Source organism: Pseudomonas sp. PDM25 (assembly GCF_019219045.1).
Lineage (GTDB): Bacteria > Pseudomonadota > Gammaproteobacteria > Pseudomonadales > Pseudomonadaceae > Aquipseudomonas.
This window is the reverse complement of record NZ_JAHUWL010000005.1, coordinates 57,672-173,014: the sequence shown is the minus strand read 5'-3', so window position 1 is coordinate 173,014 and position 115,343 is coordinate 57,672. Positions and strand designations below refer to the sequence as shown.

Here is a 115,343-nt window from a genome sequence, read left to right as displayed (position 1 = left end):
CGACGACAGCACCTTCAGCGGCCGCATCGCCGTCGAGGACTTCGCCAAACAATCGCTGCGGGCGAACCTCAAGGCCGACACCTTCAACGTCGACCGTTATCTGCCACCAAAATCCGCCGAAGCCAACAGCGCGACGCAGGTGCGTAAGGCCGAAGTGGCCAACACCGAGGCCGAAGCCATGGCTGGCCCGGGCAACACCCCGCTGCCGCCAGCACCGACCAAAGACGCGTGGAGCAACGAGCGCCTGCTGCCGGTGGAACGCCTGAGCAAACTCGACGTAGACGCCGACCTCACCTTCGGTCAGTTGACCCTCGATAAATTGCCGATCCAGAACGCTGCGCTCAAGGCCTCGGGCCAGGGCGGTCTGCTGACTCTGGAAAGCCTTCGCGGCGACCTGTACGACGGCAACTTCGACGCCAAAGGTACGCTCGACGTGCGCCAACAGGTGCCAGCGCTGAACATACAGACGAGCATCAGCAAAGTACCCGTGGAAAAAATCCTCGAAAGCCAGGGTAAAAATCCGCCGGTCAATGGCCTGGTGACATTCAACAGCAACCTGACCGGCAGCGGCAACAGCCAGAAAGCGCTGATCGAAACCCTCAACGGCAATGCCAGTTTCATCATCAACAACGGCGTGTTGCTCAATGCCAACCTCGAACAACAGCTGTGCAAAGGCATCGCCACCCTGAACCGTAAAACCCTCAGCGGCGAGCCACGGGGCAAGGACACACCGTTCCAGGAGTTCAAGGGCAACCTGACCTTCCGTAACGGCGTGGCCAGCAACCCGGACCTGAAAGTGCGCATCCCGGGCATGACCGTCAACGGCGACGGCGACGTCGATCTGCGGGTGCTTGGCATGGATTACCGCGTGGGCGTTATCGTCGAAGGCGACAAGAGCGACATGCCGGACCCGGCCTGCCAGGTCGGCGAGAAGTTCGTCGGCATCGAGTGGCCGCTGCGCTGCCGTGGCCCGCTGGAACTGGGCGCCAAGGCTTGCCGCCTCGATAACGAACGCATGGGCCAGGTCGCGAGCAAACTGGCCGGCGAAAAAATCAGCGAAAAAATCGACGAGAAGCTTGGCGACAAAGTCAGCCCGGAACTGAAAAACGCGTTGAAGGGGCTGTTCAAGCGATGAGAGCCGAGCAGTTTTCATCGGCGGTGCTGGACTGGTACGACCGTCACGGCCGCCACGACTTGCCTTGGCAACAAGGCATCACCCCGTATCGGGTGTGGGTCTCGGAAATCATGCTGCAGCAGACTCAGGTCAGCACGGTGCTGAACTACTTCGACCGCTTCATGGCCTCGTTGCCGACGGTCGAAGCCCTGGCCGCTGCGCCGGAAGACGAAGTCCTGCACCTGTGGACCGGCCTCGGTTACTACACCCGTGCGCGCAATTTGCAGAAGACCGCGAAGATTATCGTCGCCGAGCACGGCGGCGAGTTTCCGCGGAATGTGGAAAAGCTGGTTGATCTGCCGGGTATCGGCCTGTCTACGGCAGGCGCTATCGCCAGCCTGAGCATGGGCCTGCGGGCGCCGATCCTCGACGGCAACGTCAAACGGGTGCTGGCGCGCTTTACCGCGCAAGAGGGCTATCCGGGCGAGCCCAAGGTCGCCAAACAGCTGTGGGCCAACGCTGAGCGCTTCACGCCGCATGATCGGGTCAACGCCTACACCCAGGCGATGATGGATCTGGGCGCCACGCTCTGTACCCGCAGCAAACCAAGCTGCCTGCTCTGCCCGCTGGAAAAGGGCTGCGAAGCGCACATGCTCGGCCTGGAAACGCGCTACCCGATCCCCAAACCGCGTAAAGCCGTGCCACAGAAGCGTACGCTGATGCCGATGCTCGCCAACGGTGACGGCGCGATTCTGCTTTACCGTCGCCCTTCCACGGGCTTGTGGGGCGGTCTATGGAGCCTGCCGGAACTCGATGACCTCGACGACCTGCAACATCTGGCTTCGCAGCATTCGCTGGAGCTGGGCAGCCAACAGGCGCTGCCGAGCCTGGTCCACACCTTCAGTCATTTTCAGTTGTCCATCGAACCCTGGCTGGTTCAGGTCCAGGAGGCCGGCCATCACGTGGCCGAGGCCGACTGGCTCTGGTATAACCTCGCCACCCCGCCGCGCCTGGGCCTTGCCGCCCCGGTCAAAACCTTGCTCGAACGCGCGGCCGCCGTATTGAACGCAGGAGAGTCGTCATGACCCGCACCATCATGTGCCGCAAGTACAAAGAAGAATTGCCCGCCCTGGAGCGTGCTCCATTTCCTGGCGCAAAAGGTCAGGACATTTTTGACCACGTCTCGGCCAAAGCCTGGGCAGACTGGCAAAAGCACCAGACCCTGCTGATCAACGAAAAACGCCTGAACATGATGAACGCCGAAGACCGCAAATATCTTCAGGGCGAGATGGACAAGTTCTTTTCCGGCGAGGAATACGCCAAGGCTGACGGCTACGTTCCGCCGGCTGAATAATCCCGCTTTTTCGAGGGTCGGAACGTAAGCGACGGTAATAATTAAAATTTTTTTGAAAACTTTCTTGACGACCCCCTGAAAAACCAGTTTAATGCGCCCCGTTGCCCAGATAGCTCAGTCGGTAGAGCAGGGGATTGAAAATCCCCGTGTCGGCGGTTCGATTCCGTCTCTGGGCACCAAATACCGAAAACCCTGAATCGCAAGATTCAGGGTTTTTTTATGCTCGCGATTTGATCAGACCTCGCGCAAGTCGTCTCTCTTCGGCTAGTTTTCACTACCCCAATGGAAGACCAGATTGCGAGCAGCACCGCTTCCTACCTCCGCCGTATCACGCCGCTCCTCACCATTACGTGTCGCGACGACGGTGTACTTGCCGGGTGGCAGCTGCACGTAAACCAACGGGCCGGCCTCACTCAGCGTCAGCACGGGCGACCCCGGGGTTTTCTGAATGACCAGATTCACATCTGGCACATACTCATCCTTCGGCCCGGTGGAGAAGGTCATGTGCAGGTTGTAGCCCTTCGTATGTTGAATGGCTTTAGCCTCATCCTCTCCGATCCCTCCGGACAGGTAAGTAATCCCGTTTTGCTGTTGCTGCTGGACTTGCACACCTGTGCTGTCAATCGGTTCAAGACTGGCGGCGTTAAGCACGACTGGAAACATCAGTACGCCGACGGCGGCGATGGGCAGCATGAATGAATGGACGTTCTTCATGATGGTGACTCCCGGGTTGCTCAGAACCCAATCGTTACTCTTCTTAGATTTGTTACAGAATGTTCAAGTTTTAGATCGATTAGCACTTGAGCTAACTGCGAATCGGACTACGTGATGTATTCCTCATGCACGTGCTGTCGTCGGCCCGGTCCTGCAAAGCAAACTCGCCTTTCCTTCCGATTTACCAGCAACGCCCGGCATCGCGGACTATCACTCTCTTGCCATCCTCTTCCGCCTGTTTCCTTCAGCCGCGGAAAATGTCATGAGCCCTCTCAAACCCGGTAACACTCAAGATTCACAGATCACTTCACTGCTCGGCAATCTTGGCGAATTGATCCGTGAAGCGCGTCAGAAGGTGCTGCGAGCGGTCGATACCGTCCAGGTGCAAACCTGTTGGCAGATCGGACGGCATATTGTGGAGTTCGAGCAGGAGGGGGCTCGGCGGGCGGGATATGGGAAGCAGTTACTGGCGACGCTGGCGAAGAGTCTGACAGCAGAGTTTGGCAAAGGCTTTGACATCTCCAACCTTCGCTACATGCGCCTGTTCTATCAAGCATTCCCAATTCGTGACGCACTGCGTCACGAATTGAGCTGGACCCACTACCGCAGATTGCTACGAGTCGAGAACGATCACGCTCGCCATTGGTACATGAACGAGTCAGCGATGCAGAACTGGTCAAGTCGCGCCCTCGAGCGCCAGATCAATACCCTCTATTACGAACGCTTGATGGCAAGTCGCGACCGGCCGGCCGTCAAACAGGAAGCCGCCACCCATATCGAGCAAATGAACGCTAGCCCTCGGGATTTCATCCGCGACCCAGTGCTTCTGGAGTTTCTCGGCCTGCCCAATGCGGGCTTGATCCAGGAAAGCGAACTTGAACAAGCCTTGATCAATCAACTCCAGGGCTTCCTGCTCGAACTGGGCAAAGGCTTCGCCTTCATCGCTCGCCAGCAACGCATCAGTACCGAGAGCAAGGACTTCTACATCGATCTGGTGTTCTACAACTACCTGCTCAAGTGCTTCGTCATCTTCGACCTCAAGCGCGGCGTACTGACCCACCAGGATGTCGGCCAGATGGACATGTACGTGCGCATGTACGACGACCTCAAGCGCGGACCGGAGGATGGTCCCACCGTCGGCCTCATTCTCTGCGCGCAAAAAGATGAATCGGTGGTGCGTTATTCAGTGCTGCAAGGCAACGAACAACTGTTCGCCAGTACCTACAGACTGGTACTGCCGAGCGAGGAGGAACTTCGCACAGAACTGGATCGGGAATGGGCGGTGCTTGAGGAGCGATTACTCAAGCAGAGGCTCCGATAAGCACGGGCGGATTGTTCATACGCTGCGCGAAGACTATCGTTGGCAGCTACCCGCAAAGGTCCGACGCCGATGAATTTGCAGGACATGCCCTCACTGGCACCCACTCAAACCGAGTTGCCACCGCGCACATCTACGGCAGGCGAACCGTTCAAGGAGCTCGCCGCAGACGGCTACAGCCTCGGCGGTTTTGCCTGGAGACACCCCCGTCAGGACGCAACCCGCCCGGTCGTCATCATCAACGCCGCCACCTCCGTCCGCTGCCGCCATTACTCGCGCTTCGCCGATTACCTGTTTGCCAACGGCTTCGACGTGATCACTTACGACTACCGTGGCATCGGCGAATCGCGACCCGCCTCGCTGAAAGGGCTTCGGGCTTCATGGTCAGATTGGGGCGCGCTGGACTTTGAGGCAATGCTCAAGCGCGCTCAGCGTGAATTCCCCGGGCAACCCATCGATGTTGTCGGCCACAGCTTTGGAGGCTGTGCCGCGGGCCTGGGAGCTTCCGGCCATATGATTCGACGTCTGCTGACCGTCGGTGCGCAATTCGCTTACTGGCGCGATTACGCGCCCGCCCATCGCTGGCGGATGTTCGGCAAGTGGCATCTGGTGATGCCATTGATGACATTGCTTTGCGGCTACTTCCCCGGCAAACGTCTCGGCTGGCTAGAGGACACCCCCGCCGGCGTGGTTCGCGACTGGAGCATGCCCACCGCGCACTACGAGAAACGCCCCAGCGGTCGCGTCCTTCACGCAAAATCCGGGCGACTGCCCTTCTCATCCGTCACCGCACACACCCTGGCCATCAGCATCAGCGACGATCCTTACGGCACGATTCCAGCCATCGAACGGCTGCTGGGTTACTTCACCAACAGCACGAACGCCCACTTGCGAATCGCCCCCGAAGACATCGGCGAACAAGAAGTCGGACATTTCGCCTTTTTTCGTAGCCCATACCAAGCCACACTATGGCCCATTGCATTGTCCTGGTTGCAGACCGGCAAACTGGCCCCCGACACACCTGGGCGGCTCGTGCCACGCAACTGACTGATGCGCCCACTCAACGGAATACGGAACGACGCCCATGGCATCCGCCAACAAGCAGAACAAACGCGCCACACGCGCCAAAGCCAAGGCCAAGCAGAACCGCACCCAACGGGCTGCCGCGCCGGTCGAGCTGGACCCGAACGACGACCGCATCGACTTCGAATCGGTGGACCTGACCGACCTGTTCAAAGAAATGATCGACGCACAAAAGATCAGCCAGCAAGCCATGTGCAAGGTCTTCCTTGAACACCCGCTGCTCGCGCTGGTGCTGGAGCAGGAAGGTGAAGAAACAGCGACAGACTTTATCGTCGCCGCGCTGATCGAATACCGCCAATGGTCCACCGAAGTGGACGAAGCCGGCGCACTGGCATGGATCGAATCCCCGGCCTTCCAGGCTGACTACGTGGCGGCGTCCGACGCCATCGCGGCCCAAACACAACCGAAAGCGAACGGAATTTAATGGCCTCCCTGAACAAGCAACAGAAACGCGCCAAACGCGCCAAGATCAAAGCCAAACAAATCAATATCCACGGCAGAAAACCCGCCGCACTGGACGATGACCTGGGCGAAATCGGCGAGCCGATCCCGGAATACACCCTGGCGATGTTCAGCAAAATGCACGACGCAGAAGCCACCAGCCGCAACGACATGCTGCTGACCTTGTTGTCGAACCTCGCCGGAATCATCAGCGACCATCCAGAACTGCTGGACATGGAAAACGCCGACAACGAAGCCATGGCCGCCACTCACCTGGCCGCCGACATGCTGATCGATTACCGCATGTGGGCCGACGGCATGGACCGCGACACCGCCCAGGCCTGGCTGACGGATCCGCAGTTCATCACTGACTTCGGCACGGCGCTCGACAGCTATCGCGAGTCGCTGGATGCTCAGGAAGTAAAGGCTGAGTAAACACTCGCCTCAGAAACAAAAACGGCCGCTTGTCATCACTGACAGCGGCCGTTTTTTGTGGAAGCCACCCACCTGAACAATTGATCATTACCTCTCGTCAACAACTATGTATATCCCGTTGACATATCCCCCAGGAGATCTATTCTCTGGACTCACAAACCCCGCAAATACAGGAGGCCAAAATGGAACAGACCACCCTTTTCATGAGCAATCGAAGCCAGGCTGTCCGCCTCCCCAAAGCTGTTGCGATGCCAAGCGACGTGAAACGAGTCAACGTAGTTGCCATCGGCAGAGCTCGCATCATCACTCCCGCAGATGAAACATGGGACAGCTGGTTCGACGGGGATGGCGTGAGTGCAGATTTCATGACCGATCGTGAACAACCCGCCGATCAGGAGCGTGAGTCGTTCTGATGATCAAATACATGCTCGATACCAACATCTGCATCTTCACCATCAAGAACAAACCGCAAATCGTACGAGAAGCTTTCAACCGTCATGACGGGCAGTTATGCATCAGCGCCGTCACGCTGATGGAGTTGATCTACGGTGCGGAAAAATCAGCAACACCCGAAAAAAACCTCGCTGTGATCGAGGGTTTTGCGGCACGCCTTGAGGTCTTGCCTTTCGACAATGAAGCAGCCTCGCATACCGGAATGATTCGATCCGAGCTGGCCAAGGCTGGCACACCTATCGGACCCTACGACCAAATGATTGCCGGCCACGCACGTTCACGCGGATTCATAGTGATAACCAACAACCTACGAGAATTTGAACGGGTTCCAGGGCTACGCGTAGAAGACTGGGTTCACCCCGATTGAGCTCAGTACAACTGACAGAAACAAAAACGGCCGCTTGTCATCACTGACAGCGGCCGTTTTGCGTTATGCGGTGCGAATCAGTTCAGCACCACCGCACCCATCTTCTGCAGCTTGCGACGACGAGCCACAAACAAACCGGCAGCCACCACCAGCAAACTCAGCAGACCGGTCGCGAGGATCTCCACCCGATGCGCTTCCTGGAACAGCATGATGGTCAGGGCCGCAACGATGAAGATGATCACCGCGTAGGTCAGGGCCGGGAACAGCCACATTCTGAAGGCGATTTTTTCACCGCGAGCCATGCGCTGCTTGCGCATACGCAATTGCGAGATGGCGATCACCAGGTACACCAGCAGCGCGATAGCGCCGGAGCTGGCCAGCAGGAATTCGAACACGGCGGCTGGGGCCACGTAGTTGGCGAAAACCGCGATGAACGCAGCACCGGTGGACAACATGACGGCCCAGTACGGCGTGCCGCTCTTGTTGGTGCGCTGGGAAACGGCCGGTGCATCACCGCGCTTGCCCAGAGAGAACATCATGCGCGAGGCGGTGTACAGCGCCGAGTTCAGGCAGCTGGTCACAGCAACCAGCACCACGATGTCGACGATCAGCTTGGCATTCGGGATGCCCATGCGCTCAAGCACAGTCTGGTAGGAGCCGACGGCTGCCAGTACCGGGTCGTTCCATGGCACCAGGGCCACAACGATGAAGATCGACACGAGGTAGAACAAGCCAATCCGCCAGATCACCGAGTTGGTGGCCTTGGAAATTTGCTGGCCAGGGTTCTTCGATTCCGCGGCCGCGATGGTCACGATCTCGGTGCCCATGAAGGAAAACATGGTGGTCAGGATCGCGCCCAACACGGCGCCCATGCCGTTTGGCAGGAAGCCCTGGGTGTCAAACAGGTGCGAAACGCCGCTGACCTGGCTGGTCGGCAGGAAGCCGAAGATCGCCATAACGCCGAGGCCGATGAAACCGATGATCGCCACGACTTTGACCAGGGCGAACCAGAATTCGAATTCACCATAGTTCTTCACGCTGAACAGGTTCGTCACCGTCAGCAGCAAGGTGATGATCAAGGTGAAGGCCCAGATCGCCACATTCGGGAACCAGGCGTGCAGGATGGTCGCGGCGGCGTTGGCTTCCAGCGGAATCACCAACACCCAGAACCACCAATAGAGCCAGCCGATGGTGAAACCGGCCCAGTGACCGATCGCACGATCGGCGTACGTCGAGAAGGAGCCTGTGTCCGGCGAGGCCACGGCCATTTCGCCGAGCATGCGCATCACCAGCACCACCAGCATACCGGCGGCAGCGTAGGCCAACAGCACGGCCGGGCCTGCAGCAGCGATGGCGTGGCCGGAGCCGACGAACAGGCCGGCACCGATAACCCCGGCGATCGACAGCATGGTCACATGACGCGGTTTGAGCCCCTGTTCGAGGCCATTGGAGCTTGGGGTACTGCTCATTGAAACTACCTTTGTAAGGAAAAGCGATGACGTTCACCCGGTGTGGCGTTCCTTCTCGTAAAAAGAAACCAACGGGGCGTTCCGTATTCTGCACGCAATAATTGCGCCAAAATGTTACAGAACGCCCAAGCATGGGGCTCTCCGCCAGACCGGACATTTATCGCAAGTCATTGAGATTAATGGCAATTCGCCAGAGCGTTACCCTGCGACCCACTTTAAGAACAAAACAGCGCACCAGAAACACACCCAAAAATATAGCGACGCACAATAAAAGTGCGGTTCAGGAACGTTTGGCCGGTTAGCGCTTCCAACCCCCCGGCAAAGCTGGCAACATCGCGCCCTTTTTTGGAACAGCCCCAGCCTTTTTATCGACAGGCAGGGTTCAAACGGCTGTTCGGTTGATAGCAGCGCGACAGTCTGCTGTACCGATGCGACAACCTGCCACAGACCACCCGTTTACCGCCCGTAGCGCTGTTGGCTGCCATTCAGACGCTATGCTAGCTTGGCCGCCTCGCCAGGAAGGCCGCCAATAGCAGGAGCGAAATACTTATGAGGAACGCACATGGCTGAGGCCACGCCCGCGCTTGAAATCCGCAACTTGCACAAACGCTACGGACAGCTTGAGGTGCTCAAAGGCATCTCGCTGACCGCCCGCGACGGCGACGTGATCTCGATCCTGGGTTCTTCCGGTTCCGGCAAGTCCACCTTCCTTCGTTGCATCAACCTGTTGGAAAACCCGCATCAGGGCCAGATCCTGGTGGCTGGCGAAGAACTCAAGCTCAAAGCCGCCAAGAACGGCGAATTGGTTGCTGCCGATGGCAAGCAGATCAATCGCCTGCGCAGCGAGATCGGTTTTGTATTTCAAAACTTTAATCTCTGGCCGCACATGAGCGTGCTCGACAACATCATCGAAGCGCCGCGCCGCGTACTCGGCCAGAGCAAGGCCGAAGCCATCGAAGTCGCCGAAGCCTTGCTGGCCAAGGTCGGCATCGCTGACAAACGCCACGCCTACCCGGCGCAACTCTCCGGTGGCCAGCAACAACGCGCCGCCATTGCCCGCACGTTGGCGATGCAGCCCAAGGTGATCCTGTTCGACGAACCCACCTCCGCCCTTGACCCGGAAATGGTCCAGGAAGTACTTAATGTCATCCGCGCATTGGCCGAAGAAGGCCGCACCATGCTGCTGGTCACCCATGAAATGGGCTTCGCCCGTCAGGTTTCCAGCGAGGTGGTGTTCCTCCACCAGGGCCTGGTAGAAGAGCAAGGATCGCCACAGCAGGTGTTCGAAAACCCGCTTTCGGCGCGCTGCAAACAATTCATGTCCAGCAACCGCTAACGGAGCTACCCGCATGCAGAACTACAAAAAGATCTTCCTGGCTGCTGCCGTCACCCTGGCCTTCAGCGCCGGTGCCGCCGCCGAGACCTTGAAGATGGGCATCGAAGCGGCCTACCCACCGTTCAACAACAAAGATGCCAGTGGCAATGTCGTCGGCTTCGACAAAGAAATCGGCGACGCCCTGTGCGCCAAAATGAAAGTCGAATGTACCGTGGTTACGTCCGACTGGGACGGTATTATTCCGGCCCTGAACGCCAAGAAGTTCGACTTCCTGATTTCCTCGATGTCGATCACCGACGAGCGCAAGCAAGCGGTGGACTTCACCGACCCGTACTACTCCAACAAGCTGCAATTCATCGCGCCGAAAAACGTCGACTTCAAAACCGACAAGGATTCCCTGCAAGGCAAAGTGATCGGTGCACAACGTGCGACCCTCGCTGGCACCTGGCTGGAAGACAACATGGAAGGCGTTGAAATCAAACTCTACGACACCCAGGAAAACGCCTACCTCGACCTGACCTCCGGTCGTCTGGACGGCATCCTGGCGGACAAGTACGTCAACTACGAGTGGCTGAAAAGCGACGCCGGCCGTGCTTATGAGTTCAAAGGCGACCCGGTGGAAGAAAGCGACAAGATCGGTATCGCTGTACGTAAAGGCGATGAGATTCGTACGAAGCTGAACGCCGCACTGAAAGAAATCGTCGCTGATGGCACCTATAAAAAGATCAACGACAAGTACTTCCCGTTCAGCATCTATTGATTCTGACCTGCCGGGCCGGCGCCGTTATTTGACGGCGCCAGTCCTTGGTATTGCCTGCGTGATTTGAAAAGAAATCCATGACTATCGATCTCTACGGATTCGGCCCGGCGCTCGCCGCTGGCGCGCTGATGACTGTGAAACTGGCACTCTCGGCCTTGTGCCTGGGGCTGGTGCTCGGTCTGCTCGGTGCTTTGGCCAAGACTTCCCCGTACAAGCCGCTGCAATGGCTTGGCGAAACCTACTCGACCATCGTGCGCGGTGTCCCGGAACTGCTGTGGGTGCTGTTGATATACCTGGGCACCGTCAACATGATGAATGCACTGGGCGATCTCTTCGGGCACCCCGATTTGGCCCTGAGCCCCTTTGTCGCTGGCGTGGTTGCGCTCGGCTTGTGCTTCGGCGCCTATGCAACGGAAGTGTTTCGCGGCGCAATCCTCGCGATCCCCAAGGGCCACCGTGAAGCCGGCATGGCATTGGGCCTGTCGAAATGGCGCATCTTCACTCGGCTGATCATGCCGCAGATGTGGCGGATCGCCCTGCCAGGCTTGGGTAATTTGTTCATGATCCTGATGAAAGACACAGCCCTGGTATCAGTGATCGGCCTGGAAGAAATCATGCGTCACGCACAGAACGCCGTGACCTTCGCCAAACACCCGTTCACGTTCTTTATGGTTGCGGCCTTCATGTATCTGGGCCTGACAGTGCTCGCCATGACTGGCATGCACTATATGGAAAAACGCGCCGCCCGTGGCTTTGTGAGGACGACGTAATGGAATGGGAAGTCATCTACAAGTGGCTGCCAAAGTTTATCCAGGGTGCCACCCTGACGCTGGAACTGGTCGGTATCGCCGTCGTACTCGGCCTTCTGCTGGCCATTCCGTTGGGCATCGCGCGCTCTTCCAAGCTTTGGTATATCCGTGCGTTCCCCTACGCCTACATCTTTTTCTTTCGTGGCACACCGCTGTTGGTGCAGCTGTTCCTGGTCTATTACGGTCTGGCGCAATTCGACGCTGTGCGCGACAGCTTCATGTGGAAGTACCTGCGAGATCCGTTCTGGTGCGCCACGGCCACCATGACGTTACACACAGCCGCCTACATCGCGGAGATTTTGCGTGGCGCGATCCAGGCGATCCCGCCCGGTGAGATAGAAGCCGCACGCGCCTTGGGCATGTCCCGGACGAAGGCGTTGTTTTACATCATCCTTCCGCGAGCAGCACGGATCGGCCTCCCGGCTTACAGCAACGAAGTGATCCTGATGCTCAAGGCCAGCTCTCTGGCGAGCACCGTCACCCTGCTGGAGCTCACCGGCATGGCCCGTACAATCATTGCCCGCAACTACCTGACAGTGGATATGTTCTTCACGGCTGGCGTGTTCTATCTGGTGATGTCGTTTGTACTGGTGCAGGCGTTCCGTCAATTGGAGCGCTGGCTGCGCGTCGATGCCTGCCAAGGGCGTTGATTCCCACGTGCTGACGGGCGAGGCCCTACTCGCCCGCTTCACGGCGCTGGATGCTTTTCTGATCGAGTATCAGGCGTTATGGAAGCCTCGTCCGTTCACTCATCTGCGGCTTCCGTGGGAAGCGTCCTACCCCGAGTTGTCTGTATGGCTACGCGGCAGGTCATTGGACGATGCGGAAAATGCTCATAACCAACCCGCTCTTCTGGAGGCGCCGGAGCCATTCGCTTCACTGGCGGCGTTTTCCCTTGAGCTGAGCGCTGTAGGTGAATTGCCGCCTGATGCACTCGAAGCCGCTGGCCATCGGCTGAATGTCGATGTGCCGGGGCGCAAGTGGCAGCAGATCGAGGCGTTTGCCAGTCGACTGGAATTTTCTGAGTCGCCGAAACATTGGCTGGATTGGTGTTCAGGCAAAGGACATCTGGGGCGACGCCTGTTACAAACCGGTCAGCACCTCACTTGCCTGGAATATGACCAAGCATTGGTCATCAGTGGCCAGGCACTCAGTCAGCGTCATCATTTGCATGCCCTTCACGTCGAGCAAGACGTGCTCGCGCCGGGGGCGGCCTCTTTATTGAAGGCTGACCACACGCCAGTAGCGCTGCACGCCTGCGGTGATCTTCATGTGCGGCTAATGCAACTCGCGAGCGCCACCGGTTGCAAGCAGCTGGCCATCGCCCCCTGCTGCTACAACCGGATCAGCGTGAGCGAGTATCAGACGCTTTCCTCTGCGGGCATGCGATCCGACCTACAACTGTCGCTCGAAGATCTCTCGCTGCCGATGAACGAAACCGTCACTGCCGGCGCTCGCGTCCGACGTCAGCGTGACACCTCCATGGCCCGGCGCCTGGCCTTCGACCTGCTACAACGGCAACTGCGCGGCGTTGACGAGTACCTGCCCACCCCTTCCCTCCCCAGTGCCTGGCTGGATAAATCCTTTGCCGATTACTGCCATCATTTGGCCGCGCTCAAGGAGTTATCCACAACCGGACCGCAAGATTGGGCAGCACTCGAAGCTACCGGTTGGCAGCGACTGGCTGAAGTACGCAATCTGGAGCTAGTGCGCGGACTTTTCCGACGCCCGCTGGAGCTGTGGCTGGTACTTGATCGAGCCCTTTTCCTCTCCGAGCAAGGGTATGCGGTTTGCCTCGGCACCTTCTGCGAAAGCACGCTCACCCCGCGTAATTTCCTGATCCTCGCTGAGCGCCCTTAAAACGCCTCAACCTGTGGATAACTCTGTTGATGAAATTATCATGGATCCAATATATACGGCCGTTTCGGGCTAGAAACACAACTGTTCAATTTTCGTACACCTATAAAAAAAGCGGCAAAACAGGTATTTGCGAGCAAATGAGAACGGGTCCACAAATTTGCCTCTAAGTAGGTGCGGTACAGATCCCGTTGTGCATAAGCATTAAGGCAAAACAGCATAACGACCGGCGAAACCTCAACTATCTTTGCCAAACGCCAGATTTTCCTGGCGTTCAAACAGCAAGGAGCTGGGAAAATCATGAGCACATTGAACAGTGCGCAGGAAGCCGTCGATACCGTCGCCAACCAAGCCATTGATGCTGCGCTGCAGCAAACCTTCGCGGTGGGCGGCGCCATCATCAACAACGCAACAGGCGAGGTCATCGCCGCGCTGCACAACAACGTGTTGATGCCTTTCCCCGGCGGTGGCACCACGTACTTTCTACCTCATGACCCGACCGCCCACGGCGAGCGGCAATTGGTGGACTGGTACTACGAAAACGTCGCGCCATTGAACCTGCCACCGCCCAATCAGTTGACCGTCGTCACCACGCTAGACCCGTGTGCCATGTGCGCCGGTTCGCTGCTGACTGCAGGATTTAACGTCGCCGTCAGTGCGATCGATGACTACGCAGGCATCAACTACAACAGCCAGTTCACCTTTCCGTCGCTGCCGCCGCAGATCCGCCAACAGGCACAGGCCACCTGGGGTTATTACGCGATTGCGGCGCCGGTCAGCCGGCCCTATCAGGGCTCGACCAGTCCGGTGTTTGGTGGTGAGACCATCGACTCGGCGGCTTACTTCCTCACCAGCTCGATTTTCTCCGCCAGCGTCAACACCGTGCGCGAGGCCAGCAACAACAGCGGTTTGCCACCGGATCAACTGCAAAACCCGGCAAACCTCCCGGCCAACAGCAAAGTCCGCCAGGCACTGACCGCGCTCAGCCCGTTTGCGCTGACCGTGCAATCGACGAACCCGCGTGACCCCGGCGCAGAACTCGCACCACCACTGTTACAAACCGCGCAGCACAGCCCGGTGTTCAACTCAGTGGCACTCATCGACCCGTTCGGCAACCTGCTGGTGTGCCTGGGAGGCGTCGAGAACCAGTCGCCGATTCGTACAGCGTTCATGGAAACCACCCGCAACTACGCGGTCATGCGCTGGACCCTGATGAACGACCCCGACCCCGTCGTGCGCGCCGAGGCCGGCCAATACCTGACCCATCCGAAGTACGGCACCTTCGTCTTCCTCTACGCCCCCGACCCCACCACCCCGCAGGCCGTGATGACCTTCGGCGCGTACGGTTCGACCATGGAAGGCCCCGTGCCGCAAAGCTATCCGTCCAACCTGCAATACGTGTTGCTGCCGGGTAATACCACCCCGCAAGCCTTGTCGACACTGGCCCAGAACCTGCCGCCGTTCTACACCCAAAGCGTGCAAGTGGCGCCCGCGCAGGTGCTGAGTCAGGACCTGATCAACGCGGTTAAAAACGGCGTGTAACGCTTTAAAGCAATCGCATTGGCCGGCCCCGCAGAAGCGTCCGCGGGGCGGGCCTGACGCCTACGCAAAAATAGTCTGAATTCAGGGGTTTACAGAACCAACCCAATCGCTATAATCGTCGCCCAACACGCCGGTATAGCTCAGTTGGTAGAGCAACTGACTTGTAATCAGTAGGTCCCGGGTTCGACTCCTGGTGCCGGCACCATACAAAACGAAGCCCTCGTAGAAATACGAGGGCTTTGTTGTTTCTGGTACTTCCACTTTTTGTCCACACACTGGAATCTGTGGGAGCGAGCCTGCTCGCGATGAGTCCGTCAAAACCAACGACGATCTACTGACCAAGACAAAGGGCTGCCTTTCCAAGGCACCAAAAACGAAGCAACCTCAACCAAACAGCATCCTTTGCCAATGATCCTCACCCACAATGGCAATCGAAGCTCCTGCCTCCCGCAACTCCACTGCCTTCATGATCTTCGTTCCATAAGTACTGTGGCGCCACTGCTCATTACCCACGCTACCGACCACCAGGTAATGCACCTTTTTACTCACACCGCCCCCAATCAAACCACCTCGTTCTTCGACCAGAGCCTGACAATCCTTACGCGGCCCAAAGGCCATGACACCCGTAAATACGAACATCCGGCCATCCCACACCAAATCAGGGGCCGGTAAATTGAAGGGAAGGTCCGTAGGAGCAACGGCAACAGCACCGTCGACCTTCGCTCCCTCAATACCCACTCCAGAAAAACCACGCAGGATGTTAAGCAGCTCCAGGGACTCATCCTTGTCTAGAGCATCGTCCTGAAGCATGCACGCCAAACGCGAATACAGCAGATTGATCACCGGATCATTCAGATGCGCGAGATTGTTTTCCAACCATTGCTTTAGAAAAACCGCTTCCGTGATGTTCACAACACCGTCAGCCGTAATCCCAGCGGCCAACCCGACCAAGGCATCGGCGGCGCGTCGATCGATTCGGGCGCGGTTGAAGAATTTGCTGTTCTCGAACTCGTGATGTAGATCCATTACGGGTTTTCCTTGAGGTGGGTACTGGTTTGATACCGAGGCATTAGCAAGTAGATGTTGTGTTCAACGCTAGCACCACTGCGCGCAGACACCCCATTTTTATACGTGCCGGCACCCTACAAAACAAAGCCCTCGTAGAAATACGAGGGCTTTGTTGTTCCCGGGGTTTGAGTTTCTATACCCCGAGGGTTTCGATCAGTCGAACTCCGTCGATTCCGAAAGGTGCTCCCAAGCGTCAATCTCCGCCTGAAGATACGCAATCTTTTCGCGCACCAGCCTCACAGCATCCTTCCCCAGTAACAGATGAACCGGCGGCTTTTGCGCAGCCACCAGGGTCAACAATGCCTGCGCCGCTTTGTGCGGATCGCCGGCCTGCTTGCCACTTTTTTCTTCACGCGCCTTGCGGACCGGATCGAACACCGCATCGTACTCACTCAATGTGCGACTCGAACGGATCATCGAACGCCCCGCCCATTCGGTCCGAAACGAGCCCGGCGCCAGGGCGGTCACGTGGATGCCCAGACTTTCCACTTCTTTGGCCAGCGCTTCACTGACGCCTTCGAGGGCGAATTTGCTGCCGCTGTAGTAGGCGATGCCCGGCAACGTGATGAAGCCGGCCATGGAGGTGATGTTGACGATATGCCCGCTGCGCCGCTCACGCATACCGGGCAGAACTGCCTTGATCATTGCCACCGCGCCAAACACATTAACGTCGAACTGGCGCTGCATCTCGGTCAGAGGTGACTCTTCGAGGATGCCCTCATGACCATAACCGGCGTTGTTCACCAACACATCGATCTGGCCCACCTCGCGCAGAATATCGGCCACCAGCGGCTCAATCGCCGGGAAATCGGTGACGTCGAGCACAAACGCTTTGGCGCGACGAGCATCCAGCGCTTCGAACGCAGCCCGCTCGGACTCGCGCCGCACCGTCCCCACCACCGTGTGTCCCGCCCCCAGCGCTGCTTGTGAAAAAGCCAGGCCGAAGCCTGAACTGACCCCGGTGATCAGGAAAACCTTGTGAACGTGGGCATTCATGGTGTGCTCTCCAATGAAAACGCCGTCGACATTGATCGACGGCGCTGGGGACAGATCAGGTCTTAGTGACCCGCGCTCTGCCCACCATCCACATGCAGGATCTCGCCAGTGACAAAGTTGGCGCTGTCCAGATACACAACAGCCTGCGCAATATCACTGATCTCGCCCATATGCCCAACCGGGTGCAGATTCCCCAGCGCTTCATGGGTTTCCTCGCCATGCATTGGCGTCTTGATGATGCCGGGGCTGACCGCATTCACCCGAATCCCGCGCTTGGCGTATTCAATGGCCAAGGATTTGGTTGCCGCGTTCAAACCACCTTTGGTCAGCGAAGCCAGTACCGACGGCACACCGTCAATCGCGTGGTCTGTCAGGCTGGTAGTGATGTTGACGACGTGGCCTTTGCCTTGTTTTTCCATCTCGTTGATCGCGAGTTGGGTAATGTAAAAGAAGCCGTTCAGGTTCACCGACAGCACCGCGGCGTAGTCTTCTTGGGTATAAGCGGTGAACGGCTTGGCAACAAAGATCCCGGCGTTGTTGACCAGGGTGTCGATGCGGCCAAAACGGGCGATGGCTTCACGGATGACTTGCTGGGCGACTTCCGGGTTGCCGATGTCGCCGGCCACGGTGAGGATGTCCGGGTCGGTGGACGGTTTGATCGAACGCGAAGTGGCGACAACCTTGTAATCCAGATCACGGAACGCCTTGACCATGCCTGCGCCGAGACCTTGGGAGGCGCCAGTAATTACGATGACTTTTTTCGAATTGCTCATGATGAACCTCAACTAATAAATGATGGTTTGAAAACGTAAGTAATCAGGCTTCGGCGGGGGCCTTCGCCATTTGTCTCAACATTTGTTCGTAGTACTCGACCGACTGCGAACCGGACACCAAGTGACGGCCGTTCAACACCATGGCCGGAACCGAATTGATGCCGCGCTGGCGGTAAAACCCTTCAAGCTCACGCACTTCTTTGGCGAACGCGCCGGACGCCAACACCTCTTGAGCAGCCGCCGCATCCAGTCCCGCTTCAGCAGCCAGACCCACCAGCGTCTCGCGATCGCTCGGGTTCCGGCCGTCGGAGAAGTAAGCGCGCAGCAGGATTTTCTTCAGTGCGACCTGCCGCCCTTCCTGCAACGCCCACATCAATAACCGGTGAGCATCGAACGTGTTGTAGAAGTGCGTGCGCTTCTCCAGATCGAACTTGAAGCCAATGGCCGCGCCGCGTTCGATCTGCATCGCTTTGCCGGCGGCGACGTCTTCGGCGGTTCGTCCATATTTGCGCATCAAATGCTCAACCGCTTTTTCGCCGACTGCCGGCATGTCCGGGTTCAACTCGAAGGGCTTGTAGGTCAGCTCCACCGCGACTTCACCAGCAACGTTCTCGATCGCCTGCTCCAGCGCCGTTGCGCCCAAGGCGCACCACGGGCACACCACGTCGGAGATGAAATCGATGGAGACAGTCGCGGTCATGACTTCCCCTCCGCCTCAGCCAGCTGCTTGCGGTACTGGGTGGTGGTGATGCCGGCATAGCCCCAGTTATCGGTGTCGACTTCTTCGATCACGATGTGGGTCAGGTGCGGATCCTTGTTGAGGACGCGTTGCAGGGTTTCAGTGATTTCGGCGATCACCTGAGCTTTCTGCTCAGAGGTAACGCCATCGCGGGTGATGCGTACGCTTACGAAAGGCATGAGGAATCTCCAAGTGACCTTCCCTTCGGAATGAATGGGTAGGCGTTGGAGCTCAATGTATGAGGTTGGTTGGAGGGGATAAAGGTGGGGGCGGGAACATCATTAGTTACGTGGTGTAATGACTAAAGCGCAATTTCGCTAGAAAACATGGAATAGTAATCTTTCCACACATCCACATTCGACTTCTAGAATTCACTCTTATCTCCGAGCTTAGATTTATGTATTAAAAACACCTAAGTGCATTACAAAATGTTTGGGGAGACACAAAACACAATGGCCGGCCCGAGTATAGCCAATTGCTAGCATTCCTAATTTCGCAGATGTATGATGTGGTCGATTTATTTTGAAAATCGCTAAAATTTACACCCCGCAAATCTCTGAATAATAGCGTAGAAAGGAGTATCTATGGCAGAAGTTAACAAAAACATGATATCTAACTTATTCATGGAGCGGAGTAAATTTGTAGTTATCGGTCTAACAGGAAGAACAGGTTCTGGCTGTACTACTGCCGCCAATATATTAGAAGCATTAAAACCTCAGTTCCCGCGACTTGACTCTATAAACTACAAAGGAAAACCTTTTTACGACAGGCTGAACGGTAAAAGATACGAGATCGTAAGAAAATTTTCTGAACAGCACATGACTGCTTTTTACTCTATAAAAGTTAGCGATTTAATTTCAGCATATCTTTTATCTCTTCCGAGTGAAGACGTATTCAAATTCATCGTTAAATCGGCAGGCGACCAAGCTAATACAAATTCAATATTGGAAATGCTTGAAACTGGTTCATTTAGCAAAAACAAGATCACTTCTCGTTTTTCCACCGTAATAAATAAACTGCTAGACCACGAAACAAAATTCTTTCTAACAGAAAAAGAAAAAGAAAAATTCATTTCTTTCTTGAAGCTCATCAGGAAATTTACGAACGACTTCAAAGATGAGATGAAAAAGATTGATAGCACTCTTTACGTTTCAACCTATCAAGCAGCAGGCAATTCAATTCGAAAAATTGGATGTATAGATCAAGACTATAATGAAGTCAGCTTTATTCCTTCCAGCGTGTTCCATTTACCTGAAACTATAAATCGCGTAATTAAAGCAATAAGAGGACTAAAAGACAGAGCACTAATTGTTCTTGATGCTATAAGAAACCCTTATGAGGCGCGATTTTTCAAGGACAGGTATTCTGCTTTCTACCTAGTATCTATAAATGCTCCAGATGAGGATAGAAACGCCTACCTCCAAAATGTCCATAAATTCACTGCAGACAAATTATCTGAAATTGAAAAAAATGAATCAGGAAAAACCAACATAAGCCACGCTGACTTTATTAGTCAAAATGTGAAGCAATGCATTGAAATATCGGACATTCATATATTCAACCCAAGAAACGAACTTGACAACAATAACATATTGAAAGCACAGCTCGCTTGGTATGTAGCATTGATGCTACATCCTGGCTTGATATCACCCACTTCGATGGAGAGGGTGATGCAAATTGCATATACAGCAAAAAGTAATTCCGGTTGTATATCTAGACAGGTCGGGGCAGTTGTTACTGACGAAGATTACTCAGTCAAATCTGTAGGTTGGAATGATGTTGCTAAAGGACAGGTTCCCTGCGCATTGCGCTCACTTGACGGCCTAATTCAAGATTTTGACAATGTTGCTTACAGCAAGTACGAACGACAGAATTCCGAATTTAGATTCAGCGCAAATAAAAAGCTAATTAAGTTGAGCAATATTAGCGAACTAAATGGAAAAAATCTATCTTACTGCTTCAAAGATATTAAAAATAATTTGGAGAGCAGCGACAAGTCACGTGGAAATCAGGTACACACTCGGTCGCTTCACGCAGAGGAAAATGCATTTTTACAACTAGCAAAATATGGCGGGCCTGGAATCTCTGGTGGAAAACTATACACAACTGCTAGTCCTTGCGAGTTATGTGCAAAAAAAGCGTATCAGTTGGGCATTAAGGAAATTGTATTTATAGATCCATACCCTGGAATTGCAAAAGATCATATTTTAGAAATCGGTGAAAACCCACCAACACTTTTGCAGTTTTTTGGAGCTGTCGGAAAAGGCTATCACCAGCTATACGAACCCGTCCTTCCTTACAAAGATGAACTCGAATACATGATCACTTAAGAGCTACGAAACATAAGCAGCTTTAAAAGACCATGCTCCTTTAAAACAGATCACTATTTATTCAGGAGCATTGTTTTACTTAAAATCAAACCAGCATTTTTTATGAAAATAAAGGCCGGATTAGTTGCATACAACAAATCTGGCTTCCACTAATCCTAAACTGCTTGCAGGTCCCGCAATGCCTCAGGGTGCTGACTCGCAACACGCAACAACGTTTGCGCCGCTCCCGTCGGTTGCCGACGCCCTTGTTCCCAATCCTGCAACGTCCGCAAACTGACCCCAATCAGCTTTGCAAACGCACTTTGAGAAACACCCACTTTGGCGCGTGCTTCAGCAGCCGCCGACAGCGGCACCTCTGTCACGCGAGCCGCTTTGCCGGCTTTCATTTGCCGCACAGAATCCAGCAAGTCCTGCTGGAATTGCTCCAGTTCATTGACCATCGCTGATTTCCTCCTTCAGTTGCTTGAGAAAGGCTGTGGGTAAATTGTCGAATTTCGCCTTGGTGTAGGCGATCAATAACCAGATAGAGCCTTCTGAAAGCGTGTTGTAGTAAATGACACGTGTACCACCTCGTTTACCCATCCCGCTACGGGACCAACGAACCTTGCGCAGACCGCCGCTACCAGGAACAACATCGCCGGCCAACGGGTTAGCCGCCAGCCAGGTGATGAACTCATGACGTTCGCCATCGTCCCAGATGGATTCAGCATAACGCTTGAAAATTTCGGTTTCGATAATCGTGAACATGGGCCCGACTATACGGCTTTGCCGTATAGATGGGCAATGCACGTTTGTCTGGCCGAGGCCGATGATTGGGTACTCCGCGCAACCACCTCATCATCGAATGACCCTTAATTCGGCCGCAGAGCCCATTCCAGAGTCTTCAGCACTCGATCATCGGAATTATTGAAAATTATGGCTGGGCAATAATTATTGCCCAGCCATAATTTTCAATAAAACGTTCCCCCACGCCACCACCTAGCCACGATTGCGCATCCTCCTCCCTCAAGCTACCTTCAACCCGTCGCTGCCAATTCAGCGACCGGGCCTGAGAACCCAAGTAAGATACAGGCGCACAAGCGCCCCAAATCACGATTGCTGGCGTTTTTTTTTGCCAACATTTCCGTGTAATGGCGGCTGTGCGTGGGAGACCTTCGGGTCTGCCGGGTTCCTGTATCTCCGGTTTCTCAGCCCGCGCATAGCTGCCACCCATTCGCCTGAGAACGAACGTGGTAGCTCTAACTTTGATTCAGGAGTTTTTGCTAATGCCCACTATCGATCCGTCCAAAATTTGTGTTCCCGTTTCACTGGTTGTCGCCCACCACCGCCCAAAAACCGGAGGCGCCCAATGACCACCCCCCAAGACCTGAAAACCATCGGCCTCACCCCTTTCTCCTTCCACGGCAACCAACCGCTGTTCCGCATCAACGCCGGTGTCCCGATCATCCAAGCCCTCTCCCACGCCTCCGATCTGCTCCACATCGCCAAACTTCTCGCATCTGACGCCGCCATGGTTCGTGACACCGACCGGCATGCCTGGGCGTCGCATTTTTTGCAGGATATGAGTAAGGCGATCATCGATGACGTAGCGAAGGTGCTCGATGCACCGGGTAACAACCGAGCCAGTAACGTCGCGCCATAAACAAATCGCAAACAAGAAAAGCCCGAATCAATCGGAATGCTGTTCACTTAGGCGCGGCGTCCACATTTGTGGCGAGGGGATTTATCGGAATGCCGCACCACCCCGTTGGGCTGCGAAGCGGCCCCAGCGTCTTTTCAGACAGACTAAGTTGTCTGGATTACGACTGCTTCGCAGCCGAACGGGGATAAATCCCCTCGCCACAGGTTCTAGCTCGACTGAAGAATGTCTTAAGTGAACAGCATTACGAATCAATCGGGGCTTTTTGCGTAAGTCGGTCATCGACCCACTGGCTGATTCGGGTGATATCGATCACTCACGCTACTGTCTATCGGCTCCTCCCCCCGAACCGACTGAGCCACAGCTTCGATAATGGCGGCCCAAATATCCGGCCTTGCCAGCACAGGCATTTCCTTTGCCAATACGTTGCTCAGCTTCCCTTCGTTCTGCTCTATGGATCGCAAGAGCCGATCAGCCTGTTGATCAGGCATCTCAACGACCTCCTTGATTGCCTGCCTGGCCCTTATGTGACTGCGCAAATACCGCGACTCTTCACGCATCTGTTCGGTGATGGTGCGGCGAATGACGTTAGACATGAAAACAACGTGTGGCCCCAGATTCGGATAGCGCCACACCGGGCGGGCCTGATCCTGGCCTGTGAATTCAATATTCGAGACCACGCCGTCAGGATATTGCGTACGAGTGTTGGCGAATGCTACCTGGTCTCGTACGCCTTGCATGAGCGGTTTTGAAACCTGATCCAGCACGCTGTCGTAAAGACGCCGCTCAGCAGAGTCGTCGGTGATAACAGCTGAAATCGGAAGAATCACCGGGTCTGGAATGGCCCCATCACGCCGCAGAATGTCATTGATCAAGAAGCGATGGACCCGGCCGTTGCCGTCGGCCAGCGGATGGATATACACGAAAGCGAACGCTGCTACAGCACTGCGCATGACTGGGGATTGCCCTTGAGTACGATTCAGAAAGATGCGAATGCCTTCCAGCATCCGCTCCAGATCGCTTTCCGGGGGAGCGACATAATGGACAATCTCCTGATAGCGGATAGTTTCGCCAACAAACACCGGAGATTGCCGAATCCCCAGGCGTGTCAGTGTGGTCACTGCTCCGAGGATTTCTTCTTGCATCTCAGCTAGTGCGGCATCGGTGAGCGGCAGTTCGCCCTGACCTGTTCGTCGCGCCAACACATCTGCGAAACGCTGGATACGTGTTGAACGATCTGCCTCCCCTTCAATGGCGAAGCTGGCTTTACTTTCTCTGAGCGTCATCCATGCGGCGGCGCGCAGCAGAAGCGCTTCGCCAAACTCTGCGGTCAGTTGGCCAAAGAGGTGAGGCACATCAAGGTCCGCTGCTGACTTGACTGCTGCAGTCTTGACGACAATTGGGCAGAAGTAGTTCGAGCCCGGCAGGTTGTCATTCACTCGCCAACGCGGCACTTTCACCGCCTCTTCGGGTGAAGCCGCCACCATCAGATCGGCGTTGATGGCGTCGACATACTTACCGCCTATAGGTTCTGGCGCCTGCAACCGCTCGCCAGTGAGCCACTCAAACAAGAACGCCGACCTGCGGGCATATTGGCCGGTGGGCTCGTCATTCAACCAGCCTTGTACCGGTGCAGGACCCACCTTGGTAAACAGTCTGGTCAAGAACTCAAGGTTCGGGACTTCATGCCGCAGGTGAAATTGCAGATGGGATGAAAAGTCCGGATCGGGGCGCATGTTTTCCGTATAGGTCTCAAGACGAAACCCGTCTTCGACCCGAGTTGACCGTCGACTACCGACCTGACTTAACACGGATAGCCGTGCCATCGGCCGCACGTCAAATGTCGTTGACAGCCAGGCAGCACCGATGGGGTCTACGGGAAACTCGCTCACGTCACACTCCTTTTAAACCTTGGCCAAATCAAACCACTACAAATGGAGAGTAACGATCAAAATCAGATCCCGCTGCATAAAAATGATTATTTTTAGGTGCTAATGCATAAAAACGAACATTCAGAGCACATAAAATTGAGCTCCGCTATTGAATTGGGCACCGTCGAACTGACCCCAAACGCATAAAAACGATTTTACTTGCTCAAAAACGATCATAAATCTGGTTTTTTGCACAAAACCGTTTCGAACCCGGACTTTCCCACTGAGCCCCTCACGCAATGAAACCCGCAACGCCCCCCCTTCATCCAAAAAAAAGCCCCGAACCAGTCGGGGCTTCTTCTTTCTCAGCCTTGCATCAGGCCTCGATAGCGCAACCGATCATCAGAAAATGTTGATCGGGTAATCCACGAACACACGCACTTCATTACCGCTGGAGTTGTACTCACTCGATTTCTGCGAGACACGCAGGATCGAGCTGCGCAGTTTCACGCTCAGGTCTTTGGCCGGGCCGCTTTGCACGACGTATTTGAACTGGTTGAAGATTTCGCGCTCGGTGCCGCCTTCGCTGGTGGAGGTGGTGATGTTGTCGCCGCGCACGTAGGCGAAGTTGTAGCTCAGGCCTGGAACACCGAAGGTGCTGAAGTCCAGGCCGTAGCCCAGCTGCCAGCTGCGTTCGTCTTCGGCGTTGAAGTCGGACCAGTAGGAGTTCGCCAGGTAGATGGTGTTGCCGCCGTCGCCGACGCGACCTTGATCCTTCTGGTAGCCGCCGTAGGCATAGCCCAGGTTGCTGTCGCCGGTGCTGCGCTGGTGGGCGAGCGTGAATGAGTGCGCGCCGGTGGCGAAGGTGGCGGCCAGGCTCCAGATTTTGTTGTCGTCGCCAGTGGCACCGCTTTCGCGAACGTAGGAATCGTCCAGCTTGGTGCGGTAGCCGTTGAAGTCCAGGGTCAGGGACTGATCCTTGTCGATCGGGAACACGTAGTTGGCGTTCACGTATTGCTTCTTCAACACGTCTTCGACGTCGGAAGCGTACAGCGCAGCCTTGAACTGTTCGGTGAACTGGTAACTGCCGCCCAACACGTTGATCGACTTCAGGCCACCGCTGTCATGGCCTTCAGCACTTTTGCGCGACTCGGCGGTGAAGCGACCGGCGTTCAGCTCCAGGCCTTTGATCTCTTTGGAGGTGATCAGCGTGCCGGTGTAGCTTTCCGGCAGCAGACGCCCGTTGTCATAGCTCAACACCGGCAGCACTGGCATCTGGTCGCCGTAGGTCAGGACAGTGCTGGATACGCGGAATTTTACCGCGCCTCCGGCTTTGGCCAGGTCGCCGGCCGGGTTACCGCTGTCGCCTTCCTTGAAAAAGTCGATGCCTTGGCCGCCGCTGTGGCTACCACGGTCCAGACGCAAGGCGTACAGACCGAAGGCATCAACGCCCACGCCGACGGTACCTTGGGTGAAGCCCGAGGTGTAGGTGCCGATGGCAGCCTGACCCCATTCACGCTGGTCGTCGTTGCCGTCTTTTTTGTCGCGATTGATGTAGGCATTGCGCAGCAGCACTTTGAGGCTGCTGTCTTCAACAAAACCCTTGGATTCGGCCTGGTCGTTAGCCATGACCTGTGTAGCACTCAACATCCCCAGAGCGATCAGGCTGATTCGCTTGTTCAACATTTTGTTCTTTTCCTTATGATCGGTTGATACGCACTGTGTCGAACGGCTGAAACGGCGCTATCGCGCTCTTTTTTCACCCCAAACAAAAAGGCCCGCGCACGAAGAAATCGTGGCGGGCCTTTTTGTTATTTTATGAGTCGTGGCGGTTAGCCACAGGCGTGGGGCGAATCCTAGCCGCGCCCTTAACGATGTGTCAATTTCATGAATCGTCTGTAAATAGGCGAAAAACGTCTAAGAAATCACTGGTCGACGTCAATGGGCGCAGCCGTCGAGGCCACAGGCTTGAAGCGCCGATGATGACCCTTGTGCGGGCAGCGACTGACTCAGCCATGCCGCGAACGCTTGCGGCTTGCCGAGCCACGGGCCGATATCGATCAGGGTAAATTGGCCATTGCGTTCCAGGGCGAAGGTCGGGAAACCCTGACCGCCGACTTCGGCCAGCAACGCTCGACTGTCCTTGATGTGGCGATCGGTTTCAGCTTCCTTGAAAGCAGCCTGGAACGCTTGAGGTTCCAGTCCGATGTCTTTCGCGAGTTCTGACAACACCGCTTCATCGGCAATGCGTCGACCTTCCTCGTAGTGAGCACTCTGCAAACGCCCCAGCAACTCCAGTCCTCGGCCGGTGATCTGCTCGGCTGCCAGCACGGCGGCAATCGGCGGTGCGGAATCGAACACCGCTGTCTCATCGCGCAGCAATCCTTCGAAATACGCCTCGCCGAACGGCTGGCTGGTGTACTCGGCAATGCGACGGTCGTGGGGCATCACGTAGTTGCGCAGTTTTGGCGAAACGGTCTGGCGGTTGGCGCCGGTCATCATGCCGCCGCCATGGGCGATCACGGGCAACACCGCCTGAGCGGCTTGCACCAGCGGTTTTGCGCCATAGCACCAGCCGCACAACGGGTCGTAAATGTAGTGAAGGATCATGGGAAGACTCCGGCAAAAGCGTAGGAAAACGAGATGCCGGCAGATTAGTCCTCCGCCCGTTTCTGAAAAACGCTGGAATGGCTTTCAGTCTGTTTCATGAATCGGTCGAATGGCCTCATGACCCCACTGCAGCCATCTCGACACAATTAGAAATAATCAAACAGCGGAACTTTTCAAGAATAATTAACGCGGGTAAATAACAACCATTACCATTCGCACCCTCGAACTTCTCCACCCTTTCGGATGCGCTTCAGATGCCTGCCCCCTTTCGCCTCACGCCCGTCACCCTTGGGCTTTCTGCATTTCTCTCGGCCGGTTTTGCCTGCGCCGCCGCCACTGTTTTACCCGAGACGTCGATCAGTGCCGAAGTTGAAGCCGATGACCCGCGTGTGAAGGAAACCAGCACCGCAACCCGTACCGCCACGCCAGTGCGCTACGTTCCTCAAGCCATCGACTCGATTAAAACCGCGAACGTCGTGGATTACGGCACCAACGATCTGGGCACCGCGTTGAGCGGCATCCCCAACGTCAGCAGCGGCGCCGACACTCGCTTCGACAGCCTGCGCATCCGCGGTTTCGACGCCAGCAACGACTTCTACCTCGACGGCATCCGTGACGACAGCCAATACGTGCGCGATTTGCACAACATCGAACGCATCGAAGTGCTCAAAGGCCCGGCCGCTGTTTTGTATGGCCGTGGCAGTCAGGGCGGGATCGTCAATCGGGTCAGCAAACTGCCTGAATTCGGTCGCCGCTCGACCCTCGAAGCCCAGGGCGGCAGCGATGATCTGCGCAGCCTCTACGCCGACCTCAGCACCGACCCGAGCGAGAACATCAGCCTGCGCCTGAACATGGGCAACATGGATCAAAACAGCTTCCGCGATGGCGTGAGCGGCAATCGCCAACTGTTCGCTCCGTCGATGAGCTGGCAACTGACGCCGGACCTGAACTGGCTGGTGCAGTACGAATACAGCCGCTACAACCGTACGCCGGATCGCGGTATCCCCGGGGTAAACGGACGCCCGGCGGACGTAGGACGGGATACGACCTACGGCAGCGAGCACGATTTCATCGACGACAAGTCGCAATCCCTACGCTCGAAGCTCAGTTATGAGCTCAGCGACAACTGGCAGCTGCGCCACACCCTCGGCGTATTCAAGCTCAACAGCGATTTCGACAACACCTACCTGACGGGCTACACCCCGGCGACCAACAAGGTCACGCGCCAGCACTGGCAACAGGACCTGACCACCCGCAACGTCTACAACAACGTCGAGCTGGAAGGCGGTTTCGACACGTTCGGCCTTGAACATCGCTTGCTGACCGGTATCGAAATCGGCAGCCAACGGCGCGATCCGACGTTGTACAACGCGGCCACTTCCGGGCCGGGCAGCTCGCTCGTGCCGGCACTGGACCTGTACAACCCCGACCGCAATTTGCGCCATACCGGGCGGATGCAAGTGTCCAGCAGCACCCACACCGAAGTCGAAAGCCGTGCGGTGTATGTGCAGGATCAACTGCGCCTGAACGATCAATGGCAACTGCTGGCGGGTTTGCGTTACGACACCTTCGACATCGAGTCGACCAACAAACTGCGGGACATTTCCGAAGATCGTGACAGCCATAGCACCAGCCCGCGTGCAGGACTGGTGTGGACGCCGCTGCAGAATCATTCCTTCTACGCCTCATGGACCAAGACCTTTTCCCCGGTCGGCGGTGGTTTGATCGGTATCACCCCAGGCGCCGCCGGCAACAGCAACGACCTGAGCCCCGAGCTGACCAAGCAAAAGGAAATCGGCGTGAAGAGCGACTGGCTCGATGATCGCCTGAGCACCACATTGGCGATCTACGAACTGGAACTCTACAACCGCCGTACCAGCGATCCCGACAATCCGACCGTCACCTTAATGACCGGCCTGCAACGTTCCCGCGGGATCGAGCTGACTGGCACCGGCAAAATCGCCGGCAACTGGTACGTGCGCGGTGGCGTGGGTGTGCAGGACGCGACGGTCGTAAAGGACAACAACGGCTTTGAAGGCAAGCGCATCAGCAACGTAGCCAAGCACAACAGCAGCCTGTTCCTGACCTGGAAGCCGGAAATGGGCTGGTACGCTGAAACCGGCCTGACCCTGGTGGGCCAGCGTTACGCCGACAACCTCAACACCACCGTGCTGCCAGGTTATGGCCGTTGGGATGCATTGGCCGGGTTCCGGCAGAAGGATTGGGATCTGCGCGCGGCGCTGAACAACATCAGCGACAAGACCTATTACTCGTCGGCCACCAGTGCGGCGCAGATTCAGCCGGGTGAACCGCGCAGCGTGGTCGTGACCGGGACCTACAGCTTCTAAACACCGCAAAACCCTGTGGGAGTGAGCCTGCTCGCGATAGCGGCCGGGCAGTCAACATCGATGTCGACTGATCCACCGCCATCGCGAGCAGGCTCACTCCCACATTTTGATCTCCAGTGATCACGAAAAAACCTCCGCCCATAAAAAAGCGCCGCCATCCCGGCAGCGCTTTTACCAATCCTTTGTTTTTTCTTCTTATCCTTCCATCACATCCCACAACGCTTCCAGCTCCGCTTCGCTGAATAAACCAGCGGGGTAGCGTTCGATCATCGTCCGGCGCGGATCAGGTTCTCTGATCTGACGCGTTCCATTGGACTTCAACCAGTGCGCCAGGACCTGGAGCGATTCGCTGTTTACTGCCAGGGGATGCAACGCCCGCTCGCTCACCACATTCATTTCGGCGTTCATTTCCGCGCTCTCTCCTGGATTGTGAGCGGCTAACTTATCCAAGGTTTATGACAGAACATCGCAGTTCTCCCCCTCCCTGTTACACCCTGAGCGATACAAGAGCTGTGCCAAAGTTTCGCAACTGTCGACAAGCGGATACAAAAAAGCCCGCAGTCCTGTAGGGCTGCGGGCTTTGTGCTAAACCGTGAGCGAAAACGTTTGCCTGGACTATTTTGCAATCAACTCAAGCTGTTACAACCGCACTCACTCTTTGTGGGGGGCTGGCTGTTGTTGGGTAAGGCAGTGGATGTTACCGCCTCCCAGTAACAGTTCGCGGCCGGGCACCATTACCACTTCATGCTGCGGGAACAGTGCCTGCAAAATCTCTTTTGCCGGGCCATCCAATGGGTCGTCGAAGCTTGGCGCGATGATGCCGCCGTTCACGATCAGAAAGTTCACGTAGGAACCGGCCAGACGCACGGTCGAATTACGTTCCTGAGTCCCGTCCACCGGATCAACCCCCGCGCACTCTTCTTCGGTCGCATACAGCGGCCCCGGAATCGGCATCTTGTGCACCGTGAATGGGCGACCCTTGGCGTCGGTGCTGCTTTCCAGCACTTTCATTGCCGCCTGGCAGCGCGGGTAGTTCGGGTCCTGCGGGTCATCGGTCCAGGCCAGCAACACTTCGCCCGGACGCACGTAGCAGCAGAAGTTATCCACATGGCCGTCGGTTTCGTCGTTGAACAAACCGTCCGGCAGCCAGATGATTTTATCCACAGCCAGATTCGCGCTGAGCACCGCTTCGATCTCTGCACGGTTCATGTGCGGATTGCGATTGCGGTTGAGCAGGCATTCTTCGGTGGTGATCAGTGTGCCTTCGCCATCGACGTGGATCGAACCGCCTTCAAGCACAAAGCCCTCGGTGCGGTAGCGCTGGCTGCGCTCGATCTCGAGGATTTTGCCGCCGACCTGGGAATCGCGATTCCACGGCGAGTACAGCCCCCCGTCGAAACCGCCCCACGCGTTGAAGTCCCAGTTCACACCACGGACTTCGCCGCCGTTATTGATGACAAACGTCGGCCCCGTGTCGCGAACCCAGGCGTCGTCGCTGGACATTTCCACCACACGAATATTCGGCACGTCCAGACGGGCGCGGGCGTTTTCGTATTGGCCGGCGGAAACCGCCACGGTCACCGGTTCGAAACGCGCAATGGCTTTGGCTACCGCGACGTGCGCGGCTTGCGCCGGTTTGCCACCCAGACGCCAGTTGTCCGGGCGCTCGGGCCAGATCATCCAGGTCTGGGTTTGCGGCGCCCATTCGGCGGGCATGTAAAAGCCGTCGGCGCGAGGCGTGCTGTGCAAAGTGGTCATGACAATCAGGACTCCAGGGAACCGTCGAGGGTTTTCAGTGTGCCATACAGGTTCGGGCGACGATCACGGAAAGAGCCCCAGGCGCTGCGGATGTGTTCCAGTTCGTCCAGATCGAAGCTCTGAACCAGTACGCCTTCTTCGGTTTCGTTGAGCTCTTGAACCTTCTCGCCGAACTGGTTGGCGATGAACGACGAGCCGTAGAACGTAATGTCGTAGCCGTCCTGCTCTTCGTTGCCGATGCGGTTGCTGGCGATCAGCGGCATCAGGTTGGCGCCGGCATGGCCTTGTTGCACGCGCTGCCAGTGATCGCGGGACGAAATGCTCTTGTCGTGTGGCTCGCTGCCGATCGCGGTCGGGTAGAACAGAATTTCCGCGCCGAGCAACGCCATGCTGCGGGCGCATTCCGGGAACCACTGGTCCCAGCAGATGCCCACGCCGATTTTCGCGTAACGGGTGTTCCAGACTTTGAAGCCGGTGTCGCCCGGATTGAAGTAGTACTTTTCATGGTAGCCAGGGCCGTCCGGGATATGGCTTTTACGATAAATCCCGAGGTTGCTGCCGTCGGCATCGATGATCGCGATGCTGTTGAAACGCGCGCGGCCCGCCAGTTCGTAGAAGCTGATCGGCAGAACCACTTGCAGCTCCTTGGCGACTTTCTGGAAGTGCTTGATGGCGACGTTGTCTTCAACGGTCGTGGCCAGCTGCAGGTAATCCGGGTTCGGCTTCTGGCAAAAGTACGGAGCCTCGAACAGTTCCTGGATCAGGATGATCTGCGCGCCTTGCGCCGCGGCCTCACGGACCAGCCGCTCAGCGGTCTCGATGTTGGCTTCAAGGTCCCAGGAACAGGCCATCTGGGTGGCGGCGACGGTAACGATACGGCTCATGAATCATCTCCGGGGCAATTGCTTGAGGGTCGAGCGTGGCATCGACCAATGACAGAAATGGGAAGCACCGGGCGTGGTGAGGCCACACCGGGGCAGCGGTGACTTTATAGCCGATAAAAATCGGCTTTTAAAGCTTAAAATAATCCACCTGTCGAAATTAACTCAATTAATCCAGATAATAATCGAACTTTACGCTATCCCTGTGGGAGCGGGCTTGCTCGCGAAAGCGGTGCGTCAGTCAAAGTAGATGTCGACTGACACGGCCCTTTCGCGAGCAAGCCCGCTCCCACAGGGGATGTTTGTTTACAGACCCTCTGCGAGAACTTTCGACAGCATGTCCACAAAGAAATCCACGCTCCGGCGCGAGGTCACCATCGGCGGTTTGATCTTGAGGACGTTCAGGTAATCGCCCGTCGGCTGCATGAAGATCCCCAGCTCGCGCAACCGATCACACAGCGCCGAGGTTTCTTCGGTTGCCGGTTCCAGGGTTTCGCGATTGCGGATCAACTCGACGCCCAGATAGAAGCCGGAACCATGCACCGCGCCCACCAGCGGATGAATATCGATCAGCGCTTCAAGCCGTTCCTTGAAATACCCGCCCACGACCTGAGCGTTTTCCCAGAGTTTTTCTTCCTCCATCACATCCAGCACGGCCATGCCGATCTGGCAACTGACCGGGCTGCCGCCGGCCGACGAGAAGAAGTAACCCTCAGCCTCCAGCGCTTCGGCGATTTCCCGACGGGTGATTACCGCGCCCAACGGCTGGCCATTGCCCATGCCTTTGGCCATGGTGATGATGTCCGGCACCACGCCTTGCTCTTCAAACCCCCAGAAAAAATTGCCCATGCGGCCGTAACCGACCTGCACTTCGTCGGCGATGCAGACACCGCCCTGAGCACGAACCAGCGCATAAACCTGTTGCAAATACCCCGGCGGCAGCGAGATACCGCCGGCATTGCCGTACACCGGTTCGCAGATGAAACCGGCCAGCTGACGCTTCTGCTCGGCAATTTTCGCCAGGTTGTGTTCGACGCTACGCACGTAGTCCGGGGCGCTATCCGGGCCACGGAATTCGCCACGATAGGTGTTCGGCGCGGTGACCGGATGCACCCAGTCCGGACGGCTGCTCAAAGCCTTCGGGTTGTCGGCAATCGAGGTCGAGACCGCGTCCGCGCCCACTGTCCAGCCGTGATAGGCCTCGAGCACGCTGAGCATGTCGCGACCACCGCTGTAGGCCCATGCCAGGCGGATTGCCAAATCATTGGCTTCGCTGCCGCTGTTGACCAGGAACACCCGGTCCATGGAGTCCGGCGACAGTTTCAGCAAACGTTCGGAGAATTCGGCAACCGCCGCGTAGTTAAAACGCGAGTTGGTATTGAGCAGCGACCACTGACGACTGGCGACAGCAGCCATGCGCGGATGACCGTGGCCAAGCACCGCGACGTTGTTGAGCATGTCGAGGTAGGAACGGCCTTGCATGTCGATCAAGTGATTGCGCCAGCCGCGTTCGATGCGCGGCGGGTCGACGTAATAGTGCTTCTGGGTACGGGCGAAACTGGCATCACGGCGCGCCAGCAACGTCTGCGAATCGAGCTCCTCTTCGGCGTCACAGGCCAGTCCCAGCAGCACCGCCGGTGACGGGCACAACGCTTGCCAGGCCGCCGCGCGAGACGGCGTGCAAAACAACGGCGCCGTGAACGAAGCGCCGCGGCACAACTGCACGATCAACGGCCCGTTGACGGAACCCAGCACCTGGCCTTTGACCAGCGCTGCGCCCGTGTGCAGCGACGGCGTCACACCCCACAGGCGCACGCTCAGTTGCGGGCCGTCCAGTTGCAGCACACCCGCCGCCGGCTGATGCACCACACCGGCAAACGGTGACTCGACCGCCGTGCCGTGGGGCACTCGCAATTCGACGTGCAGTGGGCAGGTGTCGGGTTCGCTGGCGCTGTCCGGGCGGGTGCGGGACAAGCGATATTGCCCATAACGACTGGCCGCCAAACCGTGAGCCGCGGCAGCTTCGGTCAACAGACGTTGATCGATCCCCTCCTGTTCCCAGTTGCCGGCTTCAAAATGCGGGCTGAGCACGCCCAAATCGATCAACGCAAACTCACGCCCCACCAGGCTCGGCAGCAGCGGCGCGAAACCTTCGCTGCCGATGCCCGGCAGGTTCTGGCCGACCGCGGTCAGGATCGCGGCTTCCATCAACGCCAACGGCACCGATGTAGCGACGCGGAAAATCTCCCACTCGTGGGTGAGGTTGTCGCGGCTGTATTCGTTGCCCGGATCGATGCTGACCTGCTGTTCGCCGCTGAGCACCAACACCGCCGCACGGGCGACGATCAGCGGCCAGAGCGCCAGTAGCTCTTCATGCGTGAGCGGATTGACCGCGTGATAGGCCTGAACCGCCGGCAAAATGTAGAACGGATCGCCATCAGCATGGTGCAGCAGCGCCGCGCAGGTCACCGACAGATCAGTAATGCGCCAGGTACGAACCAGGTCGCCGAAATCGATCACCCCCTGCAATTGCCACTGACGTTGCGAATCTCGCTGCCACACCACGTTGTCGTCAGTGATGTCCATGTGAATGGCCTGCACCGGCAGCTTATCCACAAGCGGCTGCAAATGACGCTCGGCCTGTTCAGCCGCATCAGCGATCAGCCGGCGTTGCTGGTCGTCAGTGATGACCGGCAGCAAATGCGCGATCAACGCGTTGGCGTGGCGGGCGTCCCATTGAAGCGTGCGCTCGAGGCCCGGATGGTCGAAACCGGCCAGCGTCAGGTCCATTTCACCGCAGAGTCGACCAAAACCGGCCACCACTGAACCGGGCAGATGGTCCAGGTGTGTGAGCGACTGGCCTTCGATGTAATCGAGCAGGCGCACATGCACCGGTTGGCCGCCGACTTCCAGAGAGAGAAGGTCTGCACCGCTTTTTGCGGGAATGACTCGCGGCACATGCACATCGGGGAGTTCACCCAAATGCTTGAGTCCGGCGTGCTGGGCGTGCAGCTCCTGCGCCGAGTAATCACCACGGCAGATTTTCAGGACAAAACGCCCCTGGTCGCTGTCGACCCGATAGTTAAGATCCTGCTGGCTGCCGAGGGCCTGCAACCTTCCACTCAGGCCGTAATGTCCCTTCAGCAGCTCAAGCGCTTGCTCCGCAGACACTTGCGGGCTGGGCAAACTGGCGCGATGAATCAACGTGGCGAGTGGCATACAACGACCCCTGAAATTTTATTAGGCGCTTATATCGCCACTGCTTTGGGTGATACGCAACCCCTTCGCCTGCCAGAACCCCTCCTGAGGCTCGACAAATCAGTGAACGGATCAGGAAAAAAATCACTCCACTCGCGCCCGCCGCCACTTTGCGCAAGAATGTCGCCCATCAATGCCTATTGCTGGAGAAAGCCATGAAAGTAGTCACCACCGACCTGCCCGGTGTTCTGATCATCGAACCCAAGGTATTTGGTGACGAGCGCGGTTTCTTCTATGAAAGCTTCAATGCCAAGGCTTTCAAGGAAGCGACTGGCCTGGAGACGAATTTCGTCCAGGACAACCATTCCCGTTCACAAAAAGGCGTACTGCGCGGCCTGCATTACCAGCTGGAAAACACTCAAGGCAAACTGGTTCGGGTCACCGCCGGTGAAGTACTCGACGTGGCCGTGGACATTCGCCGCAGCTCGCCCCATTTCGGTAAATGGGTGGCTGTGCGTCTGTCCGCCGAGAACCATCGCCAACTCTGGGTCCCGGAGGGTTTCGCCCACGGTTTCGTGGTGCTGAGCGAGTTCGCCGAATTCCTCTACAAAACCACCGACTACTACACCCCGTCCGCCGAGCGCAGCATTCGCTGGGACGACCCGGACCTGGCCATTGATTGGCAACTGGACGAAGCGCCACAACTGTCCGGCAAAGATCAGGCCGCGGCGTTCTTCAAGGATGCTGAAGTCTTTTCCTGAAACACCGTCTGAATCATCACCGCGCAAGCGTGCCTGACCCACGGCGCGCAGACTGCGCCCGCAAGCCTAGGCATAATGCGCCTGTACCCACAGGCGCTCGATGCTCATGACTCCGACCCTCCCCCGCAGACCCCGTTGGCGCAGCCTGGCCCTGCTCGCGCTGTGCCTGGCACCGTTGCTGTGGCCGCTGGAGCATCTGGCCGAGCGTTATTACCGCAGCGAACTGGCCGGGCAGAACCGTCAGACCCTCGACCTTTACGTCGCCAACCTGCTGGGCACCCTGCACCGCTATGAAGTGTTGCCGCAGATCCTCGGCGATCTGCCGGCCCTGCGAGCCGTCCTCGGTGCGCCCGACGATGGCGTCACCCAGGGCAACGCCAATCGCTTGTTAAAAAACATCAGCGCCCAGACCGGCGCCGAAGTCATGTACCTGATGGACACCACGGGCAAGACCCTGGCCGCGTCCAACTGGGACAAACACGACAGTTTCGTCGGGCGTAATTTTTCCTTCCGGCCGTATTTCAGCGAAGCCATGGCCGGGCGGCTTGGGCGCTTTTTCGGTTTGGGCACAACATCGGCCAAGCGCGGCTATTTCTTCGCCGCCGCCGTGCGTAACGGCGAAAAGATCATCGGCGTGCTGGTGGTCAAGGTCGATCTGGACCACACCGAAAGCCTCTGGGGCAAAACCCCGGAACAACTATTGCTGACCGACCATAACGGCGTGGTCATTCTCACGTCGCGGCCCGAGTGGCGATTCCGCTCGACCCGCCCGTTGGGCGAAGAAGAAAGCAAGGCTATTACTGCGATTCAACCTTATCCGACCCGCGATCCCAAACCCTTGCGGCTCAACCCCAACGCCTGGCTGACACAAACCCAGTCCATCGCAGAAACCGGTTGGAACGTCAGCATCCTCGCCCCACGTACTTTGATCGATCGCCCGGTACGCACGGTCGTCGCCATCGGCGGCGCGACGTTGTTGGTGTTGATGTTGCTGCTGGGGCTGATGATGCAGCGCCGCCGTCATTACCTTGATCGAATCGCCTTCGAAGCCAAGGCCCGTCGCGAACTGGAAGGCCGGGTAGCCGAGCGGACCAGCGACCTCGAAGGCCTGAACCGTCGACTGAAACAGGAAGTGCTGGAACGCGAACAGGCCCAGCAAGAGCTGGTTCGCGCTCAGGATGATCTGGTGCAGGCCGGCAAACTGTCGGCCCTTGGCACCATGTCGGCGAGCATCAGCCACGAATTGAATCAACCGCTGGCGGCGATCCGCAGCTACGCAGAAAACGCCGAAGTGCTGCTCGATCATCAGCGCACTGAAGATGCGCGCGGCAACCTCAAGTTGATCAGCGAACTGACCGGGCGCATGGCGTCGATCATCGCCCACCTGCGCGCCTTCGCCCGGCGCGATCGCCACGCCCCGGAAAGCGTCGCCCTGCAACCGGCGCTGGACGATGCGCTGGCGCTGCTGGCCAAGCGTCGACGCAGCATGGAAGTCGAGCTGATCCGCGATTTGCCGGCCGCCACCCTGTGGGTCGAGGCCGGGGAAACCCGTCTGCGTCAGGTGCTCGGCAATCTGCTGGCCAACGCCTTGGACGCCCTGACGGAAAAAGGCCCGCCGCGCAAGCTCTGGTTGAGTGCCCAATCGACTGCCGACGGCGTCAATCTGTACATTCGCGACAATGGCCCCGGGTTCTGCCTGGAGGCACTTGGCCGCGCCAGCGAGCCCTTCTACACCACCAAGACCCGCACTCAGGGGCTTGGGTTAGGGCTGGCGATTTGCGAAACCCTGATGCGCGCCTTCGGGGGTGAACTGTCGTTCTCCAACCACAAGGAAGGTGGCGCCCTGATTACCCTGAAGCTGCGTGCAGGCGCACCGGGTGTGAGCCTGCAACCGTCCGAGGACCGAAGTGCATGACCATCGACAACCGCATCCAGGTCGTGTTGATCGACGACGATCCGCACCTGCGTCAGGCCTTGAGCCAGACTCTGGATCTCGCTGGACTGAAAATCCTGCCACTGGCCGAAGCCAAGGGCCTGGCCGCGCAACTGGAACGCGACTGGCCCGGCGTGGTGGTCAGTGACATCCGCATGCCGGGCATGGACGGTCTCGAACTGCTGACTGAACTGCATGCCCAGGACCCGGAACTGCCGGTGCTGCTGATTACCGGTCACGGCGATGTGCCGCTGGCCGTGCAAGCCATGCGCGCCGGGGCTTATGACTTTCTGGAAAAACCCTTTGCCAGCGACGCCCTGCTCGACAGCGTGCGCCGCGCCCTGGACCTGCGCCGGCTGGTGCTGGACAACCGCAGCCTGCGTCTGGCCCTGAGCGATCGCAATGAGCTGAGCGCCCGACTGGTCGGGCAATCGGCGCCGATGCTGCGCCTGCGCGAGCAGATCGGTGCATTGGCGGCGACCAAGGCCGATGTGCTGATCCTTGGCGAAACCGGCGCTGGTAAAGAAGTTGTCGCACGTGCATTGCACGATCTGTCGAGCCGTCGAAACGGTCCGTTCGTGGCGATCAATGCCGGCGCCCTGGCCGAGTCGGTGGTAGAAAGCGAGCTGTTCGGTCATGAGCCAGGCGCCTTTACCGGCGCGCAAAAGCGCCGCATCGGCAAGTTCGAATTCGCCAATGGCGGCACGTTGTTCCTCGATGAAATCGAAAGCATGAGCCTGGATGTGCAGGTGAAATTGCTGCGTTTGCTGCAAGAGCGGGTCGTCGAGCGCTTGGGCGGTAATCAGCTGATCCCGTTGGACATCCGCATCATCGCTGCGACCAAGGAAGACCTGCGTCAATCCGCCGATCAGGGCCGCTTCCGTGCCGACTTGTATTACCGCCTGAACGTCGCACCGCTGCGTATTCCGCCGCTGCGTGAGCGTGGCGAAGATGCGCTGATGCTGTTCCAGCACTTCGCCGACGAAGCCAGCGCTCGTCACGGTCTGCCACCCCACGAGTTGCAACCGGGACAACGCGCCCTGCTGCTGCGCCACACCTGGCCGGGCAACGTGCGGGAATTGCAGAACGCCGCCGAACGCTTTGCCCTGGGCCTGGAATTGGCCCTGGACAATAGCGCAGCGGATGGCGCTGTCGGCATGACGGTCGAGGTGGTCAGTGGCGGTCTCAGCGAACAAGTGGAAAACTTCGAGAAGAGCTTGATCGCCGCCGAACTGGCGCGTTCTCACAGCTCGGTGCGCAGCCTCGCCGAAGCCCTTGGCATCCCACGCAAGACCTTGCACGACAAACTGCGCAAGCACGGGCTGAACTTCGCCGACAGTGGCAGCAGCCACACCGACGAACCCGATTGAGCTACCGTCCAATCATCATCTTCAAACAAGAGATCCATGCATGAGCCGCGACAGCCGTCATCTGGAATCAGTTCTCCATCGCGACATTCCCCTGACGCGGGACATGGGCCTCAAAGTGCTCGATTGGCACGACCAGCAACTGCGCCTGCACTTGCCGCTGGAGGCCAACGTCAATCATAAAAGCACGATGTTTGGCGGCAGCCTGTATTGCGGCGCGGTGCTGGCCGGTTGGGGCTGGTTGCATTTGCGTTTGCGTGAAGAAGGGGTTGAAGGCGGGCACATCGTGATTCAGGAAGGGCAGATCAGCTACCCGCTGCCGGTGACCATGGACGCGACAGCGATTTGCCATGCGCCAAGTGCGGCGGTGTGGAAGAAGTTTTTAGCGATGTATGGGCGGTATGGACGGGCGCGGTTGACGCTGCATTCGCGGATCGTCAATGCCGACAGTGATGACGATGCGGTGACGTTTACGGGGCAGTACGTGCTCCACCGGTGATCGTCGGTGATCGTTCCCACGCTCTGCGTGGTAATGCAGCCCGTGACGCGGAGCGTCACGGGCTGCATTACCACGCAGAGCGTGGGAACGCTCTTAACGGCGGGCGAGTTCCAACAGTCTTTCGCGCCACGCAGCCTTCGCCGGCAGCGCCAGGAAAAACGCATTCAACAACGATTCCCGCGCCGGATAACTGAACGGCGCACCGCTCAAATCCAGCACTTCACCACCCGCCCCTTCCAGCACACCTTGCGCCGCCGCCGTGTCCCACTGCGAAGTCGGCGCCAACCGCGGATAACAATCCGCCGCCCCTTCCGCCAACAAACAGAACTTCAACGAACTGCCGATGTTAGCCAATTGCAGCTCACCCAGACTGTCGCTCAACCCGGCCAGCAGGCGCTCCTGCTCAGGACTGGAATGCCGACGGCTGGCAACCACGGTAAACGCTTCACCCTCAGCAGGAACCTCGCGAACCTGAATCGGCGAAGGCTGCGCGTCTTTATCGCCACGCCACGCGCCCAGACCCGCACCACCGACATAGAAGCGCCCGTTGGTCGGCATCGACACCACGCCAAACACCACACGCCCCTGCTCGATCAGCGCGATGTTGACGGTAAATTCCTCGCTACCGGAGATGAACTCCTTGGTCCCGTCCAGCGGGTCCACCAGCCACCAACGCTGCCACCCGGCGCGCACGCTCTGGGGAATGTCGGCGTCTTCTTCCGACAGCACCGGGATGCTCGGGTCCAGCGCCGTCAGCCCGGCCAGAATCACATGGTGAGCGGCCATGTCGGCGGCCGTCACCGGAGAATCATCGGATTTTGCAGTCACGGCGACGTTGGCACGCCAGAACGGCAAAATCGCTTCACCGGCTTTCAGCGCCAGTTCAACAACAGGCGCCATCAACGGATGGGGGAAAATCATGGCTGGAACGCTCCACGCTGAGTCAGCAGATCACGGGCCAGATACAGTGCTGCCAATGCCCGGCCCTCGGTGAATCGCGGGTTCTGGGCCAAGGCCGACAACTCACGCAGGTTGATTTTGTCCACGCCCATTGGCTCGGGCTCATCGCCTTCAAGGCTTTCTTCGTATAGATCAGTGGCCAACACCACCTGGATCTTCTGGCTCATGTAACCGGGCGAAAGCGACAACTCAGTCAAATGCTCCAGTTGCCGCGCGCCGTACCCGGCCTCTTCCTTGAGCTCCCGCTCGGCCGCCGCCAGCACGTCCTCGCCCGGCTCGATCAAGCCTTTGGGCAAGGACAGCTCGTATTCATCGGTGCCGCCGCAATACTCTTCAACCAGCACCGCGTGGTCCGCATCCAGCATCGCCACGATCATCACCGCGCCATAACCGGCGCCCTTGCCCACCAGTCGCTCATACGTGCGCTCCACGCCATTGGAAAAGCGCAACTTCAGCTCTTCGACGCAGAACAAACGGCTGGTGGCGACGATCTCGCGGGCGAGGACGGTGGGTTTCTGGCGCATGAGCGGCTCCTTGGCGATAGCGCGTTACTATACCCGGCCTATCCTGATTGTTTACGTCGGATATCTTTTTTACCGCTGGAGAAGTTTTTATGTCCCTGCTGCCCTGGCGCGACATCGACACCGTTCTGCTGGATATGGACGGCACGCTGCTGGACCTGCATTACGACAACCATTTCTGGATGGAGCACCTGCCCCAGCGTTACGCCGAATTGCACGGGGTGAGCCGGGCGATGGCTGAGATGGAATTGCAGCCGTTGTTCGAACGCAACGCCGGCCAGTTGCAGTGGTATTGCCTGGATTTCTGGAGCGCCGAGCTCAAGTTGCCGGTGCGCGAACTGAAACTGGAAACCGCGCACCTGATCGCCTTGCGTCCGGACGCGGACACCTTTCTGGCCGCCATCAAACAGGCCGGCAAGCGCGTGGTGCTGATCACCAATGCGCATCGCGATTCGCTGTCATTAAAACTGGAAAGAATCGAGCTGGCGCCGTACTTCGAGCGGTTGATCAGCTCGCATGATTACGGTTTTGCCAAGGAAAACCCGCAATTCTGGGACGCCTTGCAAGCGGACATCGGTTTTGATCCGGCGCGCAGTCTGTTTATCGACGATACGTTGCCTATCCTGCGTAGCGCGCGGAATTTTGGGGTGGCGCATCTGTTGGCCGTGAGTGAGCCGGACAGCCGTAAAGGGCCGAAGGACACGGCCGAGTTTGCGGCGGTTGGGGATTATCGGGAGTTGATTGCAGGGCTTTAGACCGAGTCGCCTGCTTCGCGAGCAAGCCCGCTCCCACAGGATCTGTGTCGTTCGCATCCATCGTGGACGACACAGATCCTGTGGGAGCGGGCTTGCTCGCGAAGGGCATCACACGGCCTCGAGACTTACTCAGGAATCCGCAACGACTGCCCCGGATAGATCTTGTCCGGGTGAGTCAACATCGGCTTGTTGGCCTCGAAGATTTTGTTGTACTTGTTGGCGTCGCCGTACTCAGCCTTGGCAATCGCGCTGAGGGTGTCGCCCTTTTTAACGGTGACGAACCGCGCCGCCTGAGCAACCGGGCCCGTCACGGTGATCTGGTCATCCACACTACCGACACCGGCAATATTGCCCACCGCCAGCAGGATTTTTTCCTTCTCTTCCTGACTGCCGACTTCGCCGGTCACGGTGACTTTGTCGCCATCCACCGTCGCCTGTACATTCGGGTTACCCAGGCCGACCTTACTGATGTGTTCTTTCAACTGCTCGCTGGCATTGGCGTTGCCTGGCGTCAGCAAATCGATAAGTTTTTCGCCTGCTTCTTTCACGAAGCTAAAAATACTCATGGTGCGCTCTCCTTGGGTTTTGGGTTCCAGACGCAAAAGCCTAGACCAAGGCTGTTACCTGCGGTTCCAACCCGACCAATGACGCCGCTTCCCCCCAAGCGCTAGAATCCGAGCCTTCCCGCGCCCTGGAGCGAAGATGGACATCAAGCAACTTAAATTCCTCATCGCCCTCGATGAAACCCGACATTTCGGCCAGGCCGCTGCGCGTTGTCACATCACCCAGCCGACCCTGTCCATGCGCCTGCGCAGCCTCGAAGAAGAACTCGAGTTGCCGCTGGTCAATCGCGGTCAGCGCTTCGAGGGTTTCACCGCACCGGGTGAACGGGTGCTGGCATGGGCGCGCACCGTGTTGGCGGCCTACGACGGCTTGCAGGCCGAGGCGGCGGCCTGTCGCGGCAATCTGGTCGGTACGTTGCGTCTGGGCGTGGTGCCGCTGTCGAGCTTCGATCCGTTGCCGCTGATGCAACGCCTGCACGCCGAACACCCGAACCTGCGCTTCGAACTCTCGGCCCTGAGTTCCGAGCAGATCCTCGAACAACTGGCGAACAATCGCCTGGATCTGGGCGTGTCGTACCTGGAGCGACTGGACGGCGAACGCTTCGATTCCCTGGCATTCAGCGAAACCCGCATGGGCCTGCTCTATGATCAGCGCTTCTTCAGTTTCGGCGAGGCGCCGCTGAGTTGGGAATCGCTGATCGAACTGCCGCTGGGCATGCTCAGCAGCGGCATGCATTTTCGGCAATCCATCGACCACAACTTCCACAGTCGCGGCCTCACCCCGCAGCCGTTGCTGCAAACCGATGCCGTCCACCAATTGTTACAAGCGGTGCACGGTGGATTCTGCTGCGCCGTGATGCCGCTGGACGGTGGCCTGGAAAAACTCACCGATCATTTGCGCCTGCACCCCATCGAAAATGCTCAAACCCTCGCCCGGCTGGGGCTGATCATGCGTCGCAGCGCCCCGCGTTCGGCGCTCGCGGAAGCCTGTTTCGCGATATTTCAGCAATCGCTGCCGAGTTCTTGATCGACGCCATCTATCGGCAGATCAGTATTTGCGATTAGACGCGACAAGTTGACACGCCTAGGCTTAAAGCAGCCTAACCCTTCGGTGATACCTCATGAACGCCAAGCGCCCTGCCTGCGCGGCGCCAGCCCTCGAAACGCCAGCGCCCGCCGCAAGCCAGACATACAGTTACTGCGACCTTCAAGACACCGAATCGGCCAGCACCGCGCTGGCCGAAGAAGTCGCGTTGGCGATCGCTTATAACGGCATCAGTCAGGCGGTCATGTTGGTGACGCCGACGGACCTTGAAGACTTCATCGTCGGCTTCAGCCTCGGCAGCGGCATCATCGAAGACGCTTGCGACATTTATGACCTGCAACTCAGCGGCTCGGGTTCAGCGCAATACGCGCAAGTGACCATCGCCAACCGCGCTTTCTGGAACCTCAAGCAACAGCGTCGGCAAATGGCTGGCACCAGCGGTTGCGGGCTCTGCGGCGTGGAAGCGGTGGAGCAGGCATTGCCAGACCTCAAGGTGTTGCCCGGCGCACCCTTGCCGCCCGCCGAATGGCTGGATGGCTTGCGTCAGCGCATCGGCGCGTTCCAGCCTCTTGGCCAGTACTCCGGCGCGGTGCACGCCGCCGTGTTCATGAACAGTCAGGGCCAATTGCTGCTGGGTCGCGAAGACATCGGCCGACACAATGCCCTCGATAAACTGATTGGCGGACTGATCCGTCAGAAGATCCCGACCACCGGCGGGCTGGTGATTGTCACCAGCCGTTGCAGTCTCGAACTGATCCAGAAAGTGTTGCGCGCAGGTATCCAGACCCTGGTCAGCCTGTCGTCGCCCACGGGCCTTGCCGTGCAATGGGCCCGTCGCCACAACCTCAATCTCATCCACCTGCCGCAGAAAAGTGCGCCGCGGGTCTACAGCCCCGCGACGGAGAACCCAGCGTGAGTCAACATCAACAAGCCGACCAGAAACCCGTTCCGCGTTATAAGCCCTACAAAGGTCCAGCCGGTGGCTGGGGCGCGTTGGCCAGCGTTGCCCGGGCCTGGTTGACCAGCGACAACGCGTTGAAAAACCTGCGCATGATGCTCAAAACCAACAAAAACGGCGGGTTCGACTGCCCCGGTTGTGCCTGGGGCGATTCCAATGAAGCCGGCATGGTGGCGTTCTGCGAGAACGGCGCCAAAGCAGTGAACTGGGAAGCGACCAAACGCCGTGTCGACGGTGCGTTCTTTGCCAAACACAGCGTCAGTTCGTTGCTGGATCAAAGCGACTACTGGCTGGAATATCAGGGCCGTCTGACCGAGCCATTAAGCTATGACGCCGAAACCGATCGCTACAAGCCGATCAGCTGGGACGCTGCGTTCTCCTTGATCGCCAAACATTTGCAGGGCCTGTCGAGCCCGAATCAGGCCGAGTTCTACACCTCGGGCCGCGCCAGCAACGAAGCGGCGTACCTGTATCAATTGTTCGTGCGTGCCTACGGCACCAATAACTTCCCCGATTGCTCGAACATGTGCCACGAGGCCAGCGGTGTGGCCATGGCGCAAAGTGTCGGCGTCGGCAAAGGCACCGTCACCTTCGACGACTTCGAACACGCCGACGCGATTTTTGTCTGGGGTCAGAACCCTGGCACCAACCATCCGCGGATGCTCGAACCGTTGCGCGAAGCGGTGAAACGCGGCGCTCAGGTGGTGTGCATCAACCCTTTGAAGGAGCGTGGCCTGGAACGCTTCCAGCACCCGCAACACGCGATCGAAATGCTCACCAACAGCGACAAACCGACCAACACCGCGTACTTCCGTCCGGCATTGGGCGGCGACATGGCGATCATGCGCGGCATGGCCAAGTTCCTGCTGCAGTGGGAGCGTGACGCACAGAAGGAGGGTGAGCTTGCCGTATTCGACCACGACTTCCTCAATGAACACAGTGTCAACGTGCTGGAATACCTGGGCATCGTCGACGACACCTCGTGGGAGCAGATCGTCGAACAATCCGGACTGACGCTGGTTGAAATCGAGCAAGCGGCGCGGATGTACGCCAATGGCAAGAACGTGATCATGTGCTGGGCAATGGGTATTACCCAGCATCGCCATTCGGTGGCGACCATCCAGGAAATCGCCAACCTGATGTTGCTGCGCGGCAACATCGGCCGTCCCGGCGCCGGTCTGTGCCCGGTGCGCGGCCACAGTAACGTGCAGGGCGACCGGACCATGGGCATCAACGAGCGTCCGCCGGTGGCGTTCCTCGATTCCCTGGAGCGTCGCTTCAAGTTCAAGGTGCCGCGTGAAAACGGTCACAACGTGGTCGAGGCGATCCATGCCATGGCCGATGGCCGCGCGAAAGTCTTTATCGGTCTGGGCGGCAACTTCGCCCAAGCCACCCCAGACAGCTCACGGACGTTCCAGGCCCTGAGCAACTGCGACCTGACCGTGCAAATCAGTACCAAGCTCAACCGCAGCCATCTGGCCCACGGTAAAGAGGCGCTGATCCTGCCGTGCCTGGGCCGCACCGATATCGACATCCAGACCGAAGGCCCGCAAGCGGTGACCGTCGAAGACTCGTTCAGCATGGTTCACGCCTCCAACGGCCAGTTGCAGCCGCTGTCGAAGCAGATGCGCTCGGAGCCCGCGATCATCGCCGGCATCGCCGCCGCGACCTTGGGCAGCGAACCGGTGGACTGGAACTGGCTGGTAGCCGATTACCGGCGCATCCGCGACCTGATCGCCGACACCATTGTGGGTTTCAAGGACTTCAACGAGAAGATCCAGAACCCGGGCGGGTTCTACCTCGGCAGCAGCGCCGGTGCTCGCCGCTGGAATACCGCGTCGGGGCGCGCCAATTTCCGTCCGAACGTCCTGCCCAAAGATCTGGTGCACGAACGCACGCGCGCCACCGGCGTATTGCCGGACCTGATTATGCAGTCGATGCGCTCTCACGATCAGTACAACACCACGATTTATGGGCTTGATGACCGCTATCGCGGCGTGAAAGGTCAGCGTGATGTGTTGTTCGTCAACGAAGCCGACATCATTCGCCTGGGGTTCAAGCCGGGGCAGAAGGCTGACATCGTTTCGATCTGGGATGACGGCCGTGAGCGTCGGGTGAAGGGCTTTACGCTGCTGGCGTTTGATATCCCTGCCGGGCAAGCGGCGGCTTATTACCCGGAAGTGAATCCGCTGGTACCGCTGGAGAGCATCGGGGATGGCAGCCATACGCCGACATCGAAGTTTGTGGCGATCCGGTTGGAAGCGGCGAGTGAAACCGGACTCATCATGGCCAAGTCGGCCTGACGCAGCGTCTGATCTACCGCAATCGCGAGCAGGCTCGCTCCCACATTTGATCTGTGTCGTACACAAATCCACTGTGGGAGCGAGCCTGCTCGCGATTGCGGTGGAACATTCAACGAATCTTGCGGATCAGTCACTTTCCAAACGCCCACAAAAAAGGCCGTTTTGCATGAAAACGGCCTATCCGAAGTAGCTAAAGACCGGCGAAAAACACTTAAGTTCCAGCTAAAAAACAGTAACTTATAGAAATGTGCTCAAGTCGTGTTACTCGTCGGATTTCGATTGTCAGGACCATGACACGGCCTCAGGATCGCGCCGTCATCCCCTTGAGGTTCCTCTATGAAGTTCTCCTCGATTCTCTTGTTGTCCCTTGGCCTGGTCAGTGGCTTCGCTTCTGCTGGCGGCACCACCGAAGCAGGTGTGGGCGGCGCATTGGGCGGGGTTCTGGGCTCAGTCGTCGGTCAATCATTAGGCGGCAGTACAGGTTCCACCATTGGCGCGGCCCTGGGCGGCGCGGGTGGTAGCGCAGTTGGCGCAGACAAACACAGTCGTGGCGAAGCCGCCATTGGTGGTGCGTTGGGCGCAGCAGGCGGTAACGTGGTCGGCCGCAGCATGGGCGGCACCACCGGCAGCCTGATCGGCTCCGCAGCAGGCGGCGGCGTCGGTGGCGCGCTGGGTAATCACATGGGCAACAGTAGCAATGACGATGATGATGATCGTCGTTCTTATCGTGGCGACCGTGGTGATCGTGGCTACTACCGTGACGACCATCCGGGGCGCGGTCATGCCTATGGCCACCGCAAGCATCACCATCGCTATCGCGACTGAGGCTTGAATCGCCTCGTTTACCGGTAGATCAAAAAATCGCAGCCCAAGGGCTGCGATTTTTTTTGCCCGTCAAACCACCAACCGCTCCAGCGCCCCGCGCAACCCGGCAGGAATCGCCACCGGCTGATTCGACGCCCGATCCACAAACACATGCACGAAACGCCCCGCCGCGCAGGCTTCGTCTTCCCCGGCCTTGAACACTGCCAGTTCGTATTGCACCGAGCTGTTGCCCAACTTGCCCACCCGCAAACCGATCTCGATCCGGTCGGGGAAGGCAATGGAAGCGAAGTAATCGCAGGCCGAACTCACCACAAAACCCACCACCTCGCCGTCATGAATATCCAGGCCGCCGACTTCGATCAGGTAGGTGTTCACCGCCGTGTCGAAGAAGCTGTAGTAGGTCACGTTGTTGACGTGACCGTAGGCGTCGTTGTCGTGCCAGCGAGTGGTGATGGGTTGGAAGTGGGGATAGTCGGCGCGTTGAGTCATGGGCGGCTCTCGTCTTGATGAGGTGTTCCCACGCGGCGCGCGGGAACGATCGAGTCGGTGGAGTCTACCGATCCGCAAACCCTTTACCCACCGCCGCCAACTCCCCGATCAACCGCGCCGGGTTCCATTGATCACCCTGCTTCGTCTCAAGCGCCAGCAACCGTTGGTGAATATCCGCCAGCCCTTGCTGATCCGCCCAGGCCATCGGCCCTCCCTTGTCCGCCGGGAAGCCGTAACCGTTGAGGTACACCAGATCGATATCGTGCGCCGACTCGGCGATGCCTTCCTGAAGAATCTTCGCACCCTCGTTGACCAGTGCCAGCAAGCAGCGCTCCAGAATCTCCTCGGGGCTTATCTCGCGACGCTGGAAACCCAACCCTTCGCTAACCTTCAGCACCAGCGCATCGACTTCAACATCGTGCTCAGCCTGGCGACTGCCCGGCTCATAGTGGTAATAGCCATTGCCACTCTTTTGACCGAAACGACCCAACTCGCACAGACGATTGTCCACCTGAACTTCAGGCGCATCCTGCCCTTCGCCGGCCAACTGCCGAGCGCGCCACTCCAGATCGATGCCGACCACGTCGTACATGCGGAACGGCCCCATGGCGAAACCAAAACCTTGCAATGCCGCATCGACCTGATAGGGATAAGCGCCTTCGAGCAACATCTTGCGCGCTTCGAGCGTATACGGATGCAGCATGCGGTTGCCGATGAACCCATGGCAGTTGCCCGACACCACGCTGACCTTGCCCATGCGCTTGCCCAGTGCCAGAGCAGCCTCAAGCACCACCGGTAAAGTCTGGGCACCGCGAACGATTTCCAGCAGTTTCATGATGTGCGCCGGGCTGAAGAAGTGCAGGCCCAGGACCTGTTGCGGACGGCGAGTAGCCGCAGCGATGGCATCGATATCCAGCGCCGAGGTATTGCTGGCCAGAATGGCTTCAGGTTTGAGCAGACCGTCCAGTTCACGGAAGATTTTCTGCTTGAGTTCGAGGTTTTCGTACACCGCTTCGATCACCAGATCGACCTCGCGGACCGCCGCGTAGTCAGCAGCCGCCGTTACCCGTGCCAGGCGAGCGTCCGCCTCGGCCTGATCGATCCGCCCCTGACGCACACTGTGGGCGTAGGTGTCCGCCACGCTAGCCAGCGCCTGTTCAAGCATCTGTGGATTGTTATCGACCCACTGCACCGGGACGCCGGCGTTGGCCAGGCACATGACAATGCCACGGCCCATGGTGCCGGCGCCAATGACGGCGGCGCGCTGAATAGTGAACGGTGTCTGGCTCATGGTTATTCTCTTGTTGGCGATCCAAAGACAGCCTTCACCATAGTCAGCCACCGCGGGTTTTTGAAATTTATTCCTGTGATGAGCAACATTCAGGGGATGGATCTACCCACAGGGGTCACAGTTCAGCCTGAGAGATGGTCTTCAGCCCACGTCCGGACTTCGGCATACGGATAATCCTCCAGCGCCGCAAACCCGGGAATCGACCGTGCCTTGAGCTTGGTGAACAGCGGCACACCGATGCCGCATAAAAACCGTGTCACGCGTTCCGCCGATGGAGTGTTGCCGGTGTACTGCGCGTGCCTGTGGATAAAGTCCCCGCACAACGCCTCGAAATTTTTATCCACAAGCGCCGGTAATTCCGGTGGCGTCGGCAACCGCGCCACATCCCCATGACACACCGAACAATGCCCGCACTGCTGCGGCGCATTTTCATCGCCGAAGTACTCGGCCAAGCGATAACCCAGGCAATGGTCCGTGGCGAACAGATCCAGCATGGCGTGAATCCGCGCGATCTCGGTTTGTTCATGGCGGGTGAAGTAGGCGTGCAACTCTTCGCTCAAGGCTTGGGCATCAAAGTCGGTTTGCAGCAGGCTGTAGACCTCGGTCATCTGCTTGCTTTCGAGCTCGACCCAGCCCTTTTCCTGGAAATAATCCAGCGCCTTGACCACACGATTACGCTCGGCCTGATGCTGTTCATACAGCGCATCGAAATTCACCGTGGCCCAGGTCCGTGCTCGGTTCGAGGTCCGGATGATCGCCGCGACGAAGTCCTTGCGCTCACCCTCGAAGCGGGCCAGCAACGCCTCGGGTTCCTGCAAGTATTTGAAGCGGTATTCAGCGTAATAGGCGTAGCGCGGCGCAATGATTGCGCGCAGTTCCAACTGCACCAGCAAGGTCTTGAGCGGCAATTGGCGGATGTTGCTGTGGTCCGCCAACGGCCCCAACAGAAACTCCCACTGCCCCTCGGGCGCGGCGGCCTGCAACTCGTCGAGCACATGGCGGATGCCATCCAGCTCAGGCGTGTCGCCGTAGACGAAGTTTTCCAGCACGTTGAGGCTGTCGCGGTTGGCCAATACCAGGCAATCGGACGGCTGCCCGTCACGCCCGGCGCGGCCGATTTCCTGGCTGTAGTTTTCGATGGATTTGGGCAGATCGAAATGCACCACGTTGCGGATGTCGCTCTTGTCGATGCCCATGCCGAACGCGATGGTCGCGACGATGCAATTGGACTGCCCGCCCATAAAGCGCTTTTGAATGGCTTCCCGTTGTTCGTGCGGCAGACCGGCGTGATAGGCCTCGGCCTGAATGCCGTTGCGCCCCAGGTGTTCGGCGATGTGCTCAGCGGTTTTCTGCAAGGTGACGTAAACGATGCTCGGCTGGCCTGGACGTTCACTCATCCATTCGACCAGGCGTCGGCGTTTGTCCTGCCCGCGCACCGGTTCCACCAACAGATTTAGGTTCGGCCGATAGAAACCGGTGGTCACCACATCGTCGGGGGCTATGCCGAACTTGGCCTCCATGTCAGCGATCACCTTGGGTGTCGCGGTGGCGGTCAGCAGCAGCGCCTGAGGGATGTTGAACTGGCGCTGATAGTCGGGAAGCTTGAGGTAATCGGGGCGGAAATTGTGGCCCCATTCCGAGATGCAGTGCGCCTCATCCACCACCAGCAACGAGATGGGCACTTGCTGCAAGAAATTGCGGAAACGCTCGTTCTTCAGGCGCTCCACGGAGATCATCAAAATCTTCAATTCGCCGGACTTGGCCCGAGCCATCACATCGCTGGCGTCATCGCGGCTCTGGGCCGAATCGATACTGCCCGCCGCAATGCCGTGGCGCTGCAGGAACGCCAGTTGATCCTGCATCAACGCCAGCAGCGGCGAGACCACCAGCGTCAGGTGCGGCAGCAGCAAGGCGGATAATTGATAACACAGGGACTTGCCCGAGCCGGTGGGGAAAATCGCCGCCGCCGAACGCCCGGCCAACACCGCGCTGACCGCCGCTTCCTGGCCGGGCCGAAACTGTGGATAACCGAAAACCTGTTCCAGGGTGTTGTGCATAAGCTGTCACTCCGTTGACCGCTGCGAAGCCCAAAGCCTAGCCGGCAAACGCAGCGAGTCGAGAAAAGGTCGGGGACCAAAACGATACGGGATGATACAGCTTCGAACGATCGTCAGCAGACGATGAGGCTACGGCTTCGCACGCGAGGGGCAGAAGGGTTCGCCGAGGCCACACGTAGCCATTGCATACCTAATTCCTGTTAAGCGTTGGGCGGACATTTGGAAACGTCCTACTGATTCTGGCGCGCACCCTACAGAGGTTTGATGGGTTGGGCCTGACAACCCCGTAGGAAATCTGCCGTGTAAGGGTTTGGGCGTAAAAAACCTTGGGAAACACGTAGGTTCGGTCCGAAAAGGCAGGTAAACCCCCTACAAAACCTGTCCATCGAAGCCGTATTGCCGCGCTGCGTCGCCACCTTCATAGTTTGCGGCGCGGCTGAAATCAGGGTGTCGGCCTGCCGGCGAGATTGCCCGAATTCCTATAGGACTGACCTCAATGCAAGACCGCTATCGTCCCCTCAAAACCAGCTACAGCGAAACGCCCGTCCTCGTCATCGACACCACGGCCAGCACTGGCGCCGTCCTCGACGCCGCGCACCAACGTCTGCGCGCGGCCAGCGATTTGCTCGAAACGCTTTATTGTCTGTGCTTCAAACAGGCCGATGTTAAAGACATTCCTCATATAGTGAATGCGCTTTATTTATTAACGGCGGATGGTTGCGAACTACTGGAAGTTGCCAAACAAAGGATAGGACATTAAAACCCCAAACATATACTACAACCCCGGTAACAACTAACCACTTCATTATCCAACTCACTAAAACTAGTCTGCAGGCTCTTAAACCAAGCAAGAGCACAACAATGACTACATTAACTATTTTCTTTTGCGGTACCGGCTCGACCAAATTCGACAACCAAAACCCGACTTACTGGAATGGCGAACTGGTTTCGGCGCTCGCCTCCCATCATGCTGGCCGAGAGTTTGCCGAATGGATCGTGATCGACGGTCCCGGCACCAGCAACCTGCAAGCTGATGAACTGTTCACTCAATCCAAGGACTATGGCCTGAGCGGCACGCTGTTCGGCAGCGGCTGGGAGGAGAACGTCAAGCACGCCATCAACATCATCAAAGGCCAGTGTGACTGGCAACGTGAAAAACTGACCGAGACCGAATACAACCGCCTGAAGGCTGCGGGCATTCCAATCGAAGACGTGATCGTCGAAGGTTCCTGGCTGTGGCGTAAATACAACTACGGCGACCGCAGCGTGACCCAGCAGAAGTTGCAAGAACAAATCATTAAAACGTTTCGCAAGGACGGCGTTATTCCAACCAAGGTCAACTTGGTTGGCTGGAGCCGCGGCGGCATTAGTTGCCATATGCTGGCCAATGCCATGTTCAAGGACAGCGCACTGAAGAACATCCCGGTCAATATCTTTGCGATTGATCCGGTACCGGGCATCGGTAACTTTCAGGAGGACAAAGTAAAACTGAATGCCAACGTAAAGGAATACGTCGGCTTCTACGCCCGAGACGAGCGCTCCAAAGGCTTCAGCTGCGTCATCCCGCAAACGGCCACCGGCACCCGAACCCACATTTACCCGATGCCCGGCCGTCATGGCACGCTGGTTGGCAACGCCGCAGCAGACGGTGTCAGCGGCCCTAAAGTGCTGGCCGAACCCGGCCTGATCGTCCGCCACTTTGCCGAAGTGTGCCTGAAGCGCTGGGGCGTGCCGCTGAACAAAACCCTCAACCTGAGCGCGGCCGACCTGCAGAACCACCACAACACCATGGCCAGCGCCGCCGCGAAATACAAAGCGATGGAAAAGTGCTCGTACACCTACTTCACCGAGCTGGACCAGGGCGAGCGCTACGTTTCGCTGGGCAGTAATGGGGTCAGGTTCTCGGCGGTGAAAGGCACGATCTATGCGCCGGCGACCGGGCTGAGCACTGCCCTTCTGGATGTGGCTTCGTATCAGCATATTCGTTGAGGTGATGGGCGCGGGAGGGTGGAAAGCGCGAGATATTTCGTCGCGAAAATTCCTATAGAAAGGGCCTAGCCGAGGTTCGGCCCGATCCTACAAACGGGGACTCTTTATCGTCTATCGCTGCCCGGCTGCTGACACCTATAGTCGGGCTGTCGCTGCTAATTCAGCGGCTCGGGCTTGGTCACTCGATGGAATACATAAACGCGTCCGTTGTATGCTGCCGGCACCTCAAGTGTCTGCACGCTATATGGTGGCTGTGTTTGGGACGCCTTATGGCGTGCCGGTCTTATGTATTCTTCCGGCTGACCAACCCGAACACAGTCCGCCTCCATCGCTTGGTCACGATGGTGGTGGTTTCATCTGATGCATTTGAGAATACATAAAATGAATAAATTGAACCCGTTCCCCGATCGCTACCGCCCACTCGAAACAAACCTCACCGATTCCCCACCCCTGATCATCGACACAGAAGCCAACCCGCAAGACATCCTCGAAGCCGCCCTCCAGCGAATCCGAGCCTCCAGCGACCTGCTCAAAACCCTACATTGCCAATGCTTCAAAAACGGTGACGTGGAAGACATCCCGCACATCACCCACGCCGTCTACCTGTTGACCCAGGACGGCTGCGACCTGCTGAAAGTCGCGCAACAACGCATGATGGGCTGGAAAGCACCCACCTGACGCAGAGCCAGGATCGTTCCCACGCTCGGCGTGGGAATGCCTCAAGGGACGCTCCGCGTTCCAGCTCTCGAAAGGGACGCGGAGCGTCCCGGGCTACATTCCCACGCCGAGCGTGGGAACGATCAAAACCCGGGGATAACCTTGAGCAAGTTTTTTGATGAGCTGATGGAAAGCGTGCAACAAATGAACGAGATCGTACGAGGTGAGCGCCAGCCTTCCCGCGAATTCCATGTTCGCAGCTCTGATCGACATCCAACGCATCGCAAAATCAGGCTTAATCCGTCTCACGAAATGGCCCTGAACAGAAGACGCCCCATGAACCTCGCCCCCAACTTCCCCGACGACCACGCCATGCACCTGCTCATGCAGTTGCTGCACGAAGAACTCGGTCTGCCCGAACGCAAAACCATCAGCCTCGACACCTCGATCAACTTTGATCTGGGCTGCGATGGCGCGGACGCTCGGCATCTGATGGAAGCATTGGAAGAACAATTCGCCATCGACTTCATCGACTACGACGCTTATCGGTATTTCCAGCCCGAAGGCTTTGACGTATTCCTCAAGCGCCGGGCCAAGGGGCGCGGCGATAAGGCCCCGCTGACCATTGGAATGATTTACCAAGCGATCAAGTTACAACGGTGGGATACGCAGAAATTGGAAGGCATCGAGCCTAACGCATAAGTGCCATTATTCTGGTCGTTTAACGACAATTCAGATGGAATATTGGTAGTTGTGCGTTTGACGGTTAAACCGAGCGCCCACAAAAAAGCCGCCCCGAAGGGCGGCTTTTTCATTCGCTAAATCCAAGCCTTACAGCTTAGGCCCAGCAGCCTTGATCGCGTCGCTCACTTCAAACTTCTTGAAGTTCTCAACAAACAACCCAGCCAGTGCTTTAGCCGCTTCATCGTAAGCAGCCTTGTCAGCCCAGGTGTTACGTGGGTTCAACAGGCCAGTCTCAACGCCCGGTACGGCCAACGGCACGTCGAGGTTGATGGTGTCGAGGTGTTCGGTTTCAACACCGATCAACGCGCCGCTCTGGATCGCTGCGATCACGCCGCGAGTGGTCGGGATGTTGAAGCGTTTGCCGACGCCGTAGCCGCCGCCGGTCCAGCCGGTGTTGACCAGGTAGACCTTGGAGCCGAAGCCGCGGATGCGTTTGATCAGCAGTTCTGCGTATTCGCCAGCCGGACGCGGGAAGAACGGTGCGCCGAAGCAGGTGGAGAAGGTCGATTTGATACCGCTGCCGGAACCCATTTCGGTCGAGCCCACCAGTGCGGTGTAGCCGGACAGGAAGTGGTAGGCCGCTTGTTCTTCGCTGAGGATCGACACTGGCGGCAGTACGCCGGTCAGGTCGCAGGTCAGGAAGATCACAGCGTTTGGCTCGCCACCGAGGTTTTTCTCGGAGCGCTTGGCAACGTGCTCCAGCGGGTAGGCGGCGCGGCTGTTCTGGGTCAGGCTGACATCGGCGTAGTCGGCGTGCTTGGCGTCGTCAATAACGACGTTTTCCAGGACTGCGCCGTGCTTGATGGCTTTCCAGATGACCGGCTCGTTCTTCTCGGACAGGTCGATGCACTTGGCGTAGCAGCCGCCTTCGATGTTGAAGACAACGCCTTCACCCCAGCCGTGCTCGTCGTCACCGATCAGGTAACGGCTTTCATCGGCCGACAGGGTGGTCTTGCCGGTGCCGGACAGACCGAAGAACAGGGTCACGTCGCCCGCTTCGCCGATGTTGGCGGCGCAGTGCATTGGCAGTACGTCGGCAGCCGGCAGCAGGTAGTTCTGCACCGAGAACATGGCTTTCTTCATTTCACCGGCGTAACGCATGCCGGCGATCAGCACTTTCTTCTGAGCGAAGTTGAGGATCACGCAACCGTCGGAGTTGGTGCCGTCACGCTCTGGCACGCACTCGAAGTTGGCAACGTTGAGCACTTGCCACTCATCACGGCCAGCCGGGTTGTACTTTTGCGGGTTGATGAACAGGCAACGGCCAAACAGGTTCTGCCAGGCAGTCTGGGTGGTCATCTTCACGGCCAGGTAGTGGTCTTCGGACGCACCTACATGCACGTGGGAAACGAAATGCTCTTGTGCGTTGTTGAACGCTTCAACGCGGTCCCACAGGGCATCGAACTTGTCGGCCGGGAACTTGCGGTTGATCGGGCCCCAAGCGATGGAAGCCGAAGTGGACGGCTCGTCAACGATGAAACGATCGACTGGCGAGCGGCCGGTGCGGTGACCGGTGCGAACAACCAGCGCGCCGGTATCGGCAAGCTCGCCCTCACCGCGACTCAGAGCTTCTTTTACCAGATCATCAACACTCAGATCGGTGTACACGGCGTTATTGGCTTGCGTCATGAGATTCCCCGTCGGCCAGTGGCCGAGTGTGCTCCAAACGTTTTGTAGTAGAAAGTCGTGCACTACTACCGCGACAAAAAGTGGGCCGGATTATGCCAGAAAAGCCCAAAAATAGTAGGGCCCTCCCGTCAGAACGGCGTTATTCCGGCACAAACCAGTGAATTTACCTGCGCTGAACCGTTTTAGTGACGGGTATCTGACGGCGTATCAACACCCGCCCCGGCGAATAATTGAGCGATATCGGCAGCGTCGAACAGGTAGCGCTCGTTGCAAAACTGACAGTCAATCTCGATATTGCCGCCATGTTCGATCACGAGCGACTGGGCATCTTCCAGACCCAAACTGACAAGCGCATTGGCAGAACGTTCGCGCGAGCAGCTGCAACGGAAGCGCAGTTTCTGCACATCGAACAGACGAACCTGCTCTTCGTGGTAGAGACGATGGAGGATGGTTTCGTTGTCCAGGCTCAGCAATTCATCGGCGGTCAGGGTGCTGCCCAACGCGGTGATGTGCTGCCAGCTGGCGGCGCGTTCTTCTTCGTCTTTCAAGCGATCAGCAGGCAGTTGCTGCAGCAACAGGCCACGGGCGCGACGACCATCGGCGTACAACCAGAAACGCGTACCGACTTGTTGCGACATCACGAAGTAATTAGTGAAGCACTCCGACAGGGTTTCGCCATCGAGGTCGACGATGCCCTGGTAACGCTGGCCCTGGGTCGGGTCGACGGTCAGCGCCAATACGCCGTTGGGCATCAGGTCGGCGAGGGTCGCGTCGGGGGCGATCTGGTCGGCTTCGTATCGGGCCAGGCCACGGATTTCGCGCTCGCTGGAGCACTCGATCATCAGCAGCGGGATCGGGCCTTCGGAACGGGCCTGGAGAATCAGCAAGCCATCGAACTTCAAGGTGCCGACCAACAACGACGCCGCCGCCATCAGCTCGCCAAGCAGTTGTGCAACCGGCTCCGGGTATGGGTGTTTAGCGAGGACTTCGGCGTAGCTACGCTCCAACGCAACCAGCTCGCCGCGGGTGTCGCTGTCATCGAAGATGAAGCGTTGGGTGTAGTCGGTATCCGGTAAATCGGTCATAGGTCTGGGTATCTGAAGTAATGACAAAAATGATTTCAAACAGCGAGAAATTGCGCCTCTGCGGCACCATTCGGGTGCGCGATGTTCAGCCGTGAGGGGCATTTTATGAACAATCCGGGTTTGTTCCAAGCAAGGTGGAACGCATGCCGGGCGCTTATGCAGTTTCTTGCCTCTGGCGCTGCTGGCTTTCTGGTTATGGCTTACGGGTCAGAAGCTGTGGGTGGTTTTCGACGAGTGGCACTTTTACCCATCCAACGCGCTGCCGGCGAATGACCCGATATGGCTACATGTTTGGCCAATTGCAAGTCTGTGGCTTCGATGTGGTGGTTGGGGCTGCTTTTTATCCGCATGTTATTCGCCAAATTCGCTGGCCAGGCGAGTGCTGCGCACTCGTTCGCGAGCAAGCCCGCTCCCACATTGGAATGCTGTCTCGTGTGGGAGCGGGCTTGCTCGCGAAGGCTGCCTCACAGGCAACACAGCGCTAACTGACTTACTCGTCGTTACTGCTTCCACGAAACTTGAACAAATCCCGTCGCTGTTTCTTGCTCGGTTTGCCATCAGTGCTCACGCCCAGCGCACCGGCCTTACGCATGGCCGCAGCCGCCTCGCGCTTGGCGATGCTGGCGTCGGTTTCGGCGTAGAGCGCCTGCGCCTCTGGTGCGCCACGGCGTACGATCGACAGCGCCTGAACCACCACCGTGCGCTCCTCGAACCCTGTACGAATCTGAAACTCGTCGCCGATCCTCGGTTCCTTGCCCGGTTTGCAGCGCTCGCCCCGGCAATGCACCTTGCCGCTTTCAATCGCCGCCTTGGCCAAGGCACGTGTTTTATAAAAACGCGCGGCCCACAACCATTTATCGAGACGGACTTTGTCGTCCTCTTCGCTTTTTTGTGCCATGGAATTTCCTCATTCTGAAATATTGCTGAACTGTACTACCGTTTCTGTCGTGCCATGAATTACGCCGGCTCGGATTACAATGCACACGTTCCAGCGCCTCCCTTGAGGGCTGGAAATCCGGGCCGTAGATATCTGTCGCCTTTTACCCATTATTCTGCGTGAATACCGCGAATTCGGCCGCGTGCGGCCTGAGCGGTTTCTACCGGTTGAGCACCTTTGAAGACATTTGACCATTTGACCGTTGTCGGTCTGCGCGAGTGGGTAGCGCTCCCGGATTTGGGAGTCGCGGGCCTGCGCGCAAAAATCGACACCGGCGCCAGCACCTCCAGCCTGCATGCCACCGATATCGAACCGTTCGAGCGCGACGGGGAACAGTGGGTGCGCTTTACTGCTCACTTGGGCACGGTGGTGCAACTGCGTCACCGGCGCTGCGAAGCACTCCTGGTGACGATGAAAACCATCAAAAGCTCCAACGGCCACGCGCAGATGCGTTACGTGGTCAGCACCACCCTGGCCCTCGGTGATCGGGTCTGGCGGGTCGAATTCACCCTCGCCTGCCGCAAGTCCATGCGTTATCGCCTGTTACTCGGTTCCAAAGCCTTGATCGACGGCCAATTGGTGGTCAATCCGGGCATTAAGTACGTACAAGACAAGCCGGTGTTCCCGGTATCTACCTCCTCCACAGGTGTTGCATGAAGATCGCTGTGCTGTCGCGGAACCCGCGTCTGTATTCCACTCGTCGTCTGGTCGAAGCCGGTACCGAGCGTGGCCATGAAATGGTGGTGATCGACACCCTGCGCGCCTACATGAACATCGCCAGCCACAAGCCGCAGATCCACTACCGCGGCAAGCCGCTGGAGGGTTTCGATGCGGTGATCCCGCGGATCGGCGCGTCGGTGACGTTTTATGGCTGCGCGGTGTTGCGTCAGTTCGAAATGATGGGCGTTTTTCCACTCAATGAATCGGTGGCCATCGCCCGCTCGCGAGACAAACTGCGGTCCCTGCAATTGCTGTCACGCCGAGGGATTGGTTTGCCGGTCACCGGGTTTGCCCACTCCCCGGATGACATTCCCGACTTGATCGAGATGGTCAACGGTGCGCCACTGGTGATCAAGGTGCTGGAAGGCACCCAGGGCATCGGCGTGGTGCTGTGTGAAACGGCGACGGCGGCGGAGTCGGTGATCGAGGCGTTCATGGGCCTGAAGCAGAACATCATGGTTCAGGAGTACATCAAGGAGGCCGGCGGGGCGGACATTCGCTGCTTCGTGGTGGGCGACAAGGTGATCGCGGCAATGAAACGCCAGGCCAAGCCGGGGGAGTTTCGCTCCAACCTGCATCGCGGCGGCAGTGCCAGCCTGATCAAGATCACACCGGAAGAACGAATGACGGCGTTGCGCGCGGCAAAGGTCATGGGGCTGGCGGTGGCGGGTGTGGATATCCTGCGTTCCAACCACGGGCCGTTGGTGATGGAAGTGAACTCGTCGCCTGGGCTTGAAGGGATTGAAACCACCACCAGCAAGAACGTGGCGGGGATCATCATTGAGCATCTGGAGAAGAATGGTGGGCCGAATATGACGCGCACCAAAGGGAAGGGTTAAACCCTGAAATTTATGGCGGCCGGGAGGCCGCCTTCGCGAGCAAGCCCGCTCCCACAGGGTTATTGGTTGGCCGCAAAAGTCTGGTCAACACATAACCACTGTGGGAGCGGGCTTGCCCGCGAAGGGGCCATCAGCAACACCGAAGATACCGGCGTTTAGACGGCATCCCGCGGCAACATCAACCCAAGCGGCAACCGCACCCGCGCTTCCAGCCCGCCACCGGACCGATTGCGCAGCTCAACATTCCCGCCATGCATCGAAGCAATCCGCTTCACGATCGCCAAGCCCAACCCGGTCCCCTTCCCGCCCCGAGCTTGATCACCCCGAGTAAACGGGTTGAAAATCGCCTCCAGCTCCGACGGATCAATCCCCGCCCCACGGTCCATGACACTCAGCACCACATACGGCGCGCTGGTGTCCCCGGACACATAAGCCGCCACCTCAACCCCGCTGCCCGCGTGATGCAAGGCGTTGCCAATCAGGTTGTTCAGCAGCCGCTTCATCGATACCCGACGCAATGGAAACGGCTGAATCGGCTCCAGGCGCAGGCGTACTTTCTCTTCGTTCTGGTTGTACGGCGCCGCGACTTCGCGCACCAGATCGCTCAGGTCCACCTCTTCCACCGACTCGTCACGTCCATCGCGAATGAACGCCAGGAACTGGTCGAGAATCGCGTCCATGTCTTCGATGTCGCGCACCATGTCGTCGGTCAGGTCGCTGTGGTCGCCCATCAGCTCCAGAGACAACCGCAAACGGGTCAGTGGCGTGCGCAAGTCGTGGGACACCCCGGCGAGCATCAGTTCGCGCTCGCGGCCGGCCTGTTCGACGTCTTCCGCCATCTGGTTGAAGGCGCGGTAAACCTCGGTCATTTCACTCGGCGTGTCGCTGATCGGCAGGCGCACACTGCGGCCCTGGCCGAGTTGCCTAGCGGCATAGACCAGACGTTTCAAGGGTTGATTGAGCTGGCTGACGAAGATCCACGCCGAGGCAGTGGACAGCAGACCGATAGCGAGGAACCAGCCGAGTACGTTCCAGATTTTCTGGCCGCGCAATGGATGCGGGTAGAGCGGCACTTTCAACCAGCCATCACCCAGGCTTGGCGCCCGAACCCACAGGGCCGGCGGCGAGTGCATACGCAATCGGACTTCAGTGTCGGCACCCAGCTCCGCCTGCATCTGCCGCTGATAGATCTCGCTGTAAGGCCAGTGTTGCTCACCTTCCGGCACGCCAGCACCCACTACCCGGATCAGGGTCGCGGCATCGGCAATCTTCGTGCGGTTTTCTTCATCGGCCGCCCAATAGGCGCGTAGCGTCAGGGCGACGCCGTGGCTGTATTGGCGATCCACCAGCACGTCTTCGTTCATCAACAGATAAACCAGGGTCAGCGCCTTGGAGAACAGCACGACAATAAGCACCAGCCAAAGGGTGCGGGAGAAGAAACTCTGGGGGAACCAAACGGGGGTTTTCATGGATAACCGCTACACACTTGCAGGAGCGAGCGATGCTCGCATATTGCGGATCGCGAGTCTGCGAGCACAGTCATCTGACCCGTTGCCCGCAAGACCCGCTCCTACAAATCGCCGATCACTTGGTGGCGGCGCCATCCGGAACGAACACGTAACCCACGCCCCAGACAGTCTGGATGTAACGCGGTTTGGACGGATCGGGCTCGATCATCCGGCGCAGACGGGAAATCTGTACGTCGATGGAGCGCTCCAGGGCGTCCCACTCGCGGCCACGGGCCAGATTCATCAACTTGTCGCGGGTCAGTGGCTGACGGGCGTTCATGACCAACGCCTTGAGTACCGCAAACTCACCGGTGGTGAGCATGTGCACTTCGTCGCCGCGTTTGAGCTCGCGGGTCGCCAGGGACAGTTCGTAGTCACCGAAGGTCACGCTTTCGTCTTCGCTGCCCGGTGCGCCCGGTACCGGAGCCAACTGGCGGCGCAGGACCGCTTTGACGCGAGCCATCAGCTCGTCCGGGTTGAACGGCTTGGCCAGGTAATCGTCGGCGCCCAGTTCCAGGCCCTTGATGCGGCTCAGCTCATCGCCCTTGGCGGTCAGCATGATGATTGGAATCTGGTTGTTCGCGGTGCGCAGGCGGCGGCAAGCGGTCAAGCCGTCTTCGCCGGGCAGCATCAGGTCGAGGACGACCAGGTTGAACACTTCACGCGCCAGCAGGCGATCCATTTGTTCCGTGTTCGGTACGGCGCGGGCGCGGTAGCCCTTGCCGACGAAAAAACGTTCCAGCAGGCTGCTCAGCCCAGGATCGTCATCAACAATAAGAATTTTTTCGCCTTCAGCAATGTTTGCAGTGCTGCTCATTAGATGCTCCTTTGATCTCGGCGCGCATTATGGCGTAGCTGCCGTTATACGCACCGTGTGCATTGTTAGCAGATTTTTCCTTGATCGCCAGAAATCCGGCCTTTATGCCTACAGCCTGCGATGCCCCCGAATGACAGAACGCTGGTTATAATGCGCGGCCTTTTGTGTCAGGCAACGTCTGATCATTACTGTAGGTGGCCGTTTTTTATTTTCACGGCACAGGCAGTAATTGTTCGATTTCACGGGTCAACGGGATACCTGTTGATCCAGGTAGCGGCGCAGGCCAGGCCGCTCAACCAGACTCGCCGAGCCCCTATCTCTGCGCCTGCGAGCCTGCTTTCACAATTTGTCAGGTGGTTTTATGGACAGCATCAACAGCCGCATCGCCGAGGAACTCGGCGTACGCCCACAACAGGTCGAAGCGGCCGTCGCGCTACTCGATGAAGGCTCTACCGTTCCCTTCATCGCCCGCTACCGGAAAGAAGTGACCGGCAGCCTCGATGACATCCAGTTGCGTCATCTGGAAGAGCGTCTGCGCTACCTGCGAGAACTCGACGAACGGCGCATCAGTATCCTTGCCAGCATCCAGGAACAAGGCAAGCTGACCCCGCAACTTGAACGCGACATCAAGCTCGCCGACACCAAAACCCGCCTCGAAGACTTGTACCTGCCGTACAAGCAGAAGCGCCGCACCAAGGGCCAGATCGCCCTGGAAGCCGGCCTCGGCGAGCTGGCCGACGGCCTGTTCAACGACCCGACCCTGACGCCAGACGCTGAAGCCGCGCGCTTCGTCGATGCCGAAAAAGGCGTGGCCGATGTGAAGGCGGCCCTCGAAGGCGCCAAGTACATCCTGATGGAACGCTTCGCCGAAGACGCCGGCCTGCTGGACAAGCTGCGCAGCTACCTCAAGCAGGAAGCCACCCTCAGCGCCCGCGTCATCGCCGGCAAAGAAGAGGAAGGCTCCAAGTTCCGCGACTACTTCGAACACGATGAACCGCTCAAAAGCATGCCGTCGCACCGCGCGCTGGCGATTTTCCGTGGCCGTAACGAAGGTATTCTGAGTTCGGCGCTGAAAGTCGGCGACGAACTGCCGGGCGCCATGCACCCATGCGAAGGCATGATCGGCCAGCAATTCGGCATCCAGAACCAGAACCGCGCCGCCGACAAATGGCTGGGCGAAGTGGTGCGCTGGACCTGGAAGGTCAAGCTCTACACCCACCTCGAAACCGACCTGCTGGGCGAGCTGCGCGACGGCGCAGAAACCGAAGCAATCAATGTGTTCGCCCATAACCTGCACGACTTGCTGCTGTCGGCGCCGGCGGGTCCGCGTGCCACATTGGGCCTCGACCCGGGTCTGCGCACCGGTTGCAAGGTGGCTGTGGTCGATTCCACCGGCAAGCTGCTGGATCACGCCACGGTTTACCCGCACGTACCGCACAACAAATGGGACCAGACCATCGCGATTCTGGCGGCCCTGTGCGCCAAGCATGCCGTGGACCTGATCGCCATCGGCAACGGCACTGCCAGCCGCGAAACCGACAAGCTGGCCGCTGAGCTGATCAAAAAATACCCAGCCATGAAGATGACCAAAGTCATGGTCTCCGAGGCCGGCGCATCGGTTTACTCGGCGTCGGAACTGGCTTCCAAGGAATTCCCGGACCTCGACGTGTCGATCCGTGGCGCGGTGTCGATTGCCCGTCGCTTGCAGGATCCACTGGCTGAGTTGGTGAAGATCGATCCGAAATCCATCGGCGTCGGCCAGTACCAGCACGACGTGTCGCAGCTGAAACTGGCACGCGGCCTGGACGCCGTGGTCGAAGACTGCGTAAACGCCGTGGGCGTCGACGTGAACACCGCTTCCGTGGCGCTGCTGGCCCGTATTTCCGGCCTCAACGCAACGTTGGCGCAAAACATCGTCAGCCACCGCGACGAACACGGCGCGTTCAAAACCCGTGCGGCGTTGAAGAAAGTCGCGCGTCTGGGCGAGAAAACCTTCGAACAGGCCGCTGGCTTCCTGCGCGTCATGAACGGTGACAACCCGCTGGATTCGTCCGCGGTTCACCCGGAAGCCTATCCGCTGGTCCAGCGCATTGCTGCTGAGACCGACCGCGATATTCGCTCGCTGATCGGCGACGCCAGCTTCCTCAAGCGTCTTGATCCGAAAAAGTACACCGACGAAACCTTCGGTCTGCCAACGGTCACCGACATTCTGCAAGAGCTGGAAAAACCTGGCCGCGATCCGCGTCCCGAGTTCAAGACCGCCGAGTTCCAGGAAGGCGTCGAAGACCTCAAGGATCTGGAGCTGGGGATGATCCTCGAAGGCGTGGTGACCAACGTGACCAACTTCGGTGCTTTCGTCGACATCGGCGTGCATCAGGACGGTTTGGTGCATATCTCTGCGCTTTCGGAGAAGTTCATCAAGGATCCGCGTGAAGCGGTGAAGGCCGGTGACGTGGTGAAAGTGAAGGTCATGGAAGTCGATATCCCGCGCAAACGCGTGGGTCTGTCGATGCGCATGAGCGACACGCCGGGCGAGAAAATCGACGGTGCCCGTGGTGCACGTCCGGGTTCGGCGCCACGCCAGTCCCAGAACACCGCACCGCGTAAAGAAACCACGGCGGCGGCCCCGACCAACAACGCCATGGCTTCGCTGTTCGCCAACGCCAAGCAGTTGAAGAAACGCTGATGGAGATCCCGGCCGGGCTGACCGAAAGCGCTTTTTTCAAGTTGCTGGGGTGTCGCTTGCACAGTCTGGAGACCGGGGTGGCGCAAGTCGCCCTCGGGCTTGCGCCAGAGCTGCGCAATCGCGGCGGCAAGCTGCACGGCGGGGCCTTGTTCAGTCTGGTGGACATTGCCATGGGGCTGGCCTGTTCCAGTACCCATGGTTTTGACCAGCAGAGCGCGACCATCGAGTGCAAGATCAACTACATTCGCGCCGTCGCAGACGGTGAAGTGATGTGCACGGCGCGGGTGATCCACCCGGGCCGCCGCACGCTGGTGGTCGAAGCTGACGTGATGCAAGGCGACAAACTCGTCGCAAAAGCACAAGGCACGTTCGCTGTCCTGTAGATGAATGCCATCGATTTGAGTTAATTTCGGCGCAATGAATCCTGCGCCGGGATTTCCTGTGGGAGCGGGCTTGCTCGCGAAGGCGGTGTGCCAGAGACTTAAGTGCTGGCTGACACACCCTCTTCGCGAGCAAGCCCGCTCCCACAGGGATTGTGGCGTTCCAAAACCAGGCGAAAACGCCAGTTTCAACTTCACCCTTGTAGACCGTCTTGCCCACCCCCATATTGGGGCGACTGACGCGTGAAGGAATCCAACTTGAGCGAACTTCTCAACCGCCGCCTGGCTCTGCTCGGCGAGCGCGCTAACCTCTCTCTGCTCGAACAGTGCCTTCACGGCATCGAACGTGAATGCCTGCGCGTGACCGGCGAAGGTCGCCTGGCGCAAACGCCGCACCCGGAAGCATTGGGTTCCGCGCTGACCAACGAACAAATCACCACCGACTATTCCGAGTCGCTGCTGGAGTTCATCACGCCCGCCCTGCCCGACCCGGCGGATACGCTGGCGAGCCTGGACAAGATCCACCGTTTTGCCTACAGCAAGCTCGGCAACGAGTACCTGTGGAGTCCATCGATGCCGTGCCCGTTGCCGGCCGAGGAAGACATCCCGATTGCCTATTACGGCACCTCCAACATCGGTCAGCTCAAGTACGTCTACCGCAAGGGCCTGGCCCTGCGCTACGGCAAGACCATGCAGTGCATCGCCGGGATTCACTACAACTTTTCCCTGCCGGAAAAGCTCTGGCCGCTGCTTAAAGAGGCTGAAGGTTTTGTCGGCACCGACCGCGACTATCAGTCGTCGGCCTACATCGCGCTGATCCGCAACTTCCGCCGCTACAGCTGGCTGCTGATGTACCTCTTCGGTGCCTCGCCTGCGCTGGACGCCGGTTTCCTGCGCGGTCGTTCGCACCAGCTGGAACAACTGGACCCGGACACCTTGTACCTGCCGTACGCCACCAGCCTGCGCATGAGTGACCTGGGTTACCAGAGCAACGCCCAGGCCGGTTTGACGCCTTGCTACAACGATCTGGCCAGCTACACCGACAGCCTGCGCAAAGCGGTCGCCACGCCGTACGCGCCGTACGTCGAAATCGGCACGCATCAGGACGGTGAGTGGGTTCAGCTCAACACCAACATCCTGCAGATCGAAAACGAGTACTACTCCAACATCCGCCCGAAACGCGTGACCTACACCGGCGAGCGGCCGATCCAGGCACTGGTGGCTCGCGGCATTCAGTACGTCGAAGTGCGTTGCCTGGACATCAACCCGTTCCTGCCAATGGGCATCGATCTGCCGGAGTCGCGGTTCCTCGACGCATTCCTGCTGTATTGCGCGCTGAACGACAGCCCGCTGCTGACCAATACCTCGTGTGGCAACGCGACCTCGAACTTCCTCAGCGTGGTCAAGGAAGGTCGCCGTCCGGGCCTGCAACTGCAACGTGACGGTCATCCGGTGGACCTGAAAGAGTGGGCCAGCGAGTTGCTGGAGAAGATTGCACCCCTGGCGGCGATGCTGGATCAGAGTCATGGCGGCGATGCGCATAGCAAGGCGCTGGATGCGCAACTGGCCAAGGTCAGGGATCCATCGCTGACACCATCGGCCCAGGTGCTGGCGACGATGGCTGAGCACAAAGAGAGCTTTGCTCAGTTCTCCCTGCGTCAGAGCCAGGCGCATGCGGAGTTTTTCCGCAGTGAACCGCTTTCAAGCGAAGATCAGGCGAAATTTGAAGACCGGGCGCGTTCGTCGCTGGCCGAGCAAGTGGAGCTGGAGCAGAACGAAGTCGGCGATTTCGATGTGTTTGTCGGGTCGTATCAGGCGAGCATTCTGGCGATCAGTAACTAACCTGCATACGCAGATCTCCTGTGGGAGCGGGCTTGCTCGCGAAGGCGGCGTATCAGCCGACATCAATGTTGACTGACACGCCGCCTTCGCGAGCAAGCCCGCTCCCACATGGATAACGATCTACTACTCTCTCTTAGAATTTTCCGCTCATAAGCTCATTCGAAAAAGTTATTTACTTTCGGATTCTTAGATCATTTAGTCTCCTTTTCACGCCGACTCTCGGTCGTCTGAAAAGGAGCTTCTCAATGAAACTGACTTTCCCCCTTCGCCTGCTGGCGGCCGCGTCTCTGGCTGCAGTGAGTTTCTTTGCCCAGGCGGCTGACGTCACCGTCGCCTACCAGACCACCGTAGACCCGGCGAAAGTCGCCCAGGCCGACGGCGCGTACGAGAAAGCCACCAACGCCAAGATCGACTGGCGCAAATTCGACAACGGCGCCGACATCATCGCCGCCATCGCTTCCGGCGACGTACAGATCGGTTACCTCGGTTCCAGCCCCCTGACGGCGGCAATCACCCGCAAAGTCCCGGTAGAAACCTTCCTCATCGCCACGCAGATCGGCGCCGCTGAAGCCCTGGTTGCCCGCGACGGTTCCGGGATCAAAACCCCACAAGACCTGATCGGCAAGAAAATCGCCGTGCCGTTCGTTTCCACCGGCCACTACAGCCTGTTGGCCGCGCTGAAGCACTGGAACATCGACCCCTCGAAAGTCACCGTCCTCAACCTTGCCCCGCCAGCCATTATTGCCGCGTGGAAACGCGGTGACATCGACGCCACCTACGTGTGGGACCCAGCCCTCGGAGTTGCCAAGGAAAACGGCAAAGTGCTGATCACCTCTGGCGAACTGGCCAAGTTCGGCGCGCCGACCTTCGATGCATGGATCGTGCGTAAAGACTTCGCCGAGAAGCACCCGGAAATCGTCACCGCGTTCGCCAAAGTGACCCTCGATGCCTACGCCGACTACCGCAAAGATCCAAAAGCCTGGCTCGCCAATCAATCCAACGTCGACAAGCTGGTGAAACTCTCCGGCGCCAAGGCCAGCGACATTCCATTGCTGCTGCAAGGCAACGTCTTCCCGCTGGCGGCTGATCAGGTGATCACCCTCGGCGCGCCGACCACCAAGGCCATCACCGACACCGCCGCGTTCCTGAAAGAACAAGGCAAGGTTGAAGCCGTGCTGCCGGACTACGCCCCGTACGTCAGCGCCAAATACATCACCAACTGATCGGAGTTAATTGCGATGGCTTTGCTTCAGCTGGAGCGCATCAGCGCACAGTACCCAGGTAGCCCCGAACCGGTACTGGCGGATATTTCCCTGAGTCTTGGGCCCCAGCAATTGCTGGTCGCCCTCGGCCCGTCCGGCAGTGGCAAGACCTCGCTGTTGAACCTGATTGCCGGTTTCGTCGAGCCCAGCGCCGGGCGCATCACCCTCGATGGCGTGCCGGTCAAAGGCCCGAGCGCCGAACGCGGCGTGGTGTTTCAGGACGATGCTCTGCTGCCCTGGCAGGACGTGCTGGCCAACGTAGGTTTTGGTCTGGAACTAGCCGGCATTTCCCGAGACAAACGCGAAATCCGTGCTCGGGAAATGCTTGCGTTGGTGGACCTTTCCGGTTTCGAAAACCGTCGGATCTGGCAGCTTTCAGGCGGGCAGAAGCAACGTGTCGGCCTGGCCCGCGCCCTGGCGGCTGATCCGCGGGTGTTGCTGATGGACGAACCCTTCGGCGCCCTCGACGCCTTCACCCGTGAACAGATGCAGGAGTTGCTGCTGCAAGTCTGGCAGCGCACCGCAAAACCGGTATTTCTGATTACTCACGACATCGAAGAAGCGGTGTTTCTCGCCACGGACCTGATTCTGCTGGCGCCGAACCCTGGGCAAATCGTTGAGCGCCTGAGCCTGGATTTCGGTCAGCGTTACGCCGCCGGGGAGTCGGCTCGTTCGATCAAGTCAGACCCGCGCTTTATCGAAACCCGCGAACACGTGCTCGCCAAAGTGTTCTCCCAACGCAGCGCCGCCCAGCGGCAGGAGCGCGCATGAGCACCTATGAAATTCCCGCCGCGACGGTGAAACCGGGCTCGACGGTAATCCCGCTGCGTCGCAGTTTGAACACGCGCTGGATCAGCGTGCTGACACTGGTCGTTCTCGTTGCCATTTGGTGGGCCGTCACCGCCACTGGAATGATCGAACCGCTGTTCCTGCCGCCCCCGTCCGCGGTGCTGCAAAAAGGCTGGCTGCTGGTGACCACCGGCTACATGGATTCAACGTTGTGGCAGCACCTTGGCGCGAGCCTCAGCCGAATCGGTCTGGGCCTGGGCTTCGCGGTGCTGACCGCCGTACCCGTTGGAATCGCCATCGGCCACAACCGCATTGCTCGCGGCATTCTCGATCCGCTGATCGAGTTCTACCGCCCTATTCCCCCGCTGGCTTATCTGCCGCTGATCGTGATCTGGTGCGGCATCGGTGAGCTGTCGAAAGTCTTGCTGATCTACCTGGCGATCTTTGCCCCGATCGCCATCGCTACGGCGACCGGCGTGCGTACCGTCGACCCGGCCAAATTGCGCGCCGCGCAATCGTTGGGGGCGACCCGGGCGCAGTTGATTCGTCATGTGATTCTGCCGAGTGCGCTGCCGGATATCTTGACCGGTGTGCGCATTGGCTTGGGTGTGGGTTGGTCGACGCTGGTCGCCGCCGAATTGATCGCCGCCACCAGTGGTTTGGGTTTCATGGTGCAGTCGGCCGCGCAGTTCCTGGTCACCGATGTGGTGGTGCTGGGGATTCTGGTGATCGCGCTGATCGCCTTCGCCATGGAAATGGGCTTGCGCGCCTTGCAACGCAAACTGGTGCCGTGGCATGGCCAGACACACTGAGTAACCCTGTGGGAGCGGCGGTGCGACGATTCGACTTGCTCGCGAAGGCGGCGTGTCAGGCAACACTGCTTCGACTGAAACACCGCATTCGCGAGCAAGCCCGCTCCCACAGTCGGCACCCCGAATTGAAGAGAAAGACCATGAGCCACCTGACCATCGTCCCCTTAAGCTATGCCCTCGGCGCGCAAATCAGCGGCGTCGACATCAGCCAACCGCTAAGCCTGGAACAGCGCGACGCCATCGAGCAGGCGCTGCTCAAACATCAAGTGTTGTTCTTCCGCGATCAGCCGATCACACCCCAGCAGCAAGCACGTTTCGCCGCCAATTTCGGCGACCTGCACATTCACCCGATCTACCCGAATGTGCCGGAACAACCCGAAGTGCTAATCCTCGATACAGCCGTCACCGACGTGCGCGACAACGCGATTTGGCACACCGACGTAACCTTCCTGCCGACCCCGGCTCTGGGCGCGGTACTCAGTGCCAAGTTGCTGCCGGAGTTTGGTGGCGACACGTTGTGGGCCAGCGGTATCGCGGCGTATGAAGCGCTGTCGACGCCGATGAAAACCTTGCTCGAAGGGCTGACCGCCACCCACGATTTCACCCGTTCGTTCCCGTTGGAGCGCTATGGCAACACGCCCGAAGCGCTGGCCCAGTGGGAAGAAGCGCGCAGGAAAAACCCGCCGCTGTCACACCCGGTGATTCGTACTCATCCAGTGAGCGGACGTCGGTCGTTGTTCGTCAATGAAGGCTTCACGTCGAAGATCAATGAGCTGTCGGAAACCGAAAGCGAGGTGATGCTGAAGTTTCTGTTTGCCCACGCCACGCGGCCGGAATTTACCATTCGCTGGCGTTGGCAGAAGGACGACGTGGCGTTTTGGGATAACCGCGTGACACAGCATTACGCCGTGGATGATTACCGGCCGGCGCGACGGGTGATGCAGCGGGCGACGGTGTTGGGGGATGTGCCGTTTTTCCGGTGAACCCTGAAGTTCTTTATTGGTGTTGATGGCCTCTTCGCGAGCAAGTCGAATCGTCGCACCGCCGCTCCCACATTAGACCTCGGTCACCTGTGGGAGCGGGCTTGCTCGCGAAGGCAATCTGCCAGGCACCAAAGGTTCTGGCGCCAAATACTTACTCAGCCGACGAAGGCTTCTCCCAAAGATTGACCCCGCCCTCTTGGGCAAACCGGTCAATCTCCTCCAGCTCTTCCACGCTGAAGCTCAAATTCTTCAACGCACCGACGTTCTCGATAATCTGCTCCGGCCGGCTCGCACCGATCAACGCCGACGTCACGCGCGGATCGCGTAACGTCCACGCCAATGCCAGCTGCGCCAGGCTCTGACCGCGACGTTTGGCGATCTCATTCAGCGCACGCACATGAGCGATGTTGGCTTCGGACAGGTGCGCCGCCTGCAACGAACCTCCCCCCGGACGATTGACCCGCGCGTCCGCCGGCACGCCGTTGAGGTACTTGTCGGTCAACAATCCCTGAGCCAACGGCGTAAACGCAATCACGCCCGTACCGAGTTCGTCCGTCGTATCCAACAAGTCTTTTTCTACCCAACGATTGAGCAGGTTGTAAGCCGGCTGATGAATCAGCAACGGAACTTTCCACTCTTTCAGCAGCGCGGCCATTTCACGGGTTTTAACGCCCGAGTACGAGGAGATACCGATGTACAACGCCTTGCCCTGTTGCACCGCGGTGGCCAGTGCGCTGGCGGTTTCTTCCAGCGGCGTGTCCGGGTCGAAGCGGTGGGAATAGAAGATGTCCACGTAGTCCAGGCCCAGGCGCTGCAGGCTCTGATCAAGGCTGGCCAGCACGTATTTGCGCGAACCGCCGCCCTGACCATAAGGGCCGGCCCACATGTCCCAACCGGCCTTGCTGGAGATGATCAGCTCGTCGCGATACTGCTTGAAGTCTTCACGCAGCAAACGACCGAAATTGATCTCTGCACTGCCGTACGGCGGGCCGTAGTTGTTGGCCAGGTCGAAATGGTTGATGCCAAGATCAAATGCGGTACGCAGCAACGAACGCTGGGTGTCGATCGGCGTGCTGTCACCGAAGTTGTGCCACAGGCCCAGAGACAGCGCCGGCAGCACCAGCCCGCTGCGCCCCACGCGGCGATAAGGGATGGAGTCGTAGCGGTTTTCGGCAGCGGTGTAGGTCATCGAATCCTCTCTTGTCTGTCTTGAAGTTGGTATCGACTGCTTCGCAAGTTGCCCAGCATACGCCCAGACAAACGCCGATAAACCTCGGACCCGAGAAAATGCTGAAACGTTTCATATGATCGTTCCCATGCTCTGCGTGGGAATGCAGCCCGGGACGCTCCGCGTCCCAATCCAGAGCCGAACGCGGAGCGTCCGTTGAGGCATTCCCACGCGGAGCGTGGGAACGATCTGTGGAACTGCGGCTACTGAGCCCCCGCAAACACTTCCCCCAGCCAATCCACAAACACCCGAACCCGTGGCGACATGTGTCGGTTGTGCGGATACAACACCGAAACCGGCATCGGCGGTGGTGGCGTGTCGATCAGGACTTCCTGCACCAGTCCCTGGGAAATCTGCGTCTCCATTCGGTAATACGGGCACTGGATCAGGCCCAGCCCGGCGATCGCCGACGCCGCATAAATTTCCGCGCCGAACACTGAAAGCGCCCCATCGATGGCGACTTCCTTCAGTTCGCCATCAACCATGAATTCGAAGGGGAATAACTTGGCAGTCGTGCGCGAGACGTAGTTCACGGCACGATGATGCTTGAGGTCGTCGAGGCTTTTCGGCTCGCCGTATTTACGCAGGTACGCGGGGCTGGCACAGGTAATTTGGCGCAGGTTGGCGACGCGACGGCCGATCAGTGCGGAGTCGCCCAAGGTGCCGGCGCGCAGCACGCAGTCGACGCCTTCGGCGATCAGGTCGACAAAGCGGTCGGCCTCGCTGATGGACAGTTCGATGTCCGGGTAGCGCGCCATGAACTGCGGCAACGCCGGGATGACGAAGTGCTTGGCCAGCGTGCCATGCACATCCACGCGCAACCGGCCCTTCGGTGCGACGCTACGGAATGCCAGTTCGGCTTCTTCCAGTTCCGCCAGCAGCTGCACGCAACGCAGGTAGTACGCCTCGCCGTCCAGCGTAGGCCGCACCTTGCGGGTGCTTCGCTCCAGTAAACGTGTACCGAGCCAGGCTTCGAATTGATTCAGCGTGTGGGTCAGCGTCGCCCGCGGCAGGTTCAGGTCGTCGGCCGCCCGCGTGAAGCTGCTGCGCTCGTAGATCCGCACGAAAACCTTCATCGCTTTGACTTGATCCACGTGGGTCTCCTGACGGTTGATTGTTGGCGATTATTGAACAGTCAAGGCAACTCTCGTGCATTTATCGGCCTGAGTAAACATGTGAATCTGGCTTCACACCCAGCAAACAACTCCCGACTCAAAAGGATTCACCGCCATGACTACTCAGACTTCGAAAGTTGCCATCGTGACCGGCGCCTCCCGTGGCATCGGTGCAGTGATCGCCAAACAACTGGCCAAACAAGGTTTCGCCGTCGCCATCAACTACGCCAGCAGTGCCACCGAAGCTTCAAGACTGGTGGTGGAATTGCGTCAGGCCGGGCATCAGGCCATAGCGATCAAGGCGGATGTAGCGAACGCCGACAACGTACGCCGGCTGTTCGACGAGACCGAAGCGCAACTGGGCAAGGTCGATGTGCTGGTCAACAACGCTGGCATCCTCAAAGTGCTGCCGCTGGCGCAACACACGGATGAGCTGTTCGACCAGACCTTCAACATCCACGCTCGCGGCACGTTCAACACCCTGCGTGAAGCCGCCACCCGCCTGAACACTGGCGGGCGAATCATCAACTTCTCCAGCAGCACCGTTGGCATGAACCTGCCGGGTTACGCGGTGTACATCGCCAGCAAAGCGGCGGTGGAATCCCTGACCCAGGTGTTCGCCAAGGAAATGCGCGGACGCAACATCACCGTCAACGCCGTCGCGCCGGGCCCGGTGGCGACCGACCTGTTCCTGCACGGCAAGAGCGAAGAGCAGATCCAGACCTTCGCCAAGATGGCCCCGCTGGAACGTCTGGCTCAGCCAGAAGACATCGCTCGCGTTGTGTCTTTCCTGGTCGGCCCGGACTCGGCTTGGGTCAACGGGCAAATCCTGCGCGTCAACGGTGGGCTGGTTTAACTATGCTCAAACTGATACCGAGGTGACCCCCTTCGCGAGCAAGCCCGCTCCCACATTGATCCCGGTTGCTCACAAAATCTGCGTTCAAAGGAAATACCCTGTGGGAGCGGGCTTGCTCGCGAAGGCGGCTATAGAGCCAGCACACATCTGAAGGGCGGAACACACCATGCACACCACGATCATCATCTCCTTCGGCCTGATCCTGCTGGCGCTGATGCTGTTCATCGGCGAGAAAATCGGCTTCAGCCAACAGACACTGACCTACAGCTTCGTGGTCCTGTGGCTGGCGTTGACGTTGATCAACGGTGCCGTTGGTGTGGTCACGGCCGGCCAGTCACTGAGTACGGAACTGATGATCGGCACGGTGGTGTTCAGTGTGCCGGTGGCGGCGCTGGTGCTGTTCATGGTGCTGAGCGCCGAGACCTGAAAAGGCCCGGCGCCACGGGTTCTCGATCAACGCACCAAATGCAGGAACTGCAGGTGCCGCTCGTACTGATCGAGGATGTCGTTGATGATCTGCTCCTTGCTGTAACCCACCAGATCGTAGTCCTGACTGCCCTCGCTCAAATGCACTTCGGCCCGATGATAACGACGGTTGTTGAGTTCCTTGGAACCCATGCCGCCACGGGCGAAGGACGGTGTGAAGTAGCCGCGCATCTGCACCTGATAAATGAACGGACGCTCCTCGCCATGACCGATTTCCAGGCTGACGTTGTCGTTGGTCGGGTCCGGCTGAGTGACCACCTTCAAACCCTTCTCGACGAACACCGCCGAGACTTCTTCAATCGCCGGGCGCACCGCCGTATCGAGGAAGCGATAGACCTCATCCCGTGACGGGAAATGTACGGCCTGACTCAAACGCTGACGCCAGCCGCCACGCCGCGAGCCGGACACCGGGGCCAGGGAATGCAGTTGCGCGATCTGCTTCTGCGACTCCAGATAGAACGCCTTGTGCAGCCCCCACATCATCAGCAGCAAGATCATCGAGAACGGCAACGAGGTCAGCACCACCGCTGACTTCAGCGCATCGATACTGCCGGAGAACAGCAGCGCACTGGTCACCAACGCGGTCATCGCGCCCCAGAACACCCGCAGCCATTTCGGCCCGTCTTCATCGGGATTGCCGCCCTTGGCGGACAGTGTCGATAGCACCACAGTGCCGGAATCGGCAGACGTCACGAAGAACACGAAGCTGATGAACACCGTGACCGCGATCACGGTTTTGCTCCACGGGTAGGTTTCCAGCAGCAGGTAGAGGGTCATCGACGGGTTATCGATGGCCGACATGCCGAGGGCGCTCATGCCGTGGTTGAGGACTTGATCGATGGCGCTGTTGCCGAAGATCGACATCCACGCCAGGGTGAAGCCGAGCGGAATCAGCAGCACACCGAAGACGAATTCGCGGATGGTCCGGCCACGGGAAATCCGTGCGATGAACAGCCCCACGAACGGCGACCATGCGATCCACCAGGCCCAGTAGAACACCGTCCAACCGCCCAGCCAGTCACTGGGTTTGTCGTAGGCGTAGAGGTCGAAACTCTTCATCGGCAAGGCGCCGAGGTAGTCGCCGATGTTCTGGATCAAGGTGTTGAGCAGGTGCTGAGTCGGGCCAGCGAACAACACGAACAGCAGCAGCGCGCAGGCCAGCAGCATGTTGATGTCGGACATCACCCGCACGCCTTTATCGACACCAGACACGGCAACGATGATCGCCGCGCCCATCATCAGCGTGATCAGGCCGACCTGAATCCATTGGGTGTGAGCGATGCCGAACAGGTAGTCCAGACCCGAGTTGAGGTGCAACACGCCAAAGCCCATGTCGGCACCGAGGCCGAACACCGTGGCGATGATGCCGAAGCCGTCCACCGCGTAACCGATCGGACCGTTGATGCGCTTGCCGATCAGCGGATAGAGCGCCGAACGCAGGGCCAGCGGCAGGTTATGACGATAAGCGAAGTAGGCCAGCGCCATGCCGACGAAGGCGAACACGCCCCAGCCGTGCAGGCCCCAGTGCAGAAACAGAATCTGCATCGCCTGACGCGCTGCATCCGCCGTGCCCGCTTCGCCTTGTGGCGGTTGCGCCAAATGGGTCAGCGGTTCGGACACGCAAAAGAAGAACAGCGTGATGCTGATCCCGGCGGCGAACAGCATGCCGGCCCAGGACAGGTAACTGAATTCGGGTTCGTCGTGGTCGGCACCGAGCTTGATCTTGCCGTAGCCGGACAAGGCGGTGACCACCACGAAGACCAGATACAGCGTCATTGCGAGCATGTAGTACCAGCCGACCGTGTTGGCCGCCCAGTTTTGCGCTTCCAGAAGCCAGGCACCGGCCTGTTCAGGCATGGCGATGACGATGATGCCGAACAGCAAAATGAACGTCGCCGAGAAGTAAAACACCGGCGGATTCATGCGGACCTGACCGCTGGCGGGGGTGGGCGATGCACTCATGAAAGGTGCACCTCAAGGGGGTGAAACAGGGCAATCAGTAACGGACTCGGCAAAGGCAAGCCTCCTGTTGTGAGCGGGCAGCAAACCGGCGGTTTAACTTGAATGAGCGTTCAAGTTAAACATGAATAGGGGGCTAAGGACTAATCGCAAGGCTCGGCGGTAAGTGTCTGACGCTAGCTCAAGGAAGGGTATGACGCGGGATTTGGAGGATTCGTTCAGTCGAGAATTAGCTAAATGCCATTATCCAGGTTCGGCTTGAAACCATTCGCGAGCAAGCCCGCTCCCACATTAGACCGAGGCGCGGGACAGGTACACGATCTAATGTGGGAGCGGGCTTGCTCGCGAAGGCGGCCGATCAGACAGCGAACATTTTCACAGGCTTACTTCTGCGTCCCGTCATCATGCTGCAGATTCGCCTGAGTCAGGTTGCTCCCCGCCGGCACGCTGCGGGTCAGCCAGACATTGCCGCCAATGGTCGAGCCCTTGCCGATGGTGATCCGCCCCAGAATCGTCGCACCGGCATAGATCACCACGTCATCCTCGACAATCGGATGTCGCGGCTGCCCCTTCTGCAACTGACCGTCTTCATCCGCCGGGAAGCGCTTGGCGCCCAACGTCACGGCCTGATAAATCCGCACACGCTCGCCGATGATGGCGGTCTCGCCGATCACCACACCCGTCCCGTGATCGATGAAGAAGCTGCGACCAATCTGTGCGCCAGGGTGAATGTCGATGCCGGTGGCCGAGTGGGCGATTTCCGCGCTGATCCGTGCCAGCAGCGGCAATCCGGCGCGGTACAAATGATGGGCGAGGCGATGGTGAATCACCGCCAGAATCCCCGGATAGCACAGCAACACTTCATCGACGCTGCGAGCCGCCGGATCGCCGTGATAGGCCGCCAGCACGTCGGTGTCGAGCAGACTGCGCAGCCCCGGCAATGCGAGGGCGAAGTCCTGAATGATCTGAATCGTCTTGGCCTCGACCCCAGTGTCGGCCTGGGCACTGTGGCGAGCGGCGTAGCGCAGTTCGAGTCGCGCCTGAGCCAGCAACGCGTTCAACGCAACGTCCAGCGTGTGGCCGACGTAGAAGTCTTCACTTTCCTCGCGCAAATCCACCGGTCCCAGGCGCATCGGGAACAACGCGCCGCAAAGGGCTTCGAGAATCTCTGCCATGGCCGCTCGGGAAGGCAACTCGCGACCGCCCTGTTCGGTGCTGGCGCGGCCATTTTGTAGCCGCCACTGGTCACGCGCCGTGCGCAGTTGGCTGACGATGGTCTGCAGTTGCCAATGACTGGAACGCTCGCTCACGGTAAAAACTCCTCACGGGCGGCCGGACTGTCTGGCCGCGTTAACCGCGATTACTTTACGGCATGGTCTGGAAGCCGAATTAAGAACCGATTGTGCTGTGCTCAGCACTTTTTTGCATAAGGCCGATTGGCAGTTGCCCCGCTAAATAGGCGTGCCTATAGTCCTGTCATCTCCCTCCGCCAGTACGGACCCCATGATCAAACAACAGCTTGCCCGCTTTAATCGTCTCGACCTGCTCGGTCATCCCACTGCCCTGGAAAAACTCGAACGCCTGTCGGCCTGGTTGGGCCGCGATGTGTACGTCAAGCGTGATGACCTGACGCCGCTGGCGATGGGCGGCAACAAGCTGCGCAAACTCGAATACCTGGCGGCCGATGCACTGGCACAAGGCGCCGACACGTTGATCACCGCTGGCGCGCTTCAGTCCAACCACGTGCGCCAGACTGCCGCCATTGCGGCCAAGCTTGGCCTGGGCTGCGTAGCCCTGCTGGAAAACCCTCTCGGTACCGACGACGCTAACTATGTCGGTAACGGCAATCGACTGTTGCTGGACCTGTTCGACGCCAAGGTCGAGCTAGTGGAAAACCTCGACAACGCCGACGAACAATTGCAGGCCCTGGCCGATCGCCTGCGCAACAACGGCAAGAAGCCGTATCTGGTGCCGATTGGGGGCTCCAACGCATTGGGCGCTTTGGGTTATGTACGCGCCGGGCTGGAACTGGCCGAGCAGATCAAGGACACCGGGCTGACATTCTCGGCCGTGGTTTTGGCTTCGGGCAGTGCCGGGACCCATAGCGGTCTGGCGTTGGCGTTGAGTGAAGCACTGCCGGATTTGCCAGTGATTGGTGTCACGGTTTCTCGCAGCGACGAAGACCAGCGCCCGAAAGTCCAGGGCCTCGCCGAACGCACTGCCGAGTTGCTGGGCGTGAGCCTGCCAGCGAGTTTCAAGGTCGAGTTGTGGGACGAATATTTCGGCCCGCGCTACGGCGAACCGAATGCCGGGACGTTGGCCGCCGTGAAGCTGGTGGCAAGTCAGGAAGGTTTGCTGCTGGACCCGGTTTATACCGGCAAGGCCATGGCGGGTTTGCTCGATGGCATCGGCCGCCAGCGCTTCAATGACGGCCCGATCATCTTCCTGCACACCGGTGGGGCGCCAGCACTGTTCGCCTACAAAGACTTTCTGTAAATGATCGTTCCCACGCTCTGCGTGGGAATGCCTCAAAGGACGCTCCGCGTCCAGTGACGCGGAGCGTCACGGGCTGCATTCCCACGCAGAGCGTAGGAACGATCACTTAGCTTGAAAAGGAATAACAAACTTATTATTCATTATTTTCCAATCTAAAGGCACCATCATATAGTCACGCCGCAGGCGAATTTGCAGCGAGACGCATACGATGCTTTAGGGCAGGATATCGCAGTCGTTCAAATCCCGAATTTGCCAACATTCCTAAAAGCGTCTTCATAAGAAAACACAGGGGCTTGTCATGAATTTTTCCGCATTACGTCGAAACCTGCTGGTTGGTTCGCTGGGCCTGGCGCTGAGCGCCGGTCTGCTGGGGCAAGCGGTTGCCGGTGAGCAGCTGCAAAAAATCAAAGACGCTGGCGTGATCAACGTGGGTCTGGAAGGCACTTACCCACCGTTCAGTTTCGTCGACGCCGACGGCAAGCTGACTGGCTTCGAAGTCGAGTTTTCCGAAGCCCTGGCCAAAGAGCTGGGCGTGAAGGTCAAACTGCAGCCGACCAAATGGGACGGCATCCTTGCAGCCCTGGAATCCAAGCGTCTGGACGCTGTGATCAACCAGGTGACCATCTCCGAAGAGCGCAAGAAGAAGTATGACTTCTCCGAGCCGTACACCGTTTCCGGGATTCAGGCGCTGACCCTGACCAAGAACAAAGACACCATCAAGACCGCTGCCGATCTGGCCGGCAAGAAAGTAGGCGTAGGCCTGGGCACCAACTACGAGCAATGGGTGAAAGAGAATGTGCCTAAGGCTGACATCCGCACCTACGAAGATGACCCGACCAAGTTCCAGGATCTGCGCGTTGGCCGCATCGACGCCATTCTGATCGACCGCCTCGCCGCACTGGAATACGCCAAGAAGGCCAAGGACACTGCCGCCGCCGGCGAAGCGTTCTCCCGCCAGGAAGCCGGTGTCGCCCTGCGCAAAGGCGAGCCAGAGCTGCTGGCCGCGGTGAACAAAGCCATCGACAAGCTGCGTGCCGACGGTACGCTGAAAAAGCTTTCGGAAAAATACTTCAGCGCTGACGTCACTAAATAATGGAAGAAGCTTTCCAACTCGCGCTGGATTCCGCGCCCTTCCTGCTGAAGGGCGCGTACTACACAGTGATCTTGAGCCTGGGCGGGATGTTCTTCGGCCTGGTGATGGGCTTCGGCCTGGCATTGATGCGCCTGTCGCGCTTCAAACTGGTGAGCTGGATCGCCCGCATCTACGTGTCGTTCTTTCGCGGCACGCCGTTGCTGGTGCAACTGTTCGTGATCTATTACGGCTTGCCGCAATTGGGCATCGAACTTGATCCGCTGCCGGCGGCCCTGATCGGCTTCTCGCTGAACATGGCGGCCTATGCCTGCGAAATCCTCCGCGCCGCGATCAGCTCCATCGAGCGCGGCCAGTGGGAAGCCGCTGCGAGTATCGGCATGACCCGCGCGCAGACCCTGCGCCGGGCCATCCTGCCGCAAGCGATGCGCACAGCCCTGCCACCATTGGGCAACAGCTTCATTTCGCTTGTGAAGGACACCGCGCTGGCAGCCACTATTCAGGTGCCGGAACTGTTCCGTCAGGCGCAGCTGATTACCGCCCGTACCTTTGAAATTTTCACCATGTACCTTGCCGCCGCGCTGATCTACTGGGTTCTGGCCACGGTGCTTTCGCACCTGCAGAATCAGTTGGAAGCACGGGTCAATCGGCACGATCTGGAGTCCTGACCCAATGATTGTCGTGGAAAAACTGACAAAGCAGTTCAAGGGTCAAGTGGTGCTCAACGGCATCGATCTGCAAGTGAAGGAAGGTGAGGTGGTGGCGATCATCGGGCCTAGCGGCTCGGGTAAAACCACGTTCCTGCGTTGCCTGAATTTTCTTGAAGAACCCACCAGCGGCCGGATCAAGGTCGGTGACATCGAGATCGATGGCAGCCGTCCGCTGAACCAGCAGCAAGGCCTGGTGCGACGTTTGCGCCAGCACGTGGGTTTCGTGTTCCAGAACTTCAACCTGTTCCCTCATCGCACCGCCCTGGAAAACGTTATCGAAGGCCCGATCATCGTAAAGAAAATCCCGCACGCCGAAGCCGTTGCCCTGGGTAAAAAGCTGTTGGCACGGGTTGGCCTGGCGGGCAAGGAAGACGCGTACCCGCGACGCCTTTCCGGTGGTCAGCAACAGCGTGTGGCGATTGCCCGCGCGCTGGCGATGGAGCCGGAAGTGATTCTGTTCGATGAGCCGACCTCAGCCCTCGACCCGGAGCTGGTAGGTGAAGTGCTGGCAACCATCCGTAGCCTCGCCGAAGAGCGACGCACCATGGTCATCGTCACCCACGAAATGGGCTTTGCCCGGGACGTGGCGAACCGCGTGGTGTTTTTCGACAAAGGTGTGATCGTCGAACAAGGCGAAGCCAAGGCCTTGTTTGCCAATCCGAAAGAAGAGCGGACGAAGCAGTTTTTGAGCAAGTTCCTGAATAACGCTCAGCACTGAAACATCGCCTCACTACTTGTTAACTTCCACGGATGGAAGTAACAACCACTCCTACCAACAAAACCCTCGATATATGCTCTTCGCTTATTCACCTCTTTGAACAATAGATAAATTTTTATAGCCGCAGGCGGTACATATATATCTCCTGCAACAGAATAACCTCGCTTAAAATCCAGCCAAGACCCGCACCCTCGCCGTACCGGGCTTCGCCGTCAGCACCCCGCCAAAAGCCCGTAGAACAAGGTCAAATTCGACAGAGCGGTGCAGCTTATTAACTCCACCGTGTAGGATTTTTCTGAATAACACTCGATCCAATACTTAACTAACAAACTCTATTGACACTTATACAAGCGCACTCTTATCTAGTCTCCAACAGGCAATTAACCTCGCACTCGCTCACTATTTAATTTCACACACAGTGAACAGTTTTGTTGCTCGGTAATTCACGCCTTTCGAACTTTCAGAAACGGACTTTCGCTGCAAGGCTTCAAGGAGAAACCCCATGACAAGCACTTCGAACAAACCCGAACTTGCGGCCCCGACCCTGGCGCAATCTCACAAGACCTGCATCAACATCACCTCGGCGGCGCACCTGCTGATCGAGGTGGCGCCCTACTCCGGCATGGACGAAGGCGACCTGATCGAACTGTTCTGGGATAACTGCTACGTGGCCTCCAGAGTGCTGACGGCTGACGATGTCGGCCAACCGGTCCAACTGCGTGTGCCCGAGAGCTTCATCGCCAATGGCACCTCGCACGTTCACTACCGGATCATGCAGATCGGGCAAGGGCCAACCCTTTCGGCCACCAGACGGGTGCAGATCAAACTCGACTGCCCCGGCGGCCAACCGTCGGCACTGTGCGGCGATGAAAACCAGAGCCTGGAGCCCGTGAGCATCCCCGAGACCATTCGCCGTCAGGGCGTCAACCCGAACCAGATCAAGCGCGGTGTTCCGCTGACCATCGAGCCTTACCTGAACATGGCCGCCGACGACGAAATCACCTTGCGCTGGGGCGATGTGCGCATGGACCTGCCCAAGCTCAAGGCTTGCGATGTCGGTCAGCCGATCCAGGTCTGGGTGCCGCCGGCGATCATTCTCGAAGCCGGCGAAGACCTGCGGCTGGAAGTGACTTACTGCATCCTCGACCGGGTGGGTAACAACTCCCGCTGGGCACCACCGCGCAGGCTGAAGATCGGTTGCGCCAATCCCTATTTGAAGGCCCGGCCAAAGGAGATACTCATGGCCGCCGAACCCCGCAAACACTGAGATCCCATGTAGCAGCTGGCGAAGCCTGCTGCTACATGAATCTGTGGCACCACTTCTATGCATATTCTTAAAAGTTAGTTTATTAATTTTTTATACACGCTTAGGGTATATGCACCGGACCACCGGACATTCTTGTTTTCGTTCGTCGCAACCCTCGCGACGTTTCCATGAGATGTGAGGTAGGTATGGTCCGGAACACAATCACCCCAGTGCAGATCGCCAGGGCATTGCGTGCAGCCAAGGAGCGGCACTGATGTCCAGTCTGGCAGAATCAATCGTCCAGAGTGATCTGGACATCGCCCCGTTGTTGTTGCCCGCGCAGGTCTTGCGTAACGACGCACAAGCCATCAAGGCCGCCCATGAGCTGGCGCAAGTCGCCCGTCTGCAAGCAGCCAAACGCGACCAGCAGCGCAAGCTGCCGTGGTCGGAAATCGAACAGTTCACCCGCAGCGGCCTGGGCAGCATTTCTATCCCGCGTGAGTACGGTGGCCCGCAGGTTTCGTTCGTCACGTTGGCCGACGTCTTCGCGATCATTTCCGCGGCCGACCCGGCACTGGGACAGATCCCGCAAAACCAGTTCGGCATTCTCAACCTGGTGCTTGGCAGCGCCACTGAATCGCAGAAAAAACAGCTGTTCAAAAGCGTGCTCGACGGCTGGCGGATCGGTAACGCGGGACCAGAACGCGGCACCAAAAACACCCTTGAACTCAAGGCGCGAATCACCGCCAGCGGCGACGGCTTCGTCCTCAACGGGCAGAAGTTCTATTCCACCGGCGCCCTGTTCGCCCACTGGGTGGCCGTCAAGGCGCTGAACGACGACGGCAAGCAGGTTCTGGCCTTCGTTCGTCGCGGCACTCCTGGCCTGCGCATCGTGGATGACTGGTCGGGCTTCGGCCAACGCACCACCGCCAGCGGCACCATTTTGCTCAACAACGTGCAGGTCGACGCCGAGCTGGTGGTGGATAACTGGAAGATCAACGACAGCCCGAACATTCAGGGTGCCGTGTCGCAGTTGATTCAAGCCGCCATTGACGCCGGCATCGCCCGGGGCGCCATCGACGACGCCATCGAATTCGTGAAAACCCGTGCACGGCCGTGGATTGACGCCAAGGTCGAACGGGCCAGCGACGATCTCTATGTGATCGCCGACATCGGCAAACTGAAAATCGAACTGCACGCCGCCGAAGCGCTGTTGCGCAAGGCCGGGCAAGTGCTCGATCAGGTCAACGCCGCGCCGCTCACCGCCGAGTCCGCCGCCCGCGCCTCGATTGCCGTGGCCGAAGCCAAAGTGCTGACCACCGAGATCTCGCTGCTGGCCAGCGAAAAGCTTTTCGAACTGGCCGGCAGCCGCGCCACCCTCGCCGAATTCAACCTCGACCGCCACTGGCGCAACGCCCGCGTGCACACGCTGCACGACCCGGTGCGCTGGAAATATCACGCCGTCGGCACCTATCACCTGAACGGCACGCTGCCCGCACGGCACTCCTGGATCTAACGACCAGAACACTTTTGACCAGATCTCTGGAGAAACACATGACCATTTCTCACCACGTCGCGGTCATCACCAGCGATGAGCAAGCCCTGATCGTCGCCAGTGACCTGGCCGAAGATTTCAAACGCGACAGCGCCCTGCGCGACCGCGAACGCCGTTTGCCATACCCGGAACTGGAAGTGTTTTCCCGCTCGGGTCTTTGGGGCATCAGCGTGCCAAAAGAATACGGCGGCGCCGGGGTTTCCAACGTCACCCTGGCCAAGGTGATCGCGCTGATCGCCCAGGCTGACGGCTCCCTGGGCCAGATCCCGCAGAACCATTTCTACGCGCTCGAAGTATTGCGGGTGAACGGCACCGATGAGCAGAAAAAACGCCTCTACGCAGAAGTATTGGCCGGCCAGCGCTTCGGCAATGCCCTCGCGGAACTGGGCACCAAAACCGCCCATGACCGCGTCACCAGCCTGACCCCTGATCGGCATGGAGAACGTGCCGGCTATCGCATCAACGGCCGCAAGTTTTACGCCACGGGCGCGATTTATGCCCAGCGCATTCCGACGTCGGTCGTGGACGAAAACGGTGTTCAGCAACTCGCTTTCGTTCCTCGTCATGCCAAGGGTCTGACGGTCATCGACGACTGGAGCGGCTTTGGCCAGCGCACCACCGGCAGCGGTTCGGTGGTGTTTGAAGATGTTTACGTCGCCGTTGAAGACGTGATCCCGTTTCAAAGTGCGTTCGAGCGCCCGACCACCGTCGGCCCGTTGGCGCAGATTCTTCATGCCGCCATCGACACCGGTATCGCCCGCGCCGCCTATGAAGATGCGCTGCATTTCGTGCGCACCAAGACCCGGCCGTGGATCGATTCCGGGAACAACAAAGCCACCGAGGACCCGCTGACCATCAAGAGCTTCGGCCACTTGAACATTCGTCTGCACGCCGCCGAAGCCTTGCTGGAACGCTCCGGCGAATTCCTCGACAAGGCTCAGGCCGCCACCAACGCCGAGACCGTCGCCGCCGCGTCGATTGCCGTCGCCGAAGCCCGCGCCATCAGCACCGAGATTTCCCTCGCCGCGGGCAGCACGCTGTTTGAACTGGCAGGCAGCCAGGCAACCTTGATTGAACACGGCCTGGATCGCCACTGGCGCAACGCCCGGGTGCACACCCTGCACGACCCGGTGCGCTGGAAGTATCACGCGGTCGGCAATTACTACTTAAACGATGAAAACCCGCCACTGCGGGGGACCATCTGATGGCCGCTGCCAAGAAGAAGATCCTGCTCAATGCGTTCAACATGAACTGCATCGGGCACATCAACCATGGTCTGTGGACGCATCCTCGGGACACCTCCACTCATTACAAAACCATCGAATACTGGACCGAACTGGCGCAATTGCTGGAGCGTGGACTGTTTGACGGTTTGTTCATCGCAGACATCGTCGGGGTTTACGACGTCTACCAAAACTCGGTGGATGTACCGCTCAAAGAATCAATCCAACTTCCGGTCAACGACCCGCTACTGCTGGTTTCGGCCATGGCCGCGGTCACCAAAAACCTTGGCTTCGGCCTCACCGCCAACCTGACGTACGAACCGCCGTATCTGTTCGCCCGACGCATGTCCACGCTCGATCACCTGAGCCGTGGCCGGGTCGGCTGGAACATCGTCACCGGCTACCTCGACAGTGCCGCCAAAGCCATGGGTTTGAGCGAACAGGTGGAGCACGACCGTCGTTATGACCAGGCCGATGAATACCTGCAAGTGCTCTACAAACTGTGGGAAGGCAGCTGGGAAAACGGCGCGGTGCTTAACGATCCGCAACAGCGGATCTACGCGCAGCCCGAGAAAGTGCACAAGGTCGAGCACAAGGGCGAGTTCTATCAAGTCGAGGGTTATCACCTCTGCGAACCCTCGCCGCAGCGCACACCGGTGCTGTTCCAGGCCGGCAGTTCGGATCGCGGTTTGCTGTTCGCCGGGCGGCATGCCGAGTGCGTGTTCATCAGCGGCCAGAACAAACCGTCGACCAAGGTTCAAGTGGACAAGGTGCGCGCCAGTGCCGTCGAGGCCGGGCGCAACCCCGAGGACATCAAGGTGTTCATGGGGCTGAACGTGATAGTCGGCGCCACCGAAGCGCTGGCCTGGGCCAAGCACGCCGAGTACTTGAGCTACGCCAGCGCCGAGGCCGGCGTGGCGCATTTCTCGGCCTCCACCGGGATCGATTTTTCCGAGTACGACATCGATGAACCGATCCAGTACGTGAAGAGCAACGCGATCCAGTCCGCCACCAAGAACCTGCAAAACAACGACTGGACGCGCCGCAAATTACTCGAGCAACACGCCCTCGGTGGTCGCTACATCACCGTGGTGGGTTCGCCTGAGCAGGTGGCGGATGAGCTGGAATCGTGGATCGCCGAGACCGGGCTGGATGGCTTCAACCTGACGCGAATTGTCACGCCCGAGAGCTATGTGGATTTCATTGATTTGGTGATTCCGGAATTGCAACGCCGAGGGTCGTACAAGACCGCTTACGACAGCGGCAGCCTGCGGGAAAAACTGTTTCACGCAGAGGCGCATTTGCCTGAGCAACACACGGGCTCGGCCTACCGCCGCTAAAAGCTTCGCGAGCAAGTCGAATCGTCGCACCGCCGCTCCCACAGGGATTGTGTGAACACCCGAAAACACTGTGGGAGCGGCGGTGCGACGATTCGACTTGCTCGCGAAGAGGCCCGACCCAACACCACACAACTATGCACTGACTGGAAAACCCATCATGAAAAAGACCTGCCTCTCCCACCCAGTCAAAGCACTGGCCCTGGCCCTCGGCCTTTTCAGCTCCATCACCTTCGCCGCCGACGCGCCGCTGAAAGTCGGCACCACCGCCGCTTTCGCCATTCCCCTGGAAGCCGCCGTCGAAGAAGCCAGGAAACAAGGCCTGCAAGTCGATCTGGTGGAGTTCAGCGACTGGATCGCGCCCAACGTCAGCCTCGCTGCCGGCGACATCGACGTGAACTACTTCCAGCACGTCCCGTTCCTGGAAAACGCCAAGGCCGCCGCCGGTTTTGACCTGGTGCCGTTCGCACCGGGGATCATCAACAACGTCGGCCTCTACTCGAAGCAATACAAAAGCTTCGACGAGCTGCCGGAAGGCGCCAGCGTTGCGATTGCCAATGACCCGATCAACAGCGGCCGTGGCTTGCAACTGCTGGCCAAGGCCGGGCTGATCACCCTCAAACCGGGTGTCGGCTACAAGGCCACCGAAGAAGACATCATTGCCAATCCGAAGAAGATCAAAATCCTGCAGGTCGAAGCCGTGCAACTGGTACGCGCCTATGACGACGCCGATCTGGTCCAGGGCTACCCGGCCTACATCCGCTTGTCAAAGACCTTCGATGCCGGCTCCGCCCTGCTGTTCGACGGCCTGGATCACAAGGAATACGTGATTCAGTTCGTGATCCAGCCGAAAAGCAAAACCGACCCGCGCCTGATCAAATTCGTCGACATTTACCAGCATTCGCCGGCCGTTCGTGCCGCGCTGGATAAAGCCCACGGCAAGCTCTACCAAGCCGGTTGGGAAAGCTGAATATGACGGCAGCCACGCAACTGCGACTGGAGATTCCAGAGCTCAAAAACGCTGAACAAACGGAACTGCACCCGAACCTGAACCGTGCTCACGTGCGCTTCATCGGCCTGGGCAAAACCTACAACGGCCAGCAAGGTCCGGTCGCCGCGCTGCACGGCATCGACCTGGCGATCCAGCGCGGCGAGGTATTCGGCATCATCGGCCGCAGCGGCGCCGGCAAGTCGTCGCTGATCCGCACCATCAACCGTCTGGAACAACCGAGCACGGGGCGCGTACTGATCGATCAGGTCGACATCGGCGAGTTCGATGAAGACCGCCTGGTGGCGCTGCGTCGGCGCATCGGCATGATCTTCCAGCACTTCAACCTGATGTCGGCCAAGACCGTTTGGCAGAACGTCGAGTTGCCGCTGAAAGTCGCCGGTGTGCCGAAGGAAAAACGCGAGCAGAAAGTCCGCCAATTGCTGGAACTGGTAGGCCTGCAAGAGAAACACAAGGCCTACCCGGCGCAGCTGTCCGGCGGGCAGAAACAGCGCGTCGGCATCGCTCGCGCCTTGGTGCATGACCCGGCGATTCTGCTGTGCGACGAAGCCACTTCGGCACTGGACCCGGAAACCACCCAATCAATCCTCGGCCTGCTGCGCGAGATCAATCAGCGCCTGGGCCTGACCATCGTGCTGATCACCCACGAGATGGCGGTAATCCGCGATATCTGCGACCGAGTCGTGGTGCTGGAACACGGGCGAATCGTCGAACAAGGGCCGGTCTGGGAAGTCTTCGGCAACCCGCAGCACGAGGTCAGCAAAACCTTGCTGGCGCCGTTGCAACACGGTTTGCCGCAAGAACTGCAAAGCCGCTTGCAGGCACATCCACAGTCCTCGGACGCCGCTGTTGTCCTGCGTTTGCAGTTCACCGGCAGCGCCAGCGACGAGCCCGACCTGGCCGCGTTGTTCAGTGCCCTCGGCGGTCGCGTGCGCTTGCTGCAAGGTGGCGTGGAACGGATTCAGGGCCATGCTCTCGGGCAATTGCTGCTGGCGGTGACCGGTTCGTCCCTCGGCGCAGAGGAATTGCGTCAACGCGCCGGCAACTGGGCGCAACAGGTGGAGGTGCTGGGTTATGTGGTTTGATCGCTTGCTGCAAGGCTTCATCGACACCTTCCTGATGGTCGGCGTGTCGTCATTGATCGCGCTACTGGCGGGTATTCCGCTGGCGGTAATCCTGGTCACCAGTTCCAAGGGCGGAATCTATGAAGCGCCAGCGCTGAACCGTGCGTTGGGCGCATTCGTGAACCTGTTCCGCTCGATTCCGTTTCTGATTTTGATGGTGGCACTGATTCCGTTTACCCGGTTGATCGTCGGTACCACGTACGGCGTTTGGGCGGCGGTGGTGCCGCTGACCATCGCCGCCACGCCTTTTTTTGCGCGCATTGCCGAAGTCAGTTTGCGGGAGGTGGACCACGGGTTGATCGAAGCGGCGCAGGCGATGGGTTGCCGGCGCTGGCATATCGTTTGGCATGTGTTGCTGCCTGAGGCGCTGCCGGGGATTGTCGGGGGTTTCACGATTACGTTGGTGACGATGATCAACTCGTCGGCCATGGCCGGGGCGATTGGTGCGGGTGGACTGGGGGACATCGCCTACCGGTACGGGTATCAGCGGTTTGATAGCCAGATCACGTTGACGGTGATTGTGTTGCTGGTGGTGTTGGTGGCGGTGATTCAGTTGGGCGGGGATCGGTTGGCGCGGGGTCTCAATAAGCGTTGAGCCTGGCTGAAGTTATTAGTTGTCAGTGATACCGCTTTCGCGAGCAAGCCCGCTCCCACAATGATCGCGTCGTACACAAATCTTGTGTTCACTGCAGGTCAACTGTGGGAGCGGGCTTGCTCGCGAATGGCTGCGAAGCAGTCACCGGCTTCATGGCGTATATTCGGCAAATCCCAATCGCCTGCGCAGCCGACCATGAAACAGACCCCCACCGACCTCGAGCAGATCACCTCCACCACCCTGGGCCATTACAACTCGGTGGCTGAAAGTTTTCGCGAAGGGACTCGCGATCATGATGTCAGCCAGAACATTGCTGCGCTGCTGCGGCATATTCAGGGTGAGGCGCCGTTCGACATTCTCGATTTTGGCTGCGGGCCGGGGCGTGATTTGCAAACCTTCACGCGCATGGGCCATTCCGCTGTCGGGCTTGATGGCTCGGAGAAGTTTGCGCAGATGGCCCGACAGGACAGCGGTTGTGAAGTCTGGCAGCAGGATTTCCTGAAGCTGGATTTGCCTGCCGAGCGCTTTGACGGGATCTTTGCCAATGCGGCGCTGTTTCATATCCCGACCCAAGAGCTGCCCCGGGTGTTGAAGGCGTTACACGGGGCTTTGAAACCGGGTGGTGTGTTGTTCAGTTCAAACCCTCGTGGTGAGAATCAGGAGGGCTGGAACGGGCCGCGTTATGGGGCGTACCACGATCTTGAGACGTGGCAGCAATTGCTGACGGCGGCGGGGTTTGTGGAACTGGAGCATTACTACCGGCCGGCGGGGCTGCCGCGGGAGCAGCAGCCTTGGCTGGCGAGTGTCTGGCGTAAGCCGGCGTAGCCTGTCAGAACGCAATCGCGAGCAGGTTCGCGACGGTTTTCTAACGTTGCACAGCGACTTGATAGGTTGTCACTCCCCCGTTCGCGTCAAACGCGGTGATGCTTCGATTGGCCAACTGTCGCCCATCAATCTCTCGTTCGCGCACATCAAAATTCGCCACCAACCTGGTGCCATCGGCGAACGTTGTCTGCTGCACCTGACGATCCTCAGTCAGCCAACGGAAACCTGTCATCGCCTGAGTCGCCAGACGCTCATGCAGCGGGCGGAAGAACACATCCTGACGCGCAATCGCCGGTAACCGCTGCTTCAGCGTCGCCGCACTCAGGTGATACAGCGGCGGCACGTTGTAGAGCAATTGAGTCAGCTCATTCTCGGCGCGCACATTGCTCAACTTAAGGCTGTCGAACAGCCAATGATGGGTGGTGATCACCGAGCCATGGAACACCGCCTGATAAAGCGGCAAGCGTGTTTGCGGAGCAAAGTGAACCGTGCGGTAGGGTTCCTTGAGCGGCACGGTCTTGAAGAAAACCTGCGGCTGTTCATCAGGAAACCAGCGGCCCAGGTAATAGGGCGACTTCGGATTCTTGCTCATATCCGAATCACCCCAGCCGATCACCGGTGTCTGCATTCCATGGGCAAACAGTACCCCTTGGGCCGTGGTGGCGTTGCCATCCTCGGAGCCGGTCGGTAGCTTCAACGTCTCGTTGACCCAGCGCGAGGCGTCGATGTTGCCTTCGGCATTTTGCGCCTGAGTCATGGTCGCTCCCACACGGTAGCTGTCGAACAGCATGCCGGTGGCGTAGGCGTCCAGAAACCAGCTATTGAACCCCGCCTTGCTCTGTACAGCCTTGATGCGCGCCTCAAGCAATGGCCGAACACAACGCGGATCGGTGTAATGCCCCGATTGCTGAAACCCGCTTTTGAACGTCCCGGTTTCCAGCACGACCGCACATTCCTGGTTGGCTCTGGAGCCCAGATGCGCAGTGGTCCAGTCCGGGTTTTCAGTGATGGTCAGCGCCGTTTCATAGGAATCATAAGGCGCCACCAGATAACCTGCGGCAACCCCTTGACGCACCGTTTCAGGGTGCCAGAGCCCCCCTTCCCAACCCTCGCCAAGGCCTAGCCATAATCGCGACAAGCCTGCAGCTTTCAGTTGTTCGATCGTGGTGGGTGACAAGGTATTGCCCCAGCGTTCCGGGGTTGCCGTCAAAGCATCGGAGAACGCCACTGCCAGCTCTGCACGTAAGACGCCGTAGCCGTCAGCCAGTTTTTGCATGTCCGGTTCGACCACAGACTGCCAGCCGCTGCGGGCCTTCTTGTTGAGCGCAGCATTGAGGCTGCGTAGCAACGTGGCTTGCTGGTAACGATCAAGCGGTGGCTCAGCCCGGGCCAGTAACTGCGAGCTTTCGCCGTCAAAACTGGAACGTAACTCGCTGGCCAGCACGCCATTACCGCGCAACTCTTTCAGCAAAGCTGGCCAGCTTCGAACATCTTCCGGTCCGAGCAGGTCGTTACCCCACAGATAAACATGACTGGCGCCCAGGAGCTTTTTGGCTTCGGGAGTCTTCAGCAGTTTGTCGCTCAAGGTTTCGTATTGCCCGCTGTCGACCAACCATTTCCGATAGCGCCTGGCACCCGCCAACAGATCGACATCACCCAACGACAGCTTGAAAGTCAGCGGTGCATTGGGCTCAAGGGAGGTGAATTGATGATGGACAGTCAGAGCAAGGGTGTTGTTTTCGGCGCTGAAGATCAGGCGATTGTTGTAAGGGTTGGTCATCAGCCAGTTCAGCGTGAAGCCACCGTGATCAACGCCCCACAGCGGCAGACTCAGGTCTTGGGTGGTATTGAACGCCCCCTGATCGAGCAGAAAGGTTTGCCACAGCGGATCACCGGCAGGCACGTAACGCCCCTCGGCCAGCGGCCAGATCAGCCCTTTTCCCATAGAACTGCCAGGCTGTTTCAGAAAGCTCAGCTCCCCGGAATCACGGGCGATGATGGACAGGGACAGGTCACGCTGATCGAGGGCGGCACTGAGCGTCCAGGCGCCGTCATCCCACTGCCAGTCCATGCGATTGGCGCTTTGCTTGAGGTTGCTGACCTTATACCCGGTAACGCCCGACGAGGCTTGCACTGGCGAATGTTGTGCGGGGGTGACGCGAATCGCCAGCGTGGCGGGATCGAGTTCGACGCGCCACTGCGAATTTTCCAGCACATTGCCGGCCAGCGTCGGGGGTGAACACAACAGAGCGCCGAGCAACAGCACATAGCGCAGACAATGAGTCATCGGTGACATCGAAGCCCCTCCTCCATTTGGAAAGGGACCGTACAGCAACGCACCGACCATGTAAGTAGGACCGTTCCCAAACATCACTCGGGAACGATCAACGCACCAATTACTGCGCTTCCTTTTTCGGTTCGCGAATTTTGTACCAGGCCACATACAGCGCCGGCAAAAACAGCAGCGTCAGCAACGTCGCAATAATAATCCCGCCAATCATCGCGTAGGCCATCGGCCCCCAGAACACTTCCCGGGCGATCGGAATCATCCCCAGGCTCGCTGCCGCTGCCGTCAGCAGAATCGGCCGGCGACGATGCTCCGTGGCTTGCACCACCGCATCCCACGGTGCATGACCGTCCTTCTCCAGGGCATCGATCTGTGTCACCAGAATCACCGAGTTGCGGATGATGATGCCGATCAGCGCCAGAATCCCGAGGATCGCCACAAAGCCCATCGGCGTGCCCGTCGGGATCAGCGCGAGCACCACGCCGATCAAGCCGAGCGGCGCGACGCTGGCCACCAGGAACAGCTTCTGCACGCTGTGCAACTGGATCATCAGGAAGGTCGCCATCAAAAACAGCATCAACGGCACGACCTTGGCAATCGGCCCTTGGGCCTTGCCGCTTTCCTCGACGGTACCGCCAGTGGCGACCTTGTAGCCCACCGGCAAACTGGCGGCGAATTTATCGATGTCGGGTTGGAGTTGTTTCACCAGGTCGGTCGGCTGAATCTCATCGCGCACCGCCGCCTTGATGGTGATGGTCGGTTTGCGGTCTCGGCGCCAGACCAGCGGCTGCTCAAGCTCATAACGCACGGAAGCGAACGCCAGCAGCGGAATCGACGTGCCGCCCGGTGTGACGATCTGCAAATTCTGCAGGGTTTCCGGGGTGCCGCGTTCGGCGTCTTCCGCACGCCCTACCACGTTGATCAGGTAGATATCGTCATCGACCTGAGTCACTGGCGCACCGACCACAATGCTGTTCATCAGGTTGGCCACGTCTTCTGACGACAGTCCCAATTGCCGCGCCTTGTCTTGCGCGATGTCGATGCGCAGGACTTTGCCCGGTTCGTTCCAGTCGTAAATGATCTCGCCGATATGGGTGTTTTTATCCAGCTCGGTGGCCAGGGCGATGGCGTGCTTGCGCACCTGATCGATGTCCTTGCCGCTGACCCGGTACTGAATCGGCCGCCCCACTGGCGGGCCCATTTCCAGCGCCTGGACGTAGCTGCCGATACCGACAAAATCCTTGCGCAGACGCTCGCGCAAGCGTTGGCTAAGCGCGTTGCGCGATTCCAGCCCTTTGCTGACGATCACCAATTGCGCGTAGTACGGGTTCTGCAATTGCTGGTCGAGGGGCAGGTAGAAACGGATCGCACCTTCGCCGATGTAGGTGCTCCAGCGCACGATGTCCGGGTCGCCCTTGAGCGTCGCCTCGAGCTTGTCCACCGCCTTGCGGGTTTCGGCGATCGAAGCGTTTTGCGGCAGGTTCAGGTCGACGAGAATTTCCGGGCGGTCCGAAGACGGGAAGAACTGGTTCTGCACGAACTGCATGGAAAACACCGACGCCACAAACAGGGCAACGGTGATGCCGATCGCCCACCAGCGATTGCGCATGGCCCAAAGCAAGCCGTAATTGAACGACCGACCGATGCGCCCCGGTTCGGCGTCGTGAGGCTTCACGTTGGCGCTGAGGATGTGCACGCCGATCACCGGGGCGAACAGCACCGCGACAACCCACGACACGATCATGGCCACCGCGATCACCGCGAACAGCGTGAAGGTGTACTCGCCGGCCGAGCTGGCATTCAGGCCGATGGGCACGAAACCGGCCACCGTCACCAACGTACCGGTGAGCATCGGGAACGCGGTCGAGGTGTAGGCGAACGTAGCGGCCTGCTCCTTGGTATCGCCCATTTCCAGGCGCGTGACCATCATCTCTACGGTAATCATCGCGTCATCCACCAACAGCCCGAGGGCGATGATCAACGCGCCGAGGGAAATCCGCTGCATGGTAATGCCGCTGTATTCCATGAAGACGAAGACCATCGCCAGCACCAGCGGAATCGAACAGGCCACCACCAATCCGGCGCGGACGCCGAGGCTAATAAAGCTGACGATCAGCACGATCACCACCGCTTCGAACAACGCGCTGGTGAAGCCGCCGACGGCTTTTTCCACCACTTCGGCCTGGTCGGAGACGTTGTGCACGCCGACACCCACCGGCAGGTCGGCGGTCAGGTCATTCATGCGCTGGTGCAACGCCTTGCCGAACACCTGGATGTTGCCGCCCTTCTTCATCGCAATGGCGAGGCCAATGGCAGGATGGCCGTTAAAGCGGAATTCCGGTGTTGACGGGTCAACATAGCCACGGCTGATGTCGGCGACGTCGGCCAAGCGGTAGAAGCGATCGTTGAGCCGCAGGTTGACGTTTTCCAGGTCCTTCTCGGAAGCAAACTGCCCGGACGTGCGCACGGAAATCCGCTCGGGACCGGCCTCGATGACACCGGCCGGGGTCACCGCGTTTTGCGATTGCAGGCTCTGCACCACCTGACGCTGATCGATGCCCAGCGCCGCCAGTTTGCGGGTGGAGAAGTTCAGGTAGAAGACTTCATCCTGCTCGCCGACCATCTCGACCTTGCCCAGCCCCGGCACTTCGCGGATCTCGGCGCGGACTTGCTCGACGTAATCGCGCAATTGGCGCATCGACAAACCGTCGGCGGTAAAGGCGTACACCGAACCGAACACGTCACCGAATTCATCGTTGAATCCCGGCCCTTGCAGGCCTTGAGGGAAGTCGCCGCGAATGTCGTTGATCTTCTTGCGCACCTGGTACCAGATTTCCGGGATGTCCTTGGCGCTGGTGGTATCACGCAAGTTTACGAAGACCGTCGACTCGCCGGGGCGGGTGTAGCTTTTCACGTAGTCGAGCGAGTCGAGCTCTTCGAGTTTTTTCTCGATCCGGTCAGTGACCTGCTTGAGGGTTTCTTCCTGGGTCGCGCCCGGCCAGCGAGTCTGGATCACCATGGTTTTGATGGTGAACGACGGGTCTTCCTCGCGGCCCAGGTTCAGGTACGAGAAGACGCCCATCAGCAGCGCGACGAACATCAAATACCAGACAAACGACTGATGCTTGAGGGCCCATTCGGATAAGTTGAAACTCCCTTTCATTGCGGGCTGTCCTCATCGTTTTTCACTTTCTGCCCCGCTTTCAGGCTGTTCACGCCAGCACTGACCACCCGCTCGCCGGACTTCACGCCATTGGCCAGGACCATCGTTGAGTCAGTGCGGCTGATCAGGCTGACGTCTCGCGGGGAAACGGTTTGGGTCTGCGGATCAATGACCCAGATCCGCGGTTTGCCATCGACCTCCTGAAGCGCGGTCAGGGGCAGCTCGATACGCGGTTTGATCGCGGAGCTGAGGGTCACGCTGATGGCCGTGCCCAGGCGAAACCCCGGTGGCGTGTCGGTCAGTGTCAGGCGGGCGCGACGGGTGCGGGTCGCGCTTTGCGCCTGGGGTTCGATTTCGCGAATGATGGCGGTGGTGGTGATGCTCGGGTCGAGCTGGACGGCCACCTGAAACACCACGTCTTCCGGCAACTGGTCGACCAGGGTGTCCGGCAGGTCGATCACCGCTTCCTTGATGTCCGGCTGCGCCAGGGTTACCACTTGCTGGCCGGCGCTGACGACTTGCCCGGCTTCGGCGTTCCACGCGGTGACGATGGCTTTGTGATCGGCGTGCAGTTCGACGTAGTTGAGCTGGTCCTTGGCCTGATCGACCGCAGCCTTCGCTTGATCGAGAGAGGCCTGGGTGGTTTTGAGGTCGGTTTGTGCGATGTCGAGTTGCGCCTGGGCGCCCACGCCGCGATCGAACAACTCTTGCTGACGCCGGGCGTTGGCCTGGGCGTTGATGAGTTGCGCCTGGACGCTGGCCAGATCACCCTGAGCGGAGCGCAACTGGTTCTGCTGATCGGTGGGGTCGAGGGTGGCGAGCAACGCGCCCTTTTCGACTTCGGCACCGACATCGACATGACGGCTGGCAATGCGCCCCGGCACCCGGAACCCGACATTGCTTTCATACCGCGCCTGGATACTGCCGGCGAAGCGGCCCAGGCTTTCTTCGTCCAGGGACTGGACCTTGATGGACAGCACCGGACGCACAGGCTCCGGCGGCGGTTCCTTTTTCGAGCAGGCCACCAGCATCACACCGGCGCATACCAGTAACAGACGCTTCATGGCTGGGCTCCCGCGGCTAAATCCTTATAGGTGTTTTCGGCGATTTCCACCTTCACGCCAGGGTGCAGCAACTGGCCGCCGGCGATGACCACTTTTTCGCCACCCTTCAGGCCGGCGCTGATGATCACTTTGCCCGTCAAGTAGCGACCGACGGTGACGGTGTGCAGCTGTGCCTTGCCCTCGTTGTCCACCAGCCACACCGCCGGCTCGCTGAGATTTTTCGTCAGTGCCGACCAGGGCAGTTCGACCGCCGACTTGCCTGGCGTCTGGGCCGTGGCACTCACCACCGAACCGAGCTGCATGCCTTCCGGCAGTCCGTTGAGCGTGACTTTGACCTGCACCGTGCCGGTCTGCGCGGAGACGGCCGGGGTGATTTCCCGAACGGTGCCGGTGGTTTTGATCGCGGGGTTGTCGAGCAGGCTGACGACCACCGTTTTACCCTCTGGTGGCTCTGTCAGCAGCGATTCGTAGACGTTGAACACGGCGTCGCGCTCACCGTCCCGGGCCAGGCTGAAAATCGGCACGGTGGCCTGCACCACCTGGCCGACCTCGGCCTGACGCGCGGTAATCACCCCCGGCGCGTCGGCAATCAGCGCGGTGTAGCCCAGTTGCTCCCGGGCGTTGGCCAACTGCGCCTGAGCGGCAGTCAGCGCACTCTGACTGCTGCGCAAAGCGGCTTGGGCGGAATCGAACTCGCTTTGGCTGGTATAGCCCTTGGGCAGGAGTTTTTGCTGGCGAACGAAAGCGGCGGCGGTCTGTTTGACCCGGGCCTGTTCGGCAACAACCTGCGCCTGGGCCGAGTCGACGCTGGTTTGCAGGTCCTTGGGATCGAGCTTGGCCAGAACCTGTTTGGCCGAAATACGATCACCGACATCGGCTGTACGCTGGATGATCTTGCCGCCAACGCGGAACGACAGGTCGGTCTGGACCCGTGCCTGAACATCACCGGTCAGGGTCACCGTCGCCGCGTAATCCGCAGGTTTTACCTCTTGCACGAATACCCGCGGACGGTCCTTTTCGACCGGTTTTTTATCGTCACAGGCGCTCAGCAGAACAAGGAGGCTCAGGCCAACCACTGTTTTCAATCCGGGACCCACCATGCAGACTCCTTTGCATTGCACGAACGTGCCAATGGCGATACGACTGTGAGCGTAGAACAGGGTTCCAAGGGTGCGCCTCACAGTTTGAAATAAAGCCTGGCGCACGATGACGTCGACAATAAGGCAGAATCCCGCACCACGCAGCAGGAAGCTTCCCATGCTCAAAACCCTCGCGGTGGCCAATTACCGCTCGATCAATAAATTGGTGATTCCGCTGGGTCGCTTGAACCTGATCACCGGCCCCAACGGCAGCGGCAAATCCAACCTCTACCGCGCGCTGCGCCTGCTGGCGGAAACCGCTCAGGGCGGCGTGGTCAATGCGTTGGCCCGCGAGGGTGGGCTGGATTCGACCTTTTGGGCCGGCCCGGAAAACATCAGCCGACGGATGCGTAACGGCGAAGTCCCGATCCAGGCGAGCGTACGGCACGGCGCCAAACGCCTGCGCCTGGGGTTTACCGGGGAGGACTTCGGATACTCGATCAGCCTCGGACTACCCGACTCCAACGGCCACTTCATGCTACCCGGGCACAGTTCACCCATTGCGTCACGTTTCAGCCTGGACCCGCAAATCAAACGCGAATGCGTCTGGGCCGGGGCGTTTTATCGTCCGGCGAGCCTGCTGGTGGATCGCGACGGGCCTATGATCCGCGCCCGAGCCAACCGCAGCTGGGACGTGCTGGCCCAGCACACACCGACTTTTGACAGCCTGTTCGACCAGGTCGGCAGCTTGCGTACTTCGCCAGAGGTTCTGGAAATGCGCGAGTTCATCCGTCGCTGGCGCTTCTACGATCACTTTCGCAGTGACGCCGATGCCCCCGTGCGCCAACCGCAACTCGGCACCCGCACGCCGGTGCTGCACCACGACGGTCGCGACCTGGCGGCAGCCTTGCAGACCATCATCGAAATCGGCGACCCCGAGGCGCTGCAAGCGGCCATCAGCGACGCCTTCCCCGGCGCGAGACTGAACATCGAATCGCTGCCCGGTGGACGCTTTGCCATCGAGTTTTATCAGGAAGGCTTGTTGAGGCCCTTGTCGGCGGCCGAGTTGTCGGACGGGACGCTGCGCTATTTGCTGCTGGTCGCAGCGCTGCTGACGCCCAGGCCGCCGACGCTGATGGTGTTGAACGAGCCGGAGACCAGTTTGCACCCGGATCTGTTGCCGGCGTTGGCGCGGTTGATTATTCACGCTTCCGAGCAGTGTCAGGTGTGGGTGGTTTCTCATGCCCGGCGGCTGATTTCGGCGGTGCAGGAGGACCCGGAGTGCAATTGCATTGTGTTGGAGAAGACATTGGGACAGACGGGGATTGTGGGGCAGCGGATGCTGGATGAGCCGGCATGGTATTGGCCGGATTGATCTGCGCCTGACAAAAAGCATTCGCGAGCAAGCCCGCTCCCACATTTGATCGGGGACGGACACAAATCTTGACGCAAAAAACTATCCTCCGCATTTGCTGCGGCAACGGAAGACGACTATTTTTCTTTGCGCTGTAGGAAGGATCTTTTTTTCGGATTACCCCTCCAAGGATGCACAGCTTTTGGCCAGACTCCCCGGCCGAACCATCACAAGGAAGAGAAAAATGGCTGACGTAAAAATGCCACAGCGGCTGGATCCGCAGGACATCGTGAAGTTGTTGATGGCGTTGCGCAGGGCGTTGAATACGCGGGGGTAATTAGAACCTCCCCTCACCTTAACCCTCTCCCCTGTGGGGAGAGGGCTGGGGTGAGGGGGGGTTCTAAAGCCAGACCAATGCTCGAAAATTTCCGTCCTCAAACAAAAAAACGCCGACGCTATATCAGCCGTCGGCGTTTGAAACCTTGAAGGGTTTGATGCTGCGTCGAATCAGAACGCCGGCAATACCGCGCCGCTGTACTTCTTCTCGATGAATGCTTTCACTTCCGGGCTGGTCAACGCTTTGGCCAGTTTCTGAATAGCTACGCTGTCCTTGTTGTCCGGACGAGCCACCAGGAAGTTCACGTAAGGCGAATCTGCACCTTCGATCACCAGCGCGTCTTTAGCCGGGTTCAGACCTGCTTCCAGCGCGTAGTTGGTATTGATCATGTCCAGGTCGACCTGGTCCAGAACACGCGGCAGCATGGCCGATTCCAGTTCCTTGAACTTGAAGTTGTGGGGGTTTTTGGCGATGTCTTTCGGGGTGGCCAAGGCGTTTTTCGGGTCTTTCAACTCGATCAGGCCAGCTTTCTGCAGCAAGATCAGGGCGCGGCCGCTGTTGCTGCCTTCGTTCGGGATCGCGATGGTTGCGCCGTCTTTCAGCTCAGCCAGGGTTTTGACTTTCTTCGAGTAGCCGCCAAAGGGTTCGACGTGCACGCCGATCACGGTCACCAGGTTGGTGCCTTTGCCTTCGTTGAAGCTTTTCAGGTATGGCAGGGTCTGGAAGTAGTTGGCATCCAGACGCTTCTGGTCGACCTGTACGTTCGGCTGAACGTAGTCGGTGAATACTTTGATTTCCAGGTCCACGCCTTCTTTGGCGAGGGTTGGCTTGATCAGTTCCAGAATCTCGGCGTGTGGAACCGGGGTCGCCGCCACCACCAGTTTCTCGCCAGCCTGGGCCAGGCCCGCGGTCAGGGCAGCCGCCAATGCGGTGAACAACAGAACCTTTTTCATGCAGTGTCCTTATCGAAAATCACGGTCGTCATCGACGACGGCTTGTTTAGTACAGGTGCCAGTGAAGTGCTATCGCTGGCGTGACGCGGACAATACCGGGATTTTTTATTCCCGAACAATATCTTTTATTCACTTTCATATTCCATTTTGTTCATACAGCTCTAACTCACGCATCTACCCGTAGGAGCAAAGCTTGCTCGCGATTCTGGCGACGCGGTCTGTCTGGAAAACGCTATCGCGGGCAAGCCTTGCTCCTACAAGAGCGCGGTGTTTTTGAGGAGTTGTTTCAAGGCTTCTTTCTCTGCGATGGAACCATTGCCGAGGATTTGCTTCAGTTGCCGCTCAATCTGCACCAATGACGCAGGCGCTTCAGGCAGATTCAAATGCTCGGGCAAAATCTCATCGCCGGTGCTGACCAGCAACGCAAAGTGAATGACGTTCTCCAGCTCCCGGGTGTTGCCCGGCCAACTGTGTTGCTCTAACAGATGCTGCGCGGCTTCGCTGATCAGCGGCACTGGCAGGTCCAGGCGCTGGCTATAGATGCCGAGGAAATATTCGGACAGCGACAGAATATCGCCCACTCGTTCACGCAAGGCTGGCAGTTCAAGCTGGCCTTCGCTGAGGTAGTGGTAGAGCCGCTCATGGAATTTTCCAGCGGCCACCGCTTGAGCCAGGTCGATGCTGGTAGCCGCCACCAGGCGTACATCCACCGGGCTGGGTTGGTGAGCGCCGACACGGGTGACTTCGTGGTTTTCCAGCGCCGCGAGCAATTTGATCTGGATCGGCAGCGGCAAGTCGCCGATCTCATCCAGGTAGAGCGTCCCGCCGTTGGCAGAACCGAACCAGCCCGCGCGACTGCTGGCCGAACCGCTGTAACTGCCAGCGGCATAACCGAACAATTCCGCATCGGCGTAGGTCGGACTGATCGCGCCGCAGTTGACCGAGACGAACAACCCGCCACGATCACTCGCACGATGGATGTGCCGCGCGAGCAACTCCTTGCCGCTGCCGGTTTCGCCACGGATCAATACCGAGATCGAGCGCGGCGCCAATAGCTCCAGCTCCTGGCGTAACTGACGGGAACGCGGATCGACAAACACCAGCGCCTTGGCGCGAATGCTCAGGGGACTTTTTTCGGCGTCGGGGAAAGTCAGCAATGGCTGACCGAAGGCTTCAAAACTCATGGCAGACTCCCGCCCAAAAACCGCCGGGAGACGGTGGGCGTTTTTAAAAAACAAAAGCAAAAAAGAAAAGGTTCAAGCGCGGCGCAGGGCGTGGTGTTCCATTCGGTTTTGCAAGCGATAGAGATAAGCAAAACCCTGCTCCCAGCGCTGGTGACCGGACTTCACATTGATGTGTCCGGCACCCGACAAAATCCCCGCCTCGGCGCCCCAGTTGCGCGCCAGCTCCATCGCACGCGGCGCGCTGACGGCGCTGTCGTTGTCGGAGCTGACAACCTGACTCGGGAACGGCAGCAGGTGGGTTGGAATCGGCGCGAAATTGCGCAGGGCCGGTGCGCAGGCCGCACGCTCGACGTCCGCCGGGGCGACCAGCAAGGCGCCGCGAACCTGACGCAAATACTGCACGGGCGCCGTGGCGGCCCAATGCGCGACAGTGATGCAACCCAGGCTATGGGCGATCAGGATCACCGGGGTGCTGTCGGCGGCAATCGCCTCAGCCAGTGCCGCGACCCAGTCTTCACGACGCGGCGTCAGCCAGTCGGCCTGTTCCACCCGCGCGCTATTCGGCAGGCTGTTCTGCCAATGGCTTTGCCAATGATCTTCTGGCGATCCTTGCCAGCCCGGCACAATCAGGTAGCGAATTGATTCGTTGCGCATGGGGGAACTCTCCTGCTGCGTGTCTGTTCCTGAGCGAGTATAGGGAGGAGAGTTATATCCGTTAAGGAATAAGAAGCTATTTATTAAGATCCATATCGAATATGCAACACGATCCATGTGGGAACGGCGGTGCGCACTTTACTGAGGACAAAAAAAGGGACCGCACCCTGCCAAGGAGACGGCCCCGGAAACTCAACATTTGATAGCGCGATGATTGGCTGTAATGGTTATCTAATAAAGGAATATTTAATTACTTTGTTAGATCCAAAACACATATATCAATCAGCGATACAGCAACCACCAAACAGCCCTGCTTGCGTCATAACGTATCGTCCTTTTGGGTCAGATTGATGACGGGCTGAGTTTCCGGACACATCGATCAAGCCTGAGCGGCACGCACCTCCTGCGCCTCTGTTGCTTCCTTGCGCACAAATCGATTCGCACGCCCAAACGTCCCGAAATCATTGAACCGCACCCCCATCTCGCGCATCACTTTATGCGCCACCGACACGGTCATCTGACGGATGTAAAACGGTTCCTTCACCACAAAATGATGAATCCCGTGCGTGCTGCCGAAGTTGAAGCAGAACGCCTGCAACGGCCACATCCACCAAGGGTTCAGCACCTGGGTCTGCTGGATCACATTGCCCGGCTCCACGTCACCGTAGTAGTGCATGTTCGAGCTGACGAAATGCAGGCAAAAGGTACGCAACACGTTCGGGCCGATGATCACCACGGCAGCGATATCGATCACCTGCATCACCGACAAAGTGGTCGCCGACCATTCGAAAGGCGTACCCAGCAGATGAGCGATGCCATTGGCCGCATGGAAGCCCAGGAACATGTACCAAGCGCCCCAATGCACCAGCGCCAGCGGCGCGTAGACCTTCAGCGCGCGCTTGATGATGCTGATCTTGTGAGCCCAGGTCCTGGCCCGCAGCATACGAATGAACGCTGACATCACGTTGTCGCCGACCATCAAAAGCCGCGCAAAACCCCAGGGTTCGCCGTTGGTAATGGCGCGCTCTTCCATGTCGGATTCTGTGCCGGAGACTTTGTGGTGATTGAGGTGCAGATGCCGACGAATCCACGGATTGATCGTGCTCGGCCGCGCCAGCCACACCAGTCCCATCATCAGGTTGTGCGGCACGCGCTGTTTGCGGAAGTACATGCTATGAATCAGATCGTGTTCCAGCTCGTGGGTCAACGAGGCAAAAAATGCGTTGAGCAACAGGCATGCCCACCACGCCATGTGCCCGGTCATGTAGAGCGTCGCCGACCCCATCATGCCGACCAGCGCGAAGGCCAGAATACCCGCGCCCAAGGCGTCCTGATGGTTGAGAATCGGGTAGCGCTGACGCAGTTCGACCCCCTTGGCCAGCACCACTTGGCGAATATGCGCTGATCGCTGAGCAACATTCAGTCGCTGGGGACTTGCAGAAGTACCGTCCATGCTTCCATCCTCTGGTTATTGATGTTCGCATCCTGCCTTGTGAGCCCTCGCAAAGCGGTAGCCGTGAACGCCAACCTGTTGACCGGAAGCGCCAATCAGCATGACTGAACCGACCTCCCTCGCCAGCTGGACCCGCGCCCTGCGCAAGCAACTCGATGCGCTGGGCCTCGACAGCACCGCCCTGTGCCAACAGGCGGGGCTCGACCCGCAACTGATGGACGACCCGAACGCCCGTTACCCGTTGTCCGGTACCACGCGCCTGTGGGAAATCGCGGTGCAAGTCAGCGGCGACCCGGCGATTGGTTTGCGGGTATCGCGCTTCGTCAGCCCCACCACGTTTCACGCACTCGGTTATGCGCTGGTGGCCAGCGGCAGTCTGCGAGAAGTGTTCGAGCGCATCGTGCGTTATCACCAGGTGGTCAGCGATGCCCTGGACCTGGAACTGACTCGCGCCGAGGACCGCTACCGCTTCCGCCTGAAAATCCCGCCTGGCAATCCGGCCCCGGCCTTCGAAGCCATCGACGCCTTCACGGCGATTTACGTACGCACCTGCCGCAACCGCCTGGGCCGCGATTACGCCCCGCTGGCGGTGTACCTGCGGCGTCCGGAACCGGCGGACCCGCATCAATGGCACAAAGTGTTCCGCTCGCCGGTGTATTTCAACGCCGATGAAGATCGATTGGAGTTCGCTCTGCTGGATTTCGACAGCCACCTGGACGACGCCAACCCGGAACTGGCCGAGCACAACGAAACCGTGCTCAAACGCACCCTCGCCCAACTCAAACCCCTGACCTGGGAACGCAAGGTTCGTGACGCCATCGAGGAGCAATTGCCTGAAGGCGAGCCCAGTGCCGAACACATCGCCCAAGCCCTGCACCTGAGTTTGCGCAGCCTGCAACGGCATCTGGCGGACGAGGGTTGCCGGTTCGATACGCTGCTCAACGAGAGTCGCGAGAACCTGGCGTTGTTGCATCTGCGCGATCCGCAATGCTCATTGAGCGAGATCAGCTATCTGCTGGGATTTGCCGACACGAGCAGCTTCAGCCGCGCGTTCAAGCGCTGGACCGGGATGACACCGGGGCAATTTCGGGATGGGTTGCGGTAAAGGATCCGAGAGGTGTGGTGCCTCGTCCGGCCTCTTCGCGAGCAAGCCCGCTCCCACAGGGGAATGCATTTCAACATGTGGGAGCGGGCTTGCTCCGGGCGGCGTTCCGACGAAGGCGATAGCCCAGACATCGCAGAAACTTCAGCGCCCCCGATCCCGCCGCAATAACTTGCGCACCCGCTTCACCAGTTCACTCACGGCAAACGGCTTGAGCAGGTAATCATCTTCATGCAACTCCAGATCGCGCAGGCGATCCTCGATGCCGTCCCTGGTGGTCAGGAACAGCACCGGCGTGTCACCGAGCTTGCGGATCTGCTGCAGCAACTGCCAGCCATTGAGCCCGGGCAGCATCACGTCGAGGATGATCAGCTCGTATTCGCCAGACTCGATGAAACGGCGGCCATCCATACCGTTGACTGCCACATCGACTGAGTAACTTGCCTCGTTCAGACCTTTAGCCAGGAGTTCGGCGGTCTCCGGTTCGTCTTCCACTAACAGCACACGCATGGCACACCTCGATTGTCGTCATCACAGGCTAGGCGCCTTCACGTCCAAAGCCCACCCCTAATGCCGGGTTTCAGATAATCGCCAACATTCGCAACCGTTGTGCATCCAGAATCTCGATCTCGCCGTACCTGAGATTCACAATCCCCTGCCCCTGCAAGTCCTTGAGAATCTGGTTGGTGGTCTGGCGCGACAGCGAGAGCATCGACGCCAATTGTTCCTGGGGCAGTTGCAACACCCGTCGCGGCGGGTCGATTTCGCCGTAACCCTCGGCGATCATCAGCAAGCGATGAGCCAGTCGAGCGGCGGTTGGCATCAGGCTCAACTGTTCGAGATTGATGAAGGTCAGGCGCAGTTTCTGGCTCATCAGCAATGCCAGTTGCCGCCAGTACGCCGGTTGCTCATCAAGCAACCTCAGCAGCACGGTTTGCGGGATGTGCAACAGGACGCAATGACCCAGACCGAACGCATCATGAGTGCGCGGCTGACTATCAAACAGACAGATTTCGCCGAACCAGTGGGGCGACTCCACCAGGCTCAACAGCGCCTCCTTGCCCTGCTCGCTCACTGCGCCGATGCGCACCGAACCTTCGAGCACCGCGTACAGCCCGCACGGTGGATCGCCGCGTTTGAACAGCCGCTGGCCTGGCGACAACCGCCGCACCCTGGCGGCGGCCAGCAGACTATCCTGTAAAGAAACAGGTAAATGGCTGAACCACTGCCCTTTGTCCAGCCGCGAACGCCAAACCTGCATGTCCATGAAAACTCCTGGAGATTGTCGCCTGCCTGACAGAGCAAAATGTGGACCCGGGGCATGATCCATCACCCAACAGGAGGAACAACAATGAAAAGCCTCGTCGACCATCTCAGTCAATACGCCGCCTACCACCGTGACCCGCGCAATATTGCCAGCCACTTTATCGGTATTCCGCTCATTGTGGTGGCGGTTGCGGTGTTGCTCTCGCGCCCCCAATGGGTCGGAGGCTGGGTTTCACCGGCGGTGCTGATTGCGCTGGCGTCGGCGTGGTTTTACTTGCGCCTGGAATTGCGCCTCGGGGTGTTGATGACCGTGTTGCTCGGCCTGTGCATTTGGGCAGGTCAGGTTCTTGCGCAGCAAAGCACGCTGATCTGGCTGGCAAGCGGCATCGGGATGTTTGTGGTGGGTTGGGCGATTCAGTTTGTCGGTCATCACTACGAAGGACGCAAACCGGCGTTCGTCGATGATGTGACGGGGTTGATTGTCGGGCCGTTGTTTGTGGTGGTTGAGCTGGCGTTTTTGCTGGGGTTGCGGCATGACCTCAAAGAGCAGATCGAGGCGCGGGTGGGTGGTGTGCGTTTGCGACAGAAAGGCGCAGCGGCGTAAGACGCCTTCGCGAGCAAGCCCGCTCCCACAGGGTTTAGAGTTGGCCACAGATGTGTGTTCAACGCAGATTCACTGTGGGAGCGGGCTTGCTCGCGAAGCTTTTGCTTTAGAGGTTGGCGAGTTTCTGCCAGACCTTCGGCTTGAAGAACAGCGTCTCGCCTTTCGCCAACCCGATCAGGCTGTCGTGATCTTTCACCACTTCAGCTTCGATCAATTCGCTCTGGCCTTCGACCTTCAGCGTCACCCGTGTCGTCGCGCCCAACGGGCGAATATCCCGCACCTCGGCCGCGTGGTGATCCTCCAGCTCATGACGCGACAGCGACACTTCGTGAGGACGGAACAGCACATGGTTGTCGTCACCCAGATGCAGCCGGTTCGAGTCACCCAGGAAGTGATAAACGAAATCACTGGCCGGGTTTTCGTAGACGTCGCCCGGTGAGCCGATCTGCTCGATCACGCCCTTGTTCATCACCACGATGCGGTCGGCGACTTCCATCGCTTCTTCCTGGTCGTGGGTCACAAACACCGAGGTCAGATTGATGTCCTCGTGCAGGCGTGCCAACCAGCGACGCAGTTCTTTACGGACCTTGGCATCAAGGGCGCCGAAGGGTTCGTCGAGCAGCAGAACCTTCGGTTCCACCGCCAAGGCACGAGCCAAGGCAATACGCTGACGCTGACCGCCAGAGAGTTGTTCCGGGTAGCGATCCGACAGCCAATCCAATTGCACCATGTTCAGCAGTTCGTGGACTTTCACCGCGATCTGGCTTTCGCTCGGGCGCTGGTTTTTCGGCTTCATGCGCAGGCCGAACGCGACGTTGTCGAACACGGTCATGTGGCGGAACAGCGCGTAGTGCTGGAACACGAAACCGACGTTGCGATCACGCACATCGTGACCGGAGACGTCTTCACCGTGGAACACGATGTTGCCCTGATCCGGGGTTTCCAGACCGGCGATGATCCGCAGCAGCGTGGTTTTACCGCAACCCGAGGGGCCAAGCAGCGCCACGAGTTCGCCGCTTTGAATGTCCAGGCTGATGTTGTCCAGCGCCTTGAACGCGTGAAAATTCTTGCTGACGTTACGCACTTCAATCGACATGACTTATTCCTCCGCGGCGCTGGCGCGCAGGCGGTTAATACGGTTTTCGCTCCACTGCTTGAGCAGCAGGATGAAGAGCGCCAGGATCAGCAACAGGCTCGCCACAGCGAACGCGGCCACGTGGTTGTATTCGTTGTAGAGGATCTCGACGTGCAGCGGCAGGGTGTTGGTCACCCCGCGAATGTGCCCGGAAACCACCGACACCGCACCGAACTCACCCATGGCCCGCGCCGTACACAGCACCACGCCGTAGATCAGGCCCCATTTGATGTTGGGAACGGTGACGTGCCAGAACATCTGCCAGCCATTGGCGCCGAGCAGGCGTGCGGCCTCCTCTTCCTGCGTGCCTTGTTCCTGCATCAGCGGGATCAGCTCGCGCGCCACGAACGGCACGGTGACGAAGATCGTCGCCAGTACGATACCCGGCAAGGCGAAGACGATCTGGATGTCGTGATCCTGCAGCCACGGCCCGAACAGGCCCTGGGCGCCGAACATCAACACATACACCAGACCGGCGATCACTGGCGAAACCGAGAACGGCAGGTCGATCAGCGTGACCAGCATACTTTTGCCACGGAACGAGTACTTGCTCACGCACCATGCAGCGCTGACGCCGAATACCAGGTTCAGCGGAACCGAAATCAGCACGGCGATCACCGTGAGTTTCAGGGCCGACAAAGCGTCGGGTTCGAAGATCGCGGTGAAGAACGCACCGATTCCGAGCTTCAGGCCCTGAGACACCACGATCACCAGGGGCAGCAACAGGAACAGGGTGAACACCAGCCAGCCAAGACCGATCAGGATTCGCCGCGATGAAGCACTGCCACGGCGGGCGGCGTTCGAGGAAGCAGCAGCAATAGACGATTGGGACATTTCTGCGCCTCCTTATGGGGTTTCGATGCGTCGTTGCAGCAAGTTGATCAGCAGCAACAGGACGAAGGAAACCACCAGCATCAATACACCAATGGACGTGGCGCCGGTGTAATCGTACTGGTCGAGTTTGACCATGATCAGCAACGGCAAAATCTCGGTTTTCATCGGCATGTTGCCGGCAATGAAAATCACCGAACCGTACTCGCCGACCCCGCGGGCAAAGGCCAACGCGAAACCGGTCAGCCAGGCTGGCAACAGCGCGGGCACCAGAATATGGCGGAAAACCTGTAGCGGTTTTGCACCGAGGCACGCCGCCGCTTCTTCCACTTCACGAGGAATATCGGCCAATACTGGCTGTACGGTACGTACTACGAATGGAAGTGTCACAAAAGTGAGGGCAAGGGTGATGCCGAGGGGGGTATACGCGATCTTGAAACCCAGGTCCGCTGCAAACTGACCCACCCAACCATTGGGCGCGTATAGCGCAGTCAGCGCGATACCGGCCACGGCGGTGGGCAATGCGAAGGGTAAGTCGATCATCGCATCGATGACTTTGCGTCCAGGGAAGGTATAGCGCACCAGCACCCAGGCCAGCAGCGTGCCGATGATGCCGTTGATGATCGCGGCATAGAGCGCGGTGCCGAAGCTGAGCTTCAACGCCGCCAGCACCCGTGGCGCCGAGATAATTGCCCAGAACTGGTCCCAGGTGAGTTGAGCGGCATGCACGAACATCGCCGCCAGTGGAATGAGCACAATCAGGCTGAGGTACACCAAGGTGTAGCCCAGCGTCAGCCCGAAGCCGGGTATGACGGGGGAGATACGACGCGACATAAAAGTCCTTGGTTGATAACGCGCTAAGCCCCGACAACAAGATCGGGGCCGTTGGCTTATGCCTGGCAGTCAAGGACTGAACACTGCAACCCCTGTGGGAGCGAGCCTGCTCGCGATAGCGCCTGGTCAGCCAACATTGATGTTGAATGTACCGCCGTCATCGCGAGCAGGCTCGCTCCCACAAGTTGCCCCCCTAACTGACCGTTGGCATATCTATTTCAGGTTATTGCGCCTGATAAATCTGGTCGAACACGCCACCGTCGTTGAAGAATTTCGGCTGAGCCGCTTTCCAGCCGCCGAAGTCCTTGTCGATGGTCACCAGGTCCAGTGTCGGGAACTGTTTGGCGTATTTGGCGGCAACATCCTTGTCACGTGGACGATAGAAGTTCTTCGCCGCGATTTCCTGGCCGACCGGGCTGTACAGGTGCTTGAGGTACGCTTCGGCGATCTCGGTGTTGCCCTTTTTCTCGGCATTCTTGTCGACCACGGCGACCGGAGGCTCGGCGAGGATCGACAGCGAAGGCACGACAATGTCGAACTTGTCAGCGCCACCGTCTTCTTTCAGGGCCAGGAAGGCTTCGTTTTCCCAGGCCAGCAACACGTCGCCCTGACCGTTGTTGACGAAGGTAATGGTCGAACCGCGAGCACCGGTGTCCAGCACAGGAACGTGTTTGAACAGGGTTTGCACGTATTCCTTGGCTTTCGCTTCGTTACCGCCATTGGCTTTCAGGCCATAAGCCCACGCCGCGAGGAAGTTCCAGCGTGCACCGCCGGAGGTTTTCGGGTTCGGGGTGATGACTTCCACGCCGTTCTTGGTCAGGTCGCCCCAGTCCTTGATGCCTTTAGGGTTGCCCTTGCGCACCAGGAACACGATGGTCGAGGTGTAAGGCGTGCTCGCTTGCGGCAGACGCTTCTGCCAATCCGCTGGCAAGGTCTTGCCGAGTTTGGCGATTTCGTCGATGTCACCGGCCAGGGCCAGGGTCACCACGTCGGCACGCAGACCGTCGATCACTGCCCGACCTTGCTTGCCCGAACCACCGTGGGACTGCTGGATTTTCACGCTGTCGCCGGCGTGTTCTTTCTGCCAGAACTTGACGAATTCGGCGTTGTAGTCCTGATACAGCTCGCGAGTCGGGTCGTACGACACGTTAAGCAGTTCGTAATCCTTGGCAACCGCGGAACCCGCAAAAAGGGCACTGGCCAGGGCGGCCAAAGCGAAATGACGAATCGACGACATGGTGAAAGCTCCTGGAATTCTGATTGTGTTGGCTTTTTATGGTCTGGAATCAGGGTTGCCTGTCAAAGATCGCAGCCTTCGGCAGCTCCTACACAAAGCCCCCCAGGAGCTGCCGCAGGCTGCGATCTTTGATCTTTGATTCAGCTCGGTTTGTTGCTTGGGTTCTGCAACCGGAATTTCTCTTTGCGTTCGATCTGGACCACCTGGGCGTTGTGCACGGTGATTTCCACTGCGCCAAAACGCAGATCGCGCAAGGCGCTCTGGATCTCACGCAAAATGGTTGCTTCGTCCTGGCCGTCAACGCTACGTAGGGATGCGCTCATGGTGCTGCTCCTTCAACTAGAGGTTGCCTGGCAGTGGCGGGACTGCTTGCGGCGTGAGACCAATAGTAGATAAGCGCAGTTATTCTTAAAAAGACTATTTAAGAATTTTAATATAACCAAAAAGCTGTTCGAAGACTGAGAAGGAACGCGGAGCGTCCCGGGCGGCATGACCACGCAGAGCGTGGGAACGATCAGTGCTGCAGAATCTGTGGAGTCCGGTCCCAATCCAGCTGCCCGGCCGGCACCGGCCGTCCAAACCAGTACCCCTGCCCCAGATCGCAGCCTTGTTCGAGCAGGAAACCCGCCTGCTCGACCTGCTCGATCCCCTCGGCATGAACCTGCATCCCCATGCTCTGGGCCAGCGCAATGATCACCCGCACAATCGCCGCGTCATCCTCATCCCACGGCAACCCCGCCACGAAGCCCTGATCGATCTTGAGTTTCTGTACCGGCATTCGCTTGAGGCGCAGCAACGACGAATAGCCTGTACCGAAGTCATCGATGGCCAGCCGAACGCCTAATTCACGCAACCTGTGCATCTGCTCCAGCGCGACTTCAGGGTCATCCATCACAGCGCTCTCAGTGACTTCCAGCTCCAGACAGCCAGGGTCCAGCCCGGTTTCGTGCAGCACCTTCGCCACCTGCCCAAACAGCTCACGGCGGGCGAACAGCCGAGAAGAAACATTCACCGCGACAAACGACACCACGACCCCGGCCTGCTGCCACTGGCACATCTGCTCACACGCCTGACGCATCACCCAGGCATCAATTTCGGCGATCAGACCAGTGCGCTCGGCAATGGGAATGAATTCTGCCGGCGACACCAACCCTCGCTGCGGATGCTCCCAGCGCACCAATGCCTCAACGCCGATCAGGCGGCTGGTCTTGAGGTTGTGAACCGGCTGGTAATAAACCCGCAACTCCTGCTGTTCCAGCGCACGGCGCAATTCGAATGCCGTCTCGACCCGTTGCTGGGCATGGGCGGTCAATTCTTCGGTATAGAGGGCGTAGCCGTTGCGGCCGGCACTCTTGGCCTTGAACAGCGCCGAGTCGGAGTTGCGCAACAGCTGCTCGGCGCTCAAGGCGTCGCCGGGGAACAGGCTGATGCCGACGCTGATATTGACGAACAACTGATGCCCGTCGATCTGGAACGGCTCTTTGAGGCCATCGATGATCCGCTGAGCCAGCGCCGCCGCGTGCACCATTTGCGGACAGCTTTCAGCCAGCACGGCGAACTCGTCACCGCCAAGGCGCGCCAGGGTGATTCCCGGACCGACCATCGCGCTCAAACGCTCGGCCACGCCCTTGAGCAGCTGGTCCCCAATGCTATGCCCGAGGCTGTCGTTGATCATCTTGAAGTGATCAAGATCGATCATCAGTAACGCGCAGCCGCGCTTGTGGGTCTGCGCCGAAGCCAGGGCCTGCTCGGTGCGGTCGGTGAACAACAAGCGGTTGGGGAGGTCGGTCAGCGGATCGTAGTGAGCCAGGTGCGTCAGCTCATGTTCGGAGTTCTTGATTGCGCTTATGTCGGAAAACACTGCCACGTAATGGCTGCGCCGCCCCCTCTCGTCGTCAATGATGCGGATGGTCTGCCATTGCGGGTAAATCTCGCCGCTTTTGCGACGATTCCAGATTTCCCCGCTCCACTCGCCGGTGCTATTGAGTGTCGCGAACATCGCCTGGTAGAAAGCCGGCGGGTGATGACCGGACTTGAACAGACTGGGGCGCTGGCCGAGCACCTCCTCGCTCTGATAGCCGGTGATTTGCATGAAGGCCCGGTTCACATGAACGATCAGGCCCTGGTTATCAGTGACCAGCACCCCTTCACGGGTGCAATCGAATACCGCCGCCGCCTGTCGCAAGCGCTCACGGTCTTCAGTGCGCTCACGCAACTTGGCGCCGATCCCCAGGCAACGGAACAATCGCGCCCGGGCAAAAAAAATCAAACCGGCACTGAACACCACCCAGGCATAACCGTTGATCAGTTGCCATCGCATTAGCTCGCCAGAGCTATCGAAGAAACTGTTCAATAAATGGCCACTGAACTGCAGCCAACCGACAGAAACCAGAAGATAAAGCAGCGCTGCACGCAGAGCATCGCGATAGGTAGCAGCCATTAGGTCGTCCATGTCCCTTAAAAGTGGATGGAATTATAGTTTAAAGAAACATCCGGCCACTCTTATCTGAAAGGGCGACTGGTTTTATCTGTGGGCTCAGTGATAATGCAACGGCTGTTTTTTTCTTTATCGAGGGCCCAATAGCCTATGTGGTACGAAGGTTTTCTCGGCTTGTCGCCCTGGTCACTGGTGGCAGTCACCCTGCTGATGACCCACGTGACGATCATCGGCGTCACGGTCTATCTGCATCGTTATTCAGCCCATCGCTCGCTTGAGCTCAATGCTGGCCTGAAACATTTCTTCCGCTTCTGGCTGTGGCTGACCACGGCACAGAACACCCGCGAGTGGACCGCTATCCACCGCAAGCACCACGCCAAATGCGAAACCGTCGATGACCCGCACAGCCCGGTCATCAAGGGCCTGTCCACCGTTCTGCGCAAAGGCGCCGAGCTGTACCGTGCCGAGGCGGAAAACCCCGAGACCCTGCGCATCTACGGCAAGAACTGCCCCGAAGACTGGATCGAACGCAACCTGTACAGCCGTTTTCCGCTGCTGGGCGTCGCGATCATGGGCGTCATCGACCTGCTGCTGTTCGGCACCATCGGCATCACCATCTGGGCGATCCAGATGATGTGGATCCCGGTCTGGGCCGCCGGCGTGGTCAATGGCCTGGGCCATGCCGTCGGCTACCGCAACTTCGAATGCCGCGATGCGGCGACCAATCTGGTGCCGTGGGGCATCCTGATCGGCGGCGAAGAACTGCATAACAACCATCACACCTACCCTAATTCGGCAAAACTGTCGGTGAAGAAGTGGGAATTCGATCTCGGCTGGGCCTGGATCCAGGTCTTCAGCTTCCTGCGTCTAGCCAAGGTTCAGCGGGTCGCGCCCATCGCCCATCGGGTCGAAGGTAAAGGCAACCTGGACATGGACACCGCCATGGCGATCCTCAACAACCGCTTCCAGATCATGGCCCAGTACCGCAAATTGGTGATCGCACCGCTGGTCAAACAAGAGCTGGAAAAGGTCGATCACTCGGTCCGTCACCAGTTCCACCGCGCCAAACGCCTGCTCTCGCGGGAAACCAGCCTGCTGGATGACAAACACCACATTCGCATCCAGACCATGCTCGAGCACAGTCAGGCGCTGAAGGTAATTTACGAGAAACGCCTGGCCTTGCAGCAGATCTGGGTCAAGACCAGCTCAAATGGTCACGACATGCTGGCTGCCATCAAGGATTGGGTACACGAAGCCGAAGCCAGCGGGATTCAATCCCTGCGCGACTTCGCCGATCAGTTGAAAACCTACTCCCTGCGCCCCGCCGCCGCAGCCTGACTGTGGCGAGGGCGCTAGCTCCCGCTCGACTGCGCAGCAGTCGCAAAACCTGACGACGCGTTCTTTCATTGAAAAACGCGTCGCCAGTACCGCCCGGCGGGAGCAAGCTCCCTCACCACATAAGGCGGGAACTAAGCTCCAAATCCCCTATCTCAAAGACACTTCGCCAGGCCGCATTCGAACCTCGAGC

Annotated in this window: 105 protein-coding genes and 2 tRNA genes (1 of these 107 only partly in view); 60 read left to right on the top strand and 47 right to left on the bottom strand. The window is 58.8% G+C overall.

Going from position 1 to position 115,343, the window contains the following annotated elements:
• The 4 genes from KW848_RS11175 to KW848_RS11160 form a co-directional block, all read left to right on the top strand.
• Positions 1-1,135, top strand: the 3' portion of a protein-coding gene (locus KW848_RS11175; protein ID WP_218536848.1) for an AsmA family protein. The gene continues 1,091 nt to the left of window position 1, outside the view; only the last 1,135 of its 2,226 coding nucleotides appear in the window; the start codon falls outside the window, past its left edge; its stop codon occupies positions 1,133-1,135.
• The gene (gene mutY / locus KW848_RS11170; protein ID WP_218536847.1) at positions 1,132-2,199 is read left to right on the top strand and encodes an A/G-specific adenine glycosylase; all 1,068 of its coding nucleotides are present in this window, start codon (positions 1,132-1,134) and stop codon (positions 2,197-2,199) included. The genes KW848_RS11175 and mutY overlap by 4 nt, the downstream gene beginning before the upstream one ends.
• Positions 2,196-2,468 (top strand): oxidative damage protection protein, encoded by a 273-nt coding sequence (locus KW848_RS11165; RefSeq protein ID WP_008149405.1) that lies wholly within the window; start codon positions 2,196-2,198, stop codon positions 2,466-2,468. The genes mutY and KW848_RS11165 overlap by 4 nt, the downstream gene beginning before the upstream one ends.
• Before the next feature lie 103 nt (positions 2,469-2,571).
• A tRNA-Phe gene (locus KW848_RS11160) sits at positions 2,572-2,647 on the top strand.
• 85 nt (positions 2,648-2,732) lie between these two features.
• Here KW848_RS11160 and KW848_RS11155 read toward each other — a convergent pair.
• Positions 2,733-3,182: a carboxypeptidase regulatory-like domain-containing protein gene (locus KW848_RS11155; protein WP_218536846.1), complete on the bottom strand. Its 450-nt coding sequence runs from the start codon at positions 3,180-3,182 to the stop codon at positions 2,733-2,735.
• 262 nt (positions 3,183-3,444) lie between these two features.
• Between KW848_RS11155 and KW848_RS11150 the strand changes: the two genes are divergently transcribed.
• The 6 genes from KW848_RS11150 to vapC all read left to right on the top strand — a co-directional run bounded on the left by KW848_RS11150 (position 3,445) and on the right by vapC (position 7,279).
• A complete protein-coding gene (locus KW848_RS11150) occupies positions 3,445-4,503 on the top strand; it encodes a YhcG family protein (protein ID WP_218536845.1) in 1,059 nt (352 codons plus the stop codon).
• A gap of 69 nt (positions 4,504-4,572) precedes the next feature.
• Positions 4,573-5,547, top strand: a complete 975-nt coding sequence (locus KW848_RS11145; RefSeq protein WP_218536844.1) for an alpha/beta fold hydrolase — start codon at positions 4,573-4,575, stop codon at positions 5,545-5,547.
• A gap of 37 nt (positions 5,548-5,584) precedes the next feature.
• A complete protein-coding gene (locus KW848_RS11140; RefSeq protein ID WP_192409855.1) occupies positions 5,585-6,007 on the top strand; it encodes a hypothetical protein in 423 nt (140 codons plus the stop codon).
• Positions 6,007-6,459, top strand: coding sequence for a hypothetical protein (locus tag KW848_RS11135; RefSeq protein WP_218536843.1), 453 nt, complete (start codon positions 6,007-6,009; stop codon positions 6,457-6,459). The genes KW848_RS11140 and KW848_RS11135 overlap by 1 nt, the downstream gene beginning before the upstream one ends.
• 182 nt (positions 6,460-6,641) lie before the next feature.
• A complete protein-coding gene (gene vapB / locus KW848_RS11130; RefSeq protein ID WP_033058311.1) occupies positions 6,642-6,872 on the top strand; it encodes a type II toxin-antitoxin system VapB family antitoxin in 231 nt (76 codons plus the stop codon).
• Complete coding sequence (gene vapC, locus KW848_RS11125; RefSeq protein WP_218536842.1) at positions 6,872-7,279, top strand: tRNA(fMet)-specific endonuclease VapC; 408 nt, start codon at positions 6,872-6,874, stop codon at positions 7,277-7,279. Before vapB ends, vapC begins: the two co-directional genes overlap by 1 nt.
• 77 nt (positions 7,280-7,356) lie before the next feature.
• On the opposite strand, the gene gabP is transcribed toward vapC, so the two are convergent.
• On the bottom strand, positions 7,357-8,748 hold the full coding sequence (gabP, locus tag KW848_RS11120; RefSeq protein WP_218536841.1) for a GABA permease: 1,392 nt from the start codon (positions 8,746-8,748) through the stop codon (positions 7,357-7,359).
• 562 nt (positions 8,749-9,310) lie between these two features.
• On the opposite strand from gabP, the gene KW848_RS11115 reads away from it, so the two are divergent.
• The 7 genes from KW848_RS11115 (at position 9,311) to KW848_RS11085 (ending at position 15,257) form a co-directional block, all read left to right on the top strand.
• Complete coding sequence (locus KW848_RS11115) at positions 9,311-10,084, top strand: ABC transporter ATP-binding protein (protein ID WP_007897462.1); 774 nt, start codon at positions 9,311-9,313, stop codon at positions 10,082-10,084.
• A gap of 13 nt (positions 10,085-10,097) precedes the next feature.
• Positions 10,098-10,844 carry an ABC transporter substrate-binding protein gene (locus KW848_RS11110; RefSeq protein ID WP_111449438.1) on the top strand — a complete coding sequence of 249 codons (747 nt, stop codon included), beginning with the start codon at positions 10,098-10,100 and terminating at the stop codon, positions 10,842-10,844.
• 77 nt (positions 10,845-10,921) lie between these two features.
• Positions 10,922-11,614 carry an ABC transporter permease gene (locus KW848_RS11105; protein ID WP_218536840.1) on the top strand — a complete coding sequence of 231 codons (693 nt, stop codon included), beginning with the start codon at positions 10,922-10,924 and terminating at the stop codon, positions 11,612-11,614.
• The gene (locus tag KW848_RS11100) at positions 11,614-12,303 is read left to right on the top strand and encodes an ABC transporter permease (RefSeq protein ID WP_218536839.1); all 690 of its coding nucleotides are present in this window, start codon (positions 11,614-11,616) and stop codon (positions 12,301-12,303) included. Before KW848_RS11105 ends, KW848_RS11100 begins: the two co-directional genes overlap by 1 nt.
• Entirely contained in the window at positions 12,284-13,513 is a 1,230-nt protein-coding gene (locus KW848_RS11095) for a methyltransferase (RefSeq protein WP_218536838.1), read from the top strand. Before KW848_RS11100 ends, KW848_RS11095 begins: the two co-directional genes overlap by 20 nt.
• Before the next feature lie 297 nt (positions 13,514-13,810).
• Positions 13,811-15,052, top strand: coding sequence for a nucleoside deaminase (locus KW848_RS11090; RefSeq protein ID WP_218536837.1), 1,242 nt, complete (start codon positions 13,811-13,813; stop codon positions 15,050-15,052).
• Between the two features lie 129 nt (positions 15,053-15,181).
• A tRNA-Thr gene (locus tag KW848_RS11085) sits at positions 15,182-15,257 on the top strand.
• A gap of 179 nt (positions 15,258-15,436) precedes the next feature.
• Here KW848_RS11085 and KW848_RS11080 read toward each other — a convergent pair.
• The 5 genes from KW848_RS11080 to KW848_RS11060 form a co-directional block, all read right to left on the bottom strand.
• Entirely contained in the window at positions 15,437-16,078 is a 642-nt protein-coding gene (locus KW848_RS11080; RefSeq protein WP_218536836.1) for a BRCT domain-containing protein, read from the bottom strand.
• Positions 16,079-16,273: 195 nt separating this feature from the next.
• Positions 16,274-17,116, bottom strand: coding sequence for an oxidoreductase (locus tag KW848_RS11075; RefSeq protein ID WP_218536835.1), 843 nt, complete (start codon positions 17,114-17,116; stop codon positions 16,274-16,276).
• A gap of 62 nt (positions 17,117-17,178) precedes the next feature.
• A complete protein-coding gene (locus tag KW848_RS11070) occupies positions 17,179-17,889 on the bottom strand; it encodes an SDR family NAD(P)-dependent oxidoreductase (protein ID WP_218536834.1) in 711 nt (236 codons plus the stop codon).
• A 43-nt stretch (positions 17,890-17,932) separates the two neighbouring features.
• On the bottom strand, positions 17,933-18,589 hold the full coding sequence (locus KW848_RS11065; RefSeq protein ID WP_218536833.1) for a DsbA family oxidoreductase: 657 nt from the start codon (positions 18,587-18,589) through the stop codon (positions 17,933-17,935).
• The gene (locus tag KW848_RS11060; protein WP_008149366.1) at positions 18,586-18,807 is read right to left on the bottom strand and encodes a 4-oxalocrotonate tautomerase family protein; all 222 of its coding nucleotides are present in this window, start codon (positions 18,805-18,807) and stop codon (positions 18,586-18,588) included. Before KW848_RS11060 ends, KW848_RS11065 begins: the two co-directional genes overlap by 4 nt.
• Positions 18,808-19,212: 405 nt before the next feature.
• Between KW848_RS11060 and KW848_RS11055 the strand changes: the two genes are divergently transcribed.
• Positions 19,213-20,958 carry an anti-phage dCTP deaminase gene (locus KW848_RS11055; protein ID WP_134101193.1) on the top strand — a complete coding sequence of 582 codons (1,746 nt, stop codon included), beginning with the start codon at positions 19,213-19,215 and terminating at the stop codon, positions 20,956-20,958.
• A 155-nt stretch (positions 20,959-21,113) separates the two neighbouring features.
• Here the strand turns inward: KW848_RS11055 and KW848_RS11050 are convergent, their stop codons facing one another.
• Positions 21,114-21,398, bottom strand: a complete 285-nt coding sequence (locus KW848_RS11050) for a DNA-binding transcriptional regulator (protein ID WP_218536832.1) — start codon at positions 21,396-21,398, stop codon at positions 21,114-21,116.
• Positions 21,388-21,705, bottom strand: coding sequence for a transcriptional regulator (locus KW848_RS11045; RefSeq protein ID WP_111449448.1), 318 nt, complete (start codon positions 21,703-21,705; stop codon positions 21,388-21,390). Before KW848_RS11045 ends, KW848_RS11050 begins: the two co-directional genes overlap by 11 nt.
• A gap of 601 nt (positions 21,706-22,306) precedes the next feature.
• Between KW848_RS11045 and KW848_RS11040 the strand changes: the two genes are divergently transcribed.
• Positions 22,307-22,600, top strand: coding sequence for a DUF3077 domain-containing protein (locus KW848_RS11040; RefSeq protein WP_218536831.1), 294 nt, complete (start codon positions 22,307-22,309; stop codon positions 22,598-22,600).
• Between the two features lie 275 nt (positions 22,601-22,875).
• Here the strand turns inward: KW848_RS11040 and KW848_RS11035 are convergent, their stop codons facing one another.
• From KW848_RS11035 to KW848_RS11025, 3 genes are all read right to left on the bottom strand, one after another.
• Complete coding sequence (locus KW848_RS11035) at positions 22,876-24,489, bottom strand: Fic family protein (RefSeq protein ID WP_218536830.1); 1,614 nt, start codon at positions 24,487-24,489, stop codon at positions 22,876-22,878.
• Positions 24,490-24,870: 381 nt separating this feature from the next.
• Positions 24,871-26,154 carry an OprD family porin gene (locus KW848_RS11030; protein WP_008149359.1) on the bottom strand — a complete coding sequence of 428 codons (1,284 nt, stop codon included), beginning with the start codon at positions 26,152-26,154 and terminating at the stop codon, positions 24,871-24,873.
• Between the two features lie 252 nt (positions 26,155-26,406).
• Positions 26,407-27,078: a DsbA family protein gene (locus tag KW848_RS11025; RefSeq protein WP_218536829.1), complete on the bottom strand. Its 672-nt coding sequence runs from the start codon at positions 27,076-27,078 to the stop codon at positions 26,407-26,409.
• 254 nt (positions 27,079-27,332) lie between these two features.
• On the opposite strand from KW848_RS11025, the gene KW848_RS11020 reads away from it, so the two are divergent.
• Positions 27,333-29,426 (top strand): TonB-dependent siderophore receptor, encoded by a 2,094-nt coding sequence (locus KW848_RS11020; RefSeq protein ID WP_218536828.1) that lies wholly within the window; start codon positions 27,333-27,335, stop codon positions 29,424-29,426.
• 195 nt (positions 29,427-29,621) lie between these two features.
• Here KW848_RS11020 and KW848_RS11015 read toward each other — a convergent pair whose 3' ends face one another.
• From KW848_RS11015 to KW848_RS11000, 4 genes are all read right to left on the bottom strand, one after another.
• Positions 29,622-29,834, bottom strand: a complete 213-nt coding sequence (locus KW848_RS11015; RefSeq protein ID WP_046052216.1) for a hypothetical protein — start codon at positions 29,832-29,834, stop codon at positions 29,622-29,624.
• Between the two features lie 243 nt (positions 29,835-30,077).
• Positions 30,078-31,184, bottom strand: coding sequence for an agmatine deiminase (gene aguA, locus KW848_RS11010; RefSeq protein WP_218536827.1), 1,107 nt, complete (start codon positions 31,182-31,184; stop codon positions 30,078-30,080).
• Positions 31,185-31,189: 5 nt separating this feature from the next.
• The gene (gene aguB / locus KW848_RS11005) at positions 31,190-32,068 is read right to left on the bottom strand and encodes an N-carbamoylputrescine amidase (protein WP_218536826.1); all 879 of its coding nucleotides are present in this window, start codon (positions 32,066-32,068) and stop codon (positions 31,190-31,192) included.
• A gap of 303 nt (positions 32,069-32,371) precedes the next feature.
• Positions 32,372-35,284, bottom strand: a complete 2,913-nt coding sequence (locus KW848_RS11000; protein WP_218536825.1) for an aminotransferase — start codon at positions 35,282-35,284, stop codon at positions 32,372-32,374.
• 194 nt (positions 35,285-35,478) lie between these two features.
• Between KW848_RS11000 and rfbC the strand changes: the two genes are divergently transcribed.
• The 4 genes from rfbC to KW848_RS10980 all read left to right on the top strand — a co-directional run bounded on the left by rfbC (position 35,479) and on the right by KW848_RS10980 (position 39,823).
• The gene (gene rfbC / locus KW848_RS10995; protein WP_218536824.1) at positions 35,479-36,024 is read left to right on the top strand and encodes a dTDP-4-dehydrorhamnose 3,5-epimerase; all 546 of its coding nucleotides are present in this window, start codon (positions 35,479-35,481) and stop codon (positions 36,022-36,024) included.
• A gap of 106 nt (positions 36,025-36,130) precedes the next feature.
• Positions 36,131-37,939 carry an ATP-binding protein gene (locus KW848_RS10990; protein WP_111449455.1) on the top strand — a complete coding sequence of 603 codons (1,809 nt, stop codon included), beginning with the start codon at positions 36,131-36,133 and terminating at the stop codon, positions 37,937-37,939.
• Positions 37,936-39,327, top strand: a complete 1,392-nt coding sequence (locus KW848_RS10985) for a sigma-54 dependent transcriptional regulator (RefSeq protein ID WP_218536823.1) — start codon at positions 37,936-37,938, stop codon at positions 39,325-39,327. Before KW848_RS10990 ends, KW848_RS10985 begins: the two co-directional genes overlap by 4 nt.
• 40 nt (positions 39,328-39,367) lie before the next feature.
• Entirely contained in the window at positions 39,368-39,823 is a 456-nt protein-coding gene (locus tag KW848_RS10980) for a YiiD C-terminal domain-containing protein (RefSeq protein WP_111449457.1), read from the top strand.
• Positions 39,824-39,916: 93 nt separating this feature from the next.
• Here the strand turns inward: KW848_RS10980 and cysQ are convergent, their stop codons facing one another.
• Both cysQ and nudE read right to left on the bottom strand, forming a co-directional pair.
• Positions 39,917-40,744 carry a 3'(2'),5'-bisphosphate nucleotidase CysQ gene (gene cysQ / locus KW848_RS10975; RefSeq protein WP_218536822.1) on the bottom strand — a complete coding sequence of 276 codons (828 nt, stop codon included), beginning with the start codon at positions 40,742-40,744 and terminating at the stop codon, positions 39,917-39,919.
• Positions 40,741-41,307: an ADP compounds hydrolase NudE gene (nudE, locus tag KW848_RS10970; RefSeq protein ID WP_218536821.1), complete on the bottom strand. Its 567-nt coding sequence runs from the start codon at positions 41,305-41,307 to the stop codon at positions 40,741-40,743. The genes cysQ and nudE overlap by 4 nt, the downstream gene beginning before the upstream one ends.
• An 89-nt stretch (positions 41,308-41,396) precedes the next feature.
• Here nudE and yrfG point away from each other — a divergent pair, with 89 nt between their 5' ends.
• Positions 41,397-42,059 carry a GMP/IMP nucleotidase gene (gene yrfG, locus KW848_RS10965; protein ID WP_076029028.1) on the top strand — a complete coding sequence of 221 codons (663 nt, stop codon included), beginning with the start codon at positions 41,397-41,399 and terminating at the stop codon, positions 42,057-42,059.
• 125 nt (positions 42,060-42,184) lie between these two features.
• Here the strand turns inward: yrfG and lysM are convergent, their stop codons facing one another.
• Positions 42,185-42,625 carry a peptidoglycan-binding protein LysM gene (gene lysM / locus KW848_RS10960; protein WP_111449461.1) on the bottom strand — a complete coding sequence of 147 codons (441 nt, stop codon included), beginning with the start codon at positions 42,623-42,625 and terminating at the stop codon, positions 42,185-42,187.
• A gap of 136 nt (positions 42,626-42,761) precedes the next feature.
• Between lysM and KW848_RS10955 the strand changes: the two genes are divergently transcribed.
• From KW848_RS10955 to KW848_RS10940, 4 genes are all read left to right on the top strand, one after another.
• Positions 42,762-43,649: a LysR family transcriptional regulator gene (locus KW848_RS10955; protein ID WP_111449462.1), complete on the top strand. Its 888-nt coding sequence runs from the start codon at positions 42,762-42,764 to the stop codon at positions 43,647-43,649.
• A 94-nt stretch (positions 43,650-43,743) separates the two neighbouring features.
• Positions 43,744-44,583 carry a formate dehydrogenase accessory sulfurtransferase FdhD gene (gene fdhD / locus KW848_RS10950; protein ID WP_192409824.1) on the top strand — a complete coding sequence of 280 codons (840 nt, stop codon included), beginning with the start codon at positions 43,744-43,746 and terminating at the stop codon, positions 44,581-44,583.
• Positions 44,580-46,928: an FdhF/YdeP family oxidoreductase gene (locus tag KW848_RS10945; RefSeq protein WP_218536820.1), complete on the top strand. Its 2,349-nt coding sequence runs from the start codon at positions 44,580-44,582 to the stop codon at positions 46,926-46,928. The genes fdhD and KW848_RS10945 overlap by 4 nt, the downstream gene beginning before the upstream one ends.
• A 336-nt stretch (positions 46,929-47,264) precedes the next feature.
• Positions 47,265-47,753: a glycine zipper domain-containing protein gene (locus KW848_RS10940; protein WP_111449465.1), complete on the top strand. Its 489-nt coding sequence runs from the start codon at positions 47,265-47,267 to the stop codon at positions 47,751-47,753.
• A 69-nt stretch (positions 47,754-47,822) separates the two neighbouring features.
• Here the strand turns inward: KW848_RS10940 and KW848_RS10935 are convergent, their stop codons facing one another.
• The 3 genes from KW848_RS10935 to KW848_RS10925 all read right to left on the bottom strand — a co-directional run bounded on the left by KW848_RS10935 (position 47,823) and on the right by KW848_RS10925 (position 51,590).
• Positions 47,823-48,242, bottom strand: a complete 420-nt coding sequence (locus tag KW848_RS10935; RefSeq protein ID WP_218536819.1) for a thioesterase family protein — start codon at positions 48,240-48,242, stop codon at positions 47,823-47,825.
• A 64-nt stretch (positions 48,243-48,306) separates the two neighbouring features.
• Positions 48,307-49,533, bottom strand: a complete 1,227-nt coding sequence (locus tag KW848_RS10930; protein WP_218536818.1) for a 3-hydroxyacyl-CoA dehydrogenase — start codon at positions 49,531-49,533, stop codon at positions 48,307-48,309.
• A 122-nt stretch (positions 49,534-49,655) separates the two neighbouring features.
• A complete protein-coding gene (locus KW848_RS10925) occupies positions 49,656-51,590 on the bottom strand; it encodes an ATP-dependent DNA helicase RecQ (protein ID WP_218536817.1) in 1,935 nt (644 codons plus the stop codon).
• 496 nt (positions 51,591-52,086) lie between these two features.
• On the opposite strand from KW848_RS10925, the gene KW848_RS10920 reads away from it, so the two are divergent.
• The 4 genes from KW848_RS10920 (at position 52,087) to KW848_RS10905 (ending at position 54,938) form a co-directional block, all read left to right on the top strand.
• A complete protein-coding gene (locus KW848_RS10920) occupies positions 52,087-52,350 on the top strand; it encodes a hypothetical protein (protein WP_218536816.1) in 264 nt (87 codons plus the stop codon).
• Between the two features lie 101 nt (positions 52,351-52,451).
• Positions 52,452-53,579 (top strand): hypothetical protein, encoded by a 1,128-nt coding sequence (locus KW848_RS10915; protein ID WP_218536815.1) that lies wholly within the window; start codon positions 52,452-52,454, stop codon positions 53,577-53,579.
• 381 nt (positions 53,580-53,960) lie between these two features.
• On the top strand, positions 53,961-54,257 hold the full coding sequence (locus KW848_RS10910) for a type I-C CRISPR-associated protein Cas8c/Csd1 (protein ID WP_218536814.1): 297 nt from the start codon (positions 53,961-53,963) through the stop codon (positions 54,255-54,257).
• 315 nt (positions 54,258-54,572) lie between these two features.
• Complete coding sequence (locus KW848_RS10905) at positions 54,573-54,938, top strand: DUF1493 family protein (protein WP_218536813.1); 366 nt, start codon at positions 54,573-54,575, stop codon at positions 54,936-54,938.
• A 129-nt stretch (positions 54,939-55,067) separates the two neighbouring features.
• On the opposite strand, the gene KW848_RS10900 is transcribed toward KW848_RS10905, so the two are convergent.
• The 3 genes from KW848_RS10900 to KW848_RS10890 form a co-directional block, all read right to left on the bottom strand.
• The gene (locus KW848_RS10900) at positions 55,068-56,609 is read right to left on the bottom strand and encodes a phosphoenolpyruvate carboxykinase (protein ID WP_111449477.1); all 1,542 of its coding nucleotides are present in this window, start codon (positions 56,607-56,609) and stop codon (positions 55,068-55,070) included.
• Positions 56,610-56,791: 182 nt separating this feature from the next.
• Entirely contained in the window at positions 56,792-57,694 is a 903-nt protein-coding gene (gene hslO / locus KW848_RS10895) for an Hsp33 family molecular chaperone HslO (protein WP_008149293.1), read from the bottom strand.
• Positions 57,695-58,184: 490 nt separating this feature from the next.
• Entirely contained in the window at positions 58,185-58,592 is a 408-nt protein-coding gene (locus KW848_RS10890) for an RNA-binding S4 domain-containing protein (RefSeq protein ID WP_008149291.1), read from the bottom strand.
• A 234-nt stretch (positions 58,593-58,826) separates the two neighbouring features.
• On the opposite strand from KW848_RS10890, the gene KW848_RS10885 reads away from it, so the two are divergent.
• The gene (locus tag KW848_RS10885) at positions 58,827-59,288 is read left to right on the top strand and encodes an ATP-dependent zinc protease (RefSeq protein WP_191623570.1); all 462 of its coding nucleotides are present in this window, start codon (positions 58,827-58,829) and stop codon (positions 59,286-59,288) included.
• Positions 59,285-60,190 carry a 30S ribosomal protein S6--L-glutamate ligase gene (gene rimK / locus KW848_RS10880; protein WP_008149287.1) on the top strand — a complete coding sequence of 302 codons (906 nt, stop codon included), beginning with the start codon at positions 59,285-59,287 and terminating at the stop codon, positions 60,188-60,190. Before KW848_RS10885 ends, rimK begins: the two co-directional genes overlap by 4 nt.
• A gap of 155 nt (positions 60,191-60,345) precedes the next feature.
• On the opposite strand, the gene KW848_RS10875 is transcribed toward rimK, so the two are convergent.
• A complete protein-coding gene (locus KW848_RS10875) occupies positions 60,346-61,659 on the bottom strand; it encodes an ATP-binding protein (RefSeq protein ID WP_111449478.1) in 1,314 nt (437 codons plus the stop codon).
• Between the two features lie 115 nt (positions 61,660-61,774).
• Positions 61,775-62,515 (bottom strand): two-component system response regulator OmpR, encoded by a 741-nt coding sequence (gene ompR / locus KW848_RS10870; RefSeq protein WP_218536812.1) that lies wholly within the window; start codon positions 62,513-62,515, stop codon positions 61,775-61,777.
• A 361-nt stretch (positions 62,516-62,876) separates the two neighbouring features.
• On the opposite strand from ompR, the gene KW848_RS10865 reads away from it, so the two are divergent.
• From KW848_RS10865 to tauD, 7 genes are all read left to right on the top strand, one after another.
• A complete protein-coding gene (locus KW848_RS10865; protein ID WP_218536811.1) occupies positions 62,877-65,201 on the top strand; it encodes a Tex family protein in 2,325 nt (774 codons plus the stop codon).
• Positions 65,201-65,584, top strand: a complete 384-nt coding sequence (locus tag KW848_RS10860; protein ID WP_007903088.1) for a PaaI family thioesterase — start codon at positions 65,201-65,203, stop codon at positions 65,582-65,584. Before KW848_RS10865 ends, KW848_RS10860 begins: the two co-directional genes overlap by 1 nt.
• A gap of 255 nt (positions 65,585-65,839) precedes the next feature.
• Entirely contained in the window at positions 65,840-67,423 is a 1,584-nt protein-coding gene (gshA, locus tag KW848_RS10855; RefSeq protein ID WP_218536810.1) for a glutamate--cysteine ligase, read from the top strand.
• A 245-nt stretch (positions 67,424-67,668) separates the two neighbouring features.
• Positions 67,669-68,646, top strand: a complete 978-nt coding sequence (gene tauA / locus KW848_RS10850) for a taurine ABC transporter substrate-binding protein (RefSeq protein ID WP_008149275.1) — start codon at positions 67,669-67,671, stop codon at positions 68,644-68,646.
• Positions 68,647-68,661: 15 nt separating this feature from the next.
• On the top strand, positions 68,662-69,456 hold the full coding sequence (tauB, locus tag KW848_RS10845; protein ID WP_218536809.1) for a taurine ABC transporter ATP-binding subunit: 795 nt from the start codon (positions 68,662-68,664) through the stop codon (positions 69,454-69,456).
• The gene (gene tauC / locus KW848_RS10840) at positions 69,453-70,286 is read left to right on the top strand and encodes a taurine ABC transporter permease TauC (protein WP_218536808.1); all 834 of its coding nucleotides are present in this window, start codon (positions 69,453-69,455) and stop codon (positions 70,284-70,286) included. Before tauB ends, tauC begins: the two co-directional genes overlap by 4 nt.
• 140 nt (positions 70,287-70,426) lie before the next feature.
• Entirely contained in the window at positions 70,427-71,269 is an 843-nt protein-coding gene (gene tauD / locus KW848_RS10835) for a taurine dioxygenase (protein WP_218536807.1), read from the top strand.
• A 151-nt stretch (positions 71,270-71,420) separates the two neighbouring features.
• On the opposite strand, the gene mgrA is transcribed toward tauD, so the two are convergent.
• The gene (mgrA, locus tag KW848_RS10830) at positions 71,421-72,458 is read right to left on the bottom strand and encodes an L-glyceraldehyde 3-phosphate reductase (protein ID WP_218536806.1); all 1,038 of its coding nucleotides are present in this window, start codon (positions 72,456-72,458) and stop codon (positions 71,421-71,423) included.
• A 242-nt stretch (positions 72,459-72,700) separates the two neighbouring features.
• Complete coding sequence (locus KW848_RS10825) at positions 72,701-73,591, bottom strand: LysR family transcriptional regulator (RefSeq protein WP_218536805.1); 891 nt, start codon at positions 73,589-73,591, stop codon at positions 72,701-72,703.
• A 136-nt stretch (positions 73,592-73,727) separates the two neighbouring features.
• Here KW848_RS10825 and KW848_RS10820 point away from each other — a divergent pair, with 136 nt between their 5' ends.
• Together KW848_RS10820 and KW848_RS10815 are read left to right on the top strand one after the other, a co-directional pair.
• On the top strand, positions 73,728-74,468 hold the full coding sequence (locus KW848_RS10820) for an SDR family oxidoreductase (RefSeq protein WP_218536804.1): 741 nt from the start codon (positions 73,728-73,730) through the stop codon (positions 74,466-74,468).
• Positions 74,469-74,634: 166 nt separating this feature from the next.
• On the top strand, positions 74,635-74,895 hold the full coding sequence (locus KW848_RS10815; protein ID WP_111449486.1) for a hypothetical protein: 261 nt from the start codon (positions 74,635-74,637) through the stop codon (positions 74,893-74,895).
• A 26-nt stretch (positions 74,896-74,921) separates the two neighbouring features.
• Here the strand turns inward: KW848_RS10815 and betT are convergent, their stop codons facing one another.
• Positions 74,922-76,877: a choline transporter BetT gene (betT, locus tag KW848_RS10810; RefSeq protein WP_218536973.1), complete on the bottom strand. Its 1,956-nt coding sequence runs from the start codon at positions 76,875-76,877 to the stop codon at positions 74,922-74,924.
• A 419-nt stretch (positions 76,878-77,296) separates the two neighbouring features.
• Complete coding sequence (epsC, locus tag KW848_RS10805; RefSeq protein ID WP_111449488.1) at positions 77,297-78,223, bottom strand: serine O-acetyltransferase EpsC; 927 nt, start codon at positions 78,221-78,223, stop codon at positions 77,297-77,299.
• Between the two features lie 193 nt (positions 78,224-78,416).
• Here epsC and KW848_RS10800 point away from each other — a divergent pair, with 193 nt between their 5' ends.
• The 12 genes from KW848_RS10800 to KW848_RS10745 all read left to right on the top strand — a co-directional run bounded on the left by KW848_RS10800 (position 78,417) and on the right by KW848_RS10745 (position 90,841).
• On the top strand, positions 78,417-79,409 hold the full coding sequence (locus KW848_RS10800; protein ID WP_218536803.1) for a D-cysteine desulfhydrase: 993 nt from the start codon (positions 78,417-78,419) through the stop codon (positions 79,407-79,409).
• Positions 79,410-79,707: 298 nt separating this feature from the next.
• Positions 79,708-80,502, top strand: a complete 795-nt coding sequence (tcyJ, locus tag KW848_RS10795; protein WP_192409803.1) for a cystine ABC transporter substrate-binding protein — start codon at positions 79,708-79,710, stop codon at positions 80,500-80,502.
• Positions 80,502-81,167 (top strand): cystine ABC transporter permease, encoded by a 666-nt coding sequence (tcyL, locus tag KW848_RS10790; RefSeq protein ID WP_008148276.1) that lies wholly within the window; start codon positions 80,502-80,504, stop codon positions 81,165-81,167. The genes tcyJ and tcyL overlap by 1 nt, the downstream gene beginning before the upstream one ends.
• Positions 81,168-81,171: 4 nt before the next feature.
• Positions 81,172-81,927 (top strand): L-cystine ABC transporter ATP-binding protein TcyN, encoded by a 756-nt coding sequence (gene tcyN, locus KW848_RS10785; RefSeq protein WP_218536802.1) that lies wholly within the window; start codon positions 81,172-81,174, stop codon positions 81,925-81,927.
• A gap of 502 nt (positions 81,928-82,429) precedes the next feature.
• On the top strand, positions 82,430-83,194 hold the full coding sequence (locus tag KW848_RS10780; RefSeq protein WP_218536801.1) for a hypothetical protein: 765 nt from the start codon (positions 82,430-82,432) through the stop codon (positions 83,192-83,194).
• 253 nt (positions 83,195-83,447) lie between these two features.
• The gene (locus KW848_RS10775) at positions 83,448-84,689 is read left to right on the top strand and encodes an SfnB family sulfur acquisition oxidoreductase (RefSeq protein ID WP_218536800.1); all 1,242 of its coding nucleotides are present in this window, start codon (positions 83,448-83,450) and stop codon (positions 84,687-84,689) included.
• 38 nt (positions 84,690-84,727) lie between these two features.
• On the top strand, positions 84,728-85,933 hold the full coding sequence (locus tag KW848_RS10770; RefSeq protein WP_218536799.1) for an SfnB family sulfur acquisition oxidoreductase: 1,206 nt from the start codon (positions 84,728-84,730) through the stop codon (positions 85,931-85,933).
• Positions 85,933-87,291: an LLM class flavin-dependent oxidoreductase gene (locus tag KW848_RS10765; RefSeq protein WP_218536798.1), complete on the top strand. Its 1,359-nt coding sequence runs from the start codon at positions 85,933-85,935 to the stop codon at positions 87,289-87,291. Before KW848_RS10770 ends, KW848_RS10765 begins: the two co-directional genes overlap by 1 nt.
• Before the next feature lie 157 nt (positions 87,292-87,448).
• The gene (locus KW848_RS10760; RefSeq protein WP_218536797.1) at positions 87,449-88,258 is read left to right on the top strand and encodes a MetQ/NlpA family ABC transporter substrate-binding protein; all 810 of its coding nucleotides are present in this window, start codon (positions 87,449-87,451) and stop codon (positions 88,256-88,258) included.
• 2 nt (positions 88,259-88,260) lie between these two features.
• The gene (locus tag KW848_RS10755; protein WP_218536796.1) at positions 88,261-89,382 is read left to right on the top strand and encodes a methionine ABC transporter ATP-binding protein; all 1,122 of its coding nucleotides are present in this window, start codon (positions 88,261-88,263) and stop codon (positions 89,380-89,382) included.
• The gene (locus tag KW848_RS10750; RefSeq protein WP_218536795.1) at positions 89,372-90,016 is read left to right on the top strand and encodes a methionine ABC transporter permease; all 645 of its coding nucleotides are present in this window, start codon (positions 89,372-89,374) and stop codon (positions 90,014-90,016) included. The genes KW848_RS10755 and KW848_RS10750 overlap by 11 nt, the downstream gene beginning before the upstream one ends.
• A gap of 195 nt (positions 90,017-90,211) precedes the next feature.
• A complete protein-coding gene (locus KW848_RS10745) occupies positions 90,212-90,841 on the top strand; it encodes a bifunctional 2-polyprenyl-6-hydroxyphenol methylase/3-demethylubiquinol 3-O-methyltransferase UbiG (protein WP_218536794.1) in 630 nt (209 codons plus the stop codon).
• Between the two features lie 40 nt (positions 90,842-90,881).
• On the opposite strand, the gene KW848_RS10740 is transcribed toward KW848_RS10745, so the two are convergent.
• From KW848_RS10740 to KW848_RS10725, 4 genes are all read right to left on the bottom strand, one after another.
• On the bottom strand, positions 90,882-93,137 hold the full coding sequence (locus tag KW848_RS10740) for a glycoside hydrolase (protein WP_218536793.1): 2,256 nt from the start codon (positions 93,135-93,137) through the stop codon (positions 90,882-90,884).
• Positions 93,138-93,237: 100 nt separating this feature from the next.
• The gene (locus tag KW848_RS10735) at positions 93,238-96,291 is read right to left on the bottom strand and encodes an efflux RND transporter permease subunit (RefSeq protein ID WP_218536792.1); all 3,054 of its coding nucleotides are present in this window, start codon (positions 96,289-96,291) and stop codon (positions 93,238-93,240) included.
• A complete protein-coding gene (locus KW848_RS10730; RefSeq protein ID WP_218536791.1) occupies positions 96,288-97,355 on the bottom strand; it encodes an efflux RND transporter periplasmic adaptor subunit in 1,068 nt (355 codons plus the stop codon). Before KW848_RS10730 ends, KW848_RS10735 begins: the two co-directional genes overlap by 4 nt.
• Positions 97,352-98,455: an efflux RND transporter periplasmic adaptor subunit gene (locus KW848_RS10725; protein WP_218536790.1), complete on the bottom strand. Its 1,104-nt coding sequence runs from the start codon at positions 98,453-98,455 to the stop codon at positions 97,352-97,354. Before KW848_RS10725 ends, KW848_RS10730 begins: the two co-directional genes overlap by 4 nt.
• A gap of 157 nt (positions 98,456-98,612) precedes the next feature.
• Here KW848_RS10725 and KW848_RS10720 point away from each other — a divergent pair, with 157 nt between their 5' ends.
• Positions 98,613-99,809 carry an AAA family ATPase gene (locus tag KW848_RS10720; RefSeq protein ID WP_218536789.1) on the top strand — a complete coding sequence of 399 codons (1,197 nt, stop codon included), beginning with the start codon at positions 98,613-98,615 and terminating at the stop codon, positions 99,807-99,809.
• Positions 99,810-100,295: 486 nt separating this feature from the next.
• Here the strand turns inward: KW848_RS10720 and KW848_RS10715 are convergent, their stop codons facing one another.
• From KW848_RS10715 to KW848_RS10700, 4 genes are all read right to left on the bottom strand, one after another.
• Complete coding sequence (locus KW848_RS10715) at positions 100,296-101,078, bottom strand: MetQ/NlpA family ABC transporter substrate-binding protein (protein WP_010464830.1); 783 nt, start codon at positions 101,076-101,078, stop codon at positions 100,296-100,298.
• Positions 101,079-101,332: 254 nt separating this feature from the next.
• Positions 101,333-102,262 (bottom strand): sigma 54-interacting transcriptional regulator, encoded by a 930-nt coding sequence (locus KW848_RS10710; protein WP_192409792.1) that lies wholly within the window; start codon positions 102,260-102,262, stop codon positions 101,333-101,335.
• A gap of 72 nt (positions 102,263-102,334) precedes the next feature.
• Entirely contained in the window at positions 102,335-102,916 is a 582-nt protein-coding gene (locus KW848_RS10705) for an alpha/beta hydrolase (RefSeq protein WP_218536788.1), read from the bottom strand.
• Positions 102,917-103,295: 379 nt separating this feature from the next.
• Positions 103,296-104,369 carry a fatty acid desaturase gene (locus KW848_RS10700; RefSeq protein ID WP_218536787.1) on the bottom strand — a complete coding sequence of 358 codons (1,074 nt, stop codon included), beginning with the start codon at positions 104,367-104,369 and terminating at the stop codon, positions 103,296-103,298.
• 100 nt (positions 104,370-104,469) lie between these two features.
• Between KW848_RS10700 and KW848_RS10695 the strand changes: the two genes are divergently transcribed.
• On the top strand, positions 104,470-105,474 hold the full coding sequence (locus KW848_RS10695) for an AraC family transcriptional regulator (RefSeq protein ID WP_218536786.1): 1,005 nt from the start codon (positions 104,470-104,472) through the stop codon (positions 105,472-105,474).
• A 141-nt stretch (positions 105,475-105,615) separates the two neighbouring features.
• Here KW848_RS10695 and KW848_RS10690 read toward each other — a convergent pair whose 3' ends face one another.
• Positions 105,616-105,981 (bottom strand): response regulator, encoded by a 366-nt coding sequence (locus tag KW848_RS10690; protein WP_218536785.1) that lies wholly within the window; start codon positions 105,979-105,981, stop codon positions 105,616-105,618.
• Positions 105,982-106,051: 70 nt separating this feature from the next.
• Complete coding sequence (locus KW848_RS10685; protein WP_218536784.1) at positions 106,052-106,738, bottom strand: Crp/Fnr family transcriptional regulator; 687 nt, start codon at positions 106,736-106,738, stop codon at positions 106,052-106,054.
• An 84-nt stretch (positions 106,739-106,822) separates the two neighbouring features.
• On the opposite strand from KW848_RS10685, the gene KW848_RS10680 reads away from it, so the two are divergent.
• Positions 106,823-107,341, top strand: a complete 519-nt coding sequence (locus KW848_RS10680) for a DUF962 domain-containing protein (protein ID WP_218536783.1) — start codon at positions 106,823-106,825, stop codon at positions 107,339-107,341.
• Positions 107,342-107,447: 106 nt separating this feature from the next.
• Here the strand turns inward: KW848_RS10680 and KW848_RS10675 are convergent, their stop codons facing one another.
• From KW848_RS10675 to dibA, 6 genes are all read right to left on the bottom strand, one after another.
• Positions 107,448-108,437 (bottom strand): sulfate/molybdate ABC transporter ATP-binding protein, encoded by a 990-nt coding sequence (locus KW848_RS10675; protein ID WP_102616212.1) that lies wholly within the window; start codon positions 108,435-108,437, stop codon positions 107,448-107,450.
• Between the two features lie 3 nt (positions 108,438-108,440).
• Positions 108,441-109,310, bottom strand: a complete 870-nt coding sequence (gene cysW / locus KW848_RS10670) for a sulfate ABC transporter permease subunit CysW (protein ID WP_111449511.1) — start codon at positions 109,308-109,310, stop codon at positions 108,441-108,443.
• A 12-nt stretch (positions 109,311-109,322) separates the two neighbouring features.
• A complete protein-coding gene (cysT, locus tag KW848_RS10665) occupies positions 109,323-110,141 on the bottom strand; it encodes a sulfate ABC transporter permease subunit CysT (RefSeq protein WP_007899634.1) in 819 nt (272 codons plus the stop codon).
• A 223-nt stretch (positions 110,142-110,364) separates the two neighbouring features.
• Entirely contained in the window at positions 110,365-111,378 is a 1,014-nt protein-coding gene (locus KW848_RS10660) for a sulfate ABC transporter substrate-binding protein (protein ID WP_218536782.1), read from the bottom strand.
• Positions 111,379-111,518: 140 nt separating this feature from the next.
• Positions 111,519-111,701, bottom strand: coding sequence for a sulfur starvation response protein OscA (oscA, locus tag KW848_RS10655; RefSeq protein WP_007945260.1), 183 nt, complete (start codon positions 111,699-111,701; stop codon positions 111,519-111,521).
• 191 nt (positions 111,702-111,892) lie between these two features.
• Positions 111,893-113,818, bottom strand: coding sequence for a phosphodiesterase DibA (gene dibA / locus KW848_RS10650; RefSeq protein ID WP_218536781.1), 1,926 nt, complete (start codon positions 113,816-113,818; stop codon positions 111,893-111,895).
• Positions 113,819-113,965: 147 nt separating this feature from the next.
• On the opposite strand from dibA, the gene desA reads away from it, so the two are divergent.
• Entirely contained in the window at positions 113,966-115,153 is a 1,188-nt protein-coding gene (desA, locus tag KW848_RS10645; protein WP_218536780.1) for a delta-9 fatty acid desaturase DesA, read from the top strand.
• Positions 115,154-115,343 lie beyond the last annotated feature (190 nt).

Bases quoted from the DNA above. Each gene is read 5' to 3' on its own strand.
- mutY (WP_218536847.1), top strand. From the start codon at position 1,132: ATGAGAGCCGAGCAGTTTTCATCGGCGGTGCTGGACTGGTACGACCGT.
- KW848_RS11165 (WP_008149405.1), top strand. From the start codon at position 2,196: ATGACCCGCACCATCATGTGCCGCAAGTACAAAGAAGAATTGCCCGCC.
- KW848_RS11155 (WP_218536846.1), bottom strand. From the start codon at position 3,182: ATGAAGAACGTCCATTCATTCATGCTGCCCATCGCCGCCGTCGGCGTA.
- KW848_RS11150 (WP_218536845.1), top strand. From the start codon at position 3,445: ATGAGCCCTCTCAAACCCGGTAACACTCAAGATTCACAGATCACTTCA.
- KW848_RS11145 (WP_218536844.1), top strand. From the start codon at position 4,573: ATGAATTTGCAGGACATGCCCTCACTGGCACCCACTCAAACCGAGTTG.
- KW848_RS11140 (WP_192409855.1), top strand. From the start codon at position 5,585: ATGGCATCCGCCAACAAGCAGAACAAACGCGCCACACGCGCCAAAGCC.
- KW848_RS11135 (WP_218536843.1), top strand. From the start codon at position 6,007: ATGGCCTCCCTGAACAAGCAACAGAAACGCGCCAAACGCGCCAAGATC.
- vapB (WP_033058311.1), top strand. From the start codon at position 6,642: ATGGAACAGACCACCCTTTTCATGAGCAATCGAAGCCAGGCTGTCCGC.
- vapC (WP_218536842.1), top strand. From the start codon at position 6,872: ATGATCAAATACATGCTCGATACCAACATCTGCATCTTCACCATCAAG.
- gabP (WP_218536841.1), bottom strand. From the start codon at position 8,748: ATGAGCAGTACCCCAAGCTCCAATGGCCTCGAACAGGGGCTCAAACCG.
- KW848_RS11115 (WP_007897462.1), top strand. From the start codon at position 9,311: ATGGCTGAGGCCACGCCCGCGCTTGAAATCCGCAACTTGCACAAACGC.
- KW848_RS11110 (WP_111449438.1), top strand. From the start codon at position 10,098: ATGCAGAACTACAAAAAGATCTTCCTGGCTGCTGCCGTCACCCTGGCC.
- KW848_RS11105 (WP_218536840.1), top strand. From the start codon at position 10,922: ATGACTATCGATCTCTACGGATTCGGCCCGGCGCTCGCCGCTGGCGCG.
- KW848_RS11100 (WP_218536839.1), top strand. From the start codon at position 11,614: ATGGAATGGGAAGTCATCTACAAGTGGCTGCCAAAGTTTATCCAGGGT.
- KW848_RS11095 (WP_218536838.1), top strand. From the start codon at position 12,284: ATGCCTGCCAAGGGCGTTGATTCCCACGTGCTGACGGGCGAGGCCCTA.
- KW848_RS11090 (WP_218536837.1), top strand. From the start codon at position 13,811: ATGAGCACATTGAACAGTGCGCAGGAAGCCGTCGATACCGTCGCCAAC.
- KW848_RS11080 (WP_218536836.1), bottom strand. From the start codon at position 16,078: ATGGATCTACATCACGAGTTCGAGAACAGCAAATTCTTCAACCGCGCC.
- KW848_RS11075 (WP_218536835.1), bottom strand. From the start codon at position 17,116: ATGAATGCCCACGTTCACAAGGTTTTCCTGATCACCGGGGTCAGTTCA.
- KW848_RS11070 (WP_218536834.1), bottom strand. From the start codon at position 17,889: ATGAGCAATTCGAAAAAAGTCATCGTAATTACTGGCGCCTCCCAAGGT.
- KW848_RS11065 (WP_218536833.1), bottom strand. From the start codon at position 18,589: ATGACCGCGACTGTCTCCATCGATTTCATCTCCGACGTGGTGTGCCCG.
- KW848_RS11060 (WP_008149366.1), bottom strand. From the start codon at position 18,807: ATGCCTTTCGTAAGCGTACGCATCACCCGCGATGGCGTTACCTCTGAG.
- KW848_RS11055 (WP_134101193.1), top strand. From the start codon at position 19,213: ATGGCAGAAGTTAACAAAAACATGATATCTAACTTATTCATGGAGCGG.
- KW848_RS11050 (WP_218536832.1), bottom strand. From the start codon at position 21,398: ATGGTCAATGAACTGGAGCAATTCCAGCAGGACTTGCTGGATTCTGTG.
- KW848_RS11045 (WP_111449448.1), bottom strand. From the start codon at position 21,705: ATGTTCACGATTATCGAAACCGAAATTTTCAAGCGTTATGCTGAATCC.
- KW848_RS11040 (WP_218536831.1), top strand. From the start codon at position 22,307: ATGACCACCCCCCAAGACCTGAAAACCATCGGCCTCACCCCTTTCTCC.
- KW848_RS11030 (WP_008149359.1), bottom strand. From the start codon at position 26,154: ATGTTGAACAAGCGAATCAGCCTGATCGCTCTGGGGATGTTGAGTGCT.
- KW848_RS11025 (WP_218536829.1), bottom strand. From the start codon at position 27,078: ATGATCCTTCACTACATTTACGACCCGTTGTGCGGCTGGTGCTATGGC.
- KW848_RS11020 (WP_218536828.1), top strand. From the start codon at position 27,333: ATGCCTGCCCCCTTTCGCCTCACGCCCGTCACCCTTGGGCTTTCTGCA.
- KW848_RS11015 (WP_046052216.1), bottom strand. From the start codon at position 29,834: ATGAACGCCGAAATGAATGTGGTGAGCGAGCGGGCGTTGCATCCCCTG.
- aguA (WP_218536827.1), bottom strand. From the start codon at position 31,184: ATGACCACTTTGCACAGCACGCCTCGCGCCGACGGCTTTTACATGCCC.
- aguB (WP_218536826.1), bottom strand. From the start codon at position 32,068: ATGAGCCGTATCGTTACCGTCGCCGCCACCCAGATGGCCTGTTCCTGG.
- KW848_RS11000 (WP_218536825.1), bottom strand. From the start codon at position 35,284: ATGCCACTCGCCACGTTGATTCATCGCGCCAGTTTGCCCAGCCCGCAA.
- rfbC (WP_218536824.1), top strand. From the start codon at position 35,479: ATGAAAGTAGTCACCACCGACCTGCCCGGTGTTCTGATCATCGAACCC.
- KW848_RS10990 (WP_111449455.1), top strand. From the start codon at position 36,131: ATGACTCCGACCCTCCCCCGCAGACCCCGTTGGCGCAGCCTGGCCCTG.
- KW848_RS10985 (WP_218536823.1), top strand. From the start codon at position 37,936: ATGACCATCGACAACCGCATCCAGGTCGTGTTGATCGACGACGATCCG.
- KW848_RS10980 (WP_111449457.1), top strand. From the start codon at position 39,368: ATGAGCCGCGACAGCCGTCATCTGGAATCAGTTCTCCATCGCGACATT.
- cysQ (WP_218536822.1), bottom strand. From the start codon at position 40,744: ATGATTTTCCCCCATCCGTTGATGGCGCCTGTTGTTGAACTGGCGCTG.
- nudE (WP_218536821.1), bottom strand. From the start codon at position 41,307: ATGCGCCAGAAACCCACCGTCCTCGCCCGCGAGATCGTCGCCACCAGC.
- yrfG (WP_076029028.1), top strand. From the start codon at position 41,397: ATGTCCCTGCTGCCCTGGCGCGACATCGACACCGTTCTGCTGGATATG.
- lysM (WP_111449461.1), bottom strand. From the start codon at position 42,625: ATGAGTATTTTTAGCTTCGTGAAAGAAGCAGGCGAAAAACTTATCGAT.
- KW848_RS10955 (WP_111449462.1), top strand. From the start codon at position 42,762: ATGGACATCAAGCAACTTAAATTCCTCATCGCCCTCGATGAAACCCGA.
- fdhD (WP_192409824.1), top strand. From the start codon at position 43,744: ATGAACGCCAAGCGCCCTGCCTGCGCGGCGCCAGCCCTCGAAACGCCA.
- KW848_RS10940 (WP_111449465.1), top strand. From the start codon at position 47,265: ATGAAGTTCTCCTCGATTCTCTTGTTGTCCCTTGGCCTGGTCAGTGGC.
- KW848_RS10935 (WP_218536819.1), bottom strand. From the start codon at position 48,242: ATGACTCAACGCGCCGACTATCCCCACTTCCAACCCATCACCACTCGC.
- KW848_RS10930 (WP_218536818.1), bottom strand. From the start codon at position 49,533: ATGAGCCAGACACCGTTCACTATTCAGCGCGCCGCCGTCATTGGCGCC.
- KW848_RS10925 (WP_218536817.1), bottom strand. From the start codon at position 51,590: ATGCACAACACCCTGGAACAGGTTTTCGGTTATCCACAGTTTCGGCCC.
- KW848_RS10920 (WP_218536816.1), top strand. From the start codon at position 52,087: ATGCAAGACCGCTATCGTCCCCTCAAAACCAGCTACAGCGAAACGCCC.
- KW848_RS10915 (WP_218536815.1), top strand. From the start codon at position 52,452: ATGACTACATTAACTATTTTCTTTTGCGGTACCGGCTCGACCAAATTC.
- KW848_RS10910 (WP_218536814.1), top strand. From the start codon at position 53,961: ATGAATAAATTGAACCCGTTCCCCGATCGCTACCGCCCACTCGAAACA.
- KW848_RS10905 (WP_218536813.1), top strand. From the start codon at position 54,573: ATGAACCTCGCCCCCAACTTCCCCGACGACCACGCCATGCACCTGCTC.
- KW848_RS10900 (WP_111449477.1), bottom strand. From the start codon at position 56,609: ATGACGCAAGCCAATAACGCCGTGTACACCGATCTGAGTGTTGATGAT.
- hslO (WP_008149293.1), bottom strand. From the start codon at position 57,694: ATGACCGATTTACCGGATACCGACTACACCCAACGCTTCATCTTCGAT.
- KW848_RS10890 (WP_008149291.1), bottom strand. From the start codon at position 58,592: ATGGCACAAAAAAGCGAAGAGGACGACAAAGTCCGTCTCGATAAATGG.
- rimK (WP_008149287.1), top strand. From the start codon at position 59,285: ATGAAGATCGCTGTGCTGTCGCGGAACCCGCGTCTGTATTCCACTCGT.
- KW848_RS10875 (WP_111449478.1), bottom strand. From the start codon at position 61,659: ATGAAAACCCCCGTTTGGTTCCCCCAGAGTTTCTTCTCCCGCACCCTT.
- ompR (WP_218536812.1), bottom strand. From the start codon at position 62,515: ATGAGCAGCACTGCAAACATTGCTGAAGGCGAAAAAATTCTTATTGTT.
- KW848_RS10865 (WP_218536811.1), top strand. From the start codon at position 62,877: ATGGACAGCATCAACAGCCGCATCGCCGAGGAACTCGGCGTACGCCCA.
- KW848_RS10860 (WP_007903088.1), top strand. From the start codon at position 65,201: ATGGAGATCCCGGCCGGGCTGACCGAAAGCGCTTTTTTCAAGTTGCTG.
- tauA (WP_008149275.1), top strand. From the start codon at position 67,669: ATGAAACTGACTTTCCCCCTTCGCCTGCTGGCGGCCGCGTCTCTGGCT.
- tauB (WP_218536809.1), top strand. From the start codon at position 68,662: ATGGCTTTGCTTCAGCTGGAGCGCATCAGCGCACAGTACCCAGGTAGC.
- tauC (WP_218536808.1), top strand. From the start codon at position 69,453: ATGAGCACCTATGAAATTCCCGCCGCGACGGTGAAACCGGGCTCGACG.
- tauD (WP_218536807.1), top strand. From the start codon at position 70,427: ATGAGCCACCTGACCATCGTCCCCTTAAGCTATGCCCTCGGCGCGCAA.
- mgrA (WP_218536806.1), bottom strand. From the start codon at position 72,458: ATGACCTACACCGCTGCCGAAAACCGCTACGACTCCATCCCTTATCGC.
- KW848_RS10820 (WP_218536804.1), top strand. From the start codon at position 73,728: ATGACTACTCAGACTTCGAAAGTTGCCATCGTGACCGGCGCCTCCCGT.
- KW848_RS10815 (WP_111449486.1), top strand. From the start codon at position 74,635: ATGCACACCACGATCATCATCTCCTTCGGCCTGATCCTGCTGGCGCTG.
- betT (WP_218536973.1), bottom strand. From the start codon at position 76,877: ATGAATCCGCCGGTGTTTTACTTCTCGGCGACGTTCATTTTGCTGTTC.
- KW848_RS10800 (WP_218536803.1), top strand. From the start codon at position 78,417: ATGATCAAACAACAGCTTGCCCGCTTTAATCGTCTCGACCTGCTCGGT.
- tcyJ (WP_192409803.1), top strand. From the start codon at position 79,708: ATGAATTTTTCCGCATTACGTCGAAACCTGCTGGTTGGTTCGCTGGGC.
- tcyL (WP_008148276.1), top strand. From the start codon at position 80,502: ATGGAAGAAGCTTTCCAACTCGCGCTGGATTCCGCGCCCTTCCTGCTG.
- tcyN (WP_218536802.1), top strand. From the start codon at position 81,172: ATGATTGTCGTGGAAAAACTGACAAAGCAGTTCAAGGGTCAAGTGGTG.
- KW848_RS10780 (WP_218536801.1), top strand. From the start codon at position 82,430: ATGACAAGCACTTCGAACAAACCCGAACTTGCGGCCCCGACCCTGGCG.
- KW848_RS10775 (WP_218536800.1), top strand. From the start codon at position 83,448: ATGTCCAGTCTGGCAGAATCAATCGTCCAGAGTGATCTGGACATCGCC.
- KW848_RS10770 (WP_218536799.1), top strand. From the start codon at position 84,728: ATGACCATTTCTCACCACGTCGCGGTCATCACCAGCGATGAGCAAGCC.
- KW848_RS10765 (WP_218536798.1), top strand. From the start codon at position 85,933: ATGGCCGCTGCCAAGAAGAAGATCCTGCTCAATGCGTTCAACATGAAC.
- KW848_RS10760 (WP_218536797.1), top strand. From the start codon at position 87,449: ATGAAAAAGACCTGCCTCTCCCACCCAGTCAAAGCACTGGCCCTGGCC.
- KW848_RS10755 (WP_218536796.1), top strand. From the start codon at position 88,261: ATGACGGCAGCCACGCAACTGCGACTGGAGATTCCAGAGCTCAAAAAC.
- KW848_RS10750 (WP_218536795.1), top strand. From the start codon at position 89,372: ATGTGGTTTGATCGCTTGCTGCAAGGCTTCATCGACACCTTCCTGATG.
- KW848_RS10745 (WP_218536794.1), top strand. From the start codon at position 90,212: ATGAAACAGACCCCCACCGACCTCGAGCAGATCACCTCCACCACCCTG.
- KW848_RS10740 (WP_218536793.1), bottom strand. From the start codon at position 93,137: ATGTCACCGATGACTCATTGTCTGCGCTATGTGCTGTTGCTCGGCGCT.
- KW848_RS10735 (WP_218536792.1), bottom strand. From the start codon at position 96,291: ATGAAAGGGAGTTTCAACTTATCCGAATGGGCCCTCAAGCATCAGTCG.
- KW848_RS10730 (WP_218536791.1), bottom strand. From the start codon at position 97,355: ATGAAGCGTCTGTTACTGGTATGCGCCGGTGTGATGCTGGTGGCCTGC.
- KW848_RS10725 (WP_218536790.1), bottom strand. From the start codon at position 98,455: ATGGTGGGTCCCGGATTGAAAACAGTGGTTGGCCTGAGCCTCCTTGTT.
- KW848_RS10720 (WP_218536789.1), top strand. From the start codon at position 98,613: ATGCTCAAAACCCTCGCGGTGGCCAATTACCGCTCGATCAATAAATTG.
- KW848_RS10715 (WP_010464830.1), bottom strand. From the start codon at position 101,078: ATGAAAAAGGTTCTGTTGTTCACCGCATTGGCGGCTGCCCTGACCGCG.
- KW848_RS10710 (WP_192409792.1), bottom strand. From the start codon at position 102,262: ATGAGTTTTGAAGCCTTCGGTCAGCCATTGCTGACTTTCCCCGACGCC.
- KW848_RS10705 (WP_218536788.1), bottom strand. From the start codon at position 102,916: ATGCGCAACGAATCAATTCGCTACCTGATTGTGCCGGGCTGGCAAGGA.
- KW848_RS10700 (WP_218536787.1), bottom strand. From the start codon at position 104,369: ATGGACGGTACTTCTGCAAGTCCCCAGCGACTGAATGTTGCTCAGCGA.
- KW848_RS10695 (WP_218536786.1), top strand. From the start codon at position 104,470: ATGACTGAACCGACCTCCCTCGCCAGCTGGACCCGCGCCCTGCGCAAG.
- KW848_RS10690 (WP_218536785.1), bottom strand. From the start codon at position 105,981: ATGCGTGTGCTGTTAGTGGAAGACGAACCGGAGACCGCCGAACTCCTG.
- KW848_RS10685 (WP_218536784.1), bottom strand. From the start codon at position 106,738: ATGGACATGCAGGTTTGGCGTTCGCGGCTGGACAAAGGGCAGTGGTTC.
- KW848_RS10680 (WP_218536783.1), top strand. From the start codon at position 106,823: ATGAAAAGCCTCGTCGACCATCTCAGTCAATACGCCGCCTACCACCGT.
- KW848_RS10675 (WP_102616212.1), bottom strand. From the start codon at position 108,437: ATGTCGATTGAAGTGCGTAACGTCAGCAAGAATTTTCACGCGTTCAAG.
- cysW (WP_111449511.1), bottom strand. From the start codon at position 109,310: ATGTCCCAATCGTCTATTGCTGCTGCTTCCTCGAACGCCGCCCGCCGT.
- cysT (WP_007899634.1), bottom strand. From the start codon at position 110,141: ATGTCGCGTCGTATCTCCCCCGTCATACCCGGCTTCGGGCTGACGCTG.
- KW848_RS10660 (WP_218536782.1), bottom strand. From the start codon at position 111,378: ATGTCGTCGATTCGTCATTTCGCTTTGGCCGCCCTGGCCAGTGCCCTT.
- oscA (WP_007945260.1), bottom strand. From the start codon at position 111,701: ATGAGCGCATCCCTACGTAGCGTTGACGGCCAGGACGAAGCAACCATT.
- dibA (WP_218536781.1), bottom strand. From the start codon at position 113,818: ATGGCTGCTACCTATCGCGATGCTCTGCGTGCAGCGCTGCTTTATCTT.
- desA (WP_218536780.1), top strand. From the start codon at position 113,966: ATGTGGTACGAAGGTTTTCTCGGCTTGTCGCCCTGGTCACTGGTGGCA.